This window comes from Paenibacillus wynnii, from assembly GCF_000757885.1.
Lineage (GTDB): Bacteria > Bacillota > Bacilli > Paenibacillales > Paenibacillaceae > Paenibacillus_AQ > Paenibacillus_AQ wynnii.
On the sequence record NZ_JQCR01000002.1, the window covers coordinates 2,189,812 to 2,305,154 of the forward strand.

Annotated in this window: 103 protein-coding genes, 3 pseudogenes and 1 riboswitch (1 of these 107 running past the window's edge); of the genes and pseudogenes, 81 read left to right on the forward strand and 25 right to left on the reverse strand. The window is 44.0% G+C overall.

Annotated elements, in window-relative coordinates; all coding sequences use genetic code 11:
• Nucleotides 1–98 precede the first annotated feature (98 nt).
• Entirely contained in the window at nt 99–1,013 is a 915-nt protein-coding gene (locus tag PWYN_RS12475; protein ID WP_036652072.1) for a phosphatidate cytidylyltransferase, read from the reverse strand.
• A gap of 193 nt (nt 1,014–1,206) precedes the next feature.
• Here PWYN_RS12475 and PWYN_RS12480 point away from each other — a divergent pair, with 193 nt between their 5' ends.
• The 6 genes and pseudogenes from PWYN_RS12480 to PWYN_RS12505 all read left to right on the forward strand — a co-directional run bounded on the left by PWYN_RS12480 (nt 1,207) and on the right by PWYN_RS12505 (nt 5,492).
• Nucleotides 1,207–1,743: a hypothetical protein gene (locus tag PWYN_RS12480; protein ID WP_036652076.1), complete on the forward strand. Its 537-nt coding sequence runs from the start codon at nt 1,207–1,209 to the stop codon at nt 1,741–1,743.
• A 21-nt stretch (nt 1,744–1,764) separates the two neighbouring features.
• Nucleotides 1,765–2,460, forward strand: a complete 696-nt coding sequence (locus tag PWYN_RS12485; RefSeq protein ID WP_036652080.1) for a response regulator transcription factor — start codon at nt 1,765–1,767, stop codon at nt 2,458–2,460.
• Nucleotides 2,453–3,541 (forward strand): HAMP domain-containing sensor histidine kinase, encoded by a 1,089-nt coding sequence (locus PWYN_RS12490; protein WP_036652082.1) that lies wholly within the window; start codon nt 2,453–2,455, stop codon nt 3,539–3,541. The genes PWYN_RS12485 and PWYN_RS12490 overlap by 8 nt, the downstream gene beginning before the upstream one ends.
• A gap of 23 nt (nt 3,542–3,564) precedes the next feature.
• Complete coding sequence (locus PWYN_RS12495; protein WP_036652084.1) at nt 3,565–3,984, forward strand: DUF3139 domain-containing protein; 420 nt, start codon at nt 3,565–3,567, stop codon at nt 3,982–3,984.
• A 446-nt stretch (nt 3,985–4,430) separates the two neighbouring features.
• Nucleotides 4,431–4,758, forward strand: a pseudogene (locus PWYN_RS30655) (M15 family metallopeptidase); the annotation flags it as partial.
• Nucleotides 4,759–4,988: 230 nt separating this feature from the next.
• Complete coding sequence (locus tag PWYN_RS12505) at nt 4,989–5,492, forward strand: VanZ family protein (RefSeq protein ID WP_052087918.1); 504 nt, start codon at nt 4,989–4,991, stop codon at nt 5,490–5,492.
• Here the strand turns inward: PWYN_RS12505 and PWYN_RS12510 are convergent.
• Nucleotides 5,466–5,894: a MarR family winged helix-turn-helix transcriptional regulator gene (locus tag PWYN_RS12510; RefSeq protein ID WP_036652089.1), complete on the reverse strand. Its 429-nt coding sequence runs from the start codon at nt 5,892–5,894 to the stop codon at nt 5,466–5,468. The two genes, PWYN_RS12505 and PWYN_RS12510, sit on opposite strands and share 27 nt — an antisense overlap.
• Nucleotides 5,895–6,015: 121 nt before the next feature.
• On the opposite strand from PWYN_RS12510, the gene PWYN_RS12515 reads away from it, so the two are divergent.
• The gene (locus PWYN_RS12515; protein ID WP_036652090.1) at nt 6,016–6,600 is read left to right on the forward strand and encodes an NAD(P)H-dependent oxidoreductase; all 585 of its coding nucleotides are present in this window, start codon (nt 6,016–6,018) and stop codon (nt 6,598–6,600) included.
• 35 nt (nt 6,601–6,635) lie between these two features.
• On the opposite strand, the gene PWYN_RS12520 is transcribed toward PWYN_RS12515, so the two are convergent.
• Nucleotides 6,636–7,907: a sensor histidine kinase gene (locus PWYN_RS12520; protein ID WP_036652093.1), complete on the reverse strand. Its 1,272-nt coding sequence runs from the start codon at nt 7,905–7,907 to the stop codon at nt 6,636–6,638.
• Nucleotides 7,907–8,584 (reverse strand): response regulator transcription factor, encoded by a 678-nt coding sequence (locus PWYN_RS12525; protein ID WP_036652095.1) that lies wholly within the window; start codon nt 8,582–8,584, stop codon nt 7,907–7,909. Before PWYN_RS12525 ends, PWYN_RS12520 begins: the two co-directional genes overlap by 1 nt.
• 615 nt (nt 8,585–9,199) lie before the next feature.
• On the opposite strand from PWYN_RS12525, the gene PWYN_RS12530 reads away from it, so the two are divergent.
• The 5 genes from PWYN_RS12530 to PWYN_RS12550 all read left to right on the forward strand — a co-directional run bounded on the left by PWYN_RS12530 (nt 9,200) and on the right by PWYN_RS12550 (nt 14,223).
• Complete coding sequence (locus PWYN_RS12530) at nt 9,200–9,943, forward strand: polyphosphate polymerase domain-containing protein (protein WP_036652097.1); 744 nt, start codon at nt 9,200–9,202, stop codon at nt 9,941–9,943.
• Nucleotides 9,936–10,619 (forward strand): DUF4956 domain-containing protein, encoded by a 684-nt coding sequence (locus tag PWYN_RS12535; protein ID WP_036652099.1) that lies wholly within the window; start codon nt 9,936–9,938, stop codon nt 10,617–10,619. The genes PWYN_RS12530 and PWYN_RS12535 overlap by 8 nt, the downstream gene beginning before the upstream one ends.
• A gap of 28 nt (nt 10,620–10,647) precedes the next feature.
• Complete coding sequence (locus tag PWYN_RS12540; protein ID WP_036652101.1) at nt 10,648–12,603, forward strand: carbohydrate-binding domain-containing protein; 1,956 nt, start codon at nt 10,648–10,650, stop codon at nt 12,601–12,603.
• A gap of 217 nt (nt 12,604–12,820) precedes the next feature.
• Nucleotides 12,821–13,393: a TetR/AcrR family transcriptional regulator gene (locus PWYN_RS12545; RefSeq protein ID WP_036653775.1), complete on the forward strand. Its 573-nt coding sequence runs from the start codon at nt 12,821–12,823 to the stop codon at nt 13,391–13,393.
• A 59-nt stretch (nt 13,394–13,452) separates the two neighbouring features.
• The gene (locus tag PWYN_RS12550; protein WP_036652102.1) at nt 13,453–14,223 is read left to right on the forward strand and encodes an SDR family NAD(P)-dependent oxidoreductase; all 771 of its coding nucleotides are present in this window, start codon (nt 13,453–13,455) and stop codon (nt 14,221–14,223) included.
• 120 nt (nt 14,224–14,343) lie between these two features.
• On the opposite strand, the gene PWYN_RS12555 is transcribed toward PWYN_RS12550, so the two are convergent.
• Nucleotides 14,344–14,772 (reverse strand): DUF1259 domain-containing protein, encoded by a 429-nt coding sequence (locus PWYN_RS12555; protein WP_036652105.1) that lies wholly within the window; start codon nt 14,770–14,772, stop codon nt 14,344–14,346.
• Between the two features lie 214 nt (nt 14,773–14,986).
• On the opposite strand from PWYN_RS12555, the gene PWYN_RS12560 reads away from it, so the two are divergent.
• Together PWYN_RS12560 and PWYN_RS12565 are read left to right on the forward strand one after the other, a co-directional pair.
• Nucleotides 14,987–15,733: an ABC transporter ATP-binding protein gene (locus tag PWYN_RS12560; protein WP_036652107.1), complete on the forward strand. Its 747-nt coding sequence runs from the start codon at nt 14,987–14,989 to the stop codon at nt 15,731–15,733.
• Entirely contained in the window at nt 15,730–17,694 is a 1,965-nt protein-coding gene (locus PWYN_RS12565; RefSeq protein ID WP_036652109.1) for an ABC transporter permease, read from the forward strand. Before PWYN_RS12560 ends, PWYN_RS12565 begins: the two co-directional genes overlap by 4 nt.
• A gap of 30 nt (nt 17,695–17,724) precedes the next feature.
• Here the strand turns inward: PWYN_RS12565 and PWYN_RS12570 are convergent, their stop codons facing one another.
• The 3 genes from PWYN_RS12570 to PWYN_RS12580 form a co-directional block, all read right to left on the reverse strand.
• On the reverse strand, nt 17,725–18,735 hold the full coding sequence (locus tag PWYN_RS12570; RefSeq protein ID WP_036652110.1) for a sensor histidine kinase: 1,011 nt from the start codon (nt 18,733–18,735) through the stop codon (nt 17,725–17,727).
• Nucleotides 18,732–19,403, reverse strand: a complete 672-nt coding sequence (locus PWYN_RS12575) for a response regulator transcription factor (protein ID WP_036652112.1) — start codon at nt 19,401–19,403, stop codon at nt 18,732–18,734. The genes PWYN_RS12570 and PWYN_RS12575 overlap by 4 nt, the downstream gene beginning before the upstream one ends.
• A gap of 90 nt (nt 19,404–19,493) precedes the next feature.
• Nucleotides 19,494–20,384, reverse strand: a complete 891-nt coding sequence (locus PWYN_RS12580; protein WP_036652114.1) for a diacylglycerol/lipid kinase family protein — start codon at nt 20,382–20,384, stop codon at nt 19,494–19,496.
• Between the two features lie 199 nt (nt 20,385–20,583).
• Here PWYN_RS12580 and PWYN_RS12585 point away from each other — a divergent pair, with 199 nt between their 5' ends.
• The 4 genes from PWYN_RS12585 (at nt 20,584) to PWYN_RS12600 (ending at nt 26,774) form a co-directional block, all read left to right on the forward strand.
• A complete protein-coding gene (locus PWYN_RS12585) occupies nt 20,584–23,025 on the forward strand; it encodes a DUF1533 domain-containing protein (RefSeq protein ID WP_036652116.1) in 2,442 nt (813 codons plus the stop codon).
• A gap of 36 nt (nt 23,026–23,061) precedes the next feature.
• On the forward strand, nt 23,062–24,804 hold the full coding sequence (locus tag PWYN_RS28055) for an S-layer homology domain-containing protein (RefSeq protein ID WP_052087919.1): 1,743 nt from the start codon (nt 23,062–23,064) through the stop codon (nt 24,802–24,804).
• Nucleotides 24,805–24,935: 131 nt separating this feature from the next.
• Entirely contained in the window at nt 24,936–25,793 is an 858-nt protein-coding gene (locus PWYN_RS12595; protein ID WP_036652118.1) for a MerR family transcriptional regulator, read from the forward strand.
• Nucleotides 25,794–25,844: 51 nt separating this feature from the next.
• The gene (locus PWYN_RS12600; protein ID WP_036652122.1) at nt 25,845–26,774 is read left to right on the forward strand and encodes an NAD-dependent epimerase/dehydratase family protein; all 930 of its coding nucleotides are present in this window, start codon (nt 25,845–25,847) and stop codon (nt 26,772–26,774) included.
• Nucleotides 26,775–26,849: 75 nt separating this feature from the next.
• Here PWYN_RS12600 and PWYN_RS12605 read toward each other — a convergent pair whose 3' ends face one another.
• Both PWYN_RS12605 and PWYN_RS12610 read right to left on the reverse strand, forming a co-directional pair.
• Nucleotides 26,850–27,767: an aldo/keto reductase gene (locus tag PWYN_RS12605; RefSeq protein WP_036652126.1), complete on the reverse strand. Its 918-nt coding sequence runs from the start codon at nt 27,765–27,767 to the stop codon at nt 26,850–26,852.
• Between the two features lie 136 nt (nt 27,768–27,903).
• Nucleotides 27,904–28,974, reverse strand: coding sequence for a GIY-YIG nuclease family protein (locus PWYN_RS12610; protein ID WP_036652129.1), 1,071 nt, complete (start codon nt 28,972–28,974; stop codon nt 27,904–27,906).
• A gap of 149 nt (nt 28,975–29,123) precedes the next feature.
• On the opposite strand from PWYN_RS12610, the gene PWYN_RS12615 reads away from it, so the two are divergent.
• The 7 genes from PWYN_RS12615 (at nt 29,124) to PWYN_RS12645 (ending at nt 36,850) form a co-directional block, all read left to right on the forward strand.
• Nucleotides 29,124–29,465 (forward strand): zinc ribbon domain-containing protein YjdM, encoded by a 342-nt coding sequence (locus PWYN_RS12615; RefSeq protein WP_036652132.1) that lies wholly within the window; start codon nt 29,124–29,126, stop codon nt 29,463–29,465.
• Between the two features lie 185 nt (nt 29,466–29,650).
• Nucleotides 29,651–31,447: a sensor histidine kinase gene (locus PWYN_RS12620; RefSeq protein WP_036652135.1), complete on the forward strand. Its 1,797-nt coding sequence runs from the start codon at nt 29,651–29,653 to the stop codon at nt 31,445–31,447.
• Nucleotide 31,448: 1 nt separating this feature from the next.
• Nucleotides 31,449–32,585, forward strand: a complete 1,137-nt coding sequence (locus tag PWYN_RS12625) for a response regulator (RefSeq protein WP_036652137.1) — start codon at nt 31,449–31,451, stop codon at nt 32,583–32,585.
• 25 nt (nt 32,586–32,610) lie between these two features.
• Entirely contained in the window at nt 32,611–33,429 is an 819-nt protein-coding gene (locus tag PWYN_RS12630; protein WP_240479726.1) for a sugar phosphate isomerase/epimerase family protein, read from the forward strand.
• Between the two features lie 192 nt (nt 33,430–33,621).
• On the forward strand, nt 33,622–34,596 hold the full coding sequence (locus tag PWYN_RS12635) for a glycosyl hydrolase (protein WP_036652139.1): 975 nt from the start codon (nt 33,622–33,624) through the stop codon (nt 34,594–34,596).
• Between the two features lie 79 nt (nt 34,597–34,675).
• On the forward strand, nt 34,676–35,728 hold the full coding sequence (locus PWYN_RS12640; RefSeq protein WP_036652142.1) for an LLM class flavin-dependent oxidoreductase: 1,053 nt from the start codon (nt 34,676–34,678) through the stop codon (nt 35,726–35,728).
• 123 nt (nt 35,729–35,851) lie between these two features.
• On the forward strand, nt 35,852–36,850 hold the full coding sequence (locus PWYN_RS12645) for a zinc-binding dehydrogenase (RefSeq protein ID WP_240479727.1): 999 nt from the start codon (nt 35,852–35,854) through the stop codon (nt 36,848–36,850).
• Between the two features lie 58 nt (nt 36,851–36,908).
• Here the strand turns inward: PWYN_RS12645 and PWYN_RS12650 are convergent, their stop codons facing one another.
• A complete protein-coding gene (locus PWYN_RS12650; protein ID WP_036652143.1) occupies nt 36,909–37,544 on the reverse strand; it encodes a guanylate kinase in 636 nt (211 codons plus the stop codon).
• A 168-nt stretch (nt 37,545–37,712) separates the two neighbouring features.
• Between PWYN_RS12650 and PWYN_RS12655 the strand changes: the two genes are divergently transcribed.
• From PWYN_RS12655 to PWYN_RS28695, 3 genes are all read left to right on the forward strand, one after another.
• Nucleotides 37,713–38,897 (forward strand): NAD(P)/FAD-dependent oxidoreductase, encoded by a 1,185-nt coding sequence (locus PWYN_RS12655; protein ID WP_036652145.1) that lies wholly within the window; start codon nt 37,713–37,715, stop codon nt 38,895–38,897.
• A 38-nt stretch (nt 38,898–38,935) separates the two neighbouring features.
• Nucleotides 38,936–39,790, forward strand: a complete 855-nt coding sequence (sigJ, locus tag PWYN_RS12660; RefSeq protein WP_036652148.1) for an RNA polymerase sigma factor SigJ — start codon at nt 38,936–38,938, stop codon at nt 39,788–39,790.
• 315 nt (nt 39,791–40,105) lie between these two features.
• Nucleotides 40,106–42,697, forward strand: coding sequence for an ice-binding family protein (locus tag PWYN_RS28695; protein ID WP_169744109.1), 2,592 nt, complete (start codon nt 40,106–40,108; stop codon nt 42,695–42,697).
• 103 nt (nt 42,698–42,800) lie between these two features.
• Here the strand turns inward: PWYN_RS28695 and PWYN_RS12675 are convergent.
• Together PWYN_RS12675 and PWYN_RS12680 are read right to left on the reverse strand one after the other, a co-directional pair.
• Nucleotides 42,801–43,619: pseudogene (locus PWYN_RS12675) on the reverse strand (AAC(3) family N-acetyltransferase).
• Between the two features lie 321 nt (nt 43,620–43,940).
• Nucleotides 43,941–44,138 carry a hypothetical protein gene (locus PWYN_RS12680; protein WP_036652150.1) on the reverse strand — a complete coding sequence of 66 codons (198 nt, stop codon included), beginning with the start codon at nt 44,136–44,138 and terminating at the stop codon, nt 43,941–43,943.
• A gap of 316 nt (nt 44,139–44,454) precedes the next feature.
• Here PWYN_RS12680 and PWYN_RS12685 point away from each other — a divergent pair, with 316 nt between their 5' ends.
• From PWYN_RS12685 to PWYN_RS12700, 4 genes are all read left to right on the forward strand, one after another.
• Nucleotides 44,455–47,013: a LamG-like jellyroll fold domain-containing protein gene (locus PWYN_RS12685; RefSeq protein ID WP_036652152.1), complete on the forward strand. Its 2,559-nt coding sequence runs from the start codon at nt 44,455–44,457 to the stop codon at nt 47,011–47,013.
• A 275-nt stretch (nt 47,014–47,288) separates the two neighbouring features.
• Complete coding sequence (gene tnpA / locus PWYN_RS12690) at nt 47,289–47,687, forward strand: IS200/IS605 family transposase (protein ID WP_084146701.1); 399 nt, start codon at nt 47,289–47,291, stop codon at nt 47,685–47,687.
• A 9-nt stretch (nt 47,688–47,696) separates the two neighbouring features.
• On the forward strand, nt 47,697–48,770 hold the full coding sequence (gene tnpB, locus PWYN_RS12695) for an IS200/IS605 family element RNA-guided endonuclease TnpB (protein ID WP_036652156.1): 1,074 nt from the start codon (nt 47,697–47,699) through the stop codon (nt 48,768–48,770).
• Nucleotides 48,771–49,022: 252 nt separating this feature from the next.
• Complete coding sequence (locus tag PWYN_RS12700; RefSeq protein ID WP_036652160.1) at nt 49,023–49,508, forward strand: GyrI-like domain-containing protein; 486 nt, start codon at nt 49,023–49,025, stop codon at nt 49,506–49,508.
• Nucleotides 49,509–49,578: 70 nt separating this feature from the next.
• On the opposite strand, the gene PWYN_RS12705 is transcribed toward PWYN_RS12700, so the two are convergent.
• Together PWYN_RS12705 and PWYN_RS12710 are read right to left on the reverse strand one after the other, a co-directional pair.
• The gene (locus tag PWYN_RS12705) at nt 49,579–51,237 is read right to left on the reverse strand and encodes a histidine kinase N-terminal 7TM domain-containing diguanylate cyclase (RefSeq protein WP_240479771.1); all 1,659 of its coding nucleotides are present in this window, start codon (nt 51,235–51,237) and stop codon (nt 49,579–49,581) included.
• 148 nt (nt 51,238–51,385) lie between these two features.
• The gene (locus PWYN_RS12710; protein WP_052087920.1) at nt 51,386–53,152 is read right to left on the reverse strand and encodes a putative bifunctional diguanylate cyclase/phosphodiesterase; all 1,767 of its coding nucleotides are present in this window, start codon (nt 53,150–53,152) and stop codon (nt 51,386–51,388) included.
• A 376-nt stretch (nt 53,153–53,528) separates the two neighbouring features.
• Here PWYN_RS12710 and PWYN_RS12715 point away from each other — a divergent pair, with 376 nt between their 5' ends.
• From PWYN_RS12715 to PWYN_RS28065, 12 genes are all read left to right on the forward strand, one after another.
• Nucleotides 53,529–54,122 carry a TetR/AcrR family transcriptional regulator gene (locus tag PWYN_RS12715; protein ID WP_036652165.1) on the forward strand — a complete coding sequence of 198 codons (594 nt, stop codon included), beginning with the start codon at nt 53,529–53,531 and terminating at the stop codon, nt 54,120–54,122.
• 33 nt (nt 54,123–54,155) lie between these two features.
• Nucleotides 54,156–56,180 (forward strand): chemotaxis protein CheA, encoded by a 2,025-nt coding sequence (locus PWYN_RS12720; protein ID WP_036652168.1) that lies wholly within the window; start codon nt 54,156–54,158, stop codon nt 56,178–56,180.
• A gap of 33 nt (nt 56,181–56,213) precedes the next feature.
• Nucleotides 56,214–56,711, forward strand: a complete 498-nt coding sequence (locus PWYN_RS12725; protein ID WP_036652170.1) for a chemotaxis protein CheW — start codon at nt 56,214–56,216, stop codon at nt 56,709–56,711.
• Nucleotides 56,712–56,715: 4 nt separating this feature from the next.
• The gene (locus PWYN_RS12730) at nt 56,716–58,413 is read left to right on the forward strand and encodes a methyl-accepting chemotaxis protein (protein WP_036652173.1); all 1,698 of its coding nucleotides are present in this window, start codon (nt 56,716–56,718) and stop codon (nt 58,411–58,413) included.
• Between the two features lie 2 nt (nt 58,414–58,415).
• A complete protein-coding gene (locus PWYN_RS12735) occupies nt 58,416–59,231 on the forward strand; it encodes a CheR family methyltransferase (protein WP_036652176.1) in 816 nt (271 codons plus the stop codon).
• A 4-nt stretch (nt 59,232–59,235) separates the two neighbouring features.
• Nucleotides 59,236–60,261 (forward strand): protein-glutamate methylesterase/protein-glutamine glutaminase, encoded by a 1,026-nt coding sequence (locus tag PWYN_RS12740; RefSeq protein WP_036652178.1) that lies wholly within the window; start codon nt 59,236–59,238, stop codon nt 60,259–60,261.
• Nucleotides 60,258–60,731 carry a chemotaxis protein CheD gene (locus tag PWYN_RS12745; RefSeq protein WP_052087921.1) on the forward strand — a complete coding sequence of 158 codons (474 nt, stop codon included), beginning with the start codon at nt 60,258–60,260 and terminating at the stop codon, nt 60,729–60,731. The genes PWYN_RS12740 and PWYN_RS12745 overlap by 4 nt, the downstream gene beginning before the upstream one ends.
• A 24-nt stretch (nt 60,732–60,755) precedes the next feature.
• Nucleotides 60,756–64,193, forward strand: coding sequence for a PAS domain S-box protein (locus PWYN_RS28060; RefSeq protein WP_052087922.1), 3,438 nt, complete (start codon nt 60,756–60,758; stop codon nt 64,191–64,193).
• A 5-nt stretch (nt 64,194–64,198) separates the two neighbouring features.
• Nucleotides 64,199–64,591, forward strand: coding sequence for a response regulator (locus PWYN_RS12755; protein WP_036652179.1), 393 nt, complete (start codon nt 64,199–64,201; stop codon nt 64,589–64,591).
• A 111-nt stretch (nt 64,592–64,702) separates the two neighbouring features.
• Nucleotides 64,703–64,963, forward strand: a complete 261-nt coding sequence (locus tag PWYN_RS12760; protein ID WP_036652181.1) for a hypothetical protein — start codon at nt 64,703–64,705, stop codon at nt 64,961–64,963.
• A gap of 153 nt (nt 64,964–65,116) precedes the next feature.
• On the forward strand, nt 65,117–65,596 hold the full coding sequence (locus PWYN_RS30025) for a hypothetical protein (protein ID WP_036652184.1): 480 nt from the start codon (nt 65,117–65,119) through the stop codon (nt 65,594–65,596).
• Nucleotides 65,565–66,572: an HD-GYP domain-containing protein gene (locus PWYN_RS28065; protein ID WP_240479728.1), complete on the forward strand. Its 1,008-nt coding sequence runs from the start codon at nt 65,565–65,567 to the stop codon at nt 66,570–66,572. The genes PWYN_RS30025 and PWYN_RS28065 overlap by 32 nt, the downstream gene beginning before the upstream one ends.
• On the opposite strand, the gene PWYN_RS12775 is transcribed toward PWYN_RS28065, so the two are convergent.
• Nucleotides 66,546–67,871 (reverse strand): DUF2252 domain-containing protein, encoded by a 1,326-nt coding sequence (locus PWYN_RS12775; RefSeq protein ID WP_036652188.1) that lies wholly within the window; start codon nt 67,869–67,871, stop codon nt 66,546–66,548. The genes PWYN_RS28065 and PWYN_RS12775 overlap by 27 nt on opposite strands.
• A gap of 165 nt (nt 67,872–68,036) precedes the next feature.
• Between PWYN_RS12775 and PWYN_RS12780 the strand changes: the two genes are divergently transcribed.
• The 3 genes and pseudogenes from PWYN_RS12780 (at nt 68,037) to PWYN_RS12790 (ending at nt 69,773) form a co-directional block, all read left to right on the forward strand.
• Complete coding sequence (locus PWYN_RS12780; RefSeq protein ID WP_052087923.1) at nt 68,037–68,594, forward strand: TetR/AcrR family transcriptional regulator; 558 nt, start codon at nt 68,037–68,039, stop codon at nt 68,592–68,594.
• Between the two features lie 53 nt (nt 68,595–68,647).
• Nucleotides 68,648–69,283, forward strand: a pseudogene (locus PWYN_RS12785) (NAD-dependent epimerase/dehydratase family protein); the annotation flags it as partial.
• A gap of 133 nt (nt 69,284–69,416) precedes the next feature.
• A complete protein-coding gene (locus tag PWYN_RS12790; protein ID WP_036652189.1) occupies nt 69,417–69,773 on the forward strand; it encodes a GIY-YIG nuclease family protein in 357 nt (118 codons plus the stop codon).
• 59 nt (nt 69,774–69,832) lie between these two features.
• Here the strand turns inward: PWYN_RS12790 and PWYN_RS12795 are convergent, their stop codons facing one another.
• Together PWYN_RS12795 and PWYN_RS12800 are read right to left on the reverse strand one after the other, a co-directional pair.
• A complete protein-coding gene (locus PWYN_RS12795) occupies nt 69,833–70,819 on the reverse strand; it encodes an N-acetylglucosamine kinase (RefSeq protein ID WP_036652190.1) in 987 nt (328 codons plus the stop codon).
• Nucleotides 70,820–70,893: 74 nt separating this feature from the next.
• Nucleotides 70,894–71,520, reverse strand: a complete 627-nt coding sequence (locus tag PWYN_RS12800) for an NAD(P)H-dependent oxidoreductase (protein WP_052088006.1) — start codon at nt 71,518–71,520, stop codon at nt 70,894–70,896.
• Between the two features lie 80 nt (nt 71,521–71,600).
• Between PWYN_RS12800 and PWYN_RS12805 the strand changes: the two genes are divergently transcribed.
• From PWYN_RS12805 to PWYN_RS12840, 8 genes are all read left to right on the forward strand, one after another.
• Complete coding sequence (locus tag PWYN_RS12805) at nt 71,601–72,620, forward strand: AraC family transcriptional regulator (RefSeq protein WP_036652194.1); 1,020 nt, start codon at nt 71,601–71,603, stop codon at nt 72,618–72,620.
• A gap of 37 nt (nt 72,621–72,657) precedes the next feature.
• The gene (locus PWYN_RS12810) at nt 72,658–73,122 is read left to right on the forward strand and encodes a 2-thiouracil desulfurase family protein (RefSeq protein WP_036652197.1); all 465 of its coding nucleotides are present in this window, start codon (nt 72,658–72,660) and stop codon (nt 73,120–73,122) included.
• Nucleotides 73,123–73,192: 70 nt separating this feature from the next.
• A complete protein-coding gene (locus tag PWYN_RS12815; RefSeq protein WP_036652199.1) occupies nt 73,193–73,858 on the forward strand; it encodes a hypothetical protein in 666 nt (221 codons plus the stop codon).
• 483 nt (nt 73,859–74,341) lie between these two features.
• Nucleotides 74,342–75,793: an IS1182 family transposase gene (locus PWYN_RS12820; RefSeq protein WP_052087777.1), complete on the forward strand. Its 1,452-nt coding sequence runs from the start codon at nt 74,342–74,344 to the stop codon at nt 75,791–75,793.
• A 463-nt stretch (nt 75,794–76,256) separates the two neighbouring features.
• A complete protein-coding gene (locus tag PWYN_RS12825; RefSeq protein ID WP_036652202.1) occupies nt 76,257–76,976 on the forward strand; it encodes a hypothetical protein in 720 nt (239 codons plus the stop codon).
• A 6-nt stretch (nt 76,977–76,982) separates the two neighbouring features.
• On the forward strand, nt 76,983–78,242 hold the full coding sequence (locus PWYN_RS12830; protein ID WP_036652206.1) for a polysaccharide deacetylase family protein: 1,260 nt from the start codon (nt 76,983–76,985) through the stop codon (nt 78,240–78,242).
• A gap of 119 nt (nt 78,243–78,361) precedes the next feature.
• On the forward strand, nt 78,362–79,447 hold the full coding sequence (rlmN, locus tag PWYN_RS12835; protein WP_036652208.1) for a dual-specificity RNA methyltransferase RlmN: 1,086 nt from the start codon (nt 78,362–78,364) through the stop codon (nt 79,445–79,447).
• Nucleotides 79,448–79,514: 67 nt separating this feature from the next.
• Nucleotides 79,515–79,802: a DUF6509 family protein gene (locus PWYN_RS12840; protein WP_036652210.1), complete on the forward strand. Its 288-nt coding sequence runs from the start codon at nt 79,515–79,517 to the stop codon at nt 79,800–79,802.
• Between the two features lie 383 nt (nt 79,803–80,185).
• Here PWYN_RS12840 and PWYN_RS12845 read toward each other — a convergent pair whose 3' ends face one another.
• From PWYN_RS12845 to PWYN_RS12855, 3 genes are all read right to left on the reverse strand, one after another.
• Nucleotides 80,186–80,938 (reverse strand): esterase family protein, encoded by a 753-nt coding sequence (locus PWYN_RS12845; RefSeq protein ID WP_036652213.1) that lies wholly within the window; start codon nt 80,936–80,938, stop codon nt 80,186–80,188.
• Nucleotides 80,939–80,948: 10 nt separating this feature from the next.
• A complete protein-coding gene (locus tag PWYN_RS12850; protein ID WP_240479729.1) occupies nt 80,949–82,127 on the reverse strand; it encodes an ATP-grasp domain-containing protein in 1,179 nt (392 codons plus the stop codon).
• A gap of 80 nt (nt 82,128–82,207) precedes the next feature.
• On the reverse strand, nt 82,208–83,665 hold the full coding sequence (locus tag PWYN_RS12855; RefSeq protein ID WP_240479730.1) for an FAD-dependent oxidoreductase: 1,458 nt from the start codon (nt 83,663–83,665) through the stop codon (nt 82,208–82,210).
• Between the two features lie 173 nt (nt 83,666–83,838).
• Here PWYN_RS12855 and greA point away from each other — a divergent pair, with 173 nt between their 5' ends.
• The gene (greA, locus tag PWYN_RS12860; RefSeq protein WP_036652215.1) at nt 83,839–84,318 is read left to right on the forward strand and encodes a transcription elongation factor GreA; all 480 of its coding nucleotides are present in this window, start codon (nt 83,839–83,841) and stop codon (nt 84,316–84,318) included.
• Between the two features lie 198 nt (nt 84,319–84,516).
• Nucleotides 84,517–85,194 carry an S-layer homology domain-containing protein gene (locus PWYN_RS12865; protein ID WP_036652217.1) on the forward strand — a complete coding sequence of 226 codons (678 nt, stop codon included), beginning with the start codon at nt 84,517–84,519 and terminating at the stop codon, nt 85,192–85,194.
• A gap of 4 nt (nt 85,195–85,198) precedes the next feature.
• On the opposite strand, the gene PWYN_RS12870 is transcribed toward PWYN_RS12865, so the two are convergent.
• Nucleotides 85,199–87,439 carry a GDYXXLXY domain-containing protein gene (locus PWYN_RS12870; protein WP_205622746.1) on the reverse strand — a complete coding sequence of 747 codons (2,241 nt, stop codon included), beginning with the start codon at nt 87,437–87,439 and terminating at the stop codon, nt 85,199–85,201.
• Nucleotides 87,440–87,627: 188 nt separating this feature from the next.
• A riboswitch (purine riboswitch) is annotated at nt 87,628–87,731 on the forward strand.
• 171 nt (nt 87,732–87,902) lie between these two features.
• Between PWYN_RS12870 and PWYN_RS12875 the strand changes: the two genes are divergently transcribed.
• The 10 genes from PWYN_RS12875 (at nt 87,903) to PWYN_RS12920 (ending at nt 96,371) form a co-directional block, all read left to right on the forward strand.
• A complete protein-coding gene (locus PWYN_RS12875; RefSeq protein ID WP_036652225.1) occupies nt 87,903–88,526 on the forward strand; it encodes a xanthine phosphoribosyltransferase in 624 nt (207 codons plus the stop codon).
• Nucleotides 88,520–89,824 (forward strand): nucleobase:cation symporter-2 family protein, encoded by a 1,305-nt coding sequence (locus PWYN_RS12880; RefSeq protein ID WP_036652228.1) that lies wholly within the window; start codon nt 88,520–88,522, stop codon nt 89,822–89,824. The genes PWYN_RS12875 and PWYN_RS12880 overlap by 7 nt, the downstream gene beginning before the upstream one ends.
• A gap of 272 nt (nt 89,825–90,096) precedes the next feature.
• Nucleotides 90,097–90,315, forward strand: coding sequence for a hypothetical protein (locus tag PWYN_RS12885; RefSeq protein WP_036652231.1), 219 nt, complete (start codon nt 90,097–90,099; stop codon nt 90,313–90,315).
• A gap of 26 nt (nt 90,316–90,341) precedes the next feature.
• A complete protein-coding gene (locus PWYN_RS12890) occupies nt 90,342–91,004 on the forward strand; it encodes a hypothetical protein (protein ID WP_036652234.1) in 663 nt (220 codons plus the stop codon).
• Nucleotides 91,001–92,203: a glutathionylspermidine synthase family protein gene (locus PWYN_RS12895; RefSeq protein ID WP_036652238.1), complete on the forward strand. Its 1,203-nt coding sequence runs from the start codon at nt 91,001–91,003 to the stop codon at nt 92,201–92,203. Before PWYN_RS12890 ends, PWYN_RS12895 begins: the two co-directional genes overlap by 4 nt.
• Before the next feature lie 33 nt (nt 92,204–92,236).
• Nucleotides 92,237–92,875, forward strand: a complete 639-nt coding sequence (locus tag PWYN_RS12900) for a hypothetical protein (protein ID WP_036653798.1) — start codon at nt 92,237–92,239, stop codon at nt 92,873–92,875.
• A complete protein-coding gene (locus PWYN_RS12905) occupies nt 92,872–93,264 on the forward strand; it encodes a DUF350 domain-containing protein (protein ID WP_036652241.1) in 393 nt (130 codons plus the stop codon). The genes PWYN_RS12900 and PWYN_RS12905 overlap by 4 nt, the downstream gene beginning before the upstream one ends.
• Nucleotides 93,265–93,345: 81 nt before the next feature.
• Nucleotides 93,346–94,362: a potassium channel family protein gene (locus tag PWYN_RS12910; protein WP_036652246.1), complete on the forward strand. Its 1,017-nt coding sequence runs from the start codon at nt 93,346–93,348 to the stop codon at nt 94,360–94,362.
• A 204-nt stretch (nt 94,363–94,566) separates the two neighbouring features.
• Nucleotides 94,567–94,815: a type B 50S ribosomal protein L31 gene (locus PWYN_RS12915; protein ID WP_036652249.1), complete on the forward strand. Its 249-nt coding sequence runs from the start codon at nt 94,567–94,569 to the stop codon at nt 94,813–94,815.
• Nucleotides 94,816–95,018: 203 nt separating this feature from the next.
• Nucleotides 95,019–96,371, forward strand: a complete 1,353-nt coding sequence (locus PWYN_RS12920) for a sodium-dependent transporter (RefSeq protein WP_036652253.1) — start codon at nt 95,019–95,021, stop codon at nt 96,369–96,371.
• A 149-nt stretch (nt 96,372–96,520) separates the two neighbouring features.
• Here the strand turns inward: PWYN_RS12920 and PWYN_RS12925 are convergent, their stop codons facing one another.
• Nucleotides 96,521–97,972, reverse strand: coding sequence for an IS1182 family transposase (locus tag PWYN_RS12925; RefSeq protein ID WP_036648568.1), 1,452 nt, complete (start codon nt 97,970–97,972; stop codon nt 96,521–96,523).
• 211 nt (nt 97,973–98,183) lie between these two features.
• Between PWYN_RS12925 and PWYN_RS12930 the strand changes: the two genes are divergently transcribed.
• From PWYN_RS12930 to PWYN_RS12945, 5 genes are all read left to right on the forward strand, one after another.
• On the forward strand, nt 98,184–99,749 hold the full coding sequence (locus PWYN_RS12930) for a histidine kinase N-terminal 7TM domain-containing diguanylate cyclase (RefSeq protein ID WP_036652256.1): 1,566 nt from the start codon (nt 98,184–98,186) through the stop codon (nt 99,747–99,749).
• Nucleotides 99,750–99,874: 125 nt separating this feature from the next.
• On the forward strand, nt 99,875–101,419 hold the full coding sequence (locus PWYN_RS30030; protein ID WP_240479731.1) for a DUF2339 domain-containing protein: 1,545 nt from the start codon (nt 99,875–99,877) through the stop codon (nt 101,417–101,419).
• Between the two features lie 6 nt (nt 101,420–101,425).
• The gene (locus PWYN_RS30035; protein WP_240479732.1) at nt 101,426–102,442 is read left to right on the forward strand and encodes a DUF2339 domain-containing protein; all 1,017 of its coding nucleotides are present in this window, start codon (nt 101,426–101,428) and stop codon (nt 102,440–102,442) included.
• Nucleotides 102,411–103,679 (forward strand): DUF3999 family protein, encoded by a 1,269-nt coding sequence (locus tag PWYN_RS12940; protein ID WP_036652261.1) that lies wholly within the window; start codon nt 102,411–102,413, stop codon nt 103,677–103,679. Before PWYN_RS30035 ends, PWYN_RS12940 begins: the two co-directional genes overlap by 32 nt.
• 18 nt (nt 103,680–103,697) lie before the next feature.
• Complete coding sequence (locus tag PWYN_RS12945; RefSeq protein WP_036652264.1) at nt 103,698–104,411, forward strand: HAD family hydrolase; 714 nt, start codon at nt 103,698–103,700, stop codon at nt 104,409–104,411.
• A gap of 57 nt (nt 104,412–104,468) precedes the next feature.
• Here PWYN_RS12945 and gdhA read toward each other — a convergent pair whose 3' ends face one another.
• A complete protein-coding gene (gene gdhA, locus PWYN_RS12950) occupies nt 104,469–105,854 on the reverse strand; it encodes an NADP-specific glutamate dehydrogenase (protein WP_036652266.1) in 1,386 nt (461 codons plus the stop codon).
• A gap of 378 nt (nt 105,855–106,232) precedes the next feature.
• Between gdhA and PWYN_RS12955 the strand changes: the two genes are divergently transcribed.
• The 9 genes from PWYN_RS12955 (at nt 106,233) to PWYN_RS12995 (ending at nt 114,577) form a co-directional block, all read left to right on the forward strand.
• Entirely contained in the window at nt 106,233–107,327 is a 1,095-nt protein-coding gene (locus PWYN_RS12955; protein WP_036652268.1) for an MBL fold metallo-hydrolase, read from the forward strand.
• A 51-nt stretch (nt 107,328–107,378) separates the two neighbouring features.
• Nucleotides 107,379–107,657, forward strand: coding sequence for a hypothetical protein (locus PWYN_RS12960; protein WP_036652271.1), 279 nt, complete (start codon nt 107,379–107,381; stop codon nt 107,655–107,657).
• Between the two features lie 251 nt (nt 107,658–107,908).
• On the forward strand, nt 107,909–108,109 hold the full coding sequence (locus PWYN_RS12965; protein WP_019914790.1) for a cold-shock protein: 201 nt from the start codon (nt 107,909–107,911) through the stop codon (nt 108,107–108,109).
• A 142-nt stretch (nt 108,110–108,251) separates the two neighbouring features.
• Complete coding sequence (locus PWYN_RS12970) at nt 108,252–108,482, forward strand: cold-shock protein (RefSeq protein ID WP_036652273.1); 231 nt, start codon at nt 108,252–108,254, stop codon at nt 108,480–108,482.
• Nucleotides 108,483–108,693: 211 nt separating this feature from the next.
• Nucleotides 108,694–110,466, forward strand: a complete 1,773-nt coding sequence (locus PWYN_RS12975) for a sensor histidine kinase (RefSeq protein WP_036653801.1) — start codon at nt 108,694–108,696, stop codon at nt 110,464–110,466.
• Nucleotides 110,429–111,232 (forward strand): response regulator, encoded by an 804-nt coding sequence (locus PWYN_RS12980; RefSeq protein ID WP_036652275.1) that lies wholly within the window; start codon nt 110,429–110,431, stop codon nt 111,230–111,232. The genes PWYN_RS12975 and PWYN_RS12980 overlap by 38 nt, the downstream gene beginning before the upstream one ends.
• A 114-nt stretch (nt 111,233–111,346) precedes the next feature.
• A complete protein-coding gene (locus PWYN_RS12985; RefSeq protein ID WP_036652277.1) occupies nt 111,347–112,693 on the forward strand; it encodes an extracellular solute-binding protein in 1,347 nt (448 codons plus the stop codon).
• A gap of 98 nt (nt 112,694–112,791) precedes the next feature.
• Nucleotides 112,792–113,673, forward strand: a complete 882-nt coding sequence (locus PWYN_RS12990) for a carbohydrate ABC transporter permease (RefSeq protein WP_036652280.1) — start codon at nt 112,792–112,794, stop codon at nt 113,671–113,673.
• 22 nt (nt 113,674–113,695) lie between these two features.
• Nucleotides 113,696–114,577: a carbohydrate ABC transporter permease gene (locus PWYN_RS12995; RefSeq protein ID WP_036652282.1), complete on the forward strand. Its 882-nt coding sequence runs from the start codon at nt 113,696–113,698 to the stop codon at nt 114,575–114,577.
• An 84-nt stretch (nt 114,578–114,661) separates the two neighbouring features.
• On the opposite strand, the gene PWYN_RS13000 is transcribed toward PWYN_RS12995, so the two are convergent.
• A protein-coding gene (locus tag PWYN_RS13000; protein WP_240479733.1) for an MATE family efflux transporter crosses the window boundary here: on the reverse strand, nt 114,662–115,343 show its final stretch. The gene runs 695 nt beyond the window's last position; the window shows 682 of its 1,377 coding nt (coding positions 696–1,377); its start codon lies beyond the right edge, outside the window; the stop codon is at nt 114,662–114,664.

Here is a 115,343-nt window from a genome sequence, read left to right on the forward strand (position 1 = left end):
AGCTCGGACCTCAGCGTGTTAAATTTTCTGGCACCTCATATTCAAACCCCTAGCGGATTCATTGCGTATGTTCCCGCGTTATGATATGGATCGCTTCATTACATGAAGTCGAAAAAGTAACGGATCACGTGGAAAAAGACCGGTGAAGTATAGGTCAGACTATCGACCCGGCTTAAGTAGCTTTTTTTCAAAGCCTCGAACTTATCGTCATCGCCGATTAATAAATCCCGTTTCAATACGGAAACCGTTAAACTGCCGAAGAAACCGCTTAAGCTGATTAGCATGCCGGACACGATCCCAAAAGTTAGATCAAGAGGGGTTAAATACGGGTAGATTAGAAAAGAACTCCCTGTCGTTATTACAAACGCGCACGCAAAACCCTCCCAAGTTAAATAAGGGTTGGCTGTCGGGACTACCTTCCGCTTGCCGAAATACATGGATACCAAATGGTGTGCGACGTCATTTAACTGTGTCAACACCACTAGAAAAAGCACAAGGCCCGCTCCATACTGTGGCGTAGCAAATTGGAAATAGGCCAGATGACTAAGCCCGAAAACCATTAGCATAAGCCCCCATTGAGCCCGACTGACACTGCGTAGAAAACCCACCGTTCCTTTATTAATCAGGCGAGGAATCGGTAGGAGCAAGAAGATATAGACCGGGATAAATACGATAAACATCCCGTACCACTCGATATAAATCCAATAAAATTGTGCGGGAATAGATAAGTACGCCCACAGAAAAAGTCTGCGGTCGGCTTTTTTAGATTTGATCATGGAGAAATATTCTCTCAGTGCAAAGAAGGTGAGTGCCATTAGGGACAGCAGGGAAACGATGGGGTTGAAAAGGGTTGCCAGACAAAAGATGAAGAGCATGCCCCACCAGGTTTTAATGCGAACTCCAATGGCCGCATAGTCTTTGTTGGGCTGTAATTTGCCTACTACATAGTAAACCAATTGGATGGCCGATAAGGCTGAGAATATAAGGATCAACGTAAATAATGAGCTGTTCATTTCCAATCACCAACTTATCGCGAGGTAGGATTCCATTAAAGGGATCATATGATAAAATATATAAAAGTATCAGTTCCACATAATACTTAATCCCTATATTTTTGTAGAAACGGAAACGATCCTAAGAGGATGTTAAGCCGTTTCTTCTTATTATGAAGGAATAGTCCAAACTTGATAAGGGGAAATTTTGTAAATGTCTGAGGATCGATCGGTCTTTATCTTGCTTACGAATACTGGAACGCTTTTCACGAAAATAATCCAGGGATATACAAAAGCGCCTTATAATCACGCTTCTATTTCTTTTGATCGGGAGCTTTCGGAACTGTACAGCTTCGGGAGAAAGCAACCCAACAACCCTCTGAACGGCGGATTCGTGAAAGAAGATATCAAGACAGGCACTTATAGCAAGTATCCCAATACGACTTGCGTCATCTATGAACTTCAAGTATCCGACCGTGAAGTGGAGAAAATGAAGCGGGTGCTGCAGATCTTTGTGCGAAGCCACCAAAAATATCTCTATAATATACTGGGTGTAATTGGCATTGCACTAAAAGAACCGGTTGAATTCAGTAACTCCTATTTTTGCTCGCAATTCGTTGCGGAGATTTTGGACCGCTCAGGCATCAAGCTGTGGAAAAAGCTGCCGGCGCTGGTTACCCCGGATGATTTTCGGCAAAATGAACGTCTCTACTTGATCTACGAAGGTAAATTAAGTGAATATGTCCTTTAGGATTATATAGGAGTGGAATGGATGAAGCGTGTCACGATATTGATAGCGGATGATGAGGCGGAGATCGCTGACTTAGTCGCCTTGCATTTGCAAAAAGAAGGGTATCATATTATTAAAGTCTCCGATGGGAAAGCCGCTATTCAGGCGATTCAGTCACAATCAATAGATTTGGCCATTTTAGATATTATGATGCCTGAGATGGATGGTTATGAAGTGACCCGTCAAATTCGGGAGCAGTACCATCTGCCAATCATTTTTTTGAGTGCCAAAATCTCTGATCTCGATAAGATCACAGGGCTGGTAATGGGGGCGGACGACTATATGACGAAACCGTTCAATCCTATGGAATTGGTGGCTCGAGTGAATTCTCATCTCCGCCGTTCTTTGCACTTCAACCAACCCGTGGCAGTGAATAAAACGGTAATCGAAGTCAGTGGACTAACCATTTCACTGGATCAGCATACCGTTACCCTTTATGGCGAAGCTGTCCAGTTAACGCCGAAGGAATTTGATATTCTCTATTTATTAGCCAGCCACCCGAAGCAGGTTTTTAGCGCGGAAAGTATTTTTCAGCAGGTGTGGGGCGAGGCCTACTATGAAAGCGGTAATACGGTTATGGTACACATCCGAACCCTGCGGAAGAAGCTTGGAGAAGATATGAACAAGAATAAATTTATCAAAACCATCTGGGGTGTGGGGTATACGTTCAATGAATAAAGGAATCCAAAGCTTTAGGACCAAAATGATTCTGCTGCTGGGGTTAAGTATGCTTTTGTCCGGCGCTATTACTTACGGGGTTTATAGACTCCTTCAGCTCTATTATTCCGGTGTGCGCCGGGAAGATCCTGTGGCCCAGTATCGTCATATCATGAGTAACATTGGGGATATCTACTTTTTTCTGCTTCTCTTTATTCCGCTGGCTATTCTTTTCTTCTACTGGTTTACCAAACCGTATGCTACTTATTTCAATGAAATCTCCAAGGGAATCCATCATCTGGCTAGTGGTGAGTTTAAGAATCGGGTTCATATTTCCTCTAGAGATGAGTTCAAAGTCATTGCAGAAGATCTAAATCTGGCGAGTGAAAAGCTGCAGGAAGCGGTAGAACGAGGGGATTTTGCAGAGAATAGCAAGGATCAGTTGGTTGTGAATTTGGCGCATGATTTACGCACACCTCTTACCTCAGTATTGGGCTATTTGGATTTGATTCTTAAGGATAATCAGTTGACAGATGATCAAATTAAGCATTTTACTTCCATTGCCTTTACGAAGTCGAAGCGTCTGGAGAAACTAATTGATGGATTGTTTGATATCACTAGAATGAACTATGGTATGCTGCCAGTTGAGAAGAAGCGAATAGACATCGGTGAGCTATTGATGCAGCTGAATGAGGAATTATATCCTGTTTTCGAAAAAAGCCACCTGCTCTCTAGAGTAAATATTACGCCAAACTTGTACATTGCGGGTGATGGAGAACTGTTGGCCCGTGTATTTGAGAATCTATTGACCAATGCCGCCCGTTACGGGAAGGATGGACTGTATGTAGATATCAATAGCCGTCTTATTTCTGGGCAGGTGGTGATTGAGGTCATCAACTACGGGGGATTCATCGATCCAGACGATCTGCCGCATATCTTCGATATGTACTATACAAGTGACCGGGCAAGAACGCATCCGGGGGGCGGCACTGGTCTAGGCCTATTTATTGCCAGGAATATTGTGGAACAGCATGAGGGAACGATTTCGGTGGAGAGTAACGCGGTGCGAACCTTATTTCAGGTTCAACTCCCACAGGTGTAAATTAAATAAGAGGGGGCTTTTTATTGCATCCCATAACAGTAATAGAAATCACAGCGTCGGTTGTTTTTGTCATTGTTATATTTCTTATAGCCTTACTATTGCCAGATAGGGTTAGGAAACTTAGTTTAATTACTGCCTGTTCCATAACTGTACTATTGCTTGTATTCTTTGCACTTCGTCCCTATTGGATTGATTATCAAGTATCACAAAAAACAGAACAACTTAATCAATATTTGGAGGAAAAGTACCCTAATCAAGAGTGGGAAATTAGTCGACAAGTAGGTAGACAATATAACGCGTACCACTTAGAAGTTACCTTTAAGAATGAAAAAGGATGGATTTATACCTATTCAGTAGTTAATGAAAAAAACATTCACCAGAGCGCTTGGATGCCGCCGGGAGGAAAGTTCCCCGATGGAGGGAAACATTATGAACAAAATTAATGATAATAAAGCCATAGTTTAAGAAAAACTTTATATTTGCCTCGCTTTTTTTTAACTATTATTCTCTATCCTGAATGTATGAGGAACAGGCGCTAAGGGGGAAATAGTGGATGAAGAAGTGGGGCTTTTTTATATTTATCGTATTGTTGCTGGGGTATGCCGTTATTTTGACAACAGAGTACTTTGGGCAGCAACAAGAGAATACCCTTAAAGACTATGGGGATCAGGGGATCAGTCAGCAAAACTACAAAACAATTAAAATTGTTCCAAAGGATCAAGTGTACCAAGGGGATTTATTGTTGGTTAACAAGGATCATCCGGTCCATCAGGAAGGTGTGAAATCCGATATTGTGAACTTGTTTGAAGATAAGGATTTGACCCAAGGCTATGTATTGCTAGATCATAATATAGAACTGTCCAAGCATGTAGCACAGGAGTTTCAAAGGATGGTCCAGGCTGCTGACCAAGAGGGCATTAATCATTTTCTAATTAGCAGCGGCTACAGAGATTTCGAGCGACAGGATGAGCTTTACCGTGAAAAGGGTACAGACTATGCTTTGCCCGCGGGCTACAGCGAACATAACTTGGGGTTATCCCTTGATATAGGCTCTACACAGACGGAGATGAGCAAAGCGGATGAAGGGGAATGGCTGCAAAACAACGCATGGAAATACGGGTTTATTTTGCGATATCCCAAGAATAAAGCTGAACTCACAGGTATTCAGTATGAACCGTGGCACTTTCGATATGTCGGGTTGCCTCATAGTGCCATCATGCAGGACAACAATCTGGTGATGGAGCAATATTCCGATTTTCTGAAAGAAAAAAAGAGGCTTTCCACCGTTGTGGAGGGTGAGGAGTATAACGTTTATTATTATTCGATGTCTCAAGACATCCTTAGAGTACCGGAAAACGGCCAGTATGAAATATCAGGAAATAATACGAATGGCATTATTGTGACAGTGAAAAATTGAAGTACATAAAAGAGCAAGGGGGGGTTACTGGTGAAATACACTACATCTTTGAAAAAGATAGTTACAGCCATAGGGTTTGTTATCTATCTGTATGCATTGATTAAGCTGATTCTATTTAAGTGGGGTTCTGTTGACATCCATTTCTTGCTCTATCAACTGAAGCATACCTTACAATATCCTAATCATATCTTTGATCGTCCAGGCAACTTTACCCCTTTCAAGGAAATCTCAAGAGGAATTGACACCTTGTCTATCTCTAATCCATTTTCGTCTACGAATCTGATAGGTAATGTTCTGGCCTTTATTCCACTGGGTATCTTCATACCTAAGCTTTTTAGATCGGGAGAGGCGTTATTCATAAAGGTATTTCTGTTCTCCTTGGCTCTAAGCTTATGCTTTGAGGTGACCCAGTTGATTCTGTTTATGGGTACCTTCGATGTGGATGATCTTATACTGAATACTTTGGGTGGAATTCTAGGTTACATTGCCTTCAGAATTCATAATTCTTCAGTAAAACACCTTGCTATGAAGTAGATCGAGCGCACGCTCGATTTCTTGCAGTTCTTCCTCTGCAACCTTTTCCATATGCTTCATAAAACGGGCTTCAATGCGCTGGAAGGTCTCGCCCATCATCGCCGCCCCTTTTTCGGATAGTCGAATATACTGTTTGCGCCGATCTCCGTCATCTGTAACTTTTTCGATGAATTGTTTCTCGCCTAATTTTCTTAGCTCACGACTCGTATTCGGCATGGACATGAGCATACATTCACTGATTTGGCTTAGCGTGACCGGCTGACTAACTGCGATATATTCAAGAATCTTATATTGAACAGGCGTAAGAGCTTCGGATTTCACATCTTTGGTCAGCTCATTTGTAGTTTGATGAACGGCAGCCGAGAAGGCCACGAATTTTTGGAACAGGGTATGGTTGTTCATAGAATCACCTCTATTCAAACGATAGCAAAATAATTATCATAAAACAATTATCATTTGACAACTAATAGTTGAGCGTGCTACCCTTTTCTTATCAAATGATAAGTATATTGGGGGCCTTAATATGAAGATGCTAATTGTTTATACTCATCCGAACCATCAGAGCTTAAGTTATGCATTTTTGCAGGAAGTCATCCGGGGTAGTGGGGAGAATACGGCTGTTGAAGAGGTTCGGGTATTGGATTTATATGAGGAAGGATTCAACCCCCTATTGGTTTTTAATGAAACAAAACGCAGGAGAGATATGCACAAGGACCCGGAGCTAGCTCGGTATCGAGATCAGCTATTATGGGCTGACAAGATTGTTTTTGTCTATCCGATTTGGTGGGGACGTCCTCCGGCTATGCTTATGGGTTATATTGACCAGATGTTTTCTTCTGGATTTGCGTATAAGGAAACGGGCAAAATGTTGCCGGAGGGGCTTTTGAAGGGGAAATCAGTAGTTTGTATCTCCAGTATGAAGGGACCTGCCCTTTATCCGTTGTTCTGGCTGAATAACGCACACAAGACCTTAATGCGAAGAGCACTTTTTAGTTATGTGGGTATCAAACAAGTGAGATTCTTTGAATTTGGCGGTATGGAGAGTCCTCGGGGCAGGCACCAAGAAAAATTGAATAAGGTCTATCAATATTTCAAAAAGGCGAACTGAAACTAAAAAAGCCCCATTTCTGGGGCTATCCTTCCTTACGATAGGTGAACATAAAACGTGGTGGACTCACCGATCACGCTTTTGGCGTAAATTTTTCCTTTGTGCTGCTCAATAATGGATTTAGCAATAGCTAGACCTAGGCCATATCCTCCTTGCTTGCGGGCTCTGGATGCATCCGTACGGTAAAATCGGTCAAAGATCCTAGTCAGGTGTTCCGCAGCAATGCCCTCCCCGGTATTGGTTACCGATAGAATTACATCGTTCTGTTGCTTTTTAAGAGATAGGGTGACCGAGCCTTTAGGATTGGCATATTTGACGGCGTTATCCAACAGGATCATGACGACCTGCCTGATTTGTTCGCTGTTTCCGTACACCGTCAACTGAGGTTCAATGTCGTACTCAAGCAGAATATGTTTCTCAAATATAACGGCTTCCATGGTCAAAATGATATCCTCAACGGTATCGCTTATATTGAATTTCGAAAAGATCATATGGGTCTTGGAGTCATCCATTTGGGTCAGGTACAGAAGGTCGTTGGTTAGTTTGGTCATTCGCTCCGTTTCCGATTTGATATAGTACAGCCATTTCGACTGATTGTGAATGGTGTCTCCGCTATTGGACAAGAGCACATCAGTATTGGTATTAATGATGGCCAGAGGTGTCTTGAGTTCATGGGAGGCATCGGCAATAAACTGCTTCTGTTTATCGAAAGCTTCCTTGACCGGCGTGATCGAGCGATTCGCAAAGAACCGGCTTGTAAAGAATAGGGCAATTAGCATCACCGATCCCACAAAAGCGAAGGTGTAAATAAGATTCGTTAAAATATCCTGCTGGTCGGTGACGTCAAGGAATACAAAGATGTATCCCGCATCCGTTGGCTGAACGTTAAAAGTCCAGTGACTCCCATCCAAGTTAAACTGACCCGTGTCCTTGTTCATTGATACTGCTTCCTGCAGCGCAAGCTCATAAATTTCATTGTCGATATCAAATTTGGAGTTTTTGTCGATAAGGACCCAGTCCTTATCGGTCTGAACCGTGAAGAATACCGACCGATCCGGCGGATTTTTCCCGTTGTCCATAGGGCCGTCTTCATCCATTTCGGGTGTAGTCGGCTCGATCGAGCGTGGGTGATCGAAATTGCCAGGGAATTTCTGATTAGAATCGGTTAATTTATGCAGCTCCATGTCAATACTTCTCCGAACATCCTGATAGGTAATCATGTATATGGAGGCAAAGGCGATAAGCATCATCACAGAGATGGTGGCTAGGTTAACAATAAGAAATCGATTTCTAAGCTTAGTGAACATTAGGTTGTCACCTCTAATACATACCCTACCCCGCGGAGCGTGCTAATACGTACCGCCGAATTCAAGAAGGTCAGCTTTTTTCTCAAAAAAGAAATGTATACTTCCACGTTGTTGTGTTCCACCTCGGAATCGAAACCCCATAGTTTCTCAATAATCTGCTCTTTGGAGGTTACGGCCTGTTTCCTCAATATCAGCAGCTCCAGCAGCTCACTCTCTTTTAAGTTCAGCTTCATTTCCTTTCCGTTAACGGAGAGCCGCAGATTCGCTGTATTGAGTTCCATATCCCCGAACTTTAAAGCATCATCGGGTACAACCTCACCTTTACGTCTTAACGCCGCTCTTATTCTTGCCAACAGCTCTTCCGACGAAAAGGGTTTGGCGATATAATCATCAGCCCCATGGTCTAGACCTGTCACCATATCAGTGATTTCCCCTTTTGCGGTAAGAAAAATAACGGGTGTCGACAAACCTTCATTCCGAATCTTCTTCAGCACGCTGAATCCATCCATTTCAGGCATCATAATGTCGAGCAGCAGCAAATCATATATACCGCTTAAAGCGTAATCTAGACCGGATCTGCCGTCATGTACAGCATCTACGGAGTAATTGTGCTTCTTTAGTATTTGAGTTAAGGCCTCCGCAAGATGAAGCTCGTCTTCTACGATTAATATCCTCATGGGTTTGCCATCCTCTATCATTAATTGTGGATCTGTATATATAAGATGAACTTAAGGCTCAGGCGTCACTACCGTGAAGATTTGGACTTCCGGCCGCTGTTGTATCCAGATTTCTTTGATTTAATCCGCTTTTAGCGGTTGAAATCCGGATACAAAGGCGGGCGCTATCGCTCCTACAGTTCCAAATTTTTCTATCGTTCCTTTTCGCTTTTTTTATTTTCTTTTGTTCAGCTTATATAGAAACAATTATATCAAGTTTACCTTTAGCGAACCTTAATAGGATGAAGTAATGATCAGAACCACCTCAATATTTTATGCGGACTGTAAAGACCCTATTGGAGTCGCAGGCTGCATTATCAATGATGATGTGGACACAGGAGACGCTATTGAATGGAAAACACCTTCTTATAGATAGAAATTCTCTCAATAGTGCCCCTAGTGTCCGCATACCCCGCAAATTGCCCTGTTTTGAACAAATAGGGTCTTCTGAGTCCGTACAAATATTAAAGCATTGTAAAATCATTTAAGATTCATTAAAGGTTCGGGGGCTAAGATTCAAACATGAGCAAACGAGATCACCACACGAGAATATAGAATAGAAAGGATCTGCCCCCTATGGCTATAGAGGTGTTTAACCGATACGAGAACAAGTACTTGCTTGATCATGAGGCCTACCTCACATTCTACAATAGATTATTGGAGTATATGGAACTGGATGAGTACAACAAGCAGCATGAGTTTTATTCCATAAGTAATCTATATTTTGATACACAGAATGATGCGTTGATTCGAAACAGCCTGGCGAAGCCGAAGTATAAGGAAAAACTCCGCTTAAGAGCTTACGGCGTTCCGAACGAGGATGCGAAGGTTTATCTGGAGATCAAGAAGAAGGTATTCGGGCTGGTCAATAAAAGAAGAACGGCGCTTCAATTAAATGAAGCCTATGATTTTGTCCGTACCGGACTTGAGCCCGAGTTCAAGGATTACATGAATAAACAGGTCATCAATGAAATTACTTATTTCCTAAAACGCTATGAATTGCAGCCCAAAGTGTACTTGGCTTATGAGAGAAAGGCGCTATTTTGTAAACAAAACCGCGATCTCAGAATCACCTTCGATACTAATATTAGAAGCAGACGGTATGATCTTAAGCTGGAAAATGGGGACCACGGGGAACCCTTGGTGGAGAACGGCCAATGGTTGATGGAAGTGAAAGCAGAGAAGACGGTTCCGATGTGGCTGTCGAGAATGCTGTCAGAACATGAAATGTTCCGTACAAGCTTCTCCAAGTACGGTAATGAATATAAAAAAATGCTGAAGAACGGCAATGCTGAAAGGGAGAGTGTCATCTATGCTTGATTCAATCTTCAACACAACTCTAACCAATACAGAGTTAAGTTTAACTAACGCAATTATAACCATCCTGTTATCCATTGCATTAGGCGGCATTATCAGCTTCACCTACATGAAGACCAACCCCAATTCATATTCACAAAGTTTCACCTTGACTATGGTCTTGCTTCCGGTGATTGTGGCGATCATCATTCTTTTAATCGGCAGCAATATCGCAAGGGCCTTCAGCCTTGCCGGAGCTTTCTCCATCATTCGGTTTAGAAGCGCACCCGGCGATCCTAAAGATATTACCTTTGTCTTGTTCACCATGGCATCCGGACTGGCTTGCGGAGTGGGTTCATTCGGTTACGCCGTATTGTTTACAGTTATTCTGTGTGTGCTCATGTTTATCCTTAATCATTTTAACTTTGGCGTAAGAAAAACATTGCAAAAAATGCTTAAAGTGACGATTCCAGAGAACCTGGGATACGACGAGGCCTTCGACGAAATCTTTAAAAAATATAACATTAGGTATGAGCTTAAGAAGATTAGAACAACAGAGCTTGGCAGCTTGTATGAACTGGTATATGCCGTTTCGATGGATGGGCTAACGAACCAGAAGGAATTCCTCGATGATATTCGTTGCAGAAACGGCAATCTAGATATCTCGCTAACCATGAGTCCTACCTCGACTGACTATTAAATTAAACGACTGAAAGGAAAGATGAGATATGAAGAAGCTTATAACAGGGAGTAAATTAAGTAAATTATCGATGGTGTTCATGTGTGCGGCCTTAATCGCTGCTTGTGGAAATACATCTGAGGCACAGACGAATGACGAGACGGCATCAACAACGACAACCGCAGCGAAGAGTACAGTGGCTACTGAGGGGCAACAAACCAGCATAAAGATGTCCGATTTGGTGACCTTTGATGAGAAGGATCAATCTACGGATTGGAGTGCAGAGAATCCGGTTCTTATTCAACTGGAGGGAACAAGCGCCAGCATTGAAGGTTCCGGGGCTGAAGCAAAGGATGGCTCGGTGATGATCACAGCAGCGGGAACCTATGTCCTTAGCGGAAAGCTTACCGAAGGCCAGGTTGTCGTAGATGTTCAGGATGAAGGAAACGTTCGGTTGGTGCTGAACGGTGTGGATATTCATGATAGTGACAGCGCGCCGATCTACGTCAAAGAGGCTAAAAATGCGATGATAACACTTATAGCGGGAACAGAGAATGTTGTTACCGATGGAAAAACCTACGTGCTCGCGGATGATTCAACAGATGAGCCCAATGCAGCTATTTTCAGTAAGTCAGATCTGACGATTAATGGAACCGGTAAACTGTCGGTTCTCGCGAACTACAACAACGGAATAACAAGTAAAGATGACCTGAAAATCAGAGAAGGAACTATTGAAGTTCAGGCTGCGGATGATGGAATTCTGGGACGCGACATGGTTGCCGTTGCAGACGGAAAAATAACGATTGTGGCTGCAGGAGACGGAATCAAAGCAACCAATGACACCGATGCTGCTAAAGGATTCATTGCTATAGCAGGTGGAACGTTTGATGTTAAGGCCGGAGCTGATGGAATTCAAGCGGAAACAACGGTGCTGATTGATGGCGGTACCTACACCATGGTTACTGGCGGCGGTAATGAGAATGGTGAAGTCAAAGTGGAAGAAAGAGGGCAAGGCGGTCCATGGGGCGGCGATACAGCCCAGTCCAGCACCGACACTGAGATTGAATCGGAAGAAACGGAATCACAAAGTGCGAAGGGTGTGAAAGCTACAGGGAACATTGTTGTTAATAACGGCACCTTTACGATTGATTCTGCAGATGATGCCATTCACAGTAATGGAAGTGTAGTTGTATCTGGCGGAGAACTCGCTATTGCATCTGGCGATGACGGATTACATGCGGGTACCTCGCTAACGATTTCCGGCGGACAAGTCGATATCACCAAAAGCTATGAAGGAATCGAAGGATCCGTGATCACGATTTCAGGTGGTGAAACTCATGTGGTCGCCTCTGATGACGGAACGAATGCGGCAGGTGGAACAAATAATCTGCTCAATATCACCGGAGGCTACTTAACTGTTAATTCTCTAGGCGACGGATTGGATTCTAACGGATCTCTCTCCATGTCCGGCGGCACCGTGGTTGTGAGCGGTCCAACCGGCAACGGCAATGGCACCTTGGACTATGACGGCACCTTCGAGATGACCGGTGGAACCTTGGCGGCGGCTGGGAGCTCGGGAATGGCCCAAGCACCATCGAACGACTCCAGCCAATTCTCTCTCCTTATGAGTTTTCCACAGACACAGAAGGCCGGAACTTTAGTTCATCTGGAAGACAGCGAGGGAAACAATATCATGACCTTTGCCCCTGCAAAGGATTATCAAACGATTGTGATCAGCTCGCCGAATCTGAAGAAGGCTGGTTCGTACACTCTCTATTCGAGAGGGACATCAACTGGCAGCGAAGTCAGCGGCTATTATGCGGACGGAGAATACTCTGGCGGCACGAAGGTGATTGATTTCGAGATTACAACAAGCGTGACTTGGTTGAATGAATCGGGAGTAACGGCCGCTCAAAGCAACAATTTTGGTGGAGGCGGTGGAGGAGGTAGATCCAAAGGCGTAAGACCCGATGGAGCAGCCCCCGAAGGCGATAGCTCAATGTAGCGGAAGTCTAAAAAGGAATACTGGAACATGCAAGCCCACTCTAAGTCAGGAGTGGGCTTTTTGTTACTTCCCGCACCTTACAGGTTTATAAGACTTGTAAGGTGGAGGTGGGAAATGAGGCTGTAGCACAGCCATAGATATCCGCAATATTACAAGGGGAGCTCGTAGTAGCAAGAAATGTTTGACATTCTACCTACTGGTAGGTAATATAAGGAATATGAACAATAACACGTTAGATCAAATTTTGGATACTGCGCAGCGGCTGGTTCAAACATTAGGCTTTAATGCGTTTAGTTATGCGGACATCTCAAAAGAAGTCGGTATTCGAAAGGCAAGCATTCATTATCACTTCCCCAATAAGGCAGACTTGGGAGAAGCGTTAGTCGGGCGGTATCATAATAATTTTACTACCGCTCTAAAGCAAATTGATGCGCAAATACCAGATGATTTGGAAAAGCTGCGTCAATTCACTACGCTTTACAAAGCAGGGCCCTTACAAGATTTTCGTCTCTGTTTGGGCGTCATGTACTCAACCGACTACATTACGTTACCAGAGAGAGTACAAGACAAACTCACGGGGTACTTTTCCACTAATCTAACCTGGCTGGAGCAAGTAATGAATCATGGATTAATGGCGGGAACGATCACCTTCAAAGGTTCAGCAAAGGCCCAAGCTCTTAAGTTTCTTGCAGCACTCCAAGGCGCACAATTGCTCGCACGAAGTTTTAAGGACATCGAGAAATTTGAGGAGATAGCCGAAGAATTAATAACTGCTTTAGCTAAAAACTAAAGCAGTTATTTTCTAAATATAACCTACCTATTAGTAGGTAAATAGAGGAGCGTGTAAATGTGGATTTTCAAGGTAAAGTGATTATTATTACAGGTGGCGGCAGTGGCATGGGGAAAGCAACAGCGATTGAATTAGTGAAATTGGGGGCTAATGTTGTGATCAATGGCCGACGGGAGCAAGTATTATTAGATGCTGCGGCAGAAATTGATCCAACAGGAGAACACGTGATTACGGTAGTGGGAGATATAAGGAATCCTGAAACTTCTGCAAGAATTATGGAAGAAACCATTAATACATTTAGTGGTATCGATGTATTGATCGTAAGCTCAGGAATCTTTAAGCCCACACCTTTTTTAGATCATTCCGAGGCAGACTTTAACTCCTATATGGATACTATTGTGAAAGGAACATTTTTTATTGCGCAAGCCGTTATCCCTGAGATGATAAAGCGTGGGGGTGGAGCCATCGTCTCCGTGGGTTCCATGTGGGCAACTCAGGCCATTGGTGCCACACCTTCAAGTGCATACTCAGCTGCCATGGCGGGGAGACATGCGTTAACCCGTAATTTAGCTATAGAATTTGCTAAAGATCATATTCGCATAAATACCGTAGCTCCTGCTGTAGTAGAGACACCTGTTTACAATAGCTTTATTCCCCAAGATCAAATGAGAAGTGTATTAGATAGTTTTAATACGTTTCATCCACTTGGAAGAATTGGTCAGCCCAAGGATATGGTGTCCGCCATCTTGTTCTTGGCTAGTGAAGAAGCAAGTTGGATTACGGGAGCCCTTTTACCAGTCGATGGTGGTGTAACTGCGGGTAGGCATTAATTAATATCATATTTAGTACGGTAAAAGGGGAGTAATCAAGAATTCCTTATTAAAATTTTAGAATAGAAAAAACAGGTCACCGCTAATTTAGCGGCAGCCTGTTTTTTGTTGTTCCACAGATTATTTTTTTACCATTACGGGTCGAACTATTTTAGTGGTCAGTACATTTAGTGCATCGCGGGTATTTCTAGCGAATACCAACGGTTTTTCCACCTTTTCGAAGTGAATGTACCAAATGTTGGGGTTGGTGAATAACCAGTGATTATGGAGGGCGGTTACTTTTATCCCATGCTTGCGAAGACGTGAAATAAACGGATTGATTTCAGCAGTCAGAATAACCGTCTCGCCGAGGTTTAAGGCTCTTCCGTCACGGCCAATACTTTCAAATGAAAAGGCTTGTGGAATCGTTAAAAAGGATTTTGAATTCTTGCCTAGTATTCTAGGTTTAATATTATTTCTGACCGACGAAGCTGTGCAAACCCCATTTATAACTTGTGGGGTAGCTCTTAAAATGGTTGCATATTGTCTGCAGAGTGGACTGATTGCCATTTTCCCAACACCTCCATATATGAATCTACTAATAGGATATGAAGGGGGAAGCAATATGGAAGGGCCTTTCATAGAGAGGATATGCCTCTTTTAAGCGTTGTCTACAATAACTAACTCTGATAGTGACAAAAACGTCACGTAGCTTCGTGTTACTTCTATGGTTGCAAATCGGAAATGTATCTATAGTAGTAAACAGGAAGGAAGGGGAAATACGATGCAAACCATCATTCAAACTAAAAATTTATCCAAAAACTATGGCACAACAGCTGTACTCAGAAATATTGATTTGGTGATTGAGGCCGGAGAACTTACAGCGGTTATGGGACCCTCAGGCTCTGGGAAATCGACACTTATGAATGTGTTATCTACAATTGACCGATTTTCCGGAGGAGAGGTGTGGCTGGATGGCAAGTCATTGCTTGATCTGAATAGAAAATCGCTGAGGCAGTTTCGCCAGGAGCGTATGGGGTTTATTTTTCAAGACTATAACCTTCTAGATACGTTAACGGTAAAAGAAAACATCCTGCTGCCGCTCTCATTGCGTAAATTTAAGGCGGAAGAGATGGAGAAGCGGCTGCTGCCCATTCTGAAGGCGCTCAATATTGAGGACATTCTTAATAAATATCCAAATGAAATATCAGGCGGGCAAAAGCAGCGGGCGGCATCGGCTAGGGCAATCATTACGAAACCGGCGATTGTATTCGCTGACGAGCCGACGGGAGCGCTTGATTCAAGGTCAGCGACACAACTATTGGAACAGCTTGTTAGCTTAAATGAAGTGTTTGGAACGACGATCATGATGGTTACACATGATATCTATGCAGCGAGCTATTGCAAAAGAGTCATTTTTCTGCGCGATGGGGGTATTGTGAATGAAATCTATGCAGGCGATCAAATCCAGAAGGCTTTCTATGATCGTATTCTGGAAACCCAGAGCCTTATGGGAGGCAAATCGCGATGACCCTGCTCGATCTAACGATTCGGAATGTAAAGCGAAATTTCCGACTCTATAGTATCTATTTATTTTCCATGATTACGGGTGTCATCATTCAATTTACTTTTTCTTCCCTCATGTATAACGAAGATATCATGGATGCGCTGCAAAACCGGGATAACTTCCAAATGGGTGTAGGCATTGCGTCTGTTGTGGTCTTTATGTTCATCATTTTCTTCATTCTGTACGCCAATTCGTTCTTTATGAAGCAGCGTAAAAAAGAGTTCGGGATGTATCTGCTGTATGGCTTGAGCGAACGGCAAATTACAATTATGGTGTTCTATGAAACGCTGTTTATAAGTTCGATTTCTTTGATTGCAGGTGTACTGCTTGGGGGATTGTTGTCCAAGCTCTTCGGAATGCTGCTCATGAATTTAATGCAATATGATCAGGTCATCTCGCTGTCGTTCCCTGTTCATGCGATGGTTTCCACAGCCGGTTTGTTCCTTTTGCTTGCTATCATTATTAGCGTACAAAGCTATGTGATGGTGAACCGGGTGCAGCTTACGGAATTGTTCCATGCCAAGCAAAAATCAGAAAAGGCCGTAAAGACCTCCCCCGTCATGGCGATGATTTCATTACTTTTGCTCGGGATGGCTTACGCTTTGATCAGTAGCGGGAAGGGATCCGTATTCTGGGAGGATTATGCCACATGGAGTATGGTTGCTACGACCATCGGTATTATAGGAGGCACATTTCTGTTCTTCCGTCAATTTTCAGGCTGGCTGCTCCAAACTATAAGTCGCAGGAGCAAATACCACGAAGGAAATACGGTGCTGTGGAGTTCTTCCTTACGCTTCCAAATTAGGGGAAATACCTTGAATTTAACGTTTATTTCATTGTTCAGTGCGGCAATTCTGATGTTGTTGTGTTTCATGACAATCAATTATAAGGTACAGTTTGAGGCGGTGGAGAGGAATTTACCCAATGATATAGCGTTTCAGTCGCTGGATGTTGCAACAAACGGTAAAATTGATGATCTGATCAAAAGCTCCAACCACGAAATTCGCTTCCACCTCACGGAAGAGTTAGTAGAGGCGTCCCCTGTGACGGATATGCATGTGGCTTTTGATAATCCTGAATATTTCACACCAGGTGTCCTACTCGTATCTCAGCAAACCTACAATGAGTTTGTCGCACTGCGGGAACACAAGCAAAACGTTAGTCTGCAAGGAAATGAAGCGGTTGCCCTGTCCCAAGGGGCAGACTTTCCAGAGCCGTATGCACCGGGCCAACAGCCAAGCTTTACGGTTAAGACGGATAAGGAAACGACGTTTAAGTTAATTGAGAAAAAAGACTATGCATACCTAGGCTGGGCCTCGCATCCCGTGAAGTCCATGATCCTTAAACCTGCGGTAATCGTAATTTCAGATGAGGCGTATCAAAGACTACAGGATCATGCGAACATAAGGTCGTTTGAAATCTATGGGCTTCGTGATGCTAGAAATGCCGAAGACTTATCAATGCAAGTACACACGATCGTCACACAGACGCCAGATGCCTATTATTCCTCGTTCGCAGACGTGTACTCCAAGCAAATTGAAGGGTCATCGTTGATGCTGTTTTCCAGCGGTTTTCTATCCCTCATTGCTATCTTTGCGCTAGCCAGTGTCATATACTTCAAGCAATTGCGCGAAGCAACGGATGAACAGCTGCAATATTCAATTCTCCGTAAAATCGGCGTCGATAACAGTCAAATGAAAAGTGTGATTCGCAAGCAGCTATTGTTTGTTTTTTTACCGCCACTGGTACTGGGAGTGCTTCACAGTTGGTTCATTATCAAGTATTACATTCTTGATTCTGTACAGGATTTTCACGGCCTTACAGGTATGGTCTGGAGTATAATGGGTGTCTACTTCTTGATTTACCTGTTGTTTTACGTCTCTTCCACAAATATTTACTATAAAATCGTGAATGAGAATCATTAGGATACGTAAAAACGCAATGACCTATAGCGGTTATTGCGTTTTTGGCGTGTTCTTTTGAAGCATGTTCAGGTGTGGATCATGGTTCTTCGGGAAATGGATTATGAATTCTGTGAAGCTACCCATTCCTGCGGCAGATTCACATGAAATGTAGTGTCCCAGCTTTTTTGAAAGCTCTTGGGCCAGATATAAACCCATACCTGTCGATTTCTTAAATACGCGTCCGTTCGTACCGGTAAATCCCCGATTAAAAATTCGCGGCAGATCCTTTAGGTCGATACCGATGCCGTTGTCACGAAGGATGAGCTGCTTTTCTTGCTGTGTAACATGTGTTGATATTGAGATTTGCCCGTGATTATTTGTATATTTCAGGCTGTTTGTAACGAGCTGGTTGATGATAAACGACAGCCATTTCGAATCGCTTTGTACTATAGTGGGTTCTACATCCAAGTGGATGCCTATTTTTTTAGAGATGAACGTTTTGGAATGTGATTTAACGGCTTCTTTGGCCATCAACTCCAAATTACAGTTCACGATTTCATAGTCTTGATTGAAGCTGTCGAGCTTGGCATAATACAAGGCTTGATCTACGTAGTGCTCAATTCGTGACACCTCTTCGTCCAAACTCTTGGGGTCGGTCTCCGTTTGCTGCATCAACCGTAAGATCGCAATGGGTGTCTTAATCTCGTGGAACCAAGAGACGATGAAGTCATAGTATTCCTTTTGCTTATCCTGCACATCGTTCAAGGCACGAATATGCTTAATCTCTAGCTGCTCAATGGCCTCACGGTAAGCTTCCGCCTCCAGTGACAGCGGTTCGGTGTCTACATCGTACATACAGCGGATGGCCTGAACATTCTTTAGATAGCGGTAGAGTAGGAAGGCTGCCAGACAGAAGAGGTTCAATATCAACGAATAAAAGAATGTTTGCCAACTCCATGAAATATGGGGGTCCGTAGCAAATACGGAAATCGTAAGAAGGAATCCTAAGGCATACAAGAACAGATACGACCGTTCATACTTGATGAATCGCCAAAATCTCATTCGATGATATACCCCATTCCTTTACGCGTGACGATAAAGTCTTCTAGCCCCAGCATTGAAATTTTGCGGCGCAGGCGGTTCACGTTGACCGTTAGAGTATTGTCATCCATAAATTGCTCATCATTCCAAAGCACGTGCATCAAATCATCCCGGGAGATGATTTTTCCAATATTGCGCATCATCGTCTGCAAAATAATAAATTCGTTTCGCGTCACCTCCGCCGTCAGCTCCCCATACTGGATAGTCGAGTTGGATATGTGAAAAATAAGCTGTCGGTGGGCTATTTGTAAGCTTTCATCCTGGTAGGTGTAATTACGACGCAATAGGGCACTTACTTTTGCCACGAGAACATCCAAGTCAAACGGCTTCTGGACGTAGTCGTCTGCCCCCATATTGATCGCCATGATGACGTCCATGTTTTGATTACGTGAGGACAGAAAAATAATAGGCACTTTGGAGACGGAACGGATCTGCTGGCACCAGTAAAACCCGTCGAATAAAGGTAAATTAACGTCCAGCAGCACCAAGTGCGGCTGACCTGCAATGAATTCGTCCAATATTTGCTCAAAGGTGGACACCTCTATGACCTCGTATTGCCATTTACGCAGCGTCTCCGCTACGATTGTTCTAATTTTCTCGTCGTCTTCTACGATCATGATTCGAAACACAAAGGATTCCTCCAGCTTAAATGAGTTAGGATAACGTAATTATACCATCGTTAAAAGGGGGAATGGGTAAAGAAGTCGCCGGTATCCCCGCTATTCCACCTCCGGCACAATCACCTCGATATGACGGGGCAGAATACTTAGCTCGATGGGCAAAAGAGGGCCTTCTTCACCGTCTACATTGGTTCGAACGGGCTCTGGTGAGCTTACACGTACATTCTTTGCCGTAAAGTAAATAACATCCTTATGCTCCTTCAAGTTTCCGAACAGTAAAGATAAGCTGACCGAAATGGTACTGAAGATAGTAAGGTCTTTGATAATAAAGCAGTGAATTAGACCGTCGTCTACAGCAGCATGGGGAGCCAGCTTCTCAAATCCGCCTACCGAATTGGTTAAAGCGGCCAGAAAGAGCGGGGATTCTCCTACCCAAATCTTTTCATCGTGCTGAATAACAAAGGGGTGGGCGGAGATGCCCATCAGTTCTTTGATGCCTTCTTTTAAATAGGCAAAGGCACCAAGCTTCGATTTATCTTCTGAGGATACGGATGATAATGATTCAGCGAGTGAACCTACGGCAACGACATTAGCGAACAACTCTCCGTTCAATCGCCCCATATCCACCCTCTTCACTCTGGATGATGTGAGTGTTAGAATCGCCTCTTCGGGATTCAGTGGGATTTGCAATGCGCGGGCAAAATCATTGACCGTGCCAAGTGGGACCACACCAAGTCTCGGGCGGTGATCCTGATCCATAAGTCCATTGATCGTCTCGTGAAGTGTGCCATCCCCGCCGATGGACACGACCAGGTCATAATATTCCTCGCAAGCGGTGATACAATAGCGGGTCGCATCCAGTTCTTTAGCCGTTTCTTTGACGATAACCTTATATCCTTGGGTACGTAGACTCTCTTCCACGTTACTGACATATTCTAGAGCTTCTTCTTTGCCGGAAGAGGGATTAATAATGATCATGGCTTGTTTCATACACATGCTCCTCACTATAGGGGATATGTTTCAGTATTTACTTGTATATACCCTAAAAGATGTTCTTTGCTGCTGCATTCTCCGCAAATTCCACCCTACTCTTTTTTGTCGAAGTTTGTCATTTTGCCGTCATTGGGGAGAGTTATACTGAGTTTTAGTAGGATTTTAAATAATAAAATTTAAGAGGTGGGGAATTCAGATGGTAAAAGGAAATAAGAAATTCAGGCTAAGCCTCATGAAAAATGTAGCAAAAATGATGACAGTCGTAATTACAATGGTAACAACCCTAACGATTTCACCCATTCACGGCCATGCTCTGAGCATTATAACGGACACACTTGTTTCAGCAACAGCAGAAGTGAGTAACGACAATACAATAGTAACTGTGAGCTTTAATACTAGTGCGATACCAACTACGAGTTTAGAAGATTTAAAGTCGAATATTCAAATTGAGCGTTCGGATTCTGACACCTTCGTTGATCTCTCCGTGGATAATGGAAACAATGAAATCGGTATGACACCTGAAGGCGCATTGGTAATCACCCTCGATACTGCGCTCACAGGTACAACAAATGCTATCAGCGTAGCTGCTGGATCAGTTATGAATGAGGAGAGTGTTCCTTCCGATGCAGATATTACTATCTCTGATATCTCAGCACATGATATTACCCCGCCAGCTTTTGTAGGCGCTGTTTCCGATGACGGCAATGATGTGTATTTGAATTTTGATGAAAACTTCTCAATCAATGCATCTCTGGATTCGGACGAAGATCAAATCAACACTTTTCTAAAAAGCAAATTGAGTGTTGCTACAGACGGGGAACATTTTGTATCCGTTACGGCACACCAAGGCGACATCTATCAAAACAATTCCAGACAAATTTATTTAAATTATGATAATGATATCAAAGTCATATTAGGAACAAACACCATTATAAAAATCGCAAGCGGCACTCTAAAGGATGTAGCTGGTAACCTTAATGAGGAAATGAATTTACAGGTTAGCCCTCCAGTGATCCAAAGCACCGCAATTAGCAGTGACAATCATGATGTAACCATTACTTTTAATGAAGATGTTGTAGGCAATACAGAATCTTTAGAAAATTATATTTATTTAGTAAGAGGTTCGAATTCCATTTGGAAGCATTTGGTTGAAGGTGATACGGTAAAGATTGAATCTGGAAAGCTGAAAATTCACTTTGTAGAGGCTTTATCAGGAAAGACGAACCAGATCTCTATTAATGGAGGAGTTCTTAAGGATAGTGATGGAAATGTCCAAAATGATTCCAGACTCACCGCTTTAATAGAAGCCAACGTTGGTGGTATAGACCCTGCCCCGGCAGATACGACACAGCCAACCTATCTATACTCCTACTTTTCAAATTCATTTCAGGATTTAAATGTAGTATTTGATGAAGATATTCATAATGCCACGGCGGATGAGGCGAGCTTTTTACAAAATGTACAATGGTATAATTCCAATAACTGGTACTACAGTCTTCCTTCAGATGCTACGGTAACCTTCTCGGGTCCTATTGCGACCATTCATTTTGCAGCACCACTCACAGGCTATCAATACTATTTTTATTTCTATCCTAATCATTTTAAAGATACAGCAGGGAATGTAATCGGTAATTATGTGAATACTAATTGGTTTTATCCTCAAAATACAGGATTTGATTTGGATGATGGGTACTTTTCGCAGGATGGCCGTTGGATGAGCTTAGAATTTGATTCTAACACTAATCTAGTAGACCAAACTCTTATCGATGGAATCTCCCACTTAAATGAGCAAATCACCCTTTCAACCGATGGCGGTGTAACCTATACAGCTTTGGATGCACAGGATGTAGTTACTGTTCAAGGGGATAAAATCAATATTTTCTTCCAAAATCCGAAGCAACAGGGCTCAATAAAAGTTAAAGTTGCTGCTAACGTAGTAAGTGATTTATACGATACTGTGCGTAATAGTGCGGTGGATGAAGAGGTTGCTTACAACACCCCAGACATTTCTGGATATGTCTTAAGTAATGCCGTAAGTGAGTTTGTATTTGCGGATAATCCAGTATGGAGAAGTCATGTTAAAGAGGTCGTAGTATACGATTCAAGTATCGGTACAGATAGAGAATTGACTTCCTCTGAATATACTCTGAGCGAAGGGAAGCTCACCATTTCGGCAGGTGTTTTCCTAGAAGATCATTACTACGAGATTAGTGTAGATGCTGATGGTTATAGCAGCAAATATTTTGAGGGCAGAGCTTATAAATCATCTGAAATATTCTATATTACTACCCCGGTAGTGAGTGTGGATAATGGAATTACTGCAAAGATAAATTTGTTTAACAATGCGTATGACAATGGTTCGATCGGGAACCAAACCGTACTATTCGAGTTATTCGACGGTACTACCCCGGTAAGTATTGTTGCGGCTAATTTAAAAGTAAATACAGGAACGTATTCAGCAAATTTCAACGTAAGCGACGCAGCTACGAATCCTAATTACACGGTCAAAGTGTTTGTAGTAAGTAAGTATAGCAGTGATTCTACGAATCTAGGGCTTAACCTAGCTACAGTAAAAACACAGCTTGAAATAAACCAAGCCATGAGTAATGTCGGTAATGACAATCATAATGATGACTAGAAAAATATGATTAACATGAAGGTGAGGAATGTCAAAGTGAAATTACGCAAGTTGAGGTTGTTGTTGATTGTAGCCCTTTGTTTTTCACTCGTACCTGCTGCGGTATTTGCAAGCAGCACAGCAGTTACATTGAATGCACTCTCCTCTATTGAGCTCGGCGGTACTGTAGTTATTTCCGGTACATCCACTCTAAATGAAGTGATTATTCAAGTACTACGCCCGGTAAAAAGTACGGTGTTCTACGACATTGCTAAGGTAAGCGATGGGAAGTTTTCGAGTTCATTTACTCTAGCCAAGAGTGAATCCGCCGGAACCTATAAGGTGATGGCTGGACAAGCGGACCAAGTAGATACCAAGGATTTAGTCGTGACAGCAGCGAGTAATGGTAGCGGTGATGGAACTGGAGTTGGCAGTGGAGGTGGAGGTGGCAGTGGCGGTCTTCCTACTGGAACGATCTCAACACCTGGCAAACCTATCACTCCGCCTAGCACCAGCTCCGTGCCGGTCCAAGTGGATACTAGCAAGAATACTGCCGTATCTACAACAGCAGCCAACGGAATTGTAACGACCGCCGTTACTCAAGGCAGTGCAGCTCTTGCCGATGCTCTTGCTAAAGCGAAAGCGCAGGATAATCGTAATGACGCTCCAATTGTGTTCATTACATTCAATAATCCCGCTCACGAGGCTGTACAGTTTAACCTGTCCTCATCTGTATTAGCTGCTGCTGCTCTGAATGCACCTAATACAATTGTTTCTCTACAAACTAATGACGGAGAGTATTCATTGCCCTTGAGTATAATTAACTTTGCAGCTATAGCCCAGCGTTTAGGGACTACAGATGCTAATACGGTTCTTCAAGTGAATATCAATCCAGTGGCCGCAAGTATCAATGCTAAAATTAAAGTTAATGCACAGAACATTGCTACTTCCCAGTTAGGAAGTGCAATTGAGTTCTCGGTTACAGCAACAGGAAACGGGAAAACAATCGAGTTGAACAACTTTGGTTCTACTTATGTGGAACGAAGCATGGTATTGGACATTCCTGTGGATGAGGCTTATGCAACAGTGGTACTTTACGATCCATTAACAGGCCAATTCTCGTTTGTACCGGCGGTTTTTAAAAAGCAGGTAGACGGTTCCACCAAGGTTACATTCAAGCGAAACGGAAACAGTACGTATACCGTCCTATCCTCCACACGAACATTCAATGATTTGGATAAGCGTTGGGCAAAGGCAGATATTGAATTGCTCGCGTCCAAGCTAGTAGTGAAGGGGACAACGGACAGCATCTTTTCGCCTGATAGTAACATTACAAGAGCAGAATTTGCCGCTTTATTAGTTCGTTCCTTAGGTCTAGCAGTGGATGCAAGTTCAACCACATTCACGGATGTGAAATCCAGTGATTGGTTTGCCGGTGCAATTAATGCGGCTGTTCAAGCGAAACTGGTAGATGGTTTCAAAGATAGCAGCTTCAAGCCGAACGACACGATTACCCGTGAGCAAATGGCGGTTATGATATCCAGAGCAATTACTGCAGTGGGTAAAGCGGGTGATATTTCCGTAAACCACAATCAATCATTGGCTAAATTTAAAGATAGTGCTTCCATAGCCAGTTGGGCTCATATGGCTGTTGCACAATCAGTTGAAGCCAATATCATTACAGGTATGACCAAGGATACCTTTGTACCATCAGCGAATGCTAGTCGGGCCCAGGCGGTTGTCATGTTAAAACGTTTCATGCAGTATGTTAATTTTATTAACTATATAAGATTAGTTTGAATCAGAACGCTAACCTACAAGGTAGCGTTCTTTTTTTTGCGGTTCGAATCGGAGCAACGGTGTCCATGATAGAATGAGTATATTATGATAACAGGAATAGTAGCTTATCTATTAAAGGGGTTGCGGGGACGATGAATCTTGATCAATATTATTCTATAGGCCAAGTGGCGAGAATCTGCTCGATATCTATTCAAACTCTGCGCTACTACGATAAAATCGGATTGGTGATTCCCAACTATACGGACCCATTAACAGGTTATCGATATTATTCTAATCGTGATCTGCTGTATATAAAGATCGTTCAGGACATGAAGGTGCTGCATTTCACATTAGACGAAATAGGGACAATGTTGAAAAGCGATAACTTAGACAGTCTCTTTGCAAAGTTCGAAACTAAGAAAAAAGAAACTTTGGAGGAGATTCAAAGGCTGGAGAAAACCGTCAAATCAATCGAACAAAGAACGGCCCGAATCCTTATGCTCCAGGAATTAGGAGGGGGACTGAAGGACCTTGATGTGCTAGTGGAATTGAAACGGATTCCCGACCGACAAATCATATCTGACAGAGGCCGGTACGTCTGCGGAATGGAGCCATCAATTATAAAGTTCACCGAGCTGTTCGGCAGGGTGGAAGCTATCGGGGGGAATCCGGGTCACATCATGACCATATACCACGAGAACATCATGACCTTTGACCGTGCGGAATCCGACTTGGAATATTGTATTATTCTTAACTCTGTAGGCCCGAATAACGAGAATATACGCATCATACCTGAGGGTGATTATATTACCGCCCTTTATTGTGGAATTCCTAACGATACCTCCTGCAAACGGATTTATAGTAAGCTGCTGCAGTGGATTGAAGAGAATGGATACGTTGAACATGGCGCCTCTATTGAACATTACATCGTGGATATGGCACAAATGATGAAGCCGGAGGAGTTTATTATCGAGCTTCAGGTTCCTGTTATAAAAGCATTGACCCTATAGTAGCTATAGGGTTTATTTTATTATTATCCAGTATTAATGAGGGGGATAATAATGAATTTAATTTTAGGAACAGGTCCGTTAGGAATGGCTGTAATGAAGGAACTTGTCGCTCGGAATGAGCCTGTTAAAATGGTTAGTTCCCATGGAAAAGCAATGGTCCCACAGGGAGTAAGGGTAGAAAAGGCAGATCTTATGGATATAGAGCAAGCTAAGAACATCATGAAGGGCTCGAAGTTCATTTATCAGTGTGCACAACCCCCGTACCAAAAGTGGGGGGAGCTAGGTATACCCTTTCAGGATAATATCATATTAGGTGCCATGGCAGCCGGGGCGAAGCTCGTTGTAGCTGAGAACATGTATATGTACGGGTTGGTAAAAGGGAGTATGCATGAGAACTCACCTATTGCTGCTACGACTAAGAAGGGTAAGGTTAGGGCTGATATGTCCCGGATATTAAGTAAATTATATGAAGAGGGTTCCCTGCAGGTCACTATAGGAAGAGGAGCTGACTTTTTCGGTCCGAACGTACACAATTCTTCTGTAGGTTCCAGGCTTTTTAATCCCATATCGAAGGGGAAAGCTTGCACGGTAATGGGTAATCCAGATAAGAAGCATACGTACACCTTTATTGATGATTTTGGAAAAGCACTCGTTGTGCTTAGTCAACACGAGGATGCCTTTGGAGAGGTATGGCATGTACCGAATGCGGAGACGGTTACAACAACAGAGTTCATAGAAAAGGCGTATGGTATTGCCGGGTTTCCTGCGGATATTCGAACAATGGGAAGAGGGATGCTGCGTTTAGGGGGATTGTTCATACCCGCAGCAAGAGAGAGCATAGAAATGCTGTATCAATTTGAAGAAGACTTTATCGTAGACAGTCGCAAATTCACCGAGCGGTTTGGTATGACAGCAACACCCTTAGAACATGCTTTGGACAAAACTTTACAGTCGGTTAGTTGGGAGTACAGTAGGGTTTAATCCAACAGTATAAACAAAAAAAGCAACCTCAAGTCTGTGAAGACTTGAGGTTGCTTAATTATAAACGTTTTAGCTTTAAGGCAGCATATTGCCTGCCGCACGATAGATAGCATACCAATCTTCGCGAGTCAGGTGAACATCGCCTGCTTTGATGCAATCCTTTAACCGATCGATATTCATCGTACCGATAACCGGTTGCATGTGTGCGGGATGGCGCAAGAGCCATGCGATAGCAATCGTTGTGTTGCTAACCTCATATTTGCTTGCGATTTCATCGATCTTTTGATTCAATTCCGGGAATTTGTCGCTTCCAAGGAATACGCCTTCAAAGAATCCGTACTGGAAAGGTGACCAAGGCTGAATGGTGATATCGTTCAATCGGCAATAATCCAGGATCAGACCGTCACGGTTCACAGCAGCTTCATTCTCCATATTTACATTGAATCCTTGAGAAATCATGTTGGCGTTAGTGATGCTCAATTGCAGCTGGTTGGCAACAAGCGGCTGCTTCACTGCTTTTTTCAGCAGCTGGATCTGCATAGGGGTCTGATTGGAAACGCCGAAATGGCGTACTTTTCCTGAGCTTTCAAGGATATCAAAAGCTTCGGCTACTTCCTCCGGTTCTACCAAAGTATCGGGACGGTGCAGAAGCAGAATATCCAGGTAATCGGTTCTTAATCGCTTCAAGATAGCATCTACTGAGTTTAATATATGTTCTTTGGAAAAATCGAACATCCCTTGCCGGATGCCGCATTTGGATTGCAGAATAATTTTCTCGCGAATATTGTTATCCATATGGATGGCATCGGCGAAGATTTCCTCGCAAGCTCCGGCACCGTATATATCCGCATGGTCGAAGAAATTTGCACCCTCATCTAGCGCGGTTTGAACAAATTGCTCCGCCTCACTCTTGTCCAGTGAATTAATACGCATACAACCTACTGCAATAACCGGAACCTCTAAAGTGCTGGTCCCTAGTTTCATTGTCCTCATGATGAATGTCCTCCTTAGTATTGGTACCTGGCGATTATTGTATAAGTATTCTGAAAAAAGTATAACTGAATACATAGGCTTATGTAAGTGCTGAAAAATTCTATAGTAAGTAAAAGAAATGTAACTAAGCCAGGTTCTATAACAGCCCGTCAACCGCCTGATCTAATTCAGCACATTTGCCTTCACTAAGCCATTCTTCGGGAATAATAAGATAACTTCCAGAGCAGCTTTTTAAATAACTGTATATAATTTGGGCCTCGTCAAGCTTATGACGGCTGATTTCTACAGAAGCCTCTAAGGGAAGGTTCTTGAAGTGATCTGAAATGGCCGACTGTATGGAGGCATGCAATTGCTTCGTGTCCAGAGTTAGGGTATCGAGTTTTGAACGAAAGAGGATACGGCTGCCTTTGATCAGAATGAGCTTGAGGGTACCTTCGTCCATATGCTCCAGTACAACAATATTTTTGTTCTCCTCAGTGAAGCCGATCACCTTCTCTTTTTGAAGCAAGGAGCTGACAGCTCCGGTTAGGTCCCGGTATTTGGCCGCAGTCTCGAAGTCAAACCTCTCCGCCGCCTCATTCATTCTTCCCTCTAGATCACAAAGGATACTCCTATCTGTTCCGTTCAACAACGCAATAATTTGATCTATAATTTCATTGTACTTCTTAAGTGCCTCTCCGCCTGCACACATTCCTATGCATAAACCAAGGGAATGATTAAGACAGTGAGATGTTCTGGCATGGGGGCTGCTGCAGAGGATTTTTTGAGATTCTTTGATCCCTTGAACTGCTCTTTCCACAGTACTTCTGCTGGTATAGGGGCCAAAATGCAGGCTTTGCCCATCCTCATTGAAATCATAGGTGACTTCGAGTTTCCGGTAGGCCTCATTGGAACGAATGACGATGTAGTTATAGGCCTTTGGGTTTTTCATTTTTCTATTGTACATCGGTTTGATTTCTTTGATTAATTGGCACTCCAGCATAAAGGCTTCAAACTCTGTATCGGTGAGAATGAAATCGAGGTCTCTAATGTTTCTCACTAATTGTTTTACCTTAGGAGAATGCCCTTTGGAGTTGTAGAAATAGGATTGAACTCTTTTCTTCAGCTGTTTGGCTTTGCCGACATAAATAATATTGCCCAGACTATCCTTCATCAGGTATACGCCGGGAGATAGAGGAAGAGAGGCTACCTTTTCTGTAAGATTCATAGAACTAAGTATAAACGATGATTCCCTATAGAGATACAATCGGAGAATGTCTTATTATTTGTCAAGAGAAGAGGACTATGGCAGAATATAAGGAAACCCAAGAATTCATAGATTTAGAAGGTTAACCCTAACGAACGGAGAATGAACTGATGACTGTTTTACCAAATTGTCCAAAATGCAATTCAGAATACACCTATGAAGATGGAAGTATGCTCATTTGCCCGGAATGTGCTCATGAGTGGAGTATAGAATTAGATGCAGAGAATGGTGAGGATCAGAAAGTAATCAAGGATTCCAATGGAAATGTGCTAAACGATGGGGATACGGTTACGGTTATTAAAGACCTGAAGGTAAAGGGAAGCTCATCCGTAATTAAAATAGGCACAAAGGTAAAAAACATACGTTTGGTCGATGGAGATCATGATATCGATTGTAAAATTGATGGCTTTGGAGCTATGAAATTGAAGTCTGAATTTGTTAAAAAAGTATAGAACAACTAAGTCTGGAAGGAGCTAAGCGCTGAGCTTAGCTTTTTTATTTGGGCTGAATCTACAATTTTATTGTTTGTATATAACATTGTTATCAATTCTATCGGATTTGTATGTATTTTTGTCTAATTTCTGATAACATAGAAAGTGCTTAATGGAAGATTAAATCCGCGCGGGGGCTAACATCTATGAACTACAACCTGTATTTATCGGCTCTCCTGATGGCAGCCACCTGCTGCTCAATGGTTATGACCTATCTTTCATGGAAAAGAAGAGAGCTTCCCATCGCGATAAGCTACGGGTTGGGTATGTTAGCGGGCTCCTTTTATACCTTCGGTTATGCTTTTGAAATTGTCAGTACTACTTTGGATCATATACGCTTTTGGCTTCGCGTTGAATATATCGGCATTCCTTTCGGCTCAGTAATATGGATCATTATGGTATTGCAGTATACGGGCCGCCAATCCCTTGTTCATCGAAGGCTAATTACACTCCTCCTGATTATTCCCACTCTAACGATTACAGCCCATTACACGAACGAATGGCATCATTGGTATTACAAGAGCGTGACACTTAATTGGTCTGAGGGTTTTCCTTTGGTATCTCTGGTTAAAGGTCCCCTATACGTGGTTCATGTTGCTTATTCCTATATTCTTTTTGCATTAGGCACGGCTTTGATGTTCCAAATGTACCTACGAGCTAATTCCCGGATGAAAAAGCAAATCGCCTTAATGATTATTGGCTCCTGGGGTCCCTATGGCTTTACACTCGTGTATTTAAGCGGTGTGATCTACATGCCTATTGATATATCTCCATTTGGTTTTGTTTTTTCAGGTTTCTTCTATTTGTGGGGAATCTATCAGTTTAATATGCTGAGATTAGCACCCTTGGCCTTGCAAAAGGTATTCGAATCCATGCAGGACGCGGTCATAATATTTGATTTGGACAACAACTTAACCAGTTTTAATCAGTCTGCAAAGGGGATTGTTGAGGGATTACATAAAAAGCATATCGGCCTGCCAGCGTTTCAAGTGTTCACCCGTTATCCGACCCTCCTTGAAAGGATCATACAAGGACCAACCGTGGACAGCAAAATCCAAATTTCAGGTCAAGCAGACGCTAAGTTTTATAATATCCATATGTCAGCGGTCAATGATACTAACCAAAAACCGGTTGGCAAAATGCTATTGCTTAGCGATGTCACGGAAATGGTCCGATCGGAGAAGAAATTACTGGAGAACTCCAGACAGTTAAAAGAGCTGAATGCGTTCAAGGATCGAATGTTCAACGTAGTGGCTCATGATATTCGCGATCCCCTTGCGGTGCTCACCAATCTAATGGAGTTGATGGAGGAGGAGCTGCAGACTTGCGGAGAGAGCCATGAAGAAATCCTGCAAGAAATGGGGCAGCAAATTCAGAATACATTTACTCTGGTGGAAAGCTTGCTGGATTGGTTCCGGGGTCAAAGGGAAGGGATGGTTTTTCATCCGGTTGCTTTGAATCTATCCAACGTAGTCGAGGTTAACATGAATTTGTTGCAAATCCGCAGTGCGAGAAAAGGAATACGAATTCGATCCGACATCCCGCTTGGAAGTATTGTCTATGCAGATAAGGAGATGCTTCATTTGGTTCTGCGTAATCTGCTCTCTAATGCTCTGAAGTTTACGGAGTCCGGGGGAATCATTCAGCTGCAAGCAGAACGTGTGGAGGGTAAAATGATTGTATCTATAATCGATACAGGAGAAGGAGTATCAGCAGATCTTACGGATTCCTTATTTCAGGAAGCCTATTCTATTACCTCAGAGGGAACAGACGGAGAGCGAGGCTTTGGGCTTGGACTCACCTTATGCAGAGAATTTGTCCGCTTAAACGGCGGGGAAATATGGTTCGATAGCACACCTGCGCAAGGAAGCACCTTTTTCTTCTCCATCCCAACGCCCCCTAAAGCTACCCATTTCATGGCCAGCACAGAAGGGAGGGGATGAGGTGAAGGTCGTTCTTATCGATGATGAAAAAGCCATGCATTTAATTATGAGGCGAATGCTTGCTAGGGTTGCGGATATCGAAATTATGGGAAGCTTTCTGGACACGAACTCAGCGTACTCTTATTTGGCTAATCATGAGGTGGATCTGGTGTTTGTGGATATAAGTATGCCCAAGGAGAGCGGCCTGGAGTTTGCGGCAAGATTACGGGCAAGCGGTCGATCCGTTAAACTCGTATTTGTTACCTCCCACAAAGACTATGCGTTGTATGCCTTTGATGTCTATGCTTACGACTTTATTGTGAAGCCGGTTGATCAAGAGAGGTTGCATAGAACAGTTCACAGGGTACTTGCGGAGATGCATGCCGAACACTTTGTTCAAGCGAAGCAGGACCTTGGTTTCAGGGAGGTTAAGTTCAACTGCTTAGGCGGGATCGATATTCAAATCTCACAGGGTGTGAGTGTGAAGTGGAAATCCAGTAAAAGTACGGAGCTCTTCAGCTATCTGCTTGTTCATAAAGGGAGATTTGTATCAAGAGCAAGGCTGATTGAGGATATCTATGAAGGAATGCCGCAGAAGAACGCAGAAACTTACTTGAACACCACGGTCTATCAGCTGCGCAAGGTATTGGAGTCTTGTGGCCTTAAGGAGAGCTTGCTTTCCGATAGCACTCATTATGCACTTACGCTTAACCAAGTGACAGTAGATGCTCATAGTTTCGAACAAGGATGCAGGCAGCTTGCCGTTGTGGATGAGACCACAATTGAACAGGCGCTGGAACTTGAACAGTTATATGAAGGTGATTTGTTTGGAGATCGGGGTTTTTCCTGGGCATGGAGTGAAGTTGGGCGTTTATCGTTAATGTATACGGCGCTAGTCCAGAAATTGTGCGGTGCCTTGCTGCATAGAGGTGACGCGAAGACCGCTATACGTCTATTAACGAAGCTTATCTCACGTAATGAATTGGATGAAGAGCCTAGAATGCTGCTTATGAAGGCCTTTGCTTTGCAAAAGAATAAGGAAGCGTTAGACCGACAATATTTGGAGTTTAAAGAGACGCTGCAGAAAGAGATCGGGGTATCACCTTCACTTGAAGCTGTGAGCTTATACGCGGAGCTGATTTCGGGAATGAATACTTAACGGTTGAACTGGAGAGGACGGATGCATGATGAAAATTTCTGTTTTTTATAGCCATATTCTTGTAGCGAGCGAGCAAACGGGGTTAACGGTGACGGACGTACTGAAGCAGGTTCATGAGTTCGGCATTGATGCGGTAGAGCTTGATCTTGACCAGGCCCTACCCGATAAGGAGGAGATGAAGGAGCGGCTGGAGCGGGCGAATATTTCAGTCGCATCCATGTATGCCTTCTTTGATTTTGGCAATGATCCCAATGTAGAGCCGGGCTTGAAGTTCATTGATACAGCTGCCTTTCTGGGAGCGGGGAAAGTTCTGGTTATCCCAGGCTTCATTGAGGAATCGGCGGGGACGGAAGAGCGGGACAACGCATTACAGCGTATGGTTGGGGCATTGCAGGTGATGTGCGATTATGCGGAGCAAAAGAATATTCTTGTTACTCTGGAGGACTTCGATGATTTTCGCGCGCCTTTCTCTACCTCGGGGGAATTGCTGTGGTTTATGGAACAGGTTCCGAAGCTGGGCTGCACCTTTGATACCGGCAATTTCCTAGTCCTTGGTGAGGATGAGCTTGAGGCTTTTGAGAAACTCAAGGCAAGAATTGTTCATGTTCACCTCAAGGATCGCTCGCTAGATGAGGGGAATGGTGGGGTTCCAAAAATCACTACAGATGGAACGCGGCTATTCCCGTCTCCGGTTGGGTATGGCATTATCCGAATAGAAGAGATCTTGAACCGGCTAAAGGCGAATGGGTACAGGGATACCTTGGCGATTGAGCACTTTGATGCGGCGAACGAGTTATCTTATATGGAACAATCGGCCGAGTGGCTCCGCTCTAGACTTCACTAGGACAACAGATCTGTTGAGTGAACATTACTATCCAGAACTTCGTAAGGGATGTCCCAAAGCCGTGACGGTGATGGAACCTCTCTTTTTTTTTGTGAAATATGTACATTGACTTGATGGGTTAGACCCATTAATCTAAACACATGTATATAACAATTATAACAAAAATAACAAAAATAAAGAGGAGAGCTCAAAATGACTATAGTTAACAACGCAACACCTTGTAACCCACACGCCTCAGACGAGGTACGGGCAGTTTTGAATTATCTGAGCGAACTTTCAGGTAAAGGAATTATTACGGGGCAGCACACACAGACCACTGTACAAAAGGAGCTCCTCTATATTGAGGATGTAACCGGCAAGCTCCCGGCACTTTGCGGATTTGAACTTCTTGCTTATTCTCCTAATATTAACTATGAGGACAGCACGGAGGCGTGCCTGTTAGAAGTCGAGGAGAATAAAAACACACTCGATAATGCATGGGATTGGGTGCTGAACCAAAAAGGATTGGCAACCTTCACCTGGCATTGGTTCTCGCCTTTTGGCAGCCGGGATAAAGGCTTTTATGCGGAGAACACGACCTTTGATGCTTCTCAGGCAATCATTGAGGGTACAGAGGAGTATAAAGCCATGCTATCGGATATGGATGTAATGGCTGGGATTTTGAAGCAATTCGAAGATAAAAATATTCCGATCCTATGGCGTCCTTTCCACGAGTCGGAAGGCACATGGTTCTGGTGGGGAAGTAAGGGGCCTGAAGTTGCTAAACAGCTGTACCGAATTATGTATGATAGATATACGAATGTGCACAAGTTAAACAACCTCATTTGGGTATGGAATTCACCGCTGCCTGAGGGGTATGTAGGGGATGACGTAGCTGATGTGATCTCCAGAGATTTGTATCCGCCGAAGTACCAGCATACGGATTTGAACAAAGAATATGATGAGCTTGTACAAATTACACCTACGCCTAAGCCGGTTGCCCTTGGGGAAATTGGAGTCATTCCTAGCATCCAGCAGCTGTCTGAAACCAAAGTCCCTTGGTTGTGGTTTATGACTTGGTCAAATGATTTCTGTACTACAGAAGAATGGACAACGAAAGAGGAATTATACAAAGCTTACCACCATGATTACGCGATCACACTGGATAAGCTGCCGAAATTGTACTAAAGTATTGCTGTAAGGAGCAAGCTTAAGTGGAGGCTGATTAACGAAGCTGCTAACCAAAAACGGAGAAGGAGGACAAATCTTGGAGATAGGTGTGAGTACTTTTGTAGAAACAACACCGGACGTCCAAACCGGCAAGACCATGAGTCATGCGCAGCGTTTGCGTGAGGTCGTGGAGGAGATTGTTCTCGCAGATCAGGTGGGGTTGGATGTATTTGGTGTAGGTGAGCATCATCGCAGAGATTATGCGGCATCCTCTCCTGCAGTCCTGTTGGCTGCAGCTGCATCACAGACGAAACGGATAAGACTTACAAGTGCAGTAACGGTACTTTCTTCTGCGGACCCGGTTCGTGTGTTTCAGGACTTTGCTACGCTTGACGGGATTTCGAACGGTCGTGCAGAGATTATGGCGGGCCGCGGTTCTTTTATCGAATCTTTCCCGCTGTTCGGGTATGATTTGGATGATTATGATGAATTGTTTGATGAGAAGCTGGAGCTGCTATTGAAGCTGCGGGAGTCTGAGAAAGTAACCTGGGAGGGCGGGCATCGACCGGCCATTAACAAACTGGGTGTCTATCCACGCCCGGTTCAGAATCCATTGCCGGTGTGGATTGGCAGCGGGGGGAATAGGGAATCTGTGATTCGGGCAGGCCTGCTCGGGCTGCCTCTGGTTCTAGCCATAATAGGTGGGAGCCCAACCCAATTCGCACACCTCGTCCAGCTCTATAAAAAAGCTGCCGAGCAAGCAGGTCATGATGCATCCCTACTGACGGTTGCCTCTCATTCACACGGTTTCATTGCAGAGGATACCCAGCTTGCGGCTGATCGGTTCTTTCCCTCCACACAGGCCAGTATGAATGTAATTGGGCGGGAGCGGGGCTGGGGGCATTACAACCGCTCCACTTACGATGCCGCTCGCAGCTTGGAAGGGGCGCTGTACGTAGGCGATCCTGAGACCGTTGCGCAAAAAATCATTCATCTTCGCAAAAATGTAGGGATTACCCGCTTCTTCCTGCATGTTCCGCTCGGCACTATGCCCCATGAGGATGTAATGAGGGCCATTGAGCTGCTCGGGACCGAAGTGGCGCCGCGCGTTCGCGAGGAAATAGCTAGGTGGGAGTCAGAATCAATATAATGGTTGCTATAAAGACCTTTCTGGATCTCAGAGAGGTCTTTTAGGTATTCAAGCAAAGATCCGCCTCTAGTATTTGTTATGTTAAAATAACAATAAGTACTAATAAGAATAGGAGCCGTTAGAATGACTATTATGAAAGCAGTAGTACTCACAAAGCCAGGAGCACCGGATACTTTAACTGTTGTGTCTGATCAACCGATTCCGAAGCCGAAGGCAGGTGAGATACGTGTTCGTGTTCATGCCGTGGGCCTTAATCCGGTTGATTATAAGCTGGCCATGAACGGTCATCCTCGCTGGGAGTATCCATTTATTCCAGGTGTTGATGTTGCCGGGGTTGTGGACGAAGTGGGCGAGGGAGTCTCGCAATGGTATATCGGGGATCGGGTCGTTTATCACGGTGATTTCACAAAACCCGGCGGCTTTGCGGAATATAGCATAACTACGGCTCATACTGTCGCGGCTATTCCAGACGGAATTTCCTTTGAAGACGCTGCGGCATTTCCGTGTGCCGGATTAACCGCTTATCAAGCCATCCTGCGTAAAATGCATATGAGACCGGGGCAGTCCATTCTCATCCATGCCGGCAGCGGCGGAGTTGGCGGTTATGCTATTCAGCTGGCTAAGCTGTGCGGTGCTTCTACAATTATAACGACTGCATCTCCTCAAAATGAGGAATACGTCCGGGGGCTAGGAGCCGATATCGTGATTGACTACAATACGGAGGAGGTATATGCCAGAGTGATGTCCGTGACTGACGGGCAAGGCGTTGATCTTATCCTTAACTCGGTTAACCGGGCTACAGCCCAAAAAGACTTGTCCATTCTCTCCTTTGGAGGTCAGCTAGCTTGTATCGCCGGTGCTCCTGAGACGGTAGCAGATTTTCAACCCTCTACCAAGACCTTCACCATTCATAAGCTGATGCTTGGCGGTGCACATGGTTCCGGCAATCGGAAGGAAGAAGAGGATCTACCCGTGATGATGGAGCACTTCTTATCTCTGATGTTAGAGAAGAAGATAGATCCTCTGGTAAAGCAGGTTATTTCTTTAGATGAAATTCCTTATGGGTTGAAGCGGTTGTCAGAGAAGCATGTGCAGGGTAAAATTGTAGCGCAGATTTCCTAGATAGGCACGAATAGAGAACATGAGATAGAGTACTTCTTCAATAGGGTGAGTACCTATCTCATATCTTATCCTGCAAAAATTCTTTAATCTTCAAGAGGGTGGTATCCGAATCAAGGTTTTGGAGCAGATACTCCGATTCTTTCTTATAGATTACTTGCTCCGTATAATTCCCCAAATATTCTTCCACAATACCGGACGGAACGGCTTCCCGCTCTAAGCGAAGGCGGATATCATCCTTTGTAACATACAGAAAGATTCGAATGGCAGCATCCCCGAATTTTTGGCGAAACGCTTGAACCCCATCATGATTTACGACGACGATAGCAGCATTACGTAACTCCAAGGCTCTGAACAGCTCAAACTCCGAGATTCCATAATTGCCTCTTTCCAAATGCACCGTCTGAAAAAAATCCTTTCGTTCCAGCATGGCCTGGAATTCACCGTCAGAGATAAAGTGGTAATGCTCTCCGTTTCGTTCTTGCGGACGGATGGTGCGAGTAGTATACGGGTATACGTAGGGAATCCCGAGCAATAGGCTTAGTTGTTTGGCTGTATTCTTGCGTCCGGAGCCGCTCATTCCGGTAATCACGATGACCTTATCCTTTGAGGATTTCATCTTGTTCGTCTCAATAGGTTGGTTATTCGGCTCTTGTCTGATCGCTGATGTCTTTGGTGATTTCAGCCAGTCCCACATCACTTCTCCTCCTTTACATAACCGTTGTAATACTTACTAATTCGACAAAAAACTTCAAAATCCTAGTTTGCTCCCGCTGTTACTCAGCAACCTTCTGCATATCCTTGATTCTGTCACAAAAGTACCCCTTAACTCGTTTTATATGCAAAACCATAAGGAGTGTTTGCCATGGGAGAGTTGACATGCTTGGTCATTGGGGGGGGTTATGCCGGTATTCATGCGGTTCAAGCCATCCGGAAATCATTTAAGAGTGAAGAAGATAAACGAACCGTTCGACTGATTCTAATGGATAAGAACCCTTATCACCTTCGAAAAGTACTGCTTTTTAGACCCGCAGTCGGAGACGAAGATATTACGGTCCCGCTGACCGACCTGTTTCCCGAAGGAGTCGAGCTCATTCAGGGTGCTGTTACCTATATTGAATCGACAGAAAAAAATCTGCGGTATGAGGATGCCGCAGGAGCTGAGCATCGAATGAACTATGACATTCTTGTTGTAGCTTTGGGCAGCGTTTTGCGGCAACCGGAACCATGGCAGGGGGGAATGGCATTGGCGAGTATAGATCATGCGAGGAAGATCCGAGAGGCGTGGCGGGCTAATTTGAAGAAGGCAGTTGGGGAAACCAATGTACATGAACGTAAGAAATTAATGAGCATTGCGGTTGCAGGAGCAGGGATTAGCGGCATCGAAACCTCTGCCGAATTGGCGCATTATGTGCGTGAAGATGCTGAAGCTCTGGGACTGGATCCGGGCGAAGCAAAGATTACCTTATTCAATGCTAACCCGAGGCTATTTCCGGAAGGTCCGGCCAAAGTAGGGGTTAGATTGGAAGACTCACTTCATTCTAATGGGGTGACCCTCTCGCACGGGAGCAAGGTGGTGCAGGAGGAATTGGGGACATTGACCTTGTCTAGCGGTGAGACGATATCTGTAGGTATGTGTATCTGGACGCTTGGGTTGTTACCCCATCCTTTGCTGCAAAGCATCGGTCTGCCTGTCGATTCGGAAGGATATGTTGTCATAGATGCAAGCTACCGAGTGCAGGGAACCCAGGGTATATACAGTATTGGGGATTGTGCGCGGGTCGTTGACCCGGTTAGCGGACGGGTGGACGGAAAGACCTGTAAGGAAGCAATAGCTCAGGCCGCAAGGCTGGGAAAGGTAATATTAGCGGATATTACGGGGCGCTCCGCACCTACACATAAGGGGTTTATGGACTTTTTCTGTTTTGGCTTAGGACCGGGGATCGGGATGGCGTGGACACATAAGTGGGGGGTAGATATTATTTTTACGGGAAGGTTGGGCTCCAAATTGAGAAAATTTACATGGGACTCTGCAAGTTTGATAAAATAATGCAAACGTAGGATTTGGATAAGAACGGAAGTGATGAGATGCAAGAGTTGTATGAGCAGTACAGAGCGCTACTTTTTACTCTTGCCTATCAGTTGACGGGGTCCGCCTCCGATGCAGAGGATGTCCTGCAGGATGTATTCTTGAAGCTGTATGATGTACAGCAGGAGCGTTTAATTGAACCGAAGGCCTACCTGTGCAAAATGGTAACGAACCGCAGCTTGGATTTGCTGAAATCGGCTCGCAAGCAACGTGAACAGTATTACGGTGAATGGCTCCCCGAGCCTATTTGTACGGAAGGGGATGATTCGCTTGAGATGGTTGTTCGCGGTCAGCTGTTGTCTTACGCTATGCTCGTATTACTCGAAAGGCTGTCTCCTGCAGAACGGTCGGTATTCGTGCTTCGTGAGGCTTTGGGCTTTGAATACTTGGAGATTGCCGGGCTCGTTGGTAAAAGTGAAGCGAATTGCCGCAAGCTGTTCAGCCGTGCGAGAGGGAAAATGGGGATTACTCTTGAAGAGCCTATTCAAGCTGAAGCGGCGGGTGAAGTTTGGGTGAGTCGCTTCCTTTCGGCTCTTGAACGGGGAGATGTGAATTCGGTTGTATCTATGCTTGCAGAAGATGTCGTGTTGATCTCTGATGGAGGGGGCAAGGCGTTCGCTGCTGTTCATCCTGTGGAATCACGGGATCGGGTCTTGCGTTTTCTGCTTGGTCTTGTTCGTAAGGCACCCCAGAATGATGGCATGGTTATGGAAATGAGGGAGATCAATGGGCAAACAGGACTGGTGTTCCGTTCAGGCGAAATCATCCAGACCGTAGCACTTATGCTTGTTGAGGGTAACTTGATTCGCAACTTATATTTTGTTAGGAATTCCGATAAGTTGGGCAGAATATAGTAATTGTAATAAGCAGAGTGTCCATTTATACAAGATTCAAACTGAGAATCTTTGGTTAATATAGAGTAATAGAGTGTGTGTGTCAAAAAAGGCGAAGAATGTGAAGTGATGAACTAGTGTTTTAAGGGCAGCCTTGAAAATTGTGTTATTACCGCACAATAAGTTCGGTAATACATATTTCAAGTGGCTCCAAAGTTTTCGAAGATGGATTTCTTCGGTAACGAGCACGAAGTCGGAACCTTCCAATCTCCGCTTATTTTTATGAACATGCTCTTTTTTTATGTTCCATATAGATTTAACGAGGAGTTGCTGTTTATGTATAGTAGAAATAGTAAGAGAGCACTTGTGTGGATCGTATCCTTATGTTTAATTTTTTCATCATTCGGATTCGTATCTGCAGCTAGCACTAATGACGTGAAAGGCCACTGGGCTGAAGCTGTTATTAATAATTGGCTTAATGAGGGTTTTATAACTGGATATGAAGATGGTACATTCAGACCTGAAGCCAAGGTGACTCGTCAGGAACTTACTGCATTTGTAAATAGATCCTTTTCGTTTAAGCAGCTTGGACCCATTCAATTTACAGATGTAGTCAAGACGGATTGGGCTTATGCCGATATGTCAAAGGCTAAGGCGGCAGGATACATCAATGGATATGAGGATGGTACATTCAGACCCAGAACAGAAATTAGCCGCCAAGAAGTAGCGGTTATAGTCTCGAATTTACTAGGGTTGGGAAGCTCTACATCAGCCAACTCGTATATGGATGCAAAAGACAGCCCCGCATGGAGTAAGAGTGCTATAGGAGCTGTTAAAGATCGCGGAATCATGGGCGGTTATCCAGACGGAACCTTCCGTCCTGAGCAATCTGTGACCCGGGCAGAAGCAGTTGTTCTTCTGGATAGAGCATTAAAATCCAAGACTCCAAGCATTAATACGACCACATATGATAAGGCGGGAACCTATGGTCCATTAACTGGAGTTCAGGTAATCGAAGGTAATGTGGTTATCTCTGCTAAGGATGTAACCCTTCAAAATATGACGATCACAGGAGATCTGTTATTGGCTGAAAGTATAGGACAGGGTGATGTATTTCTTAAGAAAGTCACTGTATTAGGGAAAACAACCGTGAATGGCGGCGGTGAGAACAGTATTTTCTTTGAAGACTCTGTTCTTGGTAGTGTAATCGTCAATAAAACAAACGGCGCTGTCCGAATGGTGGCTTCTGGATCTACGATTGTTGGAGAAGTCATCCTGCAATCTAGCAGCACATTAGAAGAAACGAAGTTGACAGGTGAAGGATTTAAAAATGTAACCTTATCTGAAATCATGCCAGATGGATCCAAAGCGAAGTTGAGTGGAAGCTTTGAAGCGGTAAACGTGAATTCAAATAATATAACGATGGACATCCCAACGGGGTCTGTCAAAACATTGAACATGAATGCAACATCTACAGGATCTTCTGTAAATCTAGGGAATACAGCGAATGTGGGGTCACTTACTTTGGATGCTGTAGTCTCTATACTTGGAAAAGGGACCCTAGATAAAGCCCAATTTAATGTGTCGGGTGCTAGTGTTCAACAAACACCTACAACAATAAATGTAGCTGCTGGAATAAGTGCAACAGTGGATGGAAAGCCTGCCGTTACAACACCAATTCCAACACCAACACCTACGCCCACACCGACACCGACATCACCAACACAGAGTTATAGTAATACTAAAGCAATAACTAGTTTTGACTTTGCTGGACTTATGCCTACTGTTGGTGGCGTAATAAACGAGGAAACAAAGACCATTGCTCTGACAGTTCCATTTGGGACAAATGTAACAACATTGACTCCCAGTATCCTAAGCACAGGAATAAGTATAGTGCCTAACTCAGGAGCCATTCAGAACTTTATAAGTGGAGTGACCTATACGGTAACAGCAGAAAATGGTACAACACAAACCTATATGGTTACAGTTACAGCGAAATCAACCGTAGTAGCTGGAGCGAACATCACAATTCCTGCTCCTGCAAGTGGCATTACAGCATGGCTTGCTCCTGCAAATACAACTGTATTTGCCGAGGCAGCTAACATGACGAAACTCGTAGGAAATGGAACAACATCTACAATTGTAGCTCCGACAACATTTGGTGACTACCAATTGTTCTTGATTGATTCAGTGGATTCCACAAAAGTATCAAATTCACCTGTGGGAACATTAACAGTAGCCATAGGCAGACCTGTTGACCTTGGAGCATCTGGTAACTTTGTGATATTAGCAAAAGCAGGAGTTTCTAACAATCCAGGCTCCATGATCACTGGAAATATAGGAGTTAGCCCAATCGCGGCGACTGCGATAACTGGATTTGCTCTAACGTTAGGTAGTGGAGCTCCCTTTTCTACCTCTACACAGGTTATCGGACAAGTATTCGCACCTGATTATGCATCTCCTACCGCTAGTAACCTAACGACAGCAGTAAGCAACATGGAAACTGCGTATACGGATGCTGCAGGACGTGCCTCTAATTTTACAGAGTTATATAGTGGAAATATCAGCGGGAAAACTCTTGTGCCTGGCGTCTATAAGTGGGGTACGGATGTCCTGATAAATTCAGGTACAGATGTTACTCTCAATGGTGGACCCAACGATGTCTGGATCTTTCAGATCGCTGGTGGACTAACACAGGCAAGCGCTACTAAGATTATTCTATCCGGTGGAGCAAAGGCGGAAAATATTTTTTGGCAGGTTGCTGATACAATGGCCATTGAAACGAGTGCTCACTTTGAGGGTATAGTTCTTGGTAAGAAAGCCATCACCGTAGGGACTAATGCCTCTATAAATGGCAGATTATTGTCACAGACTGCCGTTACTTTGGATCAAAATACAATCGTAGAGCCAGCTTCTGCATCCAATTAAAAATCTTAACTGTAAATGTACTTCATATGACCCGTAAGGTGGAACCTTGAAAAAGGTGACTCTTACGGGTCATTTTTGTTTTATATTGTGTTTACTCTAAGAATTAGATCCTATTCTTGTCCATCCATTCAACAGTCCAATCAATTAGAGGCCTAACCTTTATGAATCGTACCTCTGCATTTCCCACTTTATGAATTTGAAGATTAGTTAAACTGTCATATTCGTTCCCTAATTTAATGAAATCCCCATCATCGACTGCTTGAGTCTTATAGGTGACCCATTCTCTCTTTCCATTCACGAACATGGCACTGCTTTCATCAGCAAAACGTTTGCTAGGGAAGTTGGCTCTGGTCTCTGCTAGATGCAATACTGTGTTTTTCTCATAACCGACTCCGATCAACAGCACATATCCATCTAATTCATACAACTTATCTACAGGGGAGTTTTTTCCAAAAATATTACTTAGATCATGCTCTTGAGTTATGTATTAAGCGTGTTTCCCTACAGCAGCTATAGATCTTGCCGGGTGATCGGATCTTTGTGCACCTGGCCACTTTCTAAACATTTCTGCTACAACACCCATGCCAATTGCCGGTGTGATTTCCTTGTCATAGGCAGGCCAGTGTTCACGAATAATGGGCCACCATTCCGCAGGTTCTTCCCAGTGTACTCCGGTGGAGGGGTCGAGGTTTTTCCATGTTTGAGAAGGCATCATTAGGGTCCCCTCTTTACCTACAAGCTCCAGAAGTGACCTCACCAGTGTTTCGGCTCCCCCTACAACAAAGCCCAGGTTTTTTAATGAGGTATGTACAGATATCGTTTGCCCCTCCGCTAATCCACAGTCCTCCAACTGCTTGATCAGATTCTCCTTTGTTAGGATTACCCTGGTTTCCCCTGTTTGCTTACCTTTGGTCATATCCATCCCTCCACTTTCAATTGAAAATAAAAAAACAACCTCGCTATAAATAGCGGGGTTGTCGCTGGCATCGCCAGAGAAGCATGGCCCTTAAGTTTCTTTTCAAGAGAACTAATTTTTTATTAATTATACTGATTTTGGATGATATTGGCAATCGTTTATACATCCGCGGCCTTTGGGGCTAATGAGATCAAGAAAAAATACAGCCGTTCTCCAGAATTCGAGTAAACTCATGAATCAGATAGAGGCTGTCAATCGAAAGGCTTTAACCCAATAGTTCATAGCAAACAGGCTCTCCGCCTAATCAGCGGGAGCCTGTTTTAATATTCAATCGTATACGGACTGGTGGTTGATGTCACATTTGTTGAGGATGAAGGAGATTTGATTCTCAAGACGATTAATATTCTCTTGCATTGCCGGATCCTTTGGCTCCTGACTATTGAGGTCTTCGAGCTCCTGCTTCAGCTGGTGAAGATCTTCGCTAGCATGTGCACAGTCGTAGTTACTTTCAAGATTCTCAAGCATGGTTGGGTACCTCCATTCTGTAAGTCGTCCTCTTTTATTATGGAGAAAACCACTACATTTATGCAGATTATAGTTTAGGTTTGAAATTATTTATGAATTAGTGTTTTAAATCAGAAAAATATGTTTATAATTAATATAGGTTGCAGCGTTTATGCGTCCGTTGTTTTGTTATGTCTGAAATAAATTTATTTTTTTCAATAAAGGAGGCAAAAAGGATTAGAAAAACAAAAAAAGGCACTTTTAGTTAACATTTTGGTTCCGCTTTCAATTAATTGATTACGCTTTCAACAATTGAAGATGAGAGAGGTGCACTTGAATGGATAAACGTACGGTGCGTAATTTAACACTTTTTATATTGGTTCTGGTCTTATTGCTTCCTAGTACGGTTCTTGGTAAAAATGGAGATAAATCAGCGGGCCAACCTAATAATAGTAATAGCAATAAGCCTTATCAGGATCACCAGGGAGAACCTCCGGTCTTCCAAAATGTATCGGTTCATGACCCTTCGATTGTAAAAGAGGGAGATACGTTCTATGTATTTGGCTCCCACATTGAGGCTGCCAAGTCAACGGACTTAATGAACTGGACGCGATTCACGAATGGGTATACTACACCCGGCAATGTGATTTTCGGGGATCTTTCGAAGAACCTGGCGGGGTCTTTTGCTTGGGCGGGAGAGAATGACTCCGATAGCAAAGGCGGATTCTCCGTGTGGGCTCCAGATGTATTCTGGAATAAGGACTACATTAATAAAGATGGGTCCAAGGGTGCTTACATGATGTATTACAGCGCCTCCTCAACGTATATGCGTTCCGACATTGGATTCGCAGTAGCCAGCAAGATTGAGGGACCCTACACCTACGGGGACACTCTTATATATTCTGGTTTTACCAAAGAAGCAGCTTATGACAACAACAGCGTAATAAACAAGAAATGGACGAATACGAATATTCAAAAGCTGGTGGATAACGGTACGGTGGCTGGCGCAAGACCTGAATGGTTCAATGCCAATGGATCTTTTAACAATGAGATGTTTCCCAACGCGATCGACTCCACGCTGTTTTATGATAAGAACGGCAAGCTGTGGATGACTTACGGATCCTGGTCCGGCGGAATCTTCGTGCTTGAGATCGATAAGTCTAATGGAGAAGCCATCTATCCTGGGAAAGATGGAACAACGGCGGATGGCAGACTGATTGACCGGTATTTTGGAACCAAAATTTCCGGTGGATATTATAAATCAGGTGAGGGCCCGTACATCAGATACGATAAGAATACGGACTATTACTACTTATATGTAACCTATGGAGGGTTAGGTGCAGACGGCGGTTATAACATGAGACAGTTCCGATCGAAGTCCCCAGATGGCCCTTATTTGGATGCACAAGGACAAAATGCAGTCCTGCCCGCAAATACGGATAATGCACTGTACGGTAACAAACTGATGGGCAATTTTCTTTTTGACAGAAAAGTAGGTGACCCTGGTACAGGTATCGGTACGGGCTATGTCTCGCCAGGACATAACTCCGTTTATATAGATCCTGCGACAGGCCAACAGTTCCTGATCTTCCATTCACGCTTCCCGCTAACGGGTGAGATGCATGAGGTTCGGGTTCATCAAATGTTTATGAATTCGGACGGTTGGCCTGTAGTGGCCCCTTATAGATATGCTGGGGAAACATTGGATAAGGTGAACACACAGGATTTGGTGGGTGAGTATAAATTCATTCGCCATGTTAAAGACAACTCCGCTGTAATTAGAAATTCTGTAAATATTCGATTGAATAAGGATGCTACTATATCCGGTGATGCAACAGGAACGTGGGAAAAGAGTGGCAAGAACCAAGCGGTAATTACCGTAGGTGGAATCACCTATAAGGGTGTGTTTGTACGTCTTTGGGATCCAACCTCAGAGCGGTATGTAATGATATTTACAGCGCTGTCTCACGAAGGAGTATCCATCTGGGGGAGTCAAACACAGGGTAAAACAGATACGGAGGTCGTGGCTGATGTTGCCGCCGATCTTAGACTGGGAGATACCGGCAATATAATCTCTAATCTTACACTCCCTACCGAGGGCACGTCACATACTACGATTACCTGGAAAAGCTCGAATGCCAGTGTAGTCACCGATACAGGTATCATTACTCGTCCTGAGGCAGGTGCCGAGAAGGTAACGGCTACACTTACGGCGACGATAACCAAAGGCAGTGTGACCGAGACCAAATTATTTATCATTACTGTGCTTCCTTATAAAAGTGCAGGGTTAATGGCGCAATATTCGTTTGAGGACAACTTAAATGAAGGTACGGGTCATTTCGGTGCCGGTGCTGTGACTGGAAACCGGATTGACAATACAGGAGGCACTATCACTTACGTGGAAGGGAAGAGCGGCAAAGCATCCGTATTTAATGGAGCTTCAGGGGTTCGGTTGCCAAATGGGCTAATCTCGAGCAATACCTATTCGGTAGCTATATGGTTGAAGCCTGAGGAATTAACGAACTTCACGACAACTTTCTTTGGTGCAAGAGACACCAACAACTGGTTAAGTCTCGTTCCTAAAGGACCGATAGCCGATGAAACGATGCTGTGGTCCGGCAGCGCCCGCTGGTATGATGCGGCTACAGGCCTGACCATTAGACCTGGAGAATGGACTCATCTGGCGTTCTCTGTGGATAACGGGGTAATTAAGGTGTACGTCAACGGCGCAGAGAAGTTTACAGGCACCAATTTCCCGAATCTCTTCACAACTACGGATGCCAGCTTCAGTCTGGGTGTGAACTGGTGGGATATCCCTTACAAGGGTTTGATCGATGAGTTACGGATTTATGAAGGGGCCCTGTCACCTTCCGAAGTGTTGAATTTAGTGAAATAGAAGGGTAAACCGTGATCTGGATTGGTAATTTGTAATCAAGTGAATGGTTGGTGTAAGTAATAAATAGAAAGAAGTCGTACGGATAACCCGTACGACTTCTTTCTATTGAAACGATATGTTGAAAATTAGAATCCATGTTTAACAATTGATTGTCAGAATTCCCCCAGTTCAAAAGTGGTGGGATGAATGGCAACGGTCTTCCTTCTTTGACTAATCCAACTTAAAACGATACATTAGAAGTATTCAGTCATATTACATAAAAGGTTGTGTTATTAATGGAGTTAGACTCTAATAACCATTCAGTGTTCTCACTTCATTTTCATCTTATTCTAGTCGTGAAGTATCGTAGAAATGTAATAGGCGATGAAGTATCGAATAGGCTGAAGGAGATATTCGAGTATATTCAGCCCAATTACAATATCACCCTCCAAGAATGGAATCATGACAAGGATCATGTGCACGTTCTTATGAAGACACATCCCAATACCGACATTTCCAAATTCCTCAACGCTTATAAAAGTGCTTCCTCTCGACTTATCAAGAAGGAATTCCCAGATATTCGTAAACAACTGTGGAAGGAGTATTTCTGGTCGAGAAGTTTTTGCCTAATAACTACGGGTGGAGCGCCTATTGATGTAATCAAAAAGTATATTGAAACTCAAGGTAAGAAATGAGGTGAAAACTTGCTGAAAGCCTACAAATATCGCATCTATCCAAGCCACGAGCAACAACAATATTTAGCAAAAGTATTCGGCTGCGTTCGGTTTATCTTCAATAGGATGCTTGCGGATAAAATCGAATACTATAAGCAAACCGGAAAGATGCTGGGCAATACTCCCGCCCCGTACAAAAAAGAGTTTGAATGGCTTAAAGAAGTGGATAGTTTGGCTTTGGCAAATGCGCAACTCCACCTAGACAAAGCCTATAAGAACTTTTTCCGTGATAAGAACGTTGGCTTCCCTAAATTCAAAAGCAAGAAGACGAACAACCATAGCTTCACAACAAATAATCAAAACGGAACCATAGCCATTGAAGATGGCCATATCAAAATTCCCAAGCTGAAGACAAAAATCAGGATTAAGCTACATCGTCAATTCACGGGGTTAATCAAATCTTGCACCGTATCCAAAACGCCATCAGGAAAATACTTTGCTTCCGTACTGGTTGAAACAGAAATGGCCCAACTCCCAAAATTAGATAAAAAAATCGGAGTCGATCTTGGACTTAAATCATTCGCAATCACTTCTGATGGAGATGTTATTGACAATCCAAAGCATCTAAGAAAATCTGAAAGGAGATTAGCGAAGTTACAACGCTCGTTATCACGCAAGAAAAAAGGTTCGAATAATCGCAACAAAGCAAAAGTTAAAGTTGCCAATATGCATGAAAAAATAGCTAACCAGCGTAAAGACTTTTTACACAAAGCTTCTTCCGACATGATTAACGATAACCAAGTGATCGTCATGGAAGACTTGCGTGTAAAAAACATGATGCAGAATCACAAATTAGCTAAAGCCATTTCCGAAGTGTCGTGGGCGATGTTTAGATCCATGATCGAATACAAAGCGTTATGGTATGGCAGGGATGTAATTATTGCTCCCAAGCATTACGCAAGCAGCCAATTATGTTCATGTTGTGGATATAAAAACGCTGAGACTAAGAAGTTAGGTGTCCGTGAGTGGACTTGTCCAGAATGTAACTCCCAACATGACAGAGACATTAACGCTGCGCAGAACTTGTTGAAACTAGCAATGTAAATTGCACTTACCGGGTTAGGGACTAGCCTATATGCTTGGGTAAACTTGGAGCAGTAGCTCTATTGACCAAGAAGCTCCCACCTCTAAGGTGGTGTGCAGTTCACTGGACTCTTGTTAAAAGATTAAATAGTATAAGGCGTTGCTTCTACCTTTTCAGCTTTTACAACAGCATCTTCCAAATTCGAACCTGACAGAGAGCTGTCTACTTCCCCAAGGTACAATAGGATCAAATCGAGGGAAATGAGGGCGACTATGACTAAGCTTATTGTGATGAAGCAAATGATGACGTTATCAGGTATTAGCACACGTACAACAAATACCGAGGAAATGGGTTCAAACGGGCGTTTGCCACAGCTTTGGGAGGACTATTTTCAGAAAAATATCGGGGCTCAGCCTGAAGTTGTTGATCCTCATCTGATCTATGCGCTTTATACGGACTATGAAAGTGATGCCACCGGAGCCTACACGGTTCTTATCGGGCATGAGCTAAATAACAATGGAGTCCAAGCGAAAACCCAGTTGAAACGCGCTGTCGTTCCAGAGAGCACCTATATGGTATTTACCACAAGAAAAGGACCGGGCTTCGAAGTGGTTGCTGAAGCATGGGGAGTGATTTGGGAATATTTCAACCAACCGCAAGAGGAAGAACGGAGTTACACGGGGGATTTTGAGGTCTATGATTCCCGAGATCTTGATCCGTCCAATACCGAAGTGAAGATATATATTGCCATTAAATAACATGATAGTTGTTGATAAAGAAAGCCCATGAGAATTTTCTCACGGGCTTCTTGTCTATTAGTTGAGGCGATTATCTTAGAATGCTGACGATCTGGTTCCGGCCTTCTTTTTTGGCTTGATACAAGGCTTTATCTACGGATTCAAACAAATCATTTAAATAGGTTTTGGGACTGTCCGTATGTTCTGTTCTAAAGTCCTTATTTATGGAGAGTAGTCCCATACTTACGGTGACAGATACGGGGTGGTCGGCGTTCTCAACAATCACTTTGTTCACTTCAACTCTGGCCTTGATGCGTTCAGCCAAGGGGAGTGCTTCGGATGAAGTCGTATTAGGCAGATACACGATGAATTCCTCACCGCCGTAGCGAGCCAAAATGTCATCTTCCCTCAGGGTTTGTTTGATAGTCTCCACGGTGCTGCAGATGACTTCATCACCAGCTAAGTGTCCGTAGTTGTCATTCACCAGTTTGAAAAAATCGATATCTAACAGAAATATGGCAAACGGTGTCTGACTCTTCCTATTCTTCATCACCTCATGCTCTAACTGCTGTGTTAAATAATGACGATTATAACACCCTGTTAAGCTGTCGGTAATAGCCATTTGCTTGAGCTTTCGGTTGGTTTGGAAAAGCTCATTCTGTATCCCGATTAACATTTGGTTACGCTCCTGTAGAATATCGTTCTGAAGAGTCGTCTCATCAAAGAGACTGCGAAGCTCAGTCATATCTTGGAACGTAATGATACGACCCACCATTACACCTCTAACCATGATAGGTGCCGCGTCAACTTTGATATATCTCTGGATATTCGTTTGCAGCCATTCGATTTCAATGTTCTCCAAGGGACTGTTTTTGTAAGTCTCAAGGAAGTTATCCGTTCTATTGTCAGAATGTTCTTTGGTAAAAATGACTGACATATCAAAAGCATCACCTATACGGAGGTTCAAATAAGGAGATAAGGATTGATTGATCTCCACAACGGTTTCACCCTCATCGAGCACCAGAATCCCAAGCGCAATGGTGTCAATGATATCCTGATGGGCAATAGTCACAATATCTAGAACCTTATCCCGATGAATGGAAATCACAAAAAAGACTGCAGATAATAAAATACCAAGAGATGTTAAACCCGGGATGACCGGCAGATACGAATCTAAAATAACATTAAGAAATATATCCATTATTACAAACGTTGTCATTACTAAAATCCCTTTAAACACTTGTTGCACCTGCTTCTTGATACGTTGCGAGCTACCGGATACTAAAGTTAAATAGATGATGTAGAACGAAATAACAATATAGATTATCATGACGATAACAATGCACCAAAAAATAGGGCCGTAGGTTCTCTGGATGTATCCGCCGTCCACGGGAAGAACAAACCAATCATGCGGATTGGTTATCACACCAAGGGATAAAACGACCGAAGGAATGAAGAGTAATAAAGACGATTTTATTCGCAGAAACTTTGATCTCCCTGTCAGAAAAATGGTGAAGAGAAGCCATCCCGTAGCCAACATAGAGGAATCGATAAATGCAAGCTTCACGTAAAATAACTGAAACATGGGGTTTTCTGTTGTTTTTAAAGCGAATTGACAGAAAGGCCACAGCATCATGGAAAAGTGAAAGACCAGGTAGACCTTGTGCAGATTGGTAATAGTGACTGAAGCGAAAACGTAAATAAATAAAGCGAATAAAAGTAGAAACAAAATAAGATCAATCCACACCACTAGATCCAATAGACTACACCCTCTTACGTTAAGAATGTCACTCTGATAGGCCGACTAGCGACACTCTATTATGTATAGTTTTTCCCAACAAAAAGTAATAGACCAACTTATTTACATTCTACCATATAAAAAAAGAAGCTTATCAAATTTAAACTTCAGCCTGGCCTGCCAATAGCTCTACAATGGCGTCTGCTGCTAACGGCCTGCTAAATAAGTAGCCTTGAATTTTGTCGCAACCTTGCTCCTGTAAATACTCCAGCTGTCCCGTCTTCTCCACACCTTCTGCAACCACACTCATGCTCATCCGTTTGCCGATCAGGATGATTTCCTCTACCAATGTAGATTGGTTGGTGCCTGTTCGAATCGTATCAATGAAGGACTTGTCTATTTTCAGAGTAGAAATTGGTAAGTGGGTCAGGTAGCTTAAGGAAGAATAGCCTGTTCCAAAGTCGTCCAGAGCAATTTTAATATTAAGATCTCTTAGCTGCTTCAATTTATCGCTAACGTAGTCGTAGGATTCCACCAGAACAGATTCAGTGATCTCTAATTCCAGATAATGAGGCTCCAGTCCAGAGGCCTGCAGGGTATCCACTACCAGTTCATTGAAATCGGTCTGCAGCAGCTGAAGCATTGAAATATTGACGGACATGGTTAGCTCCGTAAAGCCCTGCCCATGCAGTTTTTTTAGGAAATCACAGGCTTTTTGCAGAACCCAGGCTCCCAAAGGAATGATGATATGGGAATCCTCAGCAACCTTGATGAATTTGAGGGGAGAGACATAACCCAGCACAGGACTATTCCAGCGCAAAAGAGCTTCCAGCCCGGTAATTTTATTCTGCGCCAAGTCAACTTGGGGTTGATAATAGAGCTCGAACTCCTGTTGTTCCATGGCGGCATACAGCTGCTTCTCAATATTCATTCTCTCGCTGAAGTCGTCATTTAGGGGTTGGTCAAATATAACGTATTTGCCCTTTCCCGCATCCTTCGCCTTGTACATAGCGATGTCTGCCCGTTTGACCAGCTCCATAATATCATTGCCATGCTCCGGGTAAACACTGATTCCAATACTGGCACTGATATGTAGTAGACTGTTATCCATTTCAACTGCTTTTTTAAATCCGCTGAGAATTCGGCCTGCCATAAGTTTTATACTGGCTGCACCACTTAATGGATATAGAAGAATGATGAATTCATCGCCCCCGAAGCGGTAAACCACGCCCTCTTCCCCCACGATGGAAATCAATCTTTGACTTGCTTTTACAATGAGCCGGTCTCCAAACCCGTGACCCATGGTATCGTTGATATATTTAAAGTTATCGATATCTACAAACAGCAAGGCTGCATGACCGCTAGAGTCGGTACGGATAAATTGGGATGCATTCTCATATAAGGCCAGCTTGTTGGGCAGGCCCGTCAGTAAATCATGATAGGCCAGATGGTGCATCTTTTCTTCGTTCTCCGTAAGCTTGCGTTGATTATCACTTAGATGGTCGTACTGTTGTCGGAGTTCCTCCTCCGTAGCTGTTATTTCCTCGTAGGCAGATTCCAGGTTTTCATAGGTACGCATCAAGTCCTTATAGGCGACTCCGAGCTTTTCTTCTGTTCTCTTAATTTGTTTAAGGGTTCTTAGAATAAGACTGAAGATAATGAGAGCTGTCATAAAAACAAAAAACCAGCCCTTGAACATATTAATCCGGACAATGAGCTCTGAGTTTTTAGTAAAAGCGGTTACGGCTTTATCTGTAAAGAGAATCCATAAACACCCAACTATGAAATAAATCCCGGCAATTCTCGTAGAACCCCAGAGTGGATTGAAGCTACGCTTATTTATAGGCTCTAGGTCGATTCCTTCATAGGACTCCAAGCCTATTGTAGCGGATCGATTGATTCTTTTGCTGTTATCTCTTTGTAGCATATTGCCCCTCCTGATAGTCACACTAATCAACAACCTCGTATTTAAAATTTTCAACATCAATAGCTAAAATCCTCTATTCTTCAGCATATTCATTGTTAATACTATACCTTTTTCACATTTGTCGGGTTAATTATCGCTAGAACTCAACATGCTAATGTGCCTGCCCTGTTCTTTGTGATTTCGACAAAATACCCGAGTGAAAAAACGCAAAATAGCCTATAATTACACATCTTCAGAACTAAAAACCAACCATAATTCCCGAAAATTCACAAATTGTTCCCATAATATTCTAAGTGACTAGTACTTTTTCAGTAGACTCTGGAGTATACTTCGCATGTAAGTAAGTGTTTACTAACATTTGGGAGCGAATGAATTTATGGGGAAAACACTCATTCATACGAAAGAGGGGCTTGTGTTATCGGCGATTGAGGTCATAAACGACGTTGGTATTAGTAACTTATCCATTCGTAAGGTAGCTTCTCAGCAGGGTGTTACAGAAGCAGCTATATTTCGTCATTACAAATCTAAAAACGAGCTTCTGCTAGCGGTACTAGATTTCTTCTCTAAATATGACTCCGATGTTTTTGCCACAGTAGCTTTAAAGAAACTAACTCCAACCGAATCCATTCATTATTGTTTGAATACATATGCTACCTACTACGAGAACTACTCTGCGATAACTGCAATAACACAAATACATGAAGTATTTCGCAATGAAATGGAACTTCGAGAGAAAATCGACACGATCATCATGGATCGGACCCATTTTATGAGTGGACTTATTGATGAAGCTATTCAAAAGAATGAAATCGCCCCTCATGTGGACAGCGAGCAACTTGCCATCATAATTTGGGGATACTTTCGTGAGGTTTGTATGAAATGGCGGATTAGTGAATACGCATTTCCGCTTAGAGAGCGGGTGCAAGAATCACTACATATGATTTTGAGAGCTTTTAGTAAGAGGGAATAGTACGTACTGGAGAGTTTAGGGAAGGTGATAACAATGACCGAGGAATACATCAACGAGCCCATGCTTGAGATGTTTATCTATGAAACCTCGCTTCTGCTAGAGCAACTTGAACAAAAAATGTTGGAGAATGAAAGTAACACCTCCTACAAAGAAGAAGTGATCAATGAAATATTCCGTCACATGCATAGTATTAAAAGCTCCGCTGCGATGATGTTGTTCAATGATATCTCCAAGCTTGCCCATTCCATTGAGGATCTTTTCTATGTAATACGTGAAGAGAAGCCAATGCATATTGAATATTCGCTATTGTCTGACCTGGTTTTTGAGGGGATTGACTTCATCAAGGTAGAAATCCTCAAGATCAAAGCAGGAGATGAGGCAACGGAGGATTCCTCTGAGTTAATTAAGCGCATCGAGTGCTATCTAGAACAATTAAAAGAGAATAATCCCGATCTTACGGCCTCAACAGGCACCAACCATTCGCAAAAACAACAGCAATTTTATATATCCAATAACAAAAAGATAGAAAAGTCTAATCATAAACATACCTACCAAGCCCGTGTTTTTTTTGATGAGGGTTGCGAGATGGAGAACATCAGAGCTTTCACTATCGTTCATCATCTGAAGGATTTTGCAACGGAGCTTCATCATGAACCCAGCGACATCATTGAATCTGAGGACAGCGTAGAGACGATAAGAACAACGGGGTTTTTGCTTCATTTCAAATCGAATCGCAGCTATGACGAAATGCATCAGTTCTTTTCACAAACGATCTTCCTACGGGATTTGGAATTAATCGAGCTGGCTCCAGAAGAGACGGAACCGGGGACTGGTGTTCAGCAAACTCCTGTCAAAGTCAAAGGGCAAGAAGAGTATAAAACCGTAAATGCGGCGGCATCCATCATTAGTGTTCAGGTGGACAAGCTGGATCGTCTGCTCGACTTGGTGGGTGAGATGGTCATCGCCGAAGCCATGGTAACCGAGAATCCGGATCTTGAAGGCCTGCAACTCGATAATTTTCAGAAGGCTGCCCGCCAGCTGAAAAAAATAACCAGTGAAATACAAGATATGGTCATGGCAATTCGTATGGTTTCGCTATCTACAACGTTCCAGAAGATGAATCGGCCTGTTCGGGATATGTCCAAGAAATTAAATAAAGAAGTGAAGCTGAACCTGATTGGTGAGGAAACAGAAGTAGATAAAAATATTATCGAACACCTGTCGGATCCCCTGATGCATCTGATTCGGAATTCAATGGACCACGGATTGGAATCTCCGGAGGAAAGGGAACAAAAGAATAAACCGAGGGTAGGGACGATCACGCTGGAAGCCAGAAATATCGGCAGCGATGTTCTTATTGTTATTAAGGATGACGGAAGAGGATTAAATCGAAATAAAATATTACAAAAGGCCCAATTGAACGGACTGTTAAGAAGGCCTGAACACGAATATACGGATAAAGAGATTTACAATATGATCCTTCAACCAGGATTCTCTACTAAAGAAGAGGTTACAGAATTCTCCGGCAGAGGTGTAGGCATGGATGTGGTGGCCAACAATGTCGAGACCATTGGCGGAGTTCTACAGGTGGATAGTGTAGAGGATCGGGGAACCGTGATAACGATCCGGATTCCGATCACGCTGGCTATCGTAGATGCCATGAATATCCGAGTGGCTGGGTCCAAATACACCATTCCAACAGCTTATATAAGAGAGTCTCTGAAACCAAAGGCCTCCGATCTCATTGTGGATCCGAATGGAAATGAGATGATTATGGTACGTGGCCTTTGCTACCCGTTAATCCGATTACATGAACGATTACATCAATCAACAGAGCGCAGCAATTTAACAAATGGAATAATCATGATTCTTGAGAATGACGAGAAGGGATTCTGCATTTTGGCGGACGAATTGATAGGCCAGAGGCAGGTCGTTGTAAAAGCCCTCCCAAGCTTATTTCAACAGCAGTCGCACAAAGTGGAGGTCCTAGCAGGATGTACCTTGTTAGGAGATGGAAGTATCAGCTTAATTCTGGATATTCCCAGACTATCAAGTTAATATTAATATTTTTCAAGGGGAGTTGATCTATCCATGTCCGTAAATATTCAGGAAGAATTAGAGGAAGATACGCAGAAGGGCAAATTTTTGACATTCATTATGGGTGAGGACTTCTATGGCATTGAAATTAATCACGTTAGGGAGATTATTGGAATCCAACCGATCACGGAAGTGCCGGATCAACCTGAATATCTACGGGGAATTATTAATCTCAGGGGTAAAATCATTCCCGTGATGGATATACGATTGCGTTTTGGCAAAGTGTTCATGGATTACAACGACAGAACCTGCATTATTGTAGTGGACATAGAGAATGTATCCCTAGGACTGATTGTAGATGCTGTTTCCGAAGTGTTGTCCATACCTGACACCGAGATTGTTGCTCCTCCTGAAATGAATAAGGGCGGCCATAATTTTATAAAGGGAATTGGCAAGGTCGGATCTGAAGTTAAGCTGTTGTTGGATTGCAAGACACTGTTGGTCAAAGGCGCATGGGATGGAAATGAACAGCTAGATACATTAGGAGGATAAACAAATGAGATGGATAAATAACTTAAAAATCGGAACAAGATTGATCTCTGCATTTATTATAGTGGTATTAATGACGGGATTGGTTGGATTTATAGGAATTCTAAATATTAAGCAGGTAAATGATGACTATACCAATTTATATGTTAACTATGGTGTGGCCTCTGGAGATTTAGGGCATGTTGGCATGGATTTCCACAATATCCGCGCAGCGATAAGGGATGTGCTCATTAAGAAAACGATTAAAGAACGGGAGCCTTATATCACAAAAATTAAAGCATTAGATACCAGTATGGAAACGTTCTTAGGTAAATTCGAAGGCAGTATTCAATCGGAAGAAGTACGCGTAGCCTACAATTCCTTAATGGAATCCCTTAAGACCTATAAAGAAGTCAGAGAAAAAGTAAGTACTCTGGCTCAAGAGAACCAGATAGATGCGGCAGTGACCTTGTTCTATGGGGACGCACTTCAGCCTGCTATCGAGGCTAACGATAATTTGGATAAATTGATCAAACTGAAGGAAAGCGGCGGTCTCAAGAAGTCAGATGAGTACTCCATTACAGTTAATAATACAGTCAATACAATGATTATTATTGTTGTTGCAACTATAATCCTTGCTATCGCTTTAGGCTTGTTCGCCTCCCGGATTATAAGTAAGCCCATTAATCGGTTAGTTCATGTGTCTGAGCAAATGGCCAACGGGAATCTAGATGTAACTATCGATACTAGCACTGAGGATGAAGTAGGGATCTTATCTAAGTCATTCATGAGAATGTCTAATAACATGAATGAGGTTCTAAATAATATTAGTTCTGCAGCAAATCAGGTGGCATCCGGTGCGAGACAAATGTCTGAATCAAGTATAGCTTTGTCCGAGGGAGCAACTGAACAAGCCAGTTCGGTTGAGGAGCTATCCGCCTCTTTAGAGGAAATTTCCTCCCAAACGAAGCTTAATGCTCATAATTCCAATAACGCCAATCAATTGGCGGTGACCGCACAGCAAAATGCAATCCATGGTAATGAGCAGATGGGCAGTATGCTTCGTGCGATGGAAGAGATCAACGATTCATCCATCAATATTTCTAAAATTATTAAAGTCATTGACGAAATTGCATTTCAGACCAATATCCTGGCTTTGAATGCAGCTGTTGAAGCGGCGCGTGCTGGGCAACATGGTAAAGGTTTTGCGGTGGTTGCTGAAGAAGTACGAAATCTGGCAGCAAGATCAGCCAGTGCAGCTAAAGAAACTACAGCGATGATTGAAGGCTCCATTAAAAAAGTAGATGTGGGCACGAGGATTGCGAATAATACAGCTGTTGCCTTGCAAAACATTGTGGATGATGTTGCTAAAGTAGCTGATCTGATCAGCAATATTACTATTTCCTCTAATGAGCAGGCCTTAGGTGTTGCACAGATTAATCAAGGAATTCTCCAGGTTTCACATGTGGTACAGACCAATTCAGCAACCTCAGAAGAAAGTGCGGCTTCGAGTGAAGAATTAACGCAGCAGGCGCTAATGCTCCAAGAACAAGTCAATCGTTTCCAACTAAAGAGAGCCAATCATTCTATGGATTATGACAGAGAAAACTTGTCTATTAAATCATACCCTTCCAAGGAGTCGTATGTTCATAATGAAGCTGCCGTGACGAGATCCAAACGTGTGACTAGCATATCGTTAAGTGATAGTGACTTTGGAAAGTATTAAAAATGATATCCATAAACAACCGAGAGTTTAGTCGTCTAAGCTCCTATATTTATGCGCAGCTTGGCATCCATCTAAGCAACGAGAAACGTTCAATGGTTGTGGGTAGGCTCCAGAATGAATTGATACATTTAAAAGTGAATTCATTTAGTGAGTATATTGATTTGGTATTGCAAGATAGGACGGGACATCTCGTCAATTCTCTAATCAATAAGATAACTACGAATCACACTTATTTTATGCGTGAGGAAGAGCATTTTGCATACCTGAAGGAAACCCTTCTTCCTAAGTATTTACATACCCTGAAGGAGAAGGATTTACGTATATGGTGTGCAGCCTGTTCTACGGGGGAGGAGCCCTACACGCTTGCCATGCTTATGAACGACTTCTTTCAAAATGACAGACTGGCCTGGGATACGCAAGTCCTTGCTACAGATGTTTCAGATCGTGTGTTGGAGCTTGCAAGAAAAGCGGAATATACCCATGAACAGATTGTTCCGCTTTCTCCGCTTTGGAAGAGTCAATATCTTAAGAAGAATGAGAATGGAAATTTCACCTTTCATGAAAAAATTAAGAAAGACGTTATTTTCCGAAAATTTAACTTAATGGAGCCCAATTTCCCTTTCAGGCGTAAGTTTCATATCATCTTTTGCAGAAATGTTATGATTTATTTCGATATGGAGACCAAGACAGAGCTGCTCAATAAGCTGTATCACTCCTTAGAAAGCGGAGGCTACCTCTTCATCGGACATTCGGAGTCTATTAATAGGGAATCTACCCCATTCAAATACATTATGCCTGCTGTCTATCGAAAGGAATAAGTAGATGAGGAACATTAAAGTGCTGATTGTGGATGATTCTCTTCTCTTCCGTGAATGGTTGAGGAAAGGGCTTTCCAATCATACAGGTATTGAAGTGATTGCAACAGCTGTGGACGCTTATGATGCGCGTGACAAGATATTGCAGTACGGGCCTGATGTCATGACTTGTGATGTCGAAATGCCCAAGATGAATGGTTTGGAATTTATTCGTAGACTGCTCCCGCAATATCCATTACCCACTATTATGATTAGCACTGTAAGCACTAGGGTCTTTGATGCCTTACATTCAGGAGCCGTTGATTTCGTATCCAAGCCCTCGAATATGACCGCCGGAAATATGCAGATATTCTTTGATGATCTGATTCAGAGAATCAGAGTAGCAGCAAACATCAATCTTGAAGAATTAAGGCGGGATCAAACTACCATGAAACCTATAGAGCCGCGAACGGACCCATCCTCCCCCATCCGGATCATTGCGATGGGTGCCTCCACCGGAGGGACGGAGGCGATTACTAGTATTCTCAGAATGTTACCTGTAACCGTTCCTGGAATTGTTATTGTTCAGCATATTCCCTCCGGTTTTTCTAAAATGTTCGCTGATCGTCTGAATCAGCTCTGTGAGCTCTCTGTGAAAGAAGCAGAAACGGGAGATTATGTAGAGTCGGGAAGAGTCCTAATTGCACCAGGCAATCAGCATATGATCATTCATAGAGTAGGTAGTGCATTTAAAGTAGAGTGCTTTCCGGGGGGGAAAGTCACCGGTCACTGTCCCTCGGTGGATGTGTTATTTGATTCTGTAGCCAAAGAAGCGGGGAATAAGGCCATCGGGATTATCCTCACAGGCATGGGATACGACGGATCAAAGGGGTTGTTAATGATGAGACGCAAGGGTGGAAGAACTATCGGTCAAGACGCTAAGTCCTCTATTGTCTACGGCATGCCCAAAGCGGCCTTCGATGTTGGAGCTGTGGAACGACAAGCCTCGCTAGGCCATATCCCACAACTCATCCACAGGCTCTTACAGTCATGACAATGAAAGTAGTAGGTATCGGGGATGCAGCGATTTCAATTGATCCCATGGATATTTTAAAGACTTATGCTTTATCTACCTGTGTAGCTGTTACCGCATATTGTCCGATTCATAGAGTAGCAGGAATGGTTCACATCGCTTTACCCGCCCCTTTATATGGGAATGTAGGTACTTCCTCTATCTTTCGATATGCTAGCACGGGTATTCCACAGGTGTTCGATAGAATTAGAATGCAATGCGGCTGCCGAGCTAGAGATTTAATTATTCATATCTATGGAGGAGCTGTAGCCTCCATATCGACTGATCATTTTATGATAGGTCCTCGGAATGTTGAAGCAGCGAGACAGGTGCTTGATAGTCTGAATGCTAAATGCCGCTATGAGGACACAGGAAGAAATATCAGCAGGACACTTGAAATGAATGTCGCTGATGGATGTATCAATGTTACTGCATTACCCCTTGCATTCTAATCTGATTGCGAAATAGGTGAGAATATGGAACATAAGCATGGAGGTTTACCGGCATCTGCTTTAAATATAGATCAGATCTCAGCTGTATTAGCTTGCATCGGGGATGGCGTTATTACCACCGATCTGAATGGTAACGTTAGTTATATGAACCCTGCAGCTGAGGAATTAACGGGCTGGAGTATGGTTGAAGCTATCGGAACGGCGTTTGACCGCATCTTTTCACTTATTAATGGAGCAACTGAGGAACCCTGTATTTCTCCTATTACAGTAATTGGGCAGAATGAACCCTTTAAGGGACTTGATAAACATACCATGCTCATTACCAAGCTGGGTGAAAGACGATACGTGTCTGCCAGCTGTTCCCTTATTAAGACCTCGGAAGAGTTCGTCACGGGGACGGTAGTTGTGTTCCGAAATATAACAAAAATAAAGAGGATGGAAGATCAACTACTCTTGGAGCGCAATAATTTCCAGGCCTACTTTGAATCGGCACCCATTGGGATGATTTTGGTCGATGAGACGCTTAATCTGATTCAGGCGAATGGGGCAGCTAAGGAATTCATCAGGTTAAACCCCTTAAGTGATAATAATAAAATGAGGATTGGTGACCATCTAAGCTGTATCCACAGTTTTGAGAAGGGGTGTGGAAGCGGGGCAGCCTGCGGGAACTGCGACTTGTACAAAAGCATAAAGAATGTAATGCAAACGGGCAATTCCACCCTAAATTTGGTTACTCCCTATACCCGGCTGGAGATGGGAGTTGCCAATCATTATTGGTACAAGATCAGTATCGTGCCGATGAACTCCCGTGGTCAGAAACAGATATTGGTTATCCTAGATGATATTACGCAGCAGAGAAAGACGGAAGAACAATTGACTCAGGCCAAAGACTACTACCTGAGTATGTTTGAGAAATTCCCTACGCTGGTATGGAGGTCGGGTCTGGATAAGAAATGTGATTATATCAATAGAAGATGGAGTCAGTTCACCGGTCGAAAACCTGAGGAGGAACTCGGATTTGGTTGGGTGGATCGTATTCATCCGGACGATCGTTCCGCCAGCTTGCATAATTATAATTATGCGTTTGATCAGCGCCATTCCTTCGAGAATGAACATCGTCTTCTCCGTTATGATGGTGAGTATCGTTGGGTATTGGATGCAGGGAGTCCATTCTATGATATGAATGGACAATTTGATGGATTTATCGGGGCCGTTTTTGATATCACCGATCGCAAAAATGCCGAAGAAGTACTGGATAAGTACAGAATTTTGTCCGAAGAGGCAAATGACACGATCCTCTTTGTAGATTCTGAAGGCCGTATTTTAGATGTTAATGAATCGGCCATTCATAAATACGGGTATAGTAGACAACAGTTTTTGGAATTAACCGTGTTTCAACTGCGCGCTAACGATTCAGATATTGTAGAACAATTGAACAAGGCAGGGCAGGAAGGTGTCATTTTCGAGACGGTTCATTATAAAAAAGACGGCACTCCCTTTCCTGTCGAGGTTAGCTCAACGGGTACTACCATTGGTGGTAAACGCGTAATTATGAGTATTATTCGGGATATCACGGAACGTAAGCGCTCTGAGGTGGCACTTCGCGACAGTGAAGAGAAGTATCGGCAGTTATTCAATAATTCTACGGAAGCTATCTATCTTCATGAGCTTATCGACAGCTCAATGTTTAGCCGATTCATCGATGTGAACGAGGTGGCATGCTCATGGCTGGGTTATTCCAGAGAAGAGCTGATCGGGATGTCTCCCTTGAATATTAATAGTAAGCCCTACCATAGTAAACTCATTAACCTAAGAGAGAGCTTGCAGGTCGGTGTCCATTACACCTATGATTCTGTACACATTACCAAAAAAGGTGCGAAAATTCCCGTGGAGATTAAGGTTCACTGCTTTAATCTGATGGGCAAGAAGGTCTTGCTCTCTATGGTGAGAGACACTACGGAGAGAAAGAAAGTCGAAAATGAATTAAAAGTGGCGCGTGACGAGGCAGAGCGGGCAAATAAAGCGAAGAGTGAATTTTTAGCCAATATGAGTCACGAAATTCGCACACCACTAAATGGAATGCTTGGCATGATTGATCTGACACTGCTAACCTCCCTCAACAATGAACAAGCAGACAATTTACATACCGCCAAATCCTGTGCTAATGCATTGCTCGTATTAATCAATGATGTTCTAGATTATTCGAAGCTGGAAGTTAGGAAAATGAGAATGGATCAGGTTGATTTCCCGCTTCAAGAATTAATAGAGAAGACGGCAAAGACGTTGTCCCCGAATGTCTTAGCGAAACATTTGAAATTCAATTATACCTTATCTTCACAGGTTCCGAGCTTCGTCTGCGGTGACCCTAACCGGTTACAGCAAGTGCTCAATAATCTACTGCATAATGCGATTAAATTTACAGATGCAGGCTGTGTAACCCTTTCGGTAGAGCGTCAGGAGGTGCAGAGGGACTCCTTGATGCTTTTATTTAAGGTAACGGATACAGGCATTGGAATTGCCGAACAAGAACATCCGAAGTTGTTCAAGACATTTAGTCAGGTCGATAGTTCCATAACGAGAAGATATGGTGGAACAGGGCTGGGACTGGCTATATCCAAACAGCTTGTTGAAAATATGGGCGGGCAAATTTGGGTAGAGAGTACTGAAGGACAGGGCAGTGTGTTTTACTTCACCATAAAGTTCAAACCAGCGCAATCCACCTCTGTTATGGAGAGGTCTAAGTCTATAGATATTAAGTTACCCCGTCTCAAACGGTCCATATTAGTAGCCGAGGATGATCCCGTTAATCAGTTGGTTATGACTAGAATGTTAAATTTCCTTGATTATGAAGTCGAAGTAGCAGGGAGCGGAGTCGAAGTTCTTAAGGGTTTGGAGCGAAAAAGCTACGATTTAATTTTTATGGATATCCAAATGCCTCTAATGGATGGGCTAGAGGCCGCACGCAAGATCAGAGAAAGAGAGGCAGGAGTCCGACATACTCCGATTATTGCGATTACAGCCTACGCCCTGCAAGGTGACCGTGAAAAATGCTTGGCAGCAGGGATGGATGATTATCTTCCCAAACCCATACCTATGGAAAAGTTACAGTCGGCTTTGGAAAAATGGACAGAACCTACTATAAAGATCTCTCTGGACGGTGAGTTAATGACTGCGGCACTGAACCTGTCGCCCAAAAACGTTAGCGATGGTGAGGCCCGTGCAACATTACAAATTTATATAGAGGAATTGGAGCATATCACTCCAGACCATGATTTAGCCCGAATTGAAGATTTGGCTCACCGCCTCAAAAATCAATGTATTGAAATCGGGAATGAGGAGCTCAAAACCACTTTCTTTCGAATAGAATTAGCCGCCAGACGTGGGGATATGGGTGTGGTCATGGAACACATCATGCGGCAAAACTGGAATATACCCGGTATTATCAATAACCGAAAGGAATGAAGGGTATGAAGATATTAATAGCAGAAGATGATTTAGTTAGCCGTAAATTTTTGAGTAAATTCCTTGCCCCTTATGGAGAAGTAGATACGGTTGTAGATGGTTTGGAAGCGCTGGATGCCTACTTATTATCCTTGAAGGATAATGCTCCGTATGACTTATTGTGCTTGGATATCATGATGCCTCGAGTAGACGGGGTGAAGGTGCTCAAAGCTATACGCGATTATGAAGCCCAGAAGGGGGTTTCTCCGGAAAAGCGCTTGAAAGTTATTATGACCACAGCATTGGCTGAAGCGGATAATGTGAAGCAATCTTTTGAATACGGATGTGAAGCTTATGCAGCCAAGCCCATTAATACAGACAAATTCATTCAAGTTTTACGCGAGTTAGGCCTGATTTAGCCTGATTGAATAAGACTCATGGATAAGCCTCATTAACAAATGCATAATAGTACCTCTCCCTAACCATGCTAAAAGGGAATATGAGCATGATATAAGGGAGGGAATACACTAATGACACGTTACAATTCCAATCCAGTTGGGAATAACTTTGTATCTCAGGTCCATAATTCAGTTGATGCACTGCATGGCGCTGTATCGCAAGCCTTAAGCCACCCTACAGAGCAGACTATTGAGCAGGCCGAAAACAGTATGGAGACTGCTGAAAATGCGTTAAATGAAACCGACCCAACTCGTGGAAATCAGGGTGTGGATCTGGCTGAGCAATTGCTGGCTGAGGAAAAGAGCAGACTGGGTAAACTAAATAAACAATAAAACCTTCATTTAGAAGGGTATAGGTTCCTGTTTGACAGCCTGTGGAGCTTTTAGGAGTTCACAGGTTTTTTTATTTCCAATTTTAGTAATGCAATTTTTGAAATTAAGAGAAGCAGGACAGGAGTCGTGCTCGATAGGAATGGAGACTATTCTATGAGACTTCGCAGCCTCACAGGCCCTATTGTGGCCGTGTTATTGCCTATAATATGTTTTGTAATGTTAAGAAGACAGCCTTCATGGGATAACAGTTTTGTGGCACCCCGAGGTCACTTTTATATTGTGAGTTTTGTAGCTTTATTGGCAGTGGTGATTGCCTTCACGGTAGGAACTGCGGGTAGACGGGTGCGGAATATTAAAGTTAGTTTTCTGGCATTGTCTTTTATCTCCTTGGCAGAAATGTTCATGATACATGGTTTATCTACCCCCGACTTCCTCCTTCATGCCAATCATTTGCCGGGTATAAGTGCTCCTCTAAGCGTTCTTATGGCGACCTTTTGGTTATGGCTATCCTCATTACCCTCCGATTATCGATTGATAGGGTATTTGTCCCGTCATGAGAAATATCTGCTTCCTGTATGGGCGTTAACCTTGGGAGCTGTAGGTGCGTTTAGTGCTGTATCCTCAATTATTTGATCATATAAAACTCAATATTTATCCTTTGAACTGGACTGTGGTTGCTGTCACTGCGGTACTCAACCTGATAACTGTATATCGCTATTATCGTTCTTATCTATATTCTCAGTTCCCCTTGCAAATTGCTATTGTTTATAGTTCAGGCTGGTTGATCGTAGCTCAAATTATCATCGTGACGGGTGAGGTCTGGCAGCTTAGCTGGTGGCTGTATCACTTCCTCTTATTAGCCTCGGTAATCGTTATGCTGGCAGGACTCGGCAAGCAATACGCGGCGAATCAATCTATGGCAGGTGCGGTTCGTGCTTTGTTTACAACGGACCCTATTGAACGAATAACAAGCTCCATATCACCGAGCGTTAAGGCATTGATGGCAGCAACAGAAAGCAAGGACACTTATACCGCCGGCCATAATTTCAGAGTAACTGTATATGCGTTAAAGATTGCGGAGCAGCTGCAGCTAAGACCGGAGCAGCTTCGTGCCATGGCCCATGGTACCATCATTCATGATGTGGGCAAAATTGAAATACCGGATTCCATCCTCAATAAGCCGGGAAAGCTTACTCCAGAGGAAAGAACCATTATTGAGAGACACCCCGTTATTGGATATGAGCTATGCAGAAGTCTCGGCTTTATGAGAGAGGAATTGGAGATCATCCGTTCCCATCATGAAAAATGGAATGGGGAAGGATATCCAGACCGTTTGCAAGGTGAGCAAATTCCATGTATGGCCCGAATTGTGGCGGTAGCTGATGTTTATGATGCGCTTACCTCCGACCGTGCTTACAGAAAAGGATTATCTCATGATGAGGCGATGGCGTTCCTGAACGAAAATAAGGGAAGCCATTTTGAACCCGCCAGTGTTGAAGGGTGGGAGCGTGCGTGCAGGCAGGATGCGTCGATCACCCAAATCGCTGCGGAGACCCTAAATGAAAAGACAACTAGGTTGACGTTATCGCTTCACCCATTCCACAAATAGCCTATAGTCATTTTCTACTTGATCGGTATAGGCGATAGCCCAATTAGAAATATAGCGGGCGAATGCGTCTGGGTCCGCTCCCATGGCTTTGGAGATTTCCTTTTCACTATGGTAGGGTAGAATTCCCATATCCACATCTGCATCGGCTCGGGCATGCAATTTGGCAGTCAGACGAGCCATAATCACAAGGACACAACTCATATCGTCTATAGTCTCTATATCTTCTGTTTTTAACCTCTTCTTATAAGGTGAGCGTTCACGGACATAAAAGTCTCTTCCACCCATCGTAAGGAAGCCCAAGTACGGGTCTGATTTATGGTGCATCGCCTGCTGTGTGGCTACCACACGTTTGCCTTGGTGGGAGAAGTGCTGCCAGAACGAATCGGAATAAGGCATGAAATAGGCGGGCACAGGGATACGTACTTCCTTCGTTTCCAGTATGGTATCGTCTACCCCCTCTTTCTCCACACCACCCTCAATGAGTACATAATAGCGATCCAGTCCTATAGAAGCCGTTCCAGATCCATGCTTGACAGCTATGTCCTTAATGCGATAATGCTCCAGATCCTTGCTACGTTTGATGATTGTGTCGGTATAGAAATTCCAGGCATCCACAAGCCGGGCTTGCTCCGTAACGGATGGAACAGCCAGTTCTGCGGTTTCAAGGAATATCCGGTCACTCTGCATCAAGGCGGTCACCTTTTCCAGAAAGTGTGCCTTCCTGCGTTTCTCCAGCTTACGGAGTAGTTTCTTAACCCGTCCACTGGCTGCATCCGCATCCATGATGAAATCCCCCGGGTCTTCCTTGCCGGCGGTGAAACGATTGATTTGCTTGTAGTAGGCATTTACATAGGTTTCGATATTGTTCCGTTGGTCTTTCTTGTCGTATCCAAGCTGCCTTCCCACGAGGGCGATGCTGACTGTCATACGCAGGAGATCGTACAAATAAGAGCCTACATAACCCTCGTCAAAGTCGTTCACATCATAGACGATAAGTCCGTCTTCGCTGCGGAAAGCTCCAAAGTTCTCAAAATGCAGATCTCCCTGAATCCAGGTCGGGCGCTCCGTTGAAGTGTGGTAGGGGAAGTACTGCTGTGTAGTATCAAAGTAGAACAAATAGGCGCTCCCCCTGTAAAAAGAAAAGGCGCTCTCCGACATTTTATTATATTTCTCCGCCCGTTTACTTTCACTAAGAGCCATAATGCCTCCGTCAAATTCATCAAATACCGATACTAGTGTGTCCTTTCGAAGCTTCGTCCGCGTGAGAATGACTCCGCTCGTGATCGTTTCATCTATCATAACAGGCCCCCCTTTGGTAAATTTGAACCTATCATAGCTTGAATATTTACTTTTCGCAAAGAGTTTGTGCCGGAGTCGGTAAGTGTTGCAATATTTAAAATTAATGTATATACTCCAATTAAGAAGTGATTGATCAATAACCAACGAAGCAAAAAGGAGTATATTATGACCAAGGCACCAGCATTCGAACCTGTTATTAAATCGTCAGAAACCATCTCTGTTAATCGTAGGGAGCAGATATTGGAGGCGGCAGTTGTAGTTTTTGCAGAGCATGGATACTTTAGAGCCACTACGGCACAGGTAGCGGAAAGGGTAGGTATTTCCCAGCCTTATGTTTTCAAGGTTTTTAAGAACAAGGAGGAACTGTTTGTAGCCGCTCTGAAAAAAGCCTTTGAACGAATTGTTCAGACCTTCGAAGGCATACAGGCTTCTCCGGAAAATTTGCTTAAGGAAGCCATTAAGGCTTACGAAGTGCTGATGGAGACACATCCCAATGAGATTATTTTGCAAGTGCAGGCCTTGGGTATTCGGGATGAAGAGATTCGCCGAACCATGCAAGAGGGCATGCATCAGGTAACAAGTCTTATGGAGGAAAAGTTTACGGCAGCAGGGATGGAGCATCCTGAAGTATGGGTAAGCAGTTTTATGGCCAACGGAATGTTGTGCAATATTTCGATGGCGCTTGGAATGCCGGAATTGAAGCCAAAGCATCTTGAGGAATAGTATAAGTCGGATTAGACGCAGCGAAATAACCGGGGATATCAAATCATGGATATTTAGCGGTGGACGGCATTTATCCTTATGGTAGAAGACGGAACGAGTTGCCTATTGATGAGGAATATCCTAAGAATCCGCATACGATAAAGGGTAAGGTAAAGCTTGAGTTCGAGCGTATGTTTTTCAGCCCACGTTGGGATCAGGTGAAGGGACTAATTGTGCGCTTGCCGGATTATTATGGACCAACCGCCAATGAGGCCTCTTATCTAGGCTCCACGTTTACCGCAATCGCTGACGGCAAACCGGCCATCTTCATTGGGAATATGAACGTTCCCCGTGAATATGTATACCTGCCGGATGCAGCTGTTATGATAGTTGAGCTGGCTAGCAGAGAAGAAGCTTACGGACAGAATTGGAACATTCCGGGCGGAGATGTCATCTCCGGCAGGGAGATCGTACGAATTGCACGCGAGGCAAGCGGCATGTCCAAAATGGTACTTCCTATAAGTAAAGTGGGGTTATCCCTTCTGGGCTTATTCGTCCCCGTCATGAAAGAAATTGTGGAGATGCTGTATCTGACCGAGGAACCGCTGAAGTTAAGCGGCAGCAAATATGAACGTTTAGTGGGTCCGATCCCGGCCACTTCCTATACAAAGGGGATTAAGGAAACAATTGATTCCATTAAAAGCCGTTAATCAGCTCTGTATATCTGATTGTGAAATATAACATATTAACAAATAGCGGCCTGTTATTGGAAGATACAAATGGTCTTGTACGGAGATCTGTGATACTATTTACTCCTATATAGAATGAGGAAGTGAGCTACCTGTGATAACCATTACCATTCCAACACCGGATGTTTCGATTACCAAGCAGGCTAATCCTGTGCTAAGCCACATTTATGGATTTACCGATTTTATTCAAATTCCACGCGATTATGGTGGTATCTTCATGTTTTACAACGATGATAATGAGCTATTGTTCGTCGGCAAAGCAAGAAAGCTGAGACCCCGCATTAAGAAGCATTTCGAGGATACTGTATCGGTAATGAAAGACCACCGGGATGAAGTCACCAGAATTGATGTTTGTCTAATTGAAGATCCTGTTCACAGAGAAATCTACGAGACCTATATTGTGAATAAAATGAAGGCCAAATACAACGTGGAAAAAGTATTGTATAAGTAATATTGCAAAAATAAAAGGGATGTCCTAAAAGCCTACATGGCTGAAGGGCATCCCTTTTATTAGGGCTGGGTATAGCTGCTCTTTTCTAAATTTGTTATGAAGTCTTCGTGTAGGGACTGACCCGGAATCCGACTTAGGGCATATAGCACCGATCCGGTGACAGGAGAGAATTTGGACTGGACCACTGTATAATGTCTACGATTGCTCAAGGCTAATAAGGCTGTGAGATTCTTTTTAAAATAAGGGCTATTAATAACACTTCCAGTAAAGGCAACTGGAATAGGATCTCCGCTAAATGAAGGCGCCAGTAGTTCTATACCTATTTTGATCTGATGGATGGCACGGTCGGATACCCTTCCGGCAATACCGCTACCCTTAGAAGCTGCCTCTGTAATTATCGGTGTGAATTGTGCAAATGTTCGGTCGCGTGATCTTCGGTCTTCCGTAAAGCCTTGGCGTGCCAAGCTGTGAAGTTCTTGAAGAGTATGTACTTTCCAATGTTCTAACATCGAATGGATGAGTGCTGAATCGCTCTCGACCCCGTTGCCAGCCAATACCTCGTATACGGTGTCATAGGCAATGAGTCTTGCTGCGCTTGGCGCGTAATGATGGAAGTTGAAGTTCCGTATGTATTGTCCGTCTTCTGTTAAAGCCGTTACGATAGAGCCGGTGCCTGACAAGGCAACAATCCCTGGTTTCGTTAGGAGAGCGCCGTAATGCGCGGCGACAGCGTCGTTGAAATGCGACCTCGGACAGGTGAGGCCTTCAACAGCGGTTAGTTCCTGCACCCACTCCAGGTCCTCTTCTGTGTCATATCCTGCTATTCCGGCAGCCAACCCGCGAACCTGTTGGAATTCTTTACCCGCAGCTGCTAGAGCTTCTATTATCGCTTGATTCACATTTTGCTTAGCCTGCAGGTCTCTATATACAGAGGCAGAACCTGTTTCCATGTAAGATAGTACGTTTCCCATCAGGTCACTAACCATAATTCGGGTATGGGTTCCTCCCCCGTCAATTCCTATCACAACATCCTGTGTCTCCAGCATAAATAGAAGCCCCCTAAGCCCTCAGCTAATCTTTGCTTCCATTATACGATAGCTGAGGGGCCAGGCGGCGACATTTATGCTCTTTTAACCCCCAACGCTTCGATTTTCTTCAGCCACTTCTCTCGAACGTCTTTAGGTGAGGTTTTCACCATCCCTATCTCAGTAATCCACACGGGCTTTACTCCGCAAAATTGTAGGATTGCTCGCTTCATAATGAGATGTCCAGCCCGTTTAAGCACCAATCGGTAGTACCATGGTGGAGAATCCATCGTCACAATAAGGCGTGCGGTTTTGCCCTTCAATAGTTTTTCGATCGAGTAGGAATTAGGTTTCGTATTAAATGAATACCCGGGAAGAAATACCCGGTCAATGAAGCCCTTTAATATGGCAGGCATGGTTCCCCACCAATTCGGATAGACGAATACAAGATGATCCGCCCAGCGAATAGTCTCTTGTGCTGTTATTAAATCTTTTTCCAGTTCGGTTCGTTGCTGATACCCATGTTTAAGATTAGGTTCAAAGCTGATGTCGCCAAGATCGATTACACGAACGTCCGCGCCCGTGCCCACAGCACCTTTGGCGTAGGCTACGGCTAAGGCGTTGCAATAACTTTTGCGATTGGGATGTCCTATAATAACCGCTATATTGTTCTTCAATTGTATTCCTCCTTCACCGTGATAAGATGGATATACTGCAATCATAAGTCTGGAGCTCGGCGCAACAAATGATGAAAAGCGCAAAAATCTTGTTCTTTTGTGCAAATAAAGGAGGAGAGTCCCGATTGAATAGTCATGGCGTGTCTGTGTCTTTTCTATTTCCTGTCATGAAAACGCTGGTGCACAGAGGTTATGATTGGAATGCTTTCTGCGAATATGCTGCCATAGACACCAGCTTACTGCTAAACACAGAGGCGCGTATTCCAGCCGAGGATTTTGAACGTATAGTTAAGGCAGCCGCTTTATATACAGAGGATGAGTGGTTTGGTTTGCATCAGGGACAGGGTATGAGTATTTCTGATTTAGGAGTTCTCGGTTATGTCATGCTGCATTCGAAGACATTGGGTCAGGCATTGGCGGCCTATCAACAATACAATTTTATTATTTGCAGCGGATTTAATGCAGATCTAGAGGTGGAGGGGGAGGATATCCTTATCTCTATGGTCCTCCATAATTCATCTAAAGCCCCCAGCCGTCACTGTATAGAGGATATGACCGTTTCTTTCTATCGAATGATGCTCGGCTTAAGCTGTAGAGCCATTCCTGTGAAGGACGTTCATTTCATGCATAGTCCACCTTCCCGTACAGATGAATATATAGCTGCGTTTGGATGGGTACCGCAGTTTAATCAGAAGTCCAATACTCTGCGCCTTGGCAAAGAAATTCTGGATTATCCTGTGTTAAGTGCGGACCCGCGCCTGCTGGGAATCTTTGAAGCTATCGCCGAGGAGGTTCGCACTAAGCTTACTCAGGGCACCGTACTTACGGAGGAATTGAACCGATGGATTATTGAGTGTATGCCGACTCACTTTCCTACTCTGCAGGAGGCAGCCAGGTATATGCGAATGAGTGTAAGGACACTGCAAGCCAAGCTTAAGAAGGAGAATACCGCCTATAACCGTATGGCCAATGAGGTTCGCAAAGAACTTGCGCTCCGTTATCTGGATAAGCCGGAATACACGATCGCTGAAATAGCGTATCTGCTCCATTTTTCTGAGCCAAGTGCCTTGCAGTCCGCTTTTAGAAAGTGGATGGGGGTTACGCCGGGAGAATATAGACAACGTGCAGCAGTCGCGTCTAGATAGATTCAATCTATATATAAGAACAAAATGAGGTGAGCAAATGTTATTGGTAAGCTCCTGCCTGGCAGGACTTGAGGTTCGATACAACGGCACGCATAGTTTAAACCATAGAATTCATGAGTTGGTTCGGGAAGGCAAAGCCATGATGGTATGTCCCGAGTTGTTAGGAGGGTTATCCACGCCGAGGGAGCCTGCTGAAATTGTGGGTGGTGATGGAGAAGATGTGCTGAATGGAACCGCCAGAGTTAGAATAGAGTCGGGCAGGGACGTGACAGATGCCTTTATAAAGGGAGCCTACGAGACCCTTAGGATAGCCAAGGAAGTGGGCGCCTCAATAGTTGTTCTGAAGCAAAACAGTCCCTCCTGCGGAAGCACCCACATCTATAATGGTGAATTCTCGAACACAAAAATACCCGGATATGGCGTTACCGCAGCTTTGTTAATCAGAAACGGTATTAAGGTTATATCTGAGAACAACCTGTCGGAAGTGCTTGAAACCCTTTGATGAATGAAATCAGTTGAATTGTCCACAATAAGCAGGATGTTCAATTGATGCTCAAAGGAGAATATAGTTCATGAGAAGCCGTTTTTTGAAGTTAACCCTGTTAGGCATGTTTATCGTTTCGATGATCAGCCCGGCAGCGGGAGCAACAGCCAGAGCATTAGAGGATAAAGAGGTTCATGCACACAGCCAATGTTTGAGCCCGTCAATGGTGCAGCTAAACAGCAACCTTAGGAAGCTTTGGATCGACCATGTGATATGGACCCGGAGCTACATTGTCAGTGCACTTGCGGGTTTGGACGATCAGGAACAGGTACTTGCAAGGCTTCTGCAGAATCAGCAGGATCTTGGGAATGCGATAAAGCCTTATTACGGGGAAGAAGCTGGCAATAAGTTGGCTGGTCTCCTGAAAGAGCATATTCTTATTGCGGGAAAAATAGTAGCAGCTGCAAAAAGTGGAAATCAGGCGGATGTAGCAAAGTACAACAAAGATTGGTATAGAAATGCCGATGATATCGCTCAGTTTCTCAGCAGCGCTAACACGAATTGGACGAATAAAGACTTGAAGGATCTACTGTATCAGCATTTACAGTTGTTAACTGAGAATGTGGTGGCAAGGCTCGGCAAGAATTGGGATGCAGATATCAAAGCGTTTGATAAAGGGGAGAACCATATTATCAAGCTAGCCGACGTTCTCTCGGCAGGAATTATCAAGCAATTTCCCGATCAATTTAAATAAGTGAAATAGGAGTAAGATCAAGGCAGCTGTCCGAAGACAGCTTGCTTCATATTAAAAACCACCAAAAGTGAGCAAAGCAGCGCTACTCCGGTTATTGGAGAAGCGCTGCTTTGCGTTTTTGTTCATTGAAGGCTTACATTAGCAGACCATTTGCAAGTGAAAGCCAACGGTTAAGTATACGGCGGCAAATCGTCTACCTACATGGGTTTCAATAGGTATAGTTGCACAACGTACACTTATATTTCTCACTTAGCACACTTAAGGGTGGTTAATTGCACTTTCTACACTTATTTTTGAGTATTCCGGGGTTTAACCGACATATTCTTGTTTTTAGTTGCACAAAGTACATCTATCGATACATCACAGCGCCAAAAGCTAGAAATAAGTGTATAAAATCAGACTGTTGAGAAAGTCCGAATTTCAACACGACACCGCGTTAATTTGGTATAATATAGATAACTTTGCTAGAAAGCGCGGTGTCTTATGTTAAACGAAAAAGATCAAGGGGATAGCGGAAAATATCAAATGGAGATGGTTTGTTTAGACCAGTTGGTTCCCTCCGATCACCTCCTTCGTTTGGTCGAAAAACATGTGGATTTTTCGTTCATTACCGAAAAGGTACGCCCTTATTATAGTGCAACCCAAGGAAGACCTTCGATTCCACCCATCCGTTTATTCAAAATGATGCTGATTGGCTACCTGTTTAACATTCGTTCCGAACGCATCCTTGAGCAGGACATTAACGTTAACCTTGCCTACCGGTGGTTTTTAGGCCTGGGCCTTAGTGAACCAGTTCCGGACCATTCCACGATTAGTTATAACCGGAATGGACGATTTCAGGGAACCGATGTCTTCCAGGAAATCTTCGACGAAGTGGTGCGGCTTGCCATTTCCCACCGCATGATTGCGGGGCGGCTCTTAATTACAGATTCGACGCACATCGAGGCGAATGCCAATAAAAATCGTTATACGCAGCAAATGACGAGTGAGTCCCCGCACGCCTATCTGCAAGAGTTGGAGACCGCAGTCCATGAAAGCCGCCGTGCTCACGGGAAAAAGCCATTAGCTCCTCCACGCGGGAAACGGGAGGAGGAGCCCAAAAAACTGAAAGTGAGCCTGACTGATCCAGAGAGCGGCTACATGAATCGTAAGAACAAACCGGAAGGATTCTTTTACTTAGACCACCGGACGGTTGACCACAAATACAATATGATTACCGATGTGTATGTGACGCCAGGCAATGTCAATGATTCAACCGTGTATATGGAGCGCTTAACCCGGCAACTGGAGACCTTTGGTTTTCGAGACACCCTCGAAGCCATAGCCTTGGATTCCGGATACATGGTGCCCCATATTTGCAAACAAACGACGCCATGGATGACTGTAATTGCCGAGCGGAAACCACCCAGCAAACCCGGCTTTCTCACGAAAGAAGACTTTACCTATGATGCGAAAAAGGATGTATACGTATGTCCATTAGGACAACCACTCACGTACCGAACGACGAACCGACAAGGCTACAACGAGTATATATCATCCAAGGGGCACTGCGCGGCTTGCCCGAAAGTCACTCAATGTACTGAAAACTCCAAGCACCAGCGTACGATTCAGCGGCATGTATGGGAAGACTTCAAAGAGAAAGTACACCAAAACCGGAAAAGTCCCGAAGGCGAGAAAATCTACAAATACCGCGCTCAAACCATTGAGCGTAGCTTTGCTGATGCCAAAAATCTCCACGGGTACCGTCGATGCCGAATGCGGGGCAAAGCCAAGATGCAGGAACAGGCATTGATGACGGCCATTGCACAGAATCTGAAGAAAATGGCCCGTCACTTAGCAAAGATGGAGGCCTATGCTTTTCATTTGTGTATGAAAAAGAGTAACCTTCACTACTTTAACCGTCATTTGGGTTTCCGCATGATATTTGCAGCTTGAAAGTTTGCTTTCTCAACAGTCTGATAAAATACATCTATTACACTGACTACCTCCGAATTTTCGGTAGGTAAGAAGTTTGTGTAAGCGAGAAGAAAGTAGTTTTTTGGATGTTGTTTGTAAGTGTGGTTGTAGATTGGGATGTTTCTTCCTGCCCTTCCTGCACCGGGTATCGCACTTCAAACATCTCGTTTAGTTGAAGGAATGAATGGTAAGTGTAATTTGAAAACCATAGGAGCGATAGTCTATATAGGTTACATTTACCGTGAGGTATAATGTCTACCACCTCTCTCAAGAAAACTCATCCTTAAGGCATGGATAAATCCACTGCCGGAGGTGAAATAGGCCCTCGGATACATTTACCAAAGTTAGATATAAAGGCTCACTTACATAGGTCGTAATTAAACTATAATAGATTCGTGAGTGCTCGACATATTTTGACATTTATAATGAGGTGATAGTATAGATGATCTCTCCCTTTTTCAAAAAGAAAGATTCCATGGAGAAAGACTCAAAATCGGGTATGGGCCAAAAGTTACAACCTGTTGTAGAGCCTGAGGAGGAACAAGACGAATTGGATACAGTCGAGGCTTTATCCGGTCTGATCTCTACAGGTAAAGCACAATTGGATAAGAAGTCATTGGATTTGATCTTCGCGGTTGAGCAAATTATACAGTCTAGACAGCATGCCGAGACCAACAGTCATGAACTTCAGGATCGGTTAACGCATTCAACTGGACATGTAGAACGGTTAAACCGGGATATGAAGAACCTGAACAAGGTTATTGAAGAGAAAGAAAAGAACATCCTAGAGCTTGAGCATAAGTTGATTGAGAAGAATCTGAAGGTAGATCAGGTAATAGAGGACTATCGTGAACTTCAGACTACTATGGCTGCTGAGATTGACGAGTTAAAGAGCAGCATTGATCTGGAACAGCAAAAGTATGTGAGTGTGGTTCAGAAGCATAATGAAGCCCATTCCGATAAGCTCAAAAAAATAAATGATCTGGAAGAGAAACTGGGACGTGTGGAAGTTGAGAACTCGCATCTCAAGCAGAAGTATGACACGATACGTCAAGAAAAAGCTTACCTATCCAGCATGATTAGTGACTTTACCAATCGTATGACGTTACCCTTTGGCAATAATACCTTGACAGAGCGTAAAGACGGAAACGGAGATACATAAGAATTCATGCCAGCAAATGAAACCAATACCCTGCTAATGATTGAGTTACTGTCACTTGAGCACATACTGACAGGTTATCAGATAGAGGTAGGTCTAACCCGGAATGACGGTTATGCAAAATGCGTTCTTACTATTGATGAATATACATATACTCAGCTGAATTTACTCGGTCCCTTTAACCTTGGCAGGGTGCGGTTATCACTCTATCCCAAGTGGGACCCTTATCGAAATATACATTATAGTACACTTATAAAAATGAATAGAACCTTTAGTGAGACGTTGTATTTTGCATGCTCTGAATATTATGTATCGCAACTTCTTCAGTTAAAACAGCCAGAGAATCCCCACAACGAAGATGTGATGGTTAATCAACCGGAACTTCCCACTACTAAACCTGCACAGCCTATATACGGAAAAAGTAGACAACGATTTGGACGCATAGCCTTAAGGTGCATAATGTTCAGCGTTTTGCTGTTATTACTAAGCCTGCGATGGGATGACAGCTTATTAACGAATCGAGTAGAAGCGCTCGAGGAACCGGTGAATGTTACCCTGAAGGGCGACTCAGTTAAGCTTGCACAGCCTCTTGTTCGTACTGCATCTATCCAGGCTGAGCCCACCGATTCTCTTTCCGAGGATATTGTAGATCCTCCAAATGAAACGTCTCGGATACCCAGTAATGAGTTTGATCTGGATGCAGATACCTTTGAATATGGATTGCCAAAAGGCTATGTGGCCTTAACCTTTGATGACGGTCCTTCCCGTTACACCAAGCAAATCGTAGATATTCTGGTTGAGCACAACGTTTCAGCGAACTTTTTTTTTATAGGAAGGAATGTTCTTCATCGTCCGGATGAGGTGAAATACGCCCATGAACATGATATGCCGATTGGCAATCATTCTTGGGATCACAGCGAGATGACCGGGAATACGGATCAGGAGAATGAGGCCAATCTTCTGAAGGTAAATCAGGCTCTGGTCGATATCATTCAATCACCTATTACAATGTTCCGGCCGCCTTACGGTTCTATTGATCATAACTTAGCCGATAAGGTGATGGACCAACAGATGAAGGTGCTGCTATGGAACCGCGACCCTGAGGATTGGAGAGCCAAGAATCCAGAGGAAATCTTGAATTATTTCCACAAAGCGGATTCAACCGGCGGAATTTTTCTCCTGCACGAACGAAAATTTACTGTAGAGGCCTTGCCTGAAATCATTGAGTACCTTCAAAGTGAAAACTTGAAATTCGCCATATTTAAATAATTCTCCAAGCGTATCCGTTCATAGGGTGCGCTTTTTTTGCAGGTTTTCTCCTTGTTTTAATAGAAAAAATTTGAGACAATGAAGTTTGGTTTATTATAGCTTTGAAATGAGGATCAATAATGAATAAAGAAAACATATATGGATTAACCTTTGAACAACTGACGGCGTGGCTGTTGGAATACGGTCATAAGAAATTCCGGGCTTCACAGGTCTGGGATTGGCTGTATAACAAGCGGGTAACCAGCTTTGTAGATATGATAGATGTGAATGCCGGGTGTATTGAATTACTGGCTGAGAATTTTGTGATACTAACGTTGGAAGAACACACCATGCAGGAATCAGCAGATGGAACCATTAAGTTTTTGTTCAAGCTGGCAGACGGCAATCTGATTGAAACGGTACTGATGAGACAGAAGTTTGGTTTGTCCGTATGTGTTACCACTCAGGTCGGCTGCAACATTGGCTGTAGTTTCTGTGCGAGCGGACTGTTGGCCAAGAGCCGAGATTTAACGAGCGGGGAAATCGTGGAACAAATTATGAAGGTCCAGCTACATTTGGACCAAGCACAGAAGGATGAATTGGTGAGTCATGTTGTAGTTATGGGCATCGGCGAGCCGTTTGATAATTACACCCATCTGGTCAACTTCCTGCAGATTATTAAAAACAACAAGGGGCTAGCTATTGCCGGTAGAAGAATTACGGTATCCACCAGCGGTCTTTCCCACAAAATTATTGATTTTGCAGATGACAATTTACAGGTGAATCTGGCGGTTTCCTTGCATGCGCCTAACAACGAGCTTCGGACGCGGATTATGAAGATCAACAAGGCCATTCCCATTGAGAAATTAATGGAAGCTATTGATTATTATTTAGAAAAGACGAACCGGAGAATCACGATTGAATACATTCTGATGAAGGATGTAAATGATAAGAGAGAGCATGCACTAGAGCTGGCTGAACTCCTTGCAAGCAGAAAGCCGCTTGTGAACGTAAACTTAATTCCTTACAATCCCGTGGATGAGCACAGTCAATATCAAAGAAGTGAGCTGGAATCAGTGCGTGCGTTTTATGATACGCTTAAGAAGCAGGGAGTTAGTGTAAGTACACGCCTGGAGCACGGTGCAGATATTGATGCGGCTTGCGGACAGTTAAGAAGCAAACAAATTAAAGTCTCTAAGGATCAAAGTCCAGCTCTAAAAGTCTAATATAGGCGTTTCTGGCCAAAATGTGATACGATGATGGAGGAATTTTAGAAAAGAGGCGGATAAAGAGATGTTGATGATTACGAACTATACCGTAGATGTATTAAAAGATCCTTTTGGCATATTAGCCGGCAAGCGGTATGAATTTAAGCTTGATCTGGATATTCCGGAGGATGATGAGCTTCATTCCGAGCACGGAATATATGCACGGATTATTCTTAAAGTAGATGAGGATCAAACAAGCGTAGTGAGTAACGATCTTCTTGAGAGAACAACAGATCGTTTACTGGACTTCGATATGGAAGCTGAAGAAGAAGAGGCAGCGATTCTTTTCTGCAAAGAGCATATACCCGCGTAATGATGAACTGGGGCTGTCTCAAAGTAGAAATTTTTGACGAATGAGATAGCCTTTTGTACTTCAAAGCCGTAAAAGCTAAAAAACGAGCCAGTCTCCGGTTATTGGAGACTGGCTCGTTTTCGATTTTGACCCATAATGCCTTACTTTGGCAGATTATGGGCAGCGAAAGAAGAAATTTTTGAATGTTTCCGCTGAAAGTAGCGGAGAGGACGGAACGATTGCGGAAAGCGGTAGCGGTCGCCTTTGTGTCCGGATGTACACTGCTAAGAGTAAATTCAATACATCTGGACACAACAGCGATTGTAGCAACGGTCCGTCCGCGGAGCGTCCTCACATGCACAACCGTCTATCGGACTCCAAAAACAAGGGGCTGAAGCGACCTTTTAGGTAAAAATACTACTCATATAATGATGGATTTGCTTATTCCACCAAGGCCAATCATGATTTACATCGGTCCCCCAATAATCAATCTGCGCTGGAATATGCTTATGATGGAGAATATCATGAAGCAGGCGGGTCTCATGAAGCATTTCATCCTCATACGCGCCCTGTCCGCAGCAAATGATAATTCGGCTTTGCCGATATTGGTTAAGGTAATGGTCATCCTGCAGCTGCGGCAGGTAATGAAGCGGAGAATTTAGGTAGACTGCACCCTCTCTGTAATCGCCGAAGAAATAGTGGGTAGAATATACCCCGCTTAAGGAGATCAATGAATCGAAGAAATGCGGGTGACGGAAGAAAAAGTTGGCACTGTAGTAACCGCCCATGGAGCATCCGGAAATTAAGATTTTCTGCGGTTCTCCCGCGTTACTCCATTGACTTTGTTGAAGAATTCCCGGAATCAGCTCCTGCGAAATATACTTATCGTATTGCTCATGCCGATTGATCTTATCCTCAATGTTCCAGTGCTCCGAGAAAAAGGTTTCCTCATCGATAGAATCGCAGGCCCATATTTGCAGCTTGCCGCTGTCAATGAATTCGCGAAGGGTATCTATCATTCCGGAATCCTCGTATTGATAGAATCTTCCGAGTGAGGTAGGGAACACAAGCATAGGCTTGCCCGCGTGGCCGTATATTTTATATTCCATATCTTTATGAAGAAAATGACTGTATTCCTTATGATAGCTAACCTTCATTCCAGACTCACTACCCTTCTTCTTGTTGAATATACCTCACGATGTCCCTAACTTCATCTAATAGGGTAGAACGGAATTGATAGGCGCTGTTCCCTGAGGCTCTGCTGAAAATCTCGTCAATTCTATTATAATGAACGATTTTCTCCCCGTAGGTACGTATAATGTCCTCATGGCTGTTCACGTAATGCTTGTGGTTTTTTCGGCTGGCATAACCTACATAATATTGACCCGGGTAGGGCCCGCCGACCTGATTATGTACCACCATACTAGCCCATTCCTTATACACATTTACATCATATGCATAATTAATAGCATCGGTCATCCAGGCTCCCGGCGGCCTCATATTGACTTCGAGGGCAATAATCCGTCCGTCTTTATTGGATTTGAATAATTCAATATGGAAGAACCGTTCCTTAATATCAAAGGCTTTGAGAATGCTTCTGCCGGCCTGTTCAACCTCGGGACTTATGTCCTTCAAGCAGAAATAGTAGAGATGATCATCCGAATTCACAACCTCCATCACACTTTGCTCAAAAAGATGGCTCACTGCAAACCGAACCTCACCGTTAATGTCGACCAGACCGTCATAGGTAAGAATAACCCCGTCAATATACTCTTCGATGATGAAATCTACATACGCGGGTTTGGTAGCGAAGAAGTAATTCAGTTCCTCTTCACTTCGGATCTTATAGGTCATGCTGGCTCCCGAACCCAGATCCGGTTTGACCACTAGAGGGAAGCCGGCGCTATGTATGAACTCATCGACACTTGCGCGGTCTCTTCCGGTGGAGAATTGTACGGTACTTACACCGCTTTTATGAAAGAAATCCTTCATTTTAGACTTCTGCTTCAAGTTATAAATAAAGTCTGTTTTGGTTCCGTAAATATTAAAGTCGGTGCGTACTTGGGCATCCAGCTCCAACCAATATTCATTCAGGGATTCAAAGCGGTCTATTTTGCCGTATTTGTGTGTAAAATATCCAACCGCCCGCAAAATCTCATCGTAATTCTCCAGATCATTGATTTTGTAATATTCGGTGAGTGAGTCTTTAAGACGTTGATTCATACTGTCGTATTCTGCATCTCCAATACCCAATACATTTGCACGCTGATTATGCAGTTCATAACAAAATTCAGTACTGTTCTGGGGAAATTGAGGGGAGAAAAAGATAAAATTAATGAGACTCACTCCTTCAGCGAAATTTCAATTCCGAGTTAAATTGTATGATTAATTTAATCTAATCTACCAGTTTGATTCAGATCCGTCAATCATCTCAGAGTAATCTGGTATTCTTTCTCCAAATATTTATGAATTCTCTCGAAGTCGGCCTCGTTCAGATCGCATAACAGCTTGTCCCGCTCACGTCCCAATATAATTCCGATAGTCTGCGCAGCCAGGGCGGTTGTAGGCATAATACGGGCGCTTCCGTAGGCTTTAATGGTGGCTCCTACATTCTTACCAACTACCAGCACATTATCGTAGGATTTCAGTTCAAAGGAACGAAGAGGAAGCCCATAGCGGTCAGGCTTGCCGTATCCGATACCCCACGGAATGGACCGACTACCCTGAATATCTACCGGATAGCCGCCAAGACTGACGTTATCCCAGAACATTCTATTTCCCATGAGATCCGGATATTCAAGAACATACTCGGTTTCATAACGGTTATAGTCACGAATATATAAATATTCAGGGAGATCATTCAGTTCCGCATGGATGAAGCCGGGTACATGTGAACGGAAAAAGTTCAGAATATGGGGAGCTTCCGCTTGGGCTTTTGCAATAGCCGACTGTACAGATCTTAGGTCCGAAGGATTCACATCATATATTAACAGACCGTTTATGGTAACCTCACCGTCCTTTTGGTTGGTGATATTTAGTCCACGAAGCATAAGCTGTTTATCCTGCGGCGTATAATGACGCATGATCTTACCCAACCCTGTGGCAAAATGGCTGTTAGCATAAGTATTTGAGCCGTATTTTTCATATACGTTGGTTAGGGGGTAGGCACTCAGGATGGCCTTCTGCAGGGAGTGCCAATGTACCTTTTGGAGGTTCAACATGTAGGTAGCCGCCATATAGTCAGGTTCTGTCTGTTTCTTCTTATAAAGAGTCTCCATTCCTGGAATACGCCTACTCTCAAGTCTACCCGTTAAGGCACCGAAGTCGGTATTTTCTACCCAATACTTAGATCTAATTCTATACGAGCTGCCATTTGGGAGATGATAATTCATGAATTTAAGCGACTTATCTTGGTCAATTGTGAACGTATTCAAAGTGTCAATAACGATTCCGCTCTGGATGGGGATATCTTTAATCAAATGGTCATAATAGCGCTGGAAATCGGGGGCTTTACGGATGGTTCCCGCTTTATATTTCGTAAACAAGTTCTTAATCTCACCCTGTACCAAACTTCTACGGTGGTTATCATGTACATCATCCAGAAAAAACATTTGCCCTTGAATCAGCTCGCCGCCCGGCTTAGGCCGCGGATCGAGAATCAGCACTTTCAGGCCCGCAGCTTGAGCTTCCTTCGCCAGCAATACACCTTGTATCTCGCTTCCGATGACAACAACATCATAAAGATCGTTAGTAACCGCTGCAATAGTTGAACCTATTGCTGTAATCGGATGAGCAAGCGTTCCTGTTAGGGATAGAAATGACGCCGTAATCAGCGTACCTGTGAACCAAAGGCAAAGCGAAAGCTTATTGGACATGAATTTCATGAATCTGTCTCCTTACTCTCTATTAATTAGAAAAGCGTAGGGGTAGTATAGGCTCTGAATTCCCAAGTTATTCTCAGCATTTGGGTTTTTCGAGGGGAGGAAGCCTTTGTTTTGGCATCTTTATGGATTTTAGGTTAAAATACAATAAAGCAGTTAAAATAGGAGTTGTAAAAATGTCAAATGATGAAGTGTTCTTGACCAAAGAAGGTTTGGCTAAGATTGAGGATGAGCTGAAAGAAATTAAAACGGTAAAACGCAAGGAATTAGCAGCGCGTCTAAAATTAGCAATAAGCTATGGTGACCTTAAGGAAAACAGTGAGTATCACTCGGCTAAGAATGATCAATCATTCATGGAAACCCGAGTTATGATATTGGAGAAGATGTTAAGAAAAGCCCGTGTCGTAGATGAGTTGAGTGTAGATATCTCTGTAGTCAGCATGGGTTGTGTTGTTATCCTGAATGACATGGAGTATTCCGAGAAGATTGAATACCGAATTGTAGGGGCTGCTGAAGCCGATGTTTTAGATAATAAAATTTCCTATGAAAGCCCGCTCGGCAAAGAACTTATAGGGAAAAAAGTCGGAGACATCATCAATGTTAATGCTCCAATGGGAATTATAAAATATGAGTTGCTTGAAATAAGAGCATTCTAAACGAAAAGACGCCGATCCTTTATAGAAAAGGGTGGCGTCTTTTGGTTTAAAAGTTAGCCTATCTATATTCACCATAGATAGGCTGTTTTTTTGTGCAATATGGGTGAGGCGTCTAGAGCTTGCAACCTTTATCAGTGGATTCCGTCTGAAAGAGGGAATACACCCTGCCAGCACAATAAAATCCACGAGGTGAACCAAATGAAGAAGAACATAATAAAAAGTCTTGCACTTACGGGTACTGCGCTCTTGACTCTTTCCTTCGCGGGACAAAGCTTTGCAGCGTCAGCAACTTTTACAGACCTAGGAAATATAAAAGCGAAGGATAAAATCGTAAGCTTGCAAGATAAGGGTTTGATTAACGGAGTAGGTGGAGACCGCTTCGCACCAAATGCTCCTATTACGGCAGCACAGGGAATTCAAATGGTGGTTAAGGCACTTGATCTCAACCTTGACTTGATCCGCTTTATTAAAGAACCAAAGGCAACGGATTATTATGCTCATGCTAAGAACGATGCCTGGTATTCAGACACTCTAATCATAGCTGCGAATAACGGGATGGATTTGCCGTCTGATTTGAATCCGAACAAAGTGTGGGACCGTGAAGAGTTCACGCATCAACTTATCATAGCTATGGAAAAACACAGCAATCTGCCTATGATTAAGATCATTCCGGTTGAGATTGCCGACGTTGATAAATTCACCAATGGTTATGATGGATCGATTCAACGTGCACTTGTTTTGAACATTGCTGAATTGGATGCCAAAGGGAATTTCAACCCAAAACAAAAAGTCACCCGTGCTGAAGCCGCAGTAATGATTTACAATGCACTGGAGTATATTAAAGCCCATCCCGCACCAGCAGGTGACGCTTCTTAATCGGTTATTGATAGGATAACGACTCTAGAAGTGCATCTCCGTGAGTGTTAACTCGAATGGATGCAAACCGGGCCTTGGCCTGGACCTCCAGTCCGGTACCTTCGGGAACAAAATACGTTTCAATACCATAGCGGATGGGTCCCCATCCGCTTAATTTTCCGTTAATAACTACTTCTCCCTCGGCAACAGCTTCTCCATTCTTCAATAAGCGATCAAAGATATATACTCCTCTGTTATCCGGTGAGAGAACCACCTTAACCTTGCGTTGACCGCGGTAATCCTCCAGTTCTGAAGCTATCGACTCGGGAGGGCTTGAGATACTATAATTCAAGACGACATAATCGCCCTGAAGCAATGATCTGGGATCAAGGGGTTGAATCTCCAGCTTCACTGTTGTCCCTGTTGTTAACAGAATCTCACTTCGTACGGAATAAATCCCTAGATATGCAAACTGCAATACAACAATAATAGCAATCAGCACAAAATTTCTTCGCAGCAACCCGCTTTGCTCAACGTTAGGCTCGGCAATCACCGATCGGCGGGCAAAGAAGTAGCTTAAGGTGATAATGATAATACCCAATAGAGCAAGGGTTGCAGACTTATGCAATAGCGACCAGAATATATCGTAGTATTTATACACCAGGAATGCGAACCAGAACACCAGACTTACTCCGGCATCAAAGGATTGTTCGCGGCGTAGGAACCCAAATACCAGCAGTGTGACTACAGTAAAATAGATGACATTGAACAGCTCATAGGAATAGGGAAAGATATCTCCCAGGAAGGTTAACCAGAACATAAATAACAGAGTGAAGAAGAACGCCCCGGTTCTTACATGCTGCCTTATCGGGCTCTGTGGGATTGAAAAATGCAGAGCATACAGAACGGCATTTAGGAGCGTTAATACAAGTATGATGAAGGTGGAAATATGATTTGATCTACTTATCGTATCAAGCATTTGGAACAATAGGATGGCAACATTAAGATTCAGAAGCGCGTAGGTTAGGAAACGTTGCTTACTTCCTTGAAGCCGAACCCAGCCTGCTATAGACAGAGCCATAAATAGGAGGGACAAGCCTAGGGAATCAATCCATACAATAGCTGCAATCCCGGTAATATAGCCGATAGTAAGTACTGTATATCTCACAACCGTATTGACACGAGGCAGTATGATCATGGGAATGATAAATACTAAAGCTAGAGTGAGCAGTACATATTCAGGATCACTAAGACCGGAAGCCACCAATACAATACCAATTAAAGAAATACTTCCGATAATCACTCCGATAACGGTAACAATGACCGAGACGATCTTACCCGTAAGCAGTGTGTTAGGGTGCTCTGGCTTTTCTTCAGTAATTTCTTCAGTGGCTTCGGAACGTGAAGGTTGGCCAAGCTTGTTCAGGTAACGGAAGAACCCTACATTAAAGGTTAATAATATCGCCACAAACACCAGTCCATAGAAGAAAAACCAGATGGAGGCATGTCTGCTTGCGAGCTCAATAAATTTAAAGACAGCAAAGGCAGAAGCAGCTAAGGCATTCAGGGTTAGGAAGGTTCTACCCAACCGGACTCGAATGAAGTAATAGAAGCCAAAGGCAATTGCGGCAAGACTTAGAATATTCATCCAAATGCCATAGGTTTCGAAAGCCCAGGAATTTGTAAGGATCAGCAGGGTAACATGGATGAGGATAAAACTGAGGAATTTGATGGGTACAGACCGTAACCGATGTATCTCCGTAAGCCCGAACAGGAGAAGATTAATACCGGCAAACAACAGCCCAATCCCTAGTCGCTGTTCCTCACTATGAACCACAAATAGGGAGGAAGGGAAGAAATAGAACCATAAGGTAAGATGGATCAGCGCATAAGACAGCACGTAGAAAGGGTTATAGCGAGTAATCCAAGTCAGAAGTACCGCAGGTATCGCCCATATCATAAATAGGGTATAGCTGTCCGCGTGGGAGTTATAAATCTGATTAAGTAAAGCTACAGCAATCCCAAAGGAAATACAGCCGCCTAACAAAAATAGATCGGAAAGAAAAGCATGGACAGAAGGCATAGCTTTCAACCGGGTTAAGGTAAAGGATATTCCATAGAACAGCAGTACTAATCCCGCAGAAATAAGAATCTTCTCTATTCGATCCAAGCCGCTCCAATTCGCTGCAAAGAAGTAGATAATTCCTGCCAGTACTAGCGAGACGCCCAGCATCAATCCTGTTCTAACGCCATTTAATCGAAGCATTCCGTTCACCCGCCCTTTTCTGTAGGTACCCTCTTATTATAGACCAATAAATCAATTCCCTCCTAGTTTAAGCTCCGAATTATCGAATGAAAGCTAGATGTAAATTAATCCTGAAAATATTCTGTAACAACGTGAAATTTTCCCTTGTAACAACAATACATAGCGTGTAATATATACAAAGTATTAAAGGACAACATTCATAAATAACTCATATAATCTTGGGAATATGGCCCATAAGTTTCTACCGGATAACCACTGAAATTATCCGACTATGAGTGAAATAGCGCATCTAGGGTTCCGCTTCATTGCTGTTTGGCGTAGAAGGTCAGGACCGAGCGTTGCGGGCACAGTTTTGTGTTACACCACTCAGGGATAAAAACCCAGAAGGACAGATTCACTTGAGAGAAACAACTCAGGTGAATCTGTCCTTTTTTTTATTGCCAAGAAGGAGAGATATGGAAACATGCAGGTACTTAAAGAACGCATTCGACAAGAAGGGCTGATTCTGTCCGACACCGTGATGAAGGTGGATTCGTTCCTGAATCATCAGGTGGATACGGAGTTGGCGCTGGCTATCGGTAAGGAATTCAGTAGAGTGTTTGGGGCTGGCGATCAACCGATTACCAAAGTACTCACAATTGAAGCCAGCGGCATACAGTTTGCCATGGCTACGGCGATTGCCCTAGGTGTTCCTTTTATTTATGCTAAAAAGAAGAAGGTCATTACCTTGGCTGAGAGTGTCTATACAGCTCCCGTTCATTCATTTACTCGGGGAGAACACTATCAGATCAGCGTATCGCAGAAGTATCTCGGGGCAGAGGATCATGTGCTTATCGTGGATGACTTCCTGGCAACAGGTGCAGCGCTTGTAGGATTGGTTGATATTGTGCAAGAATCCGGCGCGTCATTGGCCGGGGTAGGTTGTGTCATTGAGAAAAGCTTTCAGGAAGGACGAGGTCTGCTGGAAGACAAGGGTGTATCCGTACATTCGTTAGCCAGAATTTCCTCGATGTCCCCTGGAGAAGTGCATTTTATAGAAGATAATCATTACATTCAACCGATTAAGGAGAGTGCAGCAGGATGTTAAGTAAACAAAAGGTATTTGCTTTAGGGCTTCAGCACGTGCTGGCAATGTATGCCGGGGCAGTTATTGTACCGTTGATTGTGGGAGGTCAACTGGGGCTGAGTACCACCCAGATGGCTTACTTAATCGCAGCCGACCTGTTCACTTGCGGTTTGGCTACTCTTTTGCAGGTTATGGGTACCAAGTACTTCGGCAGCGGACTGCCGGTTATTCTTGGATGTACCTTTACAGCGGTAGGCCCGATTATTGCCATCGCCTCAACCTCTAATCTGGCAACAGCTTATGGCGCCATTATTTTATCCGGTGTTTTCGTTGTATTGGCGGCCCCGCTTTATGGCAAGCTGCTCAAGTTCTTCCCAACAATTGTAACAGGCTCGGTTGTTACCATTATCGGTCTTTCTCTTATTCCTGTTGCGATGAATAATGTAGCCGGGGGCCAAGGCAGCTCGGACTTTGGACAGCCCCGCAATTTGCTGCTGGCGTTGATTACACTGCTTGTTATTCTGGCCGTTAACCGTTTGGCAACAGGGTTCCTTCGTTCAGTGTCGGTGCTCGTAGGATTAGTAGTGGGTACCGCCATAGCTTATGGCATGGGTATGGTTCATTTCTCATCCGTTGGAGAAGCTTCATGGCTTAGTATCGCCCAACCGTTCTATTTCGGTAAACCGCAGTTCAACCTTACAGCCGTATTCACAATGATTATTGTGAACATTGTAAGTATGGTGGAATCCACCGGCGTTTACTTTGCAGTAGGAAGAGCTACGGAGCAAAAGGTGGAGCAGAAGCAAATTGTAAACGGTCTGCGTTCAGAAGGTCTTGCTATTATTCTTGGCGGTATATTTAATGCTTTTCCTTATACGGCGTTCTCACAAAATGTCGGTCTGATCTCGTTGACTCGCGTAAAAACACGTAATGTTATTTTTGCGGCAGGCGGTATTATGGTCGTGTTGGGTCTTCTGCCAAAACTTGCTGCCCTAACTACAGTAGTGCCGAATGCGGTGCTGGGTGGGGCGATGATTATTATGTTTGGCTCCGTTGCCGCTTCCGGTATGGCTATTTTATCCGAGGTGGATCTGCGTAAAGATGGCAATCTGCTCATAGCAGCCTGCAGTATCGCCGTGGGCTTGGGTTCGGCTACTTTGCCCTCGATGTTCGATCAACTTCCAGAGTTCGCTAGAATGCTTATGCAGAACGGTATTGTATCGGGATCAATTACTGCCATTATTCTGAATATCTGCTTGTCTAGAACTCGGGAGGATGAAGTAACTTCTGGTGTGGCTAAGGAAGCACAATCCGCCTAATAAGCCAGAGATTGACCAACTTTGAGCATAAATGAATATAATGATGAGGAGGAGTTAACCTAAGGGTTGGCCCCTCCTTTTTTGAAATAGAGTAAATAGTGGTTAATGAATACTATGGTTTCTGCTTCGTGTATAAATCATTGCGTTTCATAAGTGTAGGTAATATTCTGTTATGGGAAGGTTTGCCAATGCCTTTAGGGTGCGTGTTGAAACGTTACTGTACTAAGAACGTATCAAAACACATGTAATGATTAAGGAAGGGTGAAATCAGGATGGAGAATGGCATGGGTGTCATCTTATTCGAGAAAAAGCCGGACGGCGAGCTTCAAATGATCGAAGAACGCATCTGGAGTATGAATATGGTTGCTGCCCTGGAGCATGTGAACTATCTGGTGGTTGGCGGCCGTGAGTTCGAGACGGTAGAAGGCAGACTGAATGTGGATGAAGGGAAATTAGAACTTCTACTCGTTCCTATGCGGCACGAAGAATAGAAGGGATAAGGGAGGAGGACTTTCTCTTGGCTAAGGATGAAAAGATTAAAGAACAGGCAGTTTCCAAGTTATTTACCCCGGAGGGCAAACCGATCCGTGTATTATCGACCTCACTCGGGATTGCTTTGCTAGCGAATGCGCTGCTGATCCCGGGTACTCCGGCAGTCGCCTCAAGCGGCGCTTCAGGAGATGAACCGCAATTGGTGTCATGGTCCACCGAGGAGGTTAAGGCTTATTTCGACAAGAATGTAGACTGGAACATTCCCTACCCGGAAGAAGGAACAGAAGTTGTACAGGAAGAGCAGGGTGCCGTTACCACTGACGGAACCACCGTAATCAATAATTACGGCGGTTATCATTCCGGCTTCGGTTGGGATGATCTATTGCTGTATCACATGCTGTTTAACAGCGGCTCCTTCTATTCATCCAGAGGATGGTACAACAACCATCCTGGCTATTACGCGGGCACCCGAAACTCTTATAAGCCCCGTACCTATGACAACACTAAGTTTCAGAACAAGCCGGTTGCCGGCTCTGTAGTTAAACCAAGAACTTCTACATCAACATCAGGCTCCATCACAAGACGCGGGAACGCCAAAACCGGCGGAGTTGGCGGTACATCAAGTAAATTAGGCTCTTCAAAATCAGGTTCGAAATCAGGTGCCAGTAAAGGCAGCTTTGGCGGATGAGTGACCGAGATAGCATATTTGAAGTTGTGGATCACTCGGGTCTACAGCGGGCAGAACGGGCAGCACAGCTGAATGAGCTTGGGTTCACTTGGGCGGATCTGGAGGAGGAAGAGTACTGGCTGGATGGCATAGTGACCATGCCCACGGATGTATATGGGGAGTTGGAGGAGGCATCGTCCAAGCTCTGGGCAGTCCTTGACAAAGCTGTACGCTATATTCACCATAAACAGGATTTGTACGATTTAATAGGTATCCCTCCCGTGCTATGGGAAATGCTTGATGAAGGCGAACTTCCCCCGGAGGGGTTAATCAGCCGCTATGCCCGTTTTGATTTTGCCGTGGCGAATGACGGTACGATTAAACTTCTTGAGCTGAATGCAGATACGCCTACCGGTTATGTTGAAGCCTCTATTGCCACTCCGTGGATTTGCAGGGAGGCTGGAATATCTAGTCCGAATGATCAGATGAAGGAGCACTTAGCCGCTGCATGGGCAGTAGAACAGCCGGATACAGCAGCCTGTGTCGCCTATGGTTCTCATCAGGAGGATTCCGGTACGATTGATGCTTTGGTACGGCACAGCGGTCTGAACATACGATGTGTGGATTGTCTGGATTTGTGGGTGGATGAGGGCATTGTAAAAGACAGTGAAGACCATGTGATTGAGCGGATGTTCGCCTTATATCCAAAGGAATGGATGGCAGTCGACGAAGGCGGGGATGCCCTTGCCTATGCAGTGGAGACAGGCCGGCTTCAGCTATTTAACACACCGCACAGTATTCTTCTGCAATCCAAAGGACTGCTTGCTGTGGTCTGGGGAATGTATGAGCTGGGTTTGCTGTTTGATGAAAAAGAACGAGAGGCGATTGCAAGCTATATATTGCCTACGTATAACAAACCGATATTCTCCGGGAGCTTTGTATCCAAGTCCATGTTCGGACGTGAAGGTGGATCTGTTCGTCTGTTTGACAGTAATGGAGCACTGGAAATCCAGGATGAGGACGGGTATGACAGCAGCGTATTATTTCCGTCGGTGTACCAAAAGAGGGCCGAGATGGGTCGGATTCAGACGCCAAACGGAGAATTCCATCTGCTAATCGGCATGTTTGTAATTAACGGGAAGCCCTGCGGGCTGCTCGGGCGTGCCGGTGGACTCATTACAGGCAATGCCAGTCAATTTATCGCGTTGGGAGTGAGATAATTGCCAGTAAATACGGAAAGTAAAGAAATCCCCATGAAGTATGCTAGAAAAACCCCCGCCGCACGTACCCTTGGACTGATGCTGCTCATGCTTATGATTGTCCTTCTAAGCGCTTGCTCGGGGAATGAAAAAAGTGTGTTTCATACGGATAAAGAGGTCACAGATAGCGTCTCCAAGGTCCCGTGGGATTATCGGGTGGTAGAGAGTACGGTTGGCGATTTAATTGGAAGTGATATGACCGTACTGCCGGATGAGGAACTACTGCCTAACGATGGAAACTATGCTACCGGGGATAAAATCTGGACCCTGCAATTCATGGATGCAGAGCTAATCACGGATGCCGATCAACGCAACACTATCCGCCTCTCTTCATGGAGTACAATCAAATCGTACGGTGACCATAAAACGGCTGTTGACGATCTCAAGAATCTAAAAGTTGCTGTCACCACAGATGTAGATCTCGTAGGTGTATACAAGACGAAATACAATAACAAGACCAGAAATTTCGCCGTGCTTGAGCTGCCATCTGGTAACCGGATTAAGCAGCCGATTGACGACAAACGCTACACGGCACTTGAGAAAAAGAAGACCGCTTCCGTCGTTCTGGAGGAAGTGCATGATTTCGCCGACTATGATTCGGCCTATGCAAAATTTCGGGGGTGGGCGAATTGACGATCGTTATTAATTTAGTAGTGAGTGTGGGTGTAATCATTTTGCTGCAATGTTTAGGCATGGTTATTTTCAGCTGGATGACTCCTTTTAAGGATATGGAAGAACTGAAGAATGGTAATGTGGCAGTGGCTTTGGCATGGGGCGGTAAATTTCTGGCAACAGCCATTATCCTCGGAGTAGCGGCTTTTACGAATACATCTATCTGGTTTATGATGATGTGGTTCGCTGTAGGCTATGTATGTCTGGTGGCGGCTTATTGGATCTTCGAGCTGCTTACACCGGGATTTACGATTTCCGAGCATCTGAAAAAAGGCAACGTAGCCGTTGGGATTTTGCTGTGTATGGTATTTATCGGAACGGCTTTTGCGGTCAGCAGTTTGATTATCTAAAGAGGTGTTTATAGATCTAATGCAGGGCTGCCCTCGAACCTCTCGGGAGGCAGCTTTATTCAATCCGCAGGAGGTGAAGAAATGCATTTCTTACTCAGAGTATCTACAAGAATGATGAGATTGAGCAAGAAAACCATTGGTCTAATTATCCTTTGCTTTATTCTTGTAAGCGCAACTATTGCCTTTTTACTGGAGCCGGAGACCTTCCAAACTTGGTTTAATGCGTTCTACTGGGTTATGACTACTATGGCTACCGTTGGGTATGGCGATTATTTTGCAAAGACTGTGGTTGGCAAGGCCTTTACCATGTTCTTATATGTTTTTGGAATTGGGCTGTTAAGCTTGGTTATTGGGAAAGTTATTGACTCTATTGCAGAGATTCAAAGACGGAGGGGGGCGGGAACATTGAGCTTTCGCGGCAAGGAACATGTCATTCTATTGAATTGGAATAAAAAAACGCAAGCGGCGGTGGATGAGATTTTTTGTTACTCACCGAAGTGCCACATTGTTGTTATTGATGAATCAAGTCGACATCCTTTGGAGCATATGGAGCAGGTGCATTTCATTAGCGGCGATCCTTCATCGGATGATATTCTAAGCAAAGCCAATATTGGGGAAGCTAAGGCCGCAATTGTGTTCGGGGATGCCCGAATTGATGAGGCTGCGCTTATTGATGGGAAGTCCTTGCTTATTGCCTCAAGTATTGAGCGCATTGCACCCCATGTACATACCACCGTTGAAATCATGCAGGAGAAGAACATTCAGAACTTTAGGCATGTTCATGTGAATGATTTCGTCCTGTCGCATGATGCCATATCCAGGCTTGCGGTTCGGGCGGCTCTGCAAGAGGGGAACTCCGAAGTGATTAGCCAGCTTCTCAGCAGGCAGCACGGTGATGACATTTATGAAATTCCGGTTGATGGGTCTTGGAAGACTTATGGGGATGCTTTTCATGCTTTGCTGAATCAAGGGGCAACTTTATTGGCCGACCGCAGCGATCTCAGTATTAACCGTAAACTTAGCGAGGCTATTCCGAGGGAAGCCAGACTCTACGTTGTAGCTGATGAGTCAACCTACAGGAGAATTGCCGGTAAGTAATGTTCCTCCGCAGGTCATTTCTATGATCCTTCTGAATCTAATTGGTGAAGTTACTATAGCTGTTTTGACTATTTTCCTCAATAAACCGTAAAAATTACGCATTTATCTCTTTCTAGGAGTTATACTATAGGTAGGCTCGGAGAGGTTCTGGGTATTTTTGCAATACAAGATGGATCAATATATTTTGGAAAGAGGGATTTTGTAATGAGAGAAGGCATACATCCGAAGACCAATCAGGTTATCTTTTTAGATGCCAGCGTTGGCTTCAAATTTTTGAGCAGCTCCACTAAATCAAGTGGTGAGACTATGGTTTGGGAAGACGGCAACACATACCCGGTAATTCGTGTAGATGCAAGTTCTGCATCCCACCCGTTCTATACTGGTAAGCAAAGAGATACCGAAACAGGCGGTAGAGTTGATAAGTTCAAACAACGTCTGGCTCAAAAGAAATAAGACAAAGCTGGAAAATAAAAGGACATCCCGGGTTAGTGAACATCCCGGGATGTCCTTTTTTGCGTTCATGCGTTCAATTGGTAAAATTATTGTCACATGTTATATAACATTTCACTGTACTACCTGTATCATTCATTAGTATACTTATGAAAAGCTATAGACAAGCTACAAGAAAGAAGATGAACTGGGGGATTAGGAATAACATGAGCACGAAAAAAGGTAGTGAAACAAAGCTGGTGGGTTCACCGGATCAATTCACCAAATCCGGATTTATACTGGCAGCGATCGGCAGTGCCGTGGGACTAGGTAATATGTGGAAATTCCCATATATTACGGGCCAATACGGTGGTGCAGCATTTTTCCTGCTGTTTATTGTTTGTTTGGTAGCGGTAGGGTTACCTGTATTGTTGGCTGAGCTTTCGATTGGCCGGGGAGGCCGGGGTAACGCATCAAGTTCGTTTGTTAAAGTCGGCGGACATAAGGCATGGGGCGGTATGGGATTGCTGTCAGTAATAGGGGCATTTATGATTATGTCTTTCTATGCTGTCGTAGCAGGTTGGACATTTCATTATGCAGTTCAAGCGTTTAGCGGTAAACTTTTCGCAAACGATGACTTCGGAGGGCAATTCAGCAGCTTCATTTCTGGATACACCCCGATTATATGGCAGGCCGGTGTACTAATCATCACAGGTTGGATTGTAGCTCGAGGAATTTCTGGAGGGATTGAGAAATTTAATAAGGTTCTCATTCCGGGTTTGCTGGTTCTACTAGTGATTCTAATGGTACGCGCATTAACCTTGCCTGGTGCAGAGGCTGGGGTCGAATTTTTCCTTAAGCCAGACTTCTCCAGGCTGACTCCTGAATCCGCTTTGGTTGCTCTGGGTCATGCCTTTTTCTCTCTATCGCTGGGTATGGGCGCCATGATGACCTATGGTTCTTATGTTGATCGCAAGCAATCGCTCGGTGCGGCTACACTTGCTATCGGCGGCGGTGACTTATTGTATGCCTTTATTGCAGGACTCATTATTTTTCCGACAACCTTTTCCTTTGGGATTGATCAGGCGCAGGGGCCTACGCTTGTATTTATAGCTCTGCCGGCGGCTTTCTCAGCCATGCCGTTTGGAACACTCTTCGGGGGGTTATTCTTTATACTGCTGGCTATCGCCGCATTGACATCAACAGTATCGTTAATAGAGGTGCCCGTAGCCTATGCCATTGAGCGCTGGAAGATGTCACGTAATACAGCAGTATGGATCATTATTGCCGGCTGTTTCCTTCTCGGTCTTCCTGCCGCTTTATCCTTTGGATTGGTTCCGGGGTTAACTTTTGGCGGAAAATCATTTTTTGATTGGATGGACTTCATAGCCTCCAATATTATTCTGCCATTAGGCGGTTTGGCGGTAACGGTGTTTGCAGGATACTTCTGGAAGGGTATTGGCGATGAAGCAGGTCTTACAGGCCTCTGGTTCCGTGTTTGGCTGTTTATGCTTCGATTTGTCGCTCCAATCCTTGTACTGTTCGTGTTCTTACACTCTGCAGGTATAATCAAATTCTAGAAAAGATAAAAAACAGTCGGCCTTAGTGGAGGCCACTGAAGAACTAACCATTTTGGATTAAGTGCTTCGTCACATTCAAAAAGAAGCATCACCCCCTCAGGGAAGATGTCTTCTTTTTGCTGTATTTGGCTGCACAACCATAATCCTTATTAGTCGTGTAGCTTCAAAATCCTCTTCAGATTAACTGCGAATATCGCCATTGCTCCTTGTAGCTCCATGCCTAAGAGACCCGAGGATATGGCTACATCGTACCCGTGTCTGTGTTTCAGTTCGCTATTCTTGGCTTCAATCTTGTACCGTTCTTTTGACTTGTCTTTGAAATAGTCGCTCTCTTGGAAAGCCATTTGCTCCGAATGCTCGTCGGACTTTATGCTCACGGAATAGGTTTTCGTCTTGGATCCTTCCTTGTAGCACCCTTCTTTGAATGGACATCGCTTGCACTTCTCTACGTCAAAATAATACGTGACCACCTGGTTTTTACCGACACCCTTCTTTCCTTGCCGTGCTTTGCGGATCGCCATGTGGCCGGCCTTGCAGACATACAGGTCAGCGTCTTTGTTGAACTCAAACTCATCTTCTTTCTTGCGGTTCCCTTGCGTAATCATCGGGTTTAATTTGGCCACCAGTTCCATGTCGTTCGTCTTTGTATAGATGAGATTGTCCTTCTCCGAATAAGCCGTATCTCCAATTACCGTTCGGACGTCCATCCCCGTGGCTTTACTTTTTTCAATCAGATCTTGCAGTTGTTTACCGTCATTCTTTTCGCCCGTTGTAACAATGGCCGCTGTAATAATGCGTTCCTCTGTCATAGCCAAGTGAGTTTTGTATCCGAAAAAGGACGAGTCCGCACTTTTGTGCCCGACCCGCGCATCCGCGTCTTCTGCGATTCGAAGCTGCTCCACATCATCCTCCACGGTTTCCTTTAGCAGGTTTAGCGGTTCTTGCAGTTTCGGTACCAATGGTAGGCCCAATTCGTTTTCGACGGTATGTATGAGTTTGTTGCAGTAGGAGATCTCGTCTTCCAACACTGTGCTGGTATTCTTCGTCGGCAGCTTAGTCTTGACGGATTCGTCCATCGCATAGAGAGCTTTGCGTACTTTCCGGGCCCGGTCCTGAAGGATCTCTTGCGGAGACTTCTGGTTGTAGCGCGCTTTGGTATGGGTTGCGTCCACAATAATTGCAGTGCTCTTCAGGATTCCTATCTCAATGGCGAGTGTCACGGTTTTCCCAATGAGTAAGTCCAGCATATTCATGTTTTTCAGGCGTAGCTTGCGGAACTTGGTTAAGGAGCTGGGATCCATAACCGGGTCCTCTGGCGCCATCCCCAGAAAATACTTAAAGGACAGGTCATACCGGGACCGTTCCACGATGTCCACGTCAGACAATTCAAATATTGCTTTAAGGAGCAAGTATTTAAACATCCGAATCGGGTCGATGGCATTACGCCCGTTATCGAGGCAATAGTTCACTTGAAGTTCTTCGTAGATAAATGAAAAATCTACAAGTTCGTTGATTTGCCGAAGCAAGTTATCCTTCGGCACTACCATATTGTAGAGTTCGATGTATGGACTCAACACCAAGGTCTGTTGTTTCTGAATCATTCCGGCTCACCTATTTCCCCCATGATACTTAAGTATACAGGAAAAAGGTGCAGTTCCTCCTTTTTGTAAGGAGTAACTGCACCTTTTTTAAAATCACTTTTTCAGTGGCCCCGCCTTAGTGTCGGCTGTTTTTTTTATTTACCTCATTCATTTGTGGGAAATTGTAGGATATAATAAGGGAAATTAGTTCTATAAATAGGAGACTTATGACATGCCTTTGATGCAGGGATATCCGTATTATTTGTTAATGGGTAGTGTGCTCAGTCTCTACATGGGTATAAGCTCTCATAAATACCGTAAGACTCCAGGGAGGCGATATCTTTGGAATCTAATGATCATCGTCAGCTTAATATTTGCGGCAACGGCCGCAGAGATCCTTTCTACTACATTCGCAGTCAAGCTATGGTGGAAAAATGTGCAGCAAATCCCGCTCTTCTTTAGTACTCTATTTACCTATGCCGTTGTTAAGGATTATGTCGCCCGACCTCCGGGTGGACTATCCAAAAGGCTTTTCCTGTTTTCGATTCCGGTGATCTTCGATATCCTATTAATCAGTACGGACTCCTTCCATCATCTGATGCGCAGTCATGTGAGGATGGATACGATAGCTGGTATTAGTGGAATTTCGGTTCAGCCTACTTGGTTAAGCATGCTGTTTATTGCGTACGATCAGATATTCAGCTTGTATGCAGCCCTGCTGTTGGCTATTGCCTTGGTAAAGGCCCCTAGGGCATATTTCATACGGAATATTACGATGCTGGCCGGTTTCCTTATTCCAGTGGTTACTATATTTGTGCTTCCGCTTCTCAAAATTAAGATTACGGGTTTCACAGCAATGGTCATCCTGCCGGCAACCCTAACCGCTTACTTTACTATATTCCGTGACCCTAATACCTCCATTTACCCTTTGGCTAAGCATAAAATATTTGAAAATATGAAGGACGGTATCCTTCTTACCGATCGCCACGACCAAATCATTGATATTAATGCTGCGGGAGAAATGTATTTATCAAATATTACGGGGCATTCACCTGGTACCTGGCTGGGCATGAGCATCCACACCCTGCTCGAGAAACACTGGAATATTCGGATGTATTATAAGCAAAGACAAGAAGGCGATTTCGAGATTGAGCTTCCCGAACAAGAAGGTACCTGCTATGGGGCAACACTAGTCTCAACGGAGCGGAACAATGTGAATACCGCCGGAATGTTGATTATCATTAGCGACCATAGCGATAAAAAGCGTTATGAACGTGAGCTTGTTCACCAGGCAACGGTTGATGATCTGACCGGACTCTTCAACCGAAGGCATTTTATGAGGCTGGTTGAAAATCATAGTATACATGGTGGGGCCGGTATGGCTCTTCTATTGATCGATATCGATGATTTCAAATTAATTAATGATACATACGGACATTTGGCTGGGGATCAGGCGCTACTTGCCTTTTCCGAGAGAATTCAGCATTCATACCGAAACAAAGGTATTGTCGGAAGGGTAGGCGGGGAGGAATTTGCTGTATGCTTCTTTGCAAGTGATGAATGGGGAGCATTGGAAGAGGCGGAGGCGTTTCGCGCAACGATGGGAGATCATGTCGTACAATTAAATGAAGGACAAACCATTCAATTTACTGTAAGTGTTGGAATAGCCTACACAGAGCAACATGGAGCAACCTTCGAGGACTTATATCGGGAAGCAGACGAAGCTTTATATTTGTCTAAGGCCACTGGAAAAAATAAAGTTACCCTGAGAAACCAACCTATTATTAGAAATGCGTAAAAGGCAGTGGACTATGACTCTATCTGTATAGAATTCATGGTCTTTTTACTATACAAAAACATTAAAACTATTGCTTATTTGTAGTAGAATGAAAATATTAACAACATTTGACATTGGGGGGCGCTATGGAGCAATTCACAGATCGGTTGCGGTCCATGAAACAGCAACAGGATGGGCTTGTTAGGGAATATCAGGCGTTAGTCACGGAATATGAGAGCCATGATTTAGTGAACGAGAACGTAACTTTGAAGAAGCAACACGAGGAACACAAACTGGCCTTGGAGCAGTTGAAGGTACAAGTAGGGAAGCTACAACAGGAGAACTCGGAGCTGAGGATTGCGATTACGGAACAAATTATGGATGAGAAACTCAACATTATTAAGGTATCCCGCCAAAAACTTCAGACATATTTTGCATCCCAAAGCAAAGCCTACACGGACCGGCTAAGCTCTTTCGAAATAGAAGTGAAGCACCGGATCGAGCGCTTCTACAATACGGCTTCCCGCCAGCTGGGTGAGGAGAAGACAGAGATTGCCCAAAAACTCGGCGGTATATCTTCAGAGTTAAATGAGAAAATTCTGCTTCGCCGCCAGAGTCAGAAGGAAGCGGAGAATGGCATGCTTTCTGGGATTGATAACAGACTAAACGATTTTTCCTCGGAGGAAGTCAGTGAGGAAGTGCTCCTCCGCAGAAGAAAGCAGAATCAAATCGAGATGAAGATAGGACTTCACTGGATTAACAGACTCGCAATCCTGCTCTTTATTTTAGCGGTAGGGGCGGGGTTCCGATATACATATTCGAATTGGTTAACGGACTATATGAAGGGGAGCGCTTTTTTCCTGCTGGGGGCGCTTATGCTAGGCGCTGGTGAGTGGCTTTTCCGTAAAGGGAAAGGTGCGTTTGCTATTGGCTTGCTTGGCGGTGGGATTTCAGTACTGTACGGCTCTATCTTTTACAGCTACTTTTTATTGGATATTATAAGTATTTACGTGGGGCTATCCTTGTCTGTTCTCGTCACGCTGACTGCTGTAATACTGTCGTTAAGGTGTAAATCCAGAAGTATCTGTTCGCTCGGGCTTATCGGGGGATACCTTCCGTTATTTTCTTACATAGGTGCATTTGGTCTTACAGGCAGTGCGGTTTATGTAGCCATGGGCTACTTATTCCTGCTGAATATATTCATTCTGCTGATTTCTCTTCGGAAACGTTGGATTATTGTCAATTATCTCAGCTTTCTGTTTAATGTTCCTTCGATGCTGTTGCTGATCTCTTTGTCGGATAGTAACGGTGTGAGTATGCTATATGCCGTCTTGACCTTTGGGATGTATCTTGGCATTACGCTATGGTATCCGTTCAAATATCGCTCCAAGCTATCCGGGTGGGATTTTTCATTGCTGGGGTGCAATACCATTATCAGCTGTGTTACCTTGTTTGATTTGTTTGTCGATGCGGGACTTACGGATTACAAGGGTGGGCTGGCGCTGTTCTTATGCCTGATGTATCTGGGTCTTGGCCGGGGCTTGGAGAAGTTAATGCCTCAGGAAAAACAGAGTATGCTGCTCTTCTACGCTACCTCGTTGACTTTTGCCGTTCTGATGATTCCCTTCCAGTTGGGGGAAGAATGGTGGTCCATAGGATGGTTGGTAGAGGCTGTTGTTCTAACCGTATAAGGCAATATGAACCGCTTCAAGGGAGTGGAACGAACGGGTTGGGGTATTTTGCTGCTCTGTCTCGGGTCGTTTTTTGGCTTGAACGTACCGCTTCATATAATAACTGAAGGTACATTTCTAAATTACAGTGATCCCTACTTTGCGCTCAAATATACCTTTATTACGGCAGGGATGCTTTCCGTAGCTGTGTTATACGCTGTCCAGAATAATAAGAATAATATTTTGCTATACCACAGCCCACAGGAGGTTAAATGGACAGTTGGGTTCAAATATCCGGCGTTACTGAATGTATGGGCGTATGCTTTATATGAATCAAGACATCTGTATATGCTGGTCTTACCGGAGGACTTCCCACATACAACCTTCTATACTTTGCTGCTGTATGCGGTTGTATCCGTCCTTTTAGCTTATGGATTACCCAAGGTGAAGGTTATGTATGACCTGATTGTTAAATATTTTACAATGTTTCTATATGGGTTCGGCTACGTCATCTGTATCGCTATTACCGTAGGTCTGCCGAGTCTGCAGGGTGATTTTGCGCAAAATACGGGGGAGGATTATATCGTACTGGGCGTGCTCATTGTCTTTAATATTTTCGTATGGTTTAGCGGCCGCGATTTGTTAATTGCCGTCATTCAGCGAAATTACAAGAGCATTGAATTGTATCCTGTCATTATGGGAGTCTATTTACTTAGTATTATTACATCATTTTTGGGTGTACAACTGCAACTGGACGATGCCGGGTTAATCTTCAGTCTTGTGTATCTGCTGCTTGCGGTGTTGTTTATCATGTATGGCTTCCGCAAAAGATACGTATACATCCGTCGATTTGGTCTAGGATTAACCCTATTGGCGACAGGCAAGCTGCTGCTTTACGACTTGAGTCTTCTTAACACCGGCAATAAAATCATTGCGTACTTCAGCTTCGGGATGTGTCTGTTAGGGATTTCCTACTTGTATCAAAAGGTCTCGAACAGAATGGAGGAAACCCATGCTGCGGCGGAGAGTGAACTTAAAAGTTAGTCTGACGCTGCTGCTCAGCCTAATCAGTCTAAGCATACCTGTAGAAAGCTTCGCTTCTGCTCCGAATGGAGCCGATAGTACCCAATGGCGGTTCTCGAAGCAGATTGAACTGGAGAGCAAGGCCGCCTATCAACAATTCTATTTGGATGAAGAGGTGTACGGACAGGCGGCGGGTGACTTAAGAGATCTGCGAATTGTGAATGGCAAAGGGGAGTATATCCCCTTTTATATCGATAGCGAAGCCGAAGTTACAGAAGAGAGCGTAGTCACCTACGACTCCAGTTTGATTCGTAATGCCAAGCAAGGCAGGGACACCCTATTTGATTATAAAATCATACCTGTTAGAGAGAATGCGGATATCCAAGGGGATACCTTAGTGTTTGAACTTCCGGATGAAGCTTTTCTGAAGCATGTTCAGGTATTTGGGAGCTATGATGGCAATACGTGGGAGACTCTGAATAAAAGCGACTTATACTCTACGGATGGACTGAATCAGAATCGCGTTAAGCTGGGATCCACATATAAGTTCAGTCATTACCGCCTCCTTGTGAAAGATAATATTGAGAATCTTAAGTTTGATAAGCTGCAGCTGCTTCACAACAATACGGCGTTGAGGACGACAAGCTTCCTCCGTCAACACACCCCGAACTACGAGATTAAGCAGGAGGGGAACCGGACAGATATTCTCGTTCATAACAACCACCTAAAGGTGTCTAAGGTACTGCTGCAGAGCACGGGTAACTTTACCAGAAGATATGAACTTCTGGATGATAAGGGGCAGGGTATTAGCACGAAAGGAAACGGAGAGCTGTATCGGTTAGACTTTAAGGATGCTCGGATTGAGGCTACAGATATTGTTCCTTCCCATGGGGTCTCATCCTCCTCCTTCAGGATTGTAATTTATAATCGTGATGATACACCTATCCATATCTCGGGTATAAGCACAGAGTATCTAGTAGATAAGCTTGTGTTCGCAGAGGCTGGGGAAGGACCTTACCAACTCCTATATGGGAATGTAGAGGCTTCTACACCGCAGTATGATATATCCAATTTCAAGACCCTTATAGAGGCGGGAGATGTGGGACTGTCTAAGCTTGGAGCTGCTGTATTAGAGCAAACAATAACGGATGCTTCAGCGAAGTCGAATCGATTCCTTAGCAAAATGGGATTTAACACCGTTATAATCGTAGTATCGCTGCTGCTTATTATAATTCTGGCTCGGAAATTGAAGGCCTGATAAAGGAGAGACTTACCCATGTATCAAACGTATATTTTTGACCTGTACGGCACACTTATTGATATAGAGACAGATGAAGAAGATCCAGTGGTCTGGGAGAGGCTGGCCCTTCATTTTGGTTATCATAGAATGGCAATAACGGGAGCGGAGCTTCAAGAAAGATTTCTGCTGGAGAGGGATGCACAGCTTGAGGAGGCCGCGAAAAACTGCCAGTATCCTGATTTCGTGATGGAGGAAGTCTTTCGGTCTATCGCTCGTCAATGGGGAGAGGAGCCTAGTGAGGCTTGGTTGCAGGAAACGGTAAGATGGCTGCGGACGTTGTCTATGATTCATATTTCGCTGTATGACGGAGTTCCCCAAATGCTACAGTCGTTAAGAGAACAGGGTAAAAAAGTGTTCTTACTCTCGAACGGCCAGAAGACGTTTATCGAGGCTGAGTTGACGATGCTTGGCATCATACAGCGATTTGACGGGATTGCGATTTCCTCAGTTGCCGGAGTGAGTAAACCGGATCCGCTGTTCTATCGTTATTTAGCGGCTACATATAATGCCGATTTAAGCTCGGCTATAATGATCGGCAATGATCCTCGAACAGATATTGAAGGGGCATTAAGTGTAGGTATAGACTCCTGTTACATTCATACAGCTTCTTCTCCGTCCAATATAGAAGTCAAAAGCAATATACAGATCTGGGATGGCGATTTACGTCAAATTCTCGGCTGGAACCTATAGTCTTACAAAGAGTCCCCGTATCCGAATAAACAACGGATACGGGGACTCTTTGTGATTTTAAATAACACCCTCAGCGAGCATGGCTTCCGCTACGATTCTAAATCCGGCGATGTTGGCACCTACGAGTAGATTGCCGGGCTGTCCATACTGCTGAGCAGCATCCATGGATTGGCGGTAGATATTCCCCATAATCTCATGCAGCTTGGCATCTACTTCCGCGAAGCTCCACGATAACCGCATGCTGTTTTGAGCCATTTCAAGCGCAGATACGGCTACGCCCCCTGCATTGGCGGCTTTAGCGGGTGCGAATAGTACTCCGGCTTCTTGGAATAGGTGTATAGCCTCAATGGTAGATGGCATATTGGCACCTTCCCCCACGGCTTTTACGCCGTTTGCTATAAGTGTTCTTGCCATTACCTCATCAATTTCGTTCTGCGTAGCGCAAGGAAGAGCTATATCACAAGGGATCCTCCAGATCTGCGTGGAATTCTGGAAATAGACAGCCTGAGGATGTTCCTTCACATACTCACTAATTCGTTTTCTCTCCACTTCCTTAAGACGTCGTACCGTATTAATGTGTATGCCATTCTCATCATAGATGTAGCCCGCGGAATCACTGCAAGCGACCACCTTGGCCCCCAACTGCTCTGCCTTCTGCATTGCATAAATAGCTACATTACCGGAGCCAGATACAATGATCCGGCTTCCTTGCAGACTTAAGTGGTTTTCCTTCAGCATCTCGTTCACAAAATAAACCGCTCCGTAACCAGTTGCTTCTGTACGTGCCTGGCTTCCACCGTATAATATGCCTTTGCCGGTTAGGACTCCAGCAGGGTACCCACCGCGAATCCGCTTATATTGCCCGAACAGGTACCCGATCTCGCGCGCTCCAACACCGATATCTCCTGCGGGTACATCCTCATCTGGGCCGATGTAATTCTGCAACTCTGTCATGAAGCTCTGAGCAAAACGCATGATTTCTCCGTCTGATTTGTCCTTCGGGTCAAAGTCCGAGCCGCCTTTGCCTCCTCCGATATGTTGGCCGGTAAGGGCGTTCTTGAAAATTTGTTCGAAGCCGAGAAACTTAATGATGCTGGCATTAACGGAGGGGTGAAAACGCAGCCCTCCCTTATAGGGACCGATGGAACTGTTAAATTGCACCCGATATCCCCGGTTAACTCTGACCTTGCCATGGTCATCTGTCCAAGGCACCCGAAAGGTAATGAGTCGTTCCGGTTCGACCAGCCTCTCCAGAATGGCTTGATCCTGATATTTCGGTTCCGCAGCAAGAATGGGAAGTAAGGAGGCAAGAATCTCCTTCACAGCTTGGTGGAATTCCGGCTCCTGTGGATTTCGGGCAACAAGCTCTTCGTATACCTTATCGATATAACGTAAGGCCTTATTGTAATTGCTATCTGCATCAAGAGTAGGGACAACGATCATAGATTCAGCCGCCTTTATCTGTAGTGGATTTGGGTTTATCTTGTCATAATTCAACGCGGCTCACAACTGCTTTTGTCAGCTATATGAGTTGAACTTAAGAATTTCTAATTGGCTTTACTTGTAACTACAGTGAATGTTGGACTTCCAGCCGCTGTTGTCTCCAGATTTCTTGATTTATACCGCTGACAGCGGGTGAAATCCGGAGACAAAGGCGGTCGCTATCGCTCTTCCAGTTCCAAAATCCCCCTTCGTTACTTCTGCCTTTTTATTAGATTCTATAGTTCATTTTATATTGCTGTAAAATTGAAGTGGGGGAGATGCTTGTTCTATAATGAATCGAGAGTTATCTACCCTATAGCATGAAAGAAGGACTCAGGAATGACCTTAATTATTATTGCTGCGATTATTGTAGTTATCCTTACAGTTGCCTATTTGGTAATGAGCTACTACCCATCCTTTGGTGGAAGAGTCCCAAGGAATAACCGGCATCGACTTATCCATTCACCTCAATATGCGAACGGTAAGTTTCTGAACCAGATTCCTACAGTGATGGACACCAGCTTACGTAGCTCGCTCTCTATATTAGGTGAGTTTATTAAAGGAAACCCACGCTCGAAACCCGAAAATGCCCTATTGCCGGAACCATTAAACCTTACGCAGGGAGTCCAGGAAACAAAGGTGACCTGGTTCGGTCACTCCGCCGTATTGCTCGAGGTAAACGGGGTTACCCTATTTATTGATCCTATGCTTGGAACCTCGCCCTCGCCCTTTCCGGTGATAGGCGGACGTCGCTACAGTAAGAAGTTGCCCGTAGAGGTTCGTGATCTACCTGCATTGGATGCTGTATTGCTTTCGCATGACCATTACGACCATCTTGATTATGGTTCTATCCAATTACTGAAGGATAAAGCTAAGAGGTTCATTGTCCCCTTAGGGGTGGGTGCTCACCTGATCAGATGGGGTGTTGAACCCCAACGCATTGAAGAGCATGATTGGTGGGATGAATTCCAGTTCCAAGGACTGCAGCTGGCTTGTACACCAGCCCGGCATTTCTCCGGCAGAAGTTTATTGGATCGTAATTCTACACTCTGGTGTTCTTGGGTTATAAAGGCTGCTACCTGCAGTATCTTTTTTAGCGGAGATAGTGGCTATGGCCCTCATTTCTTAGAGATTGGAAATAAGTACGGACCGTTTGATCTGACATTAATGGAATGCGGCCAGTATGATACGCGCTGGGCAGCCATTCATATGATGCCTGAACAGGCCATCCAAGCTCATCTGGATGTTAAAGGGAAGCTGATGATCCCGATTCACTGGGCGGCTTTTACCCTCGCCCTGCATGATTGGACAGATCCGGTGGAACGGGCTTGGCAGGCAGCCAAGGAACGGGGTACACTGCTTGCCACACCTAGAATAGGGGAGACTGTATTTGTACAATCACCCGATTACCCTTCATCCCCGTGGTGGAGGTAAGGTTAGTATGCTACAATGTTTTTGCACTATAAGTAAGGAGATGACAACATTTTGAGTGATAAGGTTAATGAACAAGAACTGGTAACTGTAATATCGGACAAGACCAAGGTAGATCCTAAGCTGATTTTGCTGGTGCTGAAGCATGAGCAGACCTTTATTAATAATGCCAAGGCGGATGCTAAGGGTGAGGTCGACATCGATAATGATGATCTGGTTGATTATGTAACCAGTCAACGTGACGTTAAGTTGGACGAGCTGACAGTAGAAACTATCCTGGATGCAGAAATGGATTACTTAATGGACAAGGGCCTTGCGGGGTATGTAGATTAAGGAAGTTAGACTTCGGCTCTATGTCTAAGAGGATTAGGCAAATGGGCCGAAAATAATTATATTGCTTAGGCTTTGCATTTATTAAATATGTGTGCTACAATGAAGTTAATCAAATTTAAACCTTAATTCACATATTGTTAAAGGTTGCATTTGTGTCTATGAAGCCTTTTACAATGTGTGAATTTTTATTTGTTCGTACAATACGTAGGAATAAAAGGACATGTGTTAAATAATATATTGGAGGTAATATCATGCAAACAGGTACAGTTAAATGGTTTAACGCAGACAAAGGATTCGGTTTTATCGAGGTTGAAGGTGGAAGTGACGTATTCGTACATTTCTCCGCAATCACTGGCGACGGTTTCAAATCTTTGGACGAAGGCCAACGTGTTGAGTTCAACGTAACTCAAGGCGCTCGTGGACCACAAGCAGAAAACGTTGTAAAACTGTAATTTGAAATTCCGAACGGCCCTTAACATGAGTTAAGGGCCGTTTTTATTTAAACAACCTCTTCATTTCTCGTATCAGCATGCCATACCTACTCCCTGCGGGGAAGGTGAAATCGTCTCGATTCGAACCAAGGAGGGGAATTTAATGTATTTTCGTAAAAAATCGCTAGAAGACATCCCAACAGAAGACACAACTATATGGTCCTGTACGCAGGAATGCTGCACAGGTTGGATGCGTGATAATTTCGCATTTGAGTATGTGCCGACATGCTGGCAGTGTAACTCACCTATGACTAGAAGCATGAAGATTCTGCCGTTGCTTGTGAACAAAAACTTCGATATGAAGGCCATTAAGAAGGGTATTACCATTAACTAATTCTTCTTACTGAGAAGCGGCAATAACATAATATACTGAGGTCACTCCGTTCATCGGGGTGGCCTTTTTTTCTGGAATGTCCAGTAACATTTCCTTGACAAAGTTCAGGACTTGGAGAGAATAGAGTTGAAAACGCTAACAGAACTAATCTGTTTTAACTATACTCCAAACTACGGAAGAGGGAATACCTGTGTACGGAAAATTTAATCGTATGAATACATTGCGGAACCAAATATTTATAGGGTTTTTATTAGTCATGCTCATTATTATTGGTGTTGCTGGTGTGTTTGTTTATGAAAAGGTTTCATATTTGCTGAAAAATAATACGGAGCGGCATATCCATCAAACGGCTATCCAGGCAAGCGGCCGGCTGGATGCACTCATTGGACAAATCGACAGTTTAACGGCGCAGGTAGCCAATCACACCACGGTTCAACAGCTTTTACTTAGACAGATTGATGGAAAAAGCGTCACGTTTAATCAACGCCAGTCGCTTCTGCAAGTGGTCTCCAGCTATCAGGCGTATATGCCGAGCGTGGGTTCATTAGAGTTGTACACCTCTGATTATCAACTGCTATTTCCGATTCGGGAAGGCAGCTTAAGCACCCGGATTGACAGCCGGTATATTGAGGAAGCCAATAAACAAAAGGGAAGATTGGTCTGGATCGGAATCGATCCGAATGATGATCAGAGTCTGCTTGCGATCAGGCAGGTAAGTCTCATGAACCGTTGGTTTTCACGGGGAGGTTACCTTATAGCCCGCATACAGCGCAGTTATTTTCAATTGGATGATCCGCTCGCAGGAGCCATAAATGGGGAGTCTATTCTTCTGGCGAACAATGAGGGACAACTGTTGGGGACAGGCCCCAGCCCAAATGTAGATTTGACGCCGTTGTTGAACAGTGTGGATCAGACGGTGAATTTTATGGACAAGGAGTATGTTACAGTGAAGCAGTTGTCGGAGAAGACGAACTGGACATTGCTCGTCCTGACTCCGGTGAGCTATGTTACGGAAGGGTTATCCGTACTTAGAACGGTTTTGCTTGTTTCCGGCGGAATCGGAACACTGCTGTTTCTGATCATGTCCTTTGTCCTCTCGACTATGATTACGCGGCCCATTATCAATCTAATCCGGGCGATGCGGAAATCGCGGCTGGGCGTACTTACACCAAATCCTGTCACAGCCTCGACTATGGAGCTTAGAGAGCTGAATAATACCTATAACGGAATGGTTAGCAATATGAATGACCTAATACGGGTAGTCTATGAAAAGGAAGTCCTCCAAAGCCGAACGGAGCTTAAGGCGCTGCAGGCACAAATCAATCCGCACTTTTTATTCAATACTCTTGAGGCCTTTAACTGGTCTCTGGAGGAGAAAGGTGAGGAGGAACTGGCCGGGCTGATGGTCGCTATGTCCCGAATGTTCCGCTATATTATTGTCAATCCGAATAAGGAAGAATGGGTAACGATTGGTGAAGAGATGGATCAGGTTAAACGATACTTACAAATTATGGAGATGAGACTGGGATCGCGATTGTCCTGGAACATTGAGATGACTTCGCAGGAGGCCTTGGTGCCAGTTCCTAAGCTGCTCATTCAGCCTATAGTAGAGAATGCCATTTTGCATGGAGTAGAGAGCAGCATCGGGGAGGGTTCTATCACCATCCGTGTATCTCCCTCCGCAAGGAAGGGATGGACGAGGGTATCCGTAGAGGATAACGGCCCGGGTATGGATGCTGAAAAACTTAGCGCGCTCTATGATACCCTTGAAGGAGGCCCCTCAATTTCGACTAAAGGTACGGGCGTGGGCCTCATCAATGTTCAGAAACGATTGAAGCTTTACTATGAGGGAGAGGGAATCAAGCTTGCGGGGCTGCACATTGACAGTACTCCGTTTGAGGGAACGGTTTTCACTTTTGAAATACCTAACACTGGGGGATATACGTATGAAATTGAACATAAAAACGATTCTGATCGTGGATGATGAGCCAAGAACACGTCAGGGGATCAAACAGACTCTTGAAGTGTGGGCAGCTGGGAGTTACCGGATTGAGACAGCGAATAATGGCGTAGAAGCCTTGGAGCTTCTTCAGCATGAGGTGATTCATTTACTCATAACCGATGTTCGGATGCCGGAGGTCAGTGGACTGGATTTGATTCGTTCGCTCAATAGACACGCCCGCAGGCCGCAAATTATTGTGATCTCTGGATACGCAGAGTTCCAGTATGTGCAGCAGGCTCTTCAGCTCGGCGCAGTGAATTATTTGCTGAAGCCTCTCGATAAAAAGGAGCTTCTTGAAGTTGTAGTGGAAGCCCTTAAGCGAGAAGAGGAGCAGCAGCGCCATGAAAAATTGGAGAAGCTGGTGGATCACAAGCTTGCGGAGCTTGATCCTGGTAATAATATGAGCATTGGGGAGCCGGTCAGAGAGGCACTCTTATATTTGGAGCAGCATTTGCATGAGACATTGACTATGGCGGATATGGCACAGCGGTTGCACCTGAACGCCAGTTATTTCAGCGTGTTGTTCAAAGATCAGGTTGGACTGCCTTTTAGCGAATATTTATCACGTCTACGAGTTCAACGGGCTAAGGAATTGCTTGTTCATACCCGGCTGTCTGTGGGCGAAATCGCAGAGAAGGTAGGTTACCAGACGGATAAGTATTTCATAAAAGTATTTAAAACACAGGAAGATCTCAGTCCAAGCCGTTACCGACAGCAGATGACAGGTACTTCTGACGAAATCCAATAATAGTGGAGTTATTGCCAATAGCCGTTATCTTATGGACATAAGACTCCGGTGATAGAATTGATTTGAGAGCGGTTACACAAATCGCGCTAAAACAAACCATGGAGGTTATAATTCATGTCCAAGAACAAGGTGACCCAGGGATTGCTCCTGACTTTAGTCTTAATGCTCGTTCTAGCGGGCTGCGGCGGTAAGAATAACAATGCTACAAACGCTGCGAACGGGGGCAATACACCAGCAACTGATGCTACTGCTGAGCAGAAAGTTACGATCAACATGATGCACTTATGGCCGGCTGGAGTTTCAGCCCAACAGAATAAGCTGGTAAATCAGATTATTGATCAATATCAGACGGACCACCCGAATGTAACCATTAAGGAAGAGGTTCTGGACAACGAACAATACAAAAACAAGCTCAAAGTATTGTCAGCTTCCAACGAACTTCCTGATGTCGGTATCACTTGGGCTGCCGGATTCATGGAGCCTTATGTGAAAGGCGGATTGTTCGCTCCGATTGATGATATTAAAGACGGAGCATTGCTTAAAGATAAATTCGTTGCAGGTACGACAGAAGCTTATGCTATTGATGGTAAAACTTATGCCCTACCGATTGAGTTGAACATTTCCCCGATCTATTATAATAAAGCTATTTTTGAAAAGTATAACCTGCAAGCGCCTACAACTTACACTGAATTTAAGGAAGTTGTGAAAACGCTGTCTGAAAACGGTATCGCACCAATAGCTCTTGGAAATAAAGATCGTTGGACAGGTTCACTTTGGTACATGTATCTGGCTGACCGGATTGCCGGCAATGATACATTGAAGAATGCCATTGCAGGTTCAGGAACCTTTGATGACCCGGGTCTGGTACAAGCAGCAACCGAAATTCAAACCCTTGTAGAAATGAACGGATTCAATAAAGGCTTCAACGGTTTGTCGAACGATGAAGGCAAAGCTGAGTTTATGAACGAAAAAGCAGGCATGTATCTGATGGGTACTTGGGAGCTGCCTAACTTTACAACCAATCCTGATATCCCGCAAGAATTCAAGGATAAAGTTGGATTCTTCAAATTCCCGACTGTGGAAAATGGTAAAGGCAACATCAACAGCTGGGTTGGCGGCCCGGGCGTAGGATTGTTCGTAGCTGAAAACTCTAAGGTCAAAGAAGAGGCTAAAGCCTTTATGGAATACTTTGTATCTAAATGGGGTGAAGATTCTGTAACTACAGCAGGTGTTATCCCGGCTACAAAAGTAGATACGACTAAAACTGAATTGCCACAGCTTTATGTAGATCTGCTTAACGAGTTGAATAATGCCAGCAGTATAACACTCTTTGCGGATGTTCAAATGAAGCCGAGCGCGGCTCAAGTTCACTTGGATATGATTCAGGCGCTGTTTGGCAAGGCTGTGACTCCGGAGCAATTCGCAACGAAGCATAAAGAAGCCATCGAAAAAGGCAACTAATATCATAAGCATTCCGAAGCGGAGCGGGATGTATCTAGGCTTACGGATACACACTGCCCCGCTTCTTTTTAAAAAGAGATAGATAGGAGGATTTGACGATGGAGAAAGTCATGTCTAATAAGCTGGTAATTGCTCTATATGTACTGCCGTCCCTGCTGTTAATCATGGGAATTATATATATGCCTATTGTGCTTACGGGATACTATGGACTGAATGAATGGAACGGTATCGGAAAGATGACCTTTATCGGTTTGGAGAATTACAAACATCTTATACAGGATTCAACCTTTTGGAGCAGTGCATTTCACTCCTTTGAGCTCGCATTATTCTCAGGAATCAGCCTTATCGGGTACCTGCTCATCGCTTTAGTGCTTTCGGGCAAAATTAAAGGTGCTAACCTGCTTCGTAAAATTTATCTGATTCCAATGCTGCTGTCTTCCGTAGCCATTGCTCAGTTGTGGATGAAAATTTACCACCCTACAAATGGGGTACTTAATACCCTGCTCATGTCCCTTGGTGTCGATAACCCTCCCGCTTGGCTGGCGGAGCCATCCATTGTGCTGCTTGCCTTGTTTGTGCCAATTATTTGGCAATATGCCGGGTTTTATATTCTCATATATTATGCTGCGTTGAAAAATATTCCAGAGTCGCTTATGGAAGCCGCTCGTATCGATGGTGCTAATCCATGGCAGATTGCTACTCGGATCAAACTGCCCCTGATGAGCGAGGTCATTAAGGTAACTATCGTTTTGTCCGTGGTCGGTTCTCTGAAGTATTTTGATCTGATTTATGTAATGACGGACGGAGGACCTAACGGAGCCAGTGAAGTTATGGCCTCCTACATGTACCATAAAGCATTCCGCAGCTTTGACTTCGGATATGGCAGTGCGATCGGATTTTTCCTACTGCTGGTTTGTCTCGTGGCAACCTACCTGATCCGCAAGGCTACAGCCTCGAAAGAGACCATTCAATATTCATAAAGCATAGGAAGGAGGAACATATATGAAAGTTGCTGCTGCACCGGGCTATAACCCTGGAAGAGTAAATGAACGCAAGATTCTACAGGGAACAGGGTACACCTTAATGTATTTGGGGCTTATTCTTGTAGCCCTTGTACAAATATTCCCACTCGTTTGGCTGTTGATTTTTTCATTAAAAAACAATCAGGAAATATTCAATATGGCGCCCTTTTCTATACCTGCTCACCCCCATTGGGAGAATTATGTAAATGTATGGACGAACGGAAATATCGCACAGTATTTTGTTAACAGTGTGTTGATAACGGCAATTGCCTTAGCTCTAACGGTTCTTCTGGCAAGCTTCGTTACGTATGCGGTAACGCGTATGAGATGGAAGGGCAGATCTTTTGTACTCGGGTTGTTTATGGTGGGTCTGATGATTCCGGTCCATTCAACACTAATCCCTTTGTTCAGCTTGTTCCTGAAGCTGCATTTAACAGACAGTCCAATCTCAATCATCCTATCGTATGTGGCATTCAATTTACCTACGACCATCATGATTTTACTTGGATTTTATTATGCGCTCCCGAAGGAAGTTGAAGAAGCGGCCATCATTGACGGCTGCTCCGTCAACACGATGTTCTTCCGGATCATCCTGCCGATGACCTCTTCGGTATTGGCTACCACCGCCATCATTAACATGATATATAACTGGAACGAATTCATCTTCGTGAACACCTTTATCAGCTCGGATAAGTACAAAACCCTAACGGTAGGTGTACAGAATTTTATCGGACAGTATACTACAGACTGGGGTGCAATCGGCGCTACCCTGATGATCAGCATTCTGCCGATCCTTATTGTCTTCCTGCTATTGAGTGACCGGATTGTGGAAGGGATTGCGGCCGGCTCTGTTAAAGGATAAGCGAGGCAATTAAAAAGCTGTATTTATAAAGGCTGTTCCTGGGGTCCTCATGGACTTTAGGAACAGCCTTTTGTATGGATAAGCTTAACCGGTGACAGGAGTCGAATTATTCTTGTCCTCGGCAGGATCATATTTGACAAGGGCATGTTTCTCCCATGCCCTGCTTCGCCAACGGAAGTACATGATAATGGCCCGGACCCATTCATCCGCCGCTGTAGCGAGCCAGACACCGGCTAACCCAAGATCGAGCGTGAAGACTAGAAAATAACCGAGAGGCAGGCTCATACAGACCATGGACAATAGCCCCATATATACCGGGAACTTAGCATCACCTGAGGCTCGGAGTGAATTAATAATCACCAAGTTGCAGGTTCGCCCAGTCTCCAGGAAGAAGCTGAGCAAAATGACTTGGGCGCCCATAACAACAATACTCTGATTATCCGTGAAAAGACCAAGCAGAGGCACTCGGAAAGCTATAATGAGGGTATCGATAATAACGGTCGCGAGCAGTGCCCATTTTACACTTTTGAAGACACGCTCATAGGCCTCTTGAGGCCGGTTTGCTCCCACCAGACGACCCACCATAATGGAGGTACCCATGGATACCGCCACGCTGAACAAGAAAATATAGCTCGAGATGTTAAGCGCATATTGACGTGTAGCCATCGCTTCAGCACCAAGATACGTAATATACATCGTGAATACCAGTTGGCAGGATTGGTAGGTTATCGATTCAAACGCGGATGGAATGCCGATCTTCAGGATC

Excerpts from the sequence above, each read along its gene's own strand:
- PWYN_RS12475 (WP_036652072.1), bottom strand. The coding sequence starts at position 1,013 with ATGAACAGCTCATTATTTACGTTGATCCTTATATTCTCAGCCTTATCG.
- PWYN_RS12480 (WP_036652076.1), top strand. The coding sequence starts at position 1,207 with ATGTCTGAGGATCGATCGGTCTTTATCTTGCTTACGAATACTGGAACG.
- PWYN_RS12485 (WP_036652080.1), top strand. The coding sequence starts at position 1,765 with ATGAAGCGTGTCACGATATTGATAGCGGATGATGAGGCGGAGATCGCT.
- PWYN_RS12490 (WP_036652082.1), top strand. The coding sequence starts at position 2,453 with ATGAATAAAGGAATCCAAAGCTTTAGGACCAAAATGATTCTGCTGCTG.
- PWYN_RS12510 (WP_036652089.1), bottom strand. The coding sequence starts at position 5,894 with ATGAACAACCATACCCTGTTCCAAAAATTCGTGGCCTTCTCGGCTGCC.
- PWYN_RS12515 (WP_036652090.1), top strand. The coding sequence starts at position 6,016 with ATGAAGATGCTAATTGTTTATACTCATCCGAACCATCAGAGCTTAAGT.
- PWYN_RS12520 (WP_036652093.1), bottom strand. The coding sequence starts at position 7,907 with ATGTTCACTAAGCTTAGAAATCGATTTCTTATTGTTAACCTAGCCACC.
- PWYN_RS12525 (WP_036652095.1), bottom strand. The coding sequence starts at position 8,584 with ATGAGGATATTAATCGTAGAAGACGAGCTTCATCTTGCGGAGGCCTTA.
- PWYN_RS12530 (WP_036652097.1), top strand. The coding sequence starts at position 9,200 with ATGGCTATAGAGGTGTTTAACCGATACGAGAACAAGTACTTGCTTGAT.
- PWYN_RS12535 (WP_036652099.1), top strand. The coding sequence starts at position 9,936 with ATGCTTGATTCAATCTTCAACACAACTCTAACCAATACAGAGTTAAGT.
- PWYN_RS12540 (WP_036652101.1), top strand. The coding sequence starts at position 10,648 with ATGAAGAAGCTTATAACAGGGAGTAAATTAAGTAAATTATCGATGGTG.
- PWYN_RS12545 (WP_036653775.1), top strand. The coding sequence starts at position 12,821 with ATGAACAATAACACGTTAGATCAAATTTTGGATACTGCGCAGCGGCTG.
- PWYN_RS12555 (WP_036652105.1), bottom strand. The coding sequence starts at position 14,772 with ATGGCAATCAGTCCACTCTGCAGACAATATGCAACCATTTTAAGAGCT.
- PWYN_RS12560 (WP_036652107.1), top strand. The coding sequence starts at position 14,987 with ATGCAAACCATCATTCAAACTAAAAATTTATCCAAAAACTATGGCACA.
- PWYN_RS12565 (WP_036652109.1), top strand. The coding sequence starts at position 15,730 with ATGACCCTGCTCGATCTAACGATTCGGAATGTAAAGCGAAATTTCCGA.
- PWYN_RS12570 (WP_036652110.1), bottom strand. The coding sequence starts at position 18,735 with ATGAGATTTTGGCGATTCATCAAGTATGAACGGTCGTATCTGTTCTTG.
- PWYN_RS12580 (WP_036652114.1), bottom strand. The coding sequence starts at position 20,384 with ATGAAACAAGCCATGATCATTATTAATCCCTCTTCCGGCAAAGAAGAA.
- PWYN_RS12585 (WP_036652116.1), top strand. The coding sequence starts at position 20,584 with ATGGTAAAAGGAAATAAGAAATTCAGGCTAAGCCTCATGAAAAATGTA.
- PWYN_RS12595 (WP_036652118.1), top strand. The coding sequence starts at position 24,936 with ATGAATCTTGATCAATATTATTCTATAGGCCAAGTGGCGAGAATCTGC.
- PWYN_RS12600 (WP_036652122.1), top strand. The coding sequence starts at position 25,845 with ATGAATTTAATTTTAGGAACAGGTCCGTTAGGAATGGCTGTAATGAAG.
- PWYN_RS12605 (WP_036652126.1), bottom strand. The coding sequence starts at position 27,767 with ATGAGGACAATGAAACTAGGGACCAGCACTTTAGAGGTTCCGGTTATT.
- PWYN_RS12610 (WP_036652129.1), bottom strand. The coding sequence starts at position 28,974 with ATGAATCTTACAGAAAAGGTAGCCTCTCTTCCTCTATCTCCCGGCGTA.
- PWYN_RS12615 (WP_036652132.1), top strand. The coding sequence starts at position 29,124 with ATGACTGTTTTACCAAATTGTCCAAAATGCAATTCAGAATACACCTAT.
- PWYN_RS12620 (WP_036652135.1), top strand. The coding sequence starts at position 29,651 with ATGAACTACAACCTGTATTTATCGGCTCTCCTGATGGCAGCCACCTGC.
- PWYN_RS12630 (WP_240479726.1), top strand. The coding sequence starts at position 32,611 with ATGATGAAAATTTCTGTTTTTTATAGCCATATTCTTGTAGCGAGCGAG.
- PWYN_RS12635 (WP_036652139.1), top strand. The coding sequence starts at position 33,622 with ATGACTATAGTTAACAACGCAACACCTTGTAACCCACACGCCTCAGAC.
- PWYN_RS12645 (WP_240479727.1), top strand. The coding sequence starts at position 35,852 with ATGACTATTATGAAAGCAGTAGTACTCACAAAGCCAGGAGCACCGGAT.
- PWYN_RS12650 (WP_036652143.1), bottom strand. The coding sequence starts at position 37,544 with ATGTGGGACTGGCTGAAATCACCAAAGACATCAGCGATCAGACAAGAG.
- PWYN_RS12655 (WP_036652145.1), top strand. The coding sequence starts at position 37,713 with ATGGGAGAGTTGACATGCTTGGTCATTGGGGGGGGTTATGCCGGTATT.
- sigJ (WP_036652148.1), top strand. The coding sequence starts at position 38,936 with ATGCAAGAGTTGTATGAGCAGTACAGAGCGCTACTTTTTACTCTTGCC.
- PWYN_RS28695 (WP_169744109.1), top strand. The coding sequence starts at position 40,106 with ATGTATAGTAGAAATAGTAAGAGAGCACTTGTGTGGATCGTATCCTTA.
- PWYN_RS12680 (WP_036652150.1), bottom strand. The coding sequence starts at position 44,138 with ATGCTTGAGAATCTTGAAAGTAACTACGACTGTGCACATGCTAGCGAA.
- PWYN_RS12685 (WP_036652152.1), top strand. The coding sequence starts at position 44,455 with ATGGATAAACGTACGGTGCGTAATTTAACACTTTTTATATTGGTTCTG.
- tnpA (WP_084146701.1), top strand. The coding sequence starts at position 47,289 with ATGGAGTTAGACTCTAATAACCATTCAGTGTTCTCACTTCATTTTCAT.
- PWYN_RS12700 (WP_036652160.1), top strand. The coding sequence starts at position 49,023 with ATGACTAAGCTTATTGTGATGAAGCAAATGATGACGTTATCAGGTATT.
- PWYN_RS12710 (WP_052087920.1), bottom strand. The coding sequence starts at position 53,152 with ATGCTACAAAGAGATAACAGCAAAAGAATCAATCGATCCGCTACAATA.
- PWYN_RS12715 (WP_036652165.1), top strand. The coding sequence starts at position 53,529 with ATGGGGAAAACACTCATTCATACGAAAGAGGGGCTTGTGTTATCGGCG.
- PWYN_RS12720 (WP_036652168.1), top strand. The coding sequence starts at position 54,156 with ATGACCGAGGAATACATCAACGAGCCCATGCTTGAGATGTTTATCTAT.
- PWYN_RS12725 (WP_036652170.1), top strand. The coding sequence starts at position 56,214 with ATGTCCGTAAATATTCAGGAAGAATTAGAGGAAGATACGCAGAAGGGC.
- PWYN_RS12730 (WP_036652173.1), top strand. The coding sequence starts at position 56,716 with ATGAGATGGATAAATAACTTAAAAATCGGAACAAGATTGATCTCTGCA.
- PWYN_RS12735 (WP_036652176.1), top strand. The coding sequence starts at position 58,416 with ATGATATCCATAAACAACCGAGAGTTTAGTCGTCTAAGCTCCTATATT.
- PWYN_RS12740 (WP_036652178.1), top strand. The coding sequence starts at position 59,236 with ATGAGGAACATTAAAGTGCTGATTGTGGATGATTCTCTTCTCTTCCGT.
- PWYN_RS12745 (WP_052087921.1), top strand. The coding sequence starts at position 60,258 with ATGACAATGAAAGTAGTAGGTATCGGGGATGCAGCGATTTCAATTGAT.
- PWYN_RS28060 (WP_052087922.1), top strand. The coding sequence starts at position 60,756 with ATGGAACATAAGCATGGAGGTTTACCGGCATCTGCTTTAAATATAGAT.
- PWYN_RS12755 (WP_036652179.1), top strand. The coding sequence starts at position 64,199 with ATGAAGATATTAATAGCAGAAGATGATTTAGTTAGCCGTAAATTTTTG.
- PWYN_RS12760 (WP_036652181.1), top strand. The coding sequence starts at position 64,703 with ATGACACGTTACAATTCCAATCCAGTTGGGAATAACTTTGTATCTCAG.
- PWYN_RS30025 (WP_036652184.1), top strand. The coding sequence starts at position 65,117 with ATGAGACTTCGCAGCCTCACAGGCCCTATTGTGGCCGTGTTATTGCCT.
- PWYN_RS12775 (WP_036652188.1), bottom strand. The coding sequence starts at position 67,871 with ATGATAGATGAAACGATCACGAGCGGAGTCATTCTCACGCGGACGAAG.
- PWYN_RS12780 (WP_052087923.1), top strand. The coding sequence starts at position 68,037 with ATGACCAAGGCACCAGCATTCGAACCTGTTATTAAATCGTCAGAAACC.
- PWYN_RS12795 (WP_036652190.1), bottom strand. The coding sequence starts at position 70,819 with ATGCTGGAGACACAGGATGTTGTGATAGGAATTGACGGGGGAGGAACC.
- PWYN_RS12800 (WP_052088006.1), bottom strand. The coding sequence starts at position 71,520 with ATGATTGCAGTATATCCATCTTATCACGGTGAAGGAGGAATACAATTG.
- PWYN_RS12810 (WP_036652197.1), top strand. The coding sequence starts at position 72,658 with ATGTTATTGGTAAGCTCCTGCCTGGCAGGACTTGAGGTTCGATACAAC.
- PWYN_RS12815 (WP_036652199.1), top strand. The coding sequence starts at position 73,193 with ATGAGAAGCCGTTTTTTGAAGTTAACCCTGTTAGGCATGTTTATCGTT.
- PWYN_RS12820 (WP_052087777.1), top strand. The coding sequence starts at position 74,342 with ATGTTAAACGAAAAAGATCAAGGGGATAGCGGAAAATATCAAATGGAG.
- PWYN_RS12825 (WP_036652202.1), top strand. The coding sequence starts at position 76,257 with ATGATCTCTCCCTTTTTCAAAAAGAAAGATTCCATGGAGAAAGACTCA.
- PWYN_RS12830 (WP_036652206.1), top strand. The coding sequence starts at position 76,983 with ATGCCAGCAAATGAAACCAATACCCTGCTAATGATTGAGTTACTGTCA.
- rlmN (WP_036652208.1), top strand. The coding sequence starts at position 78,362 with ATGAATAAAGAAAACATATATGGATTAACCTTTGAACAACTGACGGCG.
- PWYN_RS12840 (WP_036652210.1), top strand. The coding sequence starts at position 79,515 with ATGTTGATGATTACGAACTATACCGTAGATGTATTAAAAGATCCTTTT.
- PWYN_RS12845 (WP_036652213.1), bottom strand. The coding sequence starts at position 80,938 with ATGAAGGTTAGCTATCATAAGGAATACAGTCATTTTCTTCATAAAGAT.
- PWYN_RS12855 (WP_240479730.1), bottom strand. The coding sequence starts at position 83,665 with ATGAAATTCATGTCCAATAAGCTTTCGCTTTGCCTTTGGTTCACAGGT.
- greA (WP_036652215.1), top strand. The coding sequence starts at position 83,839 with ATGTCAAATGATGAAGTGTTCTTGACCAAAGAAGGTTTGGCTAAGATT.
- PWYN_RS12865 (WP_036652217.1), top strand. The coding sequence starts at position 84,517 with ATGAAGAAGAACATAATAAAAAGTCTTGCACTTACGGGTACTGCGCTC.
- PWYN_RS12870 (WP_205622746.1), bottom strand. The coding sequence starts at position 87,439 with ATGCTTCGATTAAATGGCGTTAGAACAGGATTGATGCTGGGCGTCTCG.
- PWYN_RS12875 (WP_036652225.1), top strand. The coding sequence starts at position 87,903 with ATGCAGGTACTTAAAGAACGCATTCGACAAGAAGGGCTGATTCTGTCC.
- PWYN_RS12880 (WP_036652228.1), top strand. The coding sequence starts at position 88,520 with ATGTTAAGTAAACAAAAGGTATTTGCTTTAGGGCTTCAGCACGTGCTG.
- PWYN_RS12885 (WP_036652231.1), top strand. The coding sequence starts at position 90,097 with ATGGAGAATGGCATGGGTGTCATCTTATTCGAGAAAAAGCCGGACGGC.
- PWYN_RS12895 (WP_036652238.1), top strand. The coding sequence starts at position 91,001 with ATGAGTGACCGAGATAGCATATTTGAAGTTGTGGATCACTCGGGTCTA.
- PWYN_RS12900 (WP_036653798.1), top strand. The coding sequence starts at position 92,237 with ATGAAGTATGCTAGAAAAACCCCCGCCGCACGTACCCTTGGACTGATG.
- PWYN_RS12910 (WP_036652246.1), top strand. The coding sequence starts at position 93,346 with ATGCATTTCTTACTCAGAGTATCTACAAGAATGATGAGATTGAGCAAG.
- PWYN_RS12915 (WP_036652249.1), top strand. The coding sequence starts at position 94,567 with ATGAGAGAAGGCATACATCCGAAGACCAATCAGGTTATCTTTTTAGAT.
- PWYN_RS12920 (WP_036652253.1), top strand. The coding sequence starts at position 95,019 with ATGAGCACGAAAAAAGGTAGTGAAACAAAGCTGGTGGGTTCACCGGAT.
- PWYN_RS12925 (WP_036648568.1), bottom strand. The coding sequence starts at position 97,972 with ATGATTCAGAAACAACAGACCTTGGTGTTGAGTCCATACATCGAACTC.
- PWYN_RS12930 (WP_036652256.1), top strand. The coding sequence starts at position 98,184 with ATGCCTTTGATGCAGGGATATCCGTATTATTTGTTAATGGGTAGTGTG.
- PWYN_RS30030 (WP_240479731.1), top strand. The coding sequence starts at position 99,875 with ATGGAGCAATTCACAGATCGGTTGCGGTCCATGAAACAGCAACAGGAT.
- PWYN_RS30035 (WP_240479732.1), top strand. The coding sequence starts at position 101,426 with ATGAACCGCTTCAAGGGAGTGGAACGAACGGGTTGGGGTATTTTGCTG.
- PWYN_RS12940 (WP_036652261.1), top strand. The coding sequence starts at position 102,411 with ATGCTGCGGCGGAGAGTGAACTTAAAAGTTAGTCTGACGCTGCTGCTC.
- PWYN_RS12945 (WP_036652264.1), top strand. The coding sequence starts at position 103,698 with ATGTATCAAACGTATATTTTTGACCTGTACGGCACACTTATTGATATA.
- gdhA (WP_036652266.1), bottom strand. The coding sequence starts at position 105,854 with ATGATCGTTGTCCCTACTCTTGATGCAGATAGCAATTACAATAAGGCC.
- PWYN_RS12955 (WP_036652268.1), top strand. The coding sequence starts at position 106,233 with ATGACCTTAATTATTATTGCTGCGATTATTGTAGTTATCCTTACAGTT.
- PWYN_RS12965 (WP_019914790.1), top strand. The coding sequence starts at position 107,909 with ATGCAAACAGGTACAGTTAAATGGTTTAACGCAGACAAAGGATTCGGT.
- PWYN_RS12970 (WP_036652273.1), top strand. The coding sequence starts at position 108,252 with ATGTATTTTCGTAAAAAATCGCTAGAAGACATCCCAACAGAAGACACA.
- PWYN_RS12975 (WP_036653801.1), top strand. The coding sequence starts at position 108,694 with ATGAATACATTGCGGAACCAAATATTTATAGGGTTTTTATTAGTCATG.
- PWYN_RS12980 (WP_036652275.1), top strand. The coding sequence starts at position 110,429 with ATGAAATTGAACATAAAAACGATTCTGATCGTGGATGATGAGCCAAGA.
- PWYN_RS12985 (WP_036652277.1), top strand. The coding sequence starts at position 111,347 with ATGTCCAAGAACAAGGTGACCCAGGGATTGCTCCTGACTTTAGTCTTA.
- PWYN_RS12990 (WP_036652280.1), top strand. The coding sequence starts at position 112,792 with ATGGAGAAAGTCATGTCTAATAAGCTGGTAATTGCTCTATATGTACTG.
- PWYN_RS12995 (WP_036652282.1), top strand. The coding sequence starts at position 113,696 with ATGAAAGTTGCTGCTGCACCGGGCTATAACCCTGGAAGAGTAAATGAA.